Source organism: Prauserella flavalba (assembly GCF_003202235.1).
Taxonomy (GTDB): domain Bacteria; phylum Actinomycetota; class Actinomycetes; order Mycobacteriales; family Pseudonocardiaceae; genus Prauserella_A; species Prauserella_A flavalba.
This window is the reverse complement of record NZ_MASU01000008.1, coordinates 1-113,226: the sequence shown is the minus strand read 5'-3', so window position 1 is coordinate 113,226 and position 113,226 is coordinate 1. Positions and strand designations below refer to the sequence as shown.

Here is a 113,226-nt window from a genome sequence, read left to right as displayed (position 1 = left end):
GCGCGGCTACCTGCACGTCGTCGTTCACGACCCGCTCGTCGAACTCCGCGGCGGCCGCGAGCTCACGCTCCGCTTCCGTCAGGCGGGCCCGCACGGCCTCGTCGTGCTCGGTGCCGCGGCCCGTGAGCCGGTCGACGAGCACGCCCCACGACGGCGGCAGGAGCATCACGAGCTGTGCCTCCGGCATCGCCTGCCGCACCTGCCTCGCGCCCTGCAGCTCGATCTCCAGCACGGCGGGCCGTCCGGCGTTCAGCGCGGCCTCCACGGGCGCCCGTGGCGTGCCGTAGCGGTTGCCCGCGAACTCCGCGTGCTCCAGCAGCTCGCCCTTGGCGACCATGTCGTCGAAGGTCTCGCGGTCGATGAAGTGGTAGTGCTCGCCGTCGACCTCGCCGGGCCGGGGCGCGCGGGTGGTCACCGAGACACTGAAAAACACCTCGGGGTTCAGCCGCCGCAGCTCGCCGACGACGCTGGACTTGCCGACCCCGGATGGTCCCGAAACGACGGTGAGCCGGTGCCGGGCCGTCTCAGCCGGCACCGGCTCACCAGTTGTCATTCGGCCGCCGCGTACGCCGGCCTCGATCGAGCCGCGGTGTCGCCGCTCGCTCACTCGCCGCTGAACTCGGCGAGCAGCGCCTTGCGCTGCCGGTCGCCGAGGCCGCGCAGGCGACGGCTGGTAGCGATCTCGAGCCGCTCCATCGTCTGCTGCGCACGCACCTTGCCCACGCCCGGCAGGGCCTCCAGCAGCGCGGAGACCTTCATCTTGCCGAGGACCTCGTCCTCGTCGGCCTGCTTCAGCACGTCGGCGAGGGTCGTACCGCCGCGCTTGAGCCGTTCCTTGAGCTCCGCGCGGGCGCGACGGGCGGCGGCGGCCTTCTCCAGCGCCGCAGCACGCTGTTCCTCGGTGAGCTGGGGAAGTGCCACGTTTTCCTCCGGTATTACTCAAATTCTGGGTGGGTGTGGCGACCGTACCCACCCTTGACCTGGACCCACAATGCGGGGGTGGGCGCTGACCGCGCCTCCAGGACGCCGTATGACGGCCTGGCGGACGGTGCTGTCGCGCCGCGACTGGACGCCGCGGCACGGCCAGAGACGACCCTACTCACAAATGGTCGCGCGGTGTCAGCCCGCGACCCTGCGAATCCGTTTCCCGGTGCGGCGCCGACACCCCCGCCTGCGCCACGACGCCTACCCTAGTGCAAGATCAACATACGGTTCGACCAGGGCAGGAACCCGGCCGTGACCCTACGTGAGCACGCGGTTCAGCTCGTCGGCCGTGCGCAGCACCGCGGCACGCAGCGCCGCCGGGTCCGGCCCGTGTTTCAACAGGCCCCTGGCCGAGGCGGGCAGCACGTCCGGAAGGCTGTCGCCGAACAGCGGCGCCAGGTCCTCCGCACCGGCCCCCTGCTCACCGAAACCCGGAGCCAAGATTGGCCCGTTCAGCCCAGCGAGATCCAGCTCGCCCGGCCGGTTGGTGGCCCCGACGACCACGCCCACCGCGCCCAGCGGAACGGCGCCCGCGTTACGCGCGGCCGCATCGTCCACAACGGACTGGGCAACCGTGCGGCCACCCGAGTCGGCCCGCTGCAGGCCCTCGCCCTCCGGGTTCGACGTCCGCGCGAGCACGAACACGCCCCGCCCCGTCTCCCCGGCCAGGGCGAACGCCGGTTCGAGCGCGCCGAAGCCGAGGTAGGGCGACACGGTGATCGCGTCGGCCGCGAGCGGCGAGCCCTCGCCGAGGTACGCCCGCGCGTAGGCCGCCATCGTGGAGCCGATGTCGCCGCGCTTGACGTCGAGCAGGACGAGTGCGCCCGCCTGGCGCGCGCACTCGATCACCCGCTCCAGCACGGCGATCCCCTTGGCGCCGTGCGCCTCGAAGAGAGCCGACTGCGGCTTCACCACCGCCACGTGCCCGGCGAGCACCTCGGTGGCCGTCAGCGCGAACGTCTCCAGCCCGCCCGCGTCGGCGGGCAGGTCCCACGCCCGCAGCAGCTGCGGATGCGGGTCCACGCCCGCGCACAGCGGGCCGCGCGCGGCGACGGCGCGCCGCAGCCGCGCCCCGAACCCCTCAACCACGCGGGCTCCCTTCCTCGGGCACGTCCGCAGTGAAGGCCACCTTCACTGCGTTGAGCGCAGGCATGGGGGCCTTCACTGCACGTGCGCGGCCGGTCACGAGCCGGCCCGCAGGGACGCCTGGAGCTGCTGCAGCGAGCGCACCCCCAGGTCACCCCGGATGACCGCCTCGATGCCGTGTACGGCCGCCGCAGCGCCCTGCACGGTGGTCACACACGGGATGCCCCTCGACACGGCCGCGGTGCGGATCTCGTAGCCGTCCACGCGGGGCCCGCTGTTGCCGTACGGCGTGTTGATCACCATGTCGACGCCGCCGTCGAGGATCACCTCGACGATGTTCGGCTCGTCGGCGGTGCTGCCCTGGTAGTGCTTGCGCACCACCGAGCACGGCACCCCGTTGCGGCGCAGTACCTCGGCGGTGCCCGACGTGGCGAGCACCTCGAAGCCGAGGTCGGCGAGCCGCTTGACCGGGAACACCAGCGAGCGCTTGTCCCGGTTGGCGACCGAGACGAACACCTTGCCGCTCGTCGGCAGCGAGCCGTAGGCACCGGCCTGCGACTTCGCGAACGCGGTGCCGAAGGACGTGTCGACGCCCATCACCTCGCCCGTGGACTTCATCTCGGGGCCGAGCAGCGAGTCCACCCCGTGGCCCTCGGGCGTGCGGAACCGGTGGAACGGCAGCACGGCCTCCTTGACGGCCACCGGCGCGTCGACGGGCAGGTGCCCGCCGTCGCCCTCGGCGGGCAGCACGCCGCGCTCCCGCAGGTCCTTGATCGACGCGCCCGTCATGAGCAGCGACGCCGCCTTCGCGAGCGGCACCGCCGTCGCCTTGGACACGAACGGCACCGTGCGGGACGCGCGAGGGTTGGCCTCCAGCACGTAGAGCACGTCGTCCTTGAGGGCGTACTGCACGTTGAGCAGCCCGCGCACGCCCACCCCGCGTGCGATCGCCTCGGTGCAACGGCGCACCTCCTCGAGGTCGGTGCGGCCCAGCGTGATCGGCGGCAGGGCGCACGCCGAGTCGCCGGAGTGGATGCCGGCCTCCTCGATGTGCTCCATCACGCCGCCCAGGTACAGCTCCTCGCCGTCGTAGAGGGCGTCCACGTCGATCTCGATGGCGTCGTCGAGGAAGCGGTCCACGAGCACCGGGTGCTCGGGCGTGACCTCCGTGGCGCGCCGGATGTAGCCCGCGAGGGACGCCTCGTCGTAGACGATCTCCATGCCGCGCCCGCCGAGCACGTAGGAGGGCCGCACGAGCACCGGGTAGCCGATCTCGTCGGCGATCCGCTTGGCGCCCTCGAACGAGGTCGCCGTGCCGTACGCGGGGGCGGGCAGTCCGGCCGAGGTCAGCACCTCGCCGAACGCGCCCCGGTCCTCGGCGAGGTGGATCGCCTGCGGCGGGGTGCCCACGATCGGCACGCCCGCGTCGGCAAGCCGCTGCGCGAGCCCGAGCGGGGTCTGGCCGCCGAGCTGCACGATCACACCGGCGACCGTCCCCGACGCCTGCTCGGCGCGCACGACCTCCAGCACGTCCTCGAACGTCAGCGGCTCGAAGTACAGCCGGTCGGAGGTGTCGTAGTCGGTGGAGACCGTCTCCGGGTTGCAGTTGACCATCACGGCCTCGAACCCGGCCTCCCGCAGCGCGAGCGCCGCGTGCACGCACGAGTAGTCGAACTCGATGCCCTGCCCGATGCGGTTCGGCCCGGAGCCGAGGATCAGCACCTTCGGCTTCTCCGGCTGCGGGGCCACCTCCGTCTCGGCGGCCGGATCGGCCTCGTAGGCCGAGTAGTGGTACGGCGTCTTCGCCTCGAACTCGGCCGCGCACGTGTCGACGGTCTTGAACACCGGGTGCACGCCGAGGCGGTGCCGCAGCGCGCGCACGCCGTCCTCACCGGCCAGCTCGGGCCGCAGCGCGGCGATCTGCCGGTCGGACAGCCCGGTGCGCTTGGCACGGCGCAGCAGCTGCCCGTCCAGCACCGGCGCGTCCCGCACCTCGGCGCCGACCTCGCCGATCAGCGCGATCTGGTCGATGAACCACGGGTCGATACCGCTGGCCTCGTGCACCTGCTGCACGGTCGCGCCGAGCCGCAGCGCCCGCTCGACGGCGTAGAGCCTGCTGTCGTGAGGCGTGCGCAGGTCCTCCAGCGTCGACTCCAGCGTGGCCCCCTCGGGATCGGGCTGGGTCCAGAAGCCGACGCGCTTGGTCTCCATCGAGCGCATGGCCTTGCCGAGCGCCTCGGGGAAACTGCGGCCCAGCGACATGGCCTCGCCGACGCTCTTCATCGTCGTGGTGAGCATCGGGTCGGCGCCGGGGAACTTCTCGAACGCGAACCGGGGCACCTTCACGACCACGTAGTCGAGCGTCGGCTCGAAGCTGGCCGGGGTCTCGCCGGTAATGTCGTTGCTGATCTCGTCGAGCGTGTAGCCGATCGCGAGCTTCGCGGCGATCTTGGCGATCGGGAAGCCCGTGGCCTTCGAGGCGAGCGCCGAGGAACGCGACACCCGCGGGTTCATCTCGATCACGACCATGCGCCCGTCGCGCGGGTTGATCGCGAACTGGATGTTGCAGCCGCCGGTGTCCACGCCCACCTCGCGCAGCACGTCGATGCCGACGTTGCGCATGTTCTGGTACTCGCGGTCGGTGAGCGTCATCGCGGGCGCGACCGTCACCGAGTCGCCGGTGTGCACGCCCATCGCGTCAACGTTCTCGATCGAGCACACCACCACCACGTTGTCGTGGCGGTCGCGCATCAGCTCGAGCTCGTACTCCTTCCAGCCGAGCACGCTCTCCTCGATGAGCACCTCGGTCACGGGGCTCTCCTCGAGGCCGAGCGACGCGAGCCGCTCCAGCTCCTCGTCGGTGTGCGCCATGCCGGAGCCGAGCCCGCCCATCGTGAACGACGGCCGGATGACCACCGGCAGGCCCACCTCGGCGACGGTCTTGCGCACCTCGTCCATGGAGTGACAGACGGCGCTGCGCGGCACGTCACCACCCACGGAGCGCACGATGTCCTTGAACTTCTGCCGGTCCTCACCGCGCTGGATGGCGTCGATGTCGGCGCCGATCAGCTCGACGCCGTACTTCTCCAGCACGCCGCGCTCGTGCAGGGCGACCGTGGTGTTGAGCGCGGTCTGCCCGCCCAGCGTGGCCAGCAGCGCGTCGGGACGCTCCGCGGCGATGACCTTCTCGACGTAGTCCGGCGTCACCGGCTCGATGTAGGTCGAGTCCGCGAACTCGGGGTCGGTCATGATCGTCGCCGGGTTGGAGTTGACGAGGCTCACGCGCAGGCCCTCGGCGCGCAGCACCCGGCAGGCCTGGGTGCCGGAGTAGTCGAACTCGGCGGCCTGGCCGATCACGATCGGCCCGGACCCGATGACGAGGACGTGCTCGATGTCAGTGCGTTTGGGCATTACTTGCTTTTCTCCATCAAGGTCACGAACTCGTCGAACAGCGGGTTGGCGTCGTGCGGACCGGCCGCCGCCTCCGGGTGGTACTGCACGGAGAAGGCGGGCACGTCCTCGCACCGCAGGCCCTCGACCGTGCCGTCGTTCGCGCAGTAGTGGCTCACCTTGGCCGCGCCGAACGGCGACTCGAAGCGCTGGCCGGGCTCGCCCTCCAGCGCGAAGCCGTGGTTCTGCGCCGTGATCGCCACGCGGCCGGTGTCGGCGTCGAGCACCGGGACGTTGATGCCGCGGTGGCCGAAGCGCATCTTGTAGGTGCCCAGCCCCAGCGCGCGGCCGAGGATCTGATTGCCGAAGCAGATGCCGAACAGCGGCACCTGCCTGCCGAGCACCGCCCGCGTCAGCTCGATCGCGTGCGTCTGGGTCTGCGGGTCGCCGGGCCCGTTGGACAGGAACACACCGTCGGGCTCGACGGCGAGCACGTCGTCCAGGCTGCTCGCGGCGGGCAGCACGTGCACCTCGATGCCGCGCTTGGCCATCTGGCGGGGCGTGTTCGACTTGATGCCGAGGTCCAGCGCGGCGACGCGGTAGCGCCGCTCGCCCTCCGCGGCCACCACGTAGGGCTTCTCCGTGGTGACCTCACCCGCCAGATCGGCGCCCTGCATCGGCGGGCTCGCGAGCACCTGGGCCACCAGGTCGTCGGTGGATGCGAGCGCGTCACCGGAGAACACGCCGGCGCGCATGGCGCCGTGCTCCCGGATGTGCCTGGTCAGCGTGCGCGTGTCGATCTCGGCGATCCCGACGATGCCCTGCGCGCGCAGCTCGTCGTCGAGGGCGCGCTTCGAGCGCCAGTTCGACGGCGTGCGCGCCGGGTCGCGGACCACGTAGCCGGCCACCCAGATGCGCGAGGACTCGTCGTCCTCGTCGTTCCACCCGGTGTTGCCGATCTGCGGCGCGGTCTGGACCACGATCTGGCCGCGGTACGACGGGTCGGTCAGCGTCTCCTGGTAGCCGGTCATGCCGGTGCAGAAGACCGCCTCGCCCAGCGTTCGCCCCTGCGCGCCGTAGGCCGTGCCCCGAAAAACCCGGCCGTCCTCGAGGACGAGCGCGGCCGGTGTGCGTGTGCCGCTCATACCTGGGCACCTCCCTTGACCTGGTTGATCCACTGTGGATAGACCGCGAGGTCGTCCCCGCGGAACCCGGTGTCGAGCTCGATGTCGTCGGCGCGCCACGTGAACACCAGAAGACTGTCCGTTCCCATCACCTTGCCCGCCATCCCCTTGGCGGTCTTGACGTCCACAATGGACTCGCGTGGGATCCAGAAACTCACCGCCCCGGCGCGGTCCACCTCGACGCCCTCGTCGTACAGCCGCAGCACGGCGGGGCCGCGCAGGCCGACGCCCCGCGTCACCACGCGTTCCTGCCAGTGCCCCGCGTTGGTCGTCGCCACGTAGAGCCCCTTGGCGGAGAGCAGCGGCTCGCCGAGACCCTCGGGCACCTCCGGGAACGGCGGGACGCGCACACTCTGCGCGCGGGCCTGGCGTCGCCAGCCCCGCCACATGCCGTAGACCCCGAGCGCGAAGAACGCGACGACCAGCAGCGTCAGCAGAAGCCTCTCCATCACCCAATCTTCCCTTCGCGCGACGTGATCCGCCCGCGCAGGAGCGTGGCGCTCACCACGGCGGGCAACCGCATTCCCTCGTACGGTGTGTTGGCGGCCACGCTCGCGAGCTCGGCGCCGCGCACCGTCCACTCCGCGTCCGGATCCACCAGCACCAGGTTGGCCGGCTCCCCGGCCGCCAGCGGCCTGCCCTGGTCGGGCAGGCCCGCGATCTCGGCGGGCCGCTCGCTCATGACCCTCGCCACCCCGCGCCAGTCGAGCAGACCGGGGCGCACCATCGTCTCGGCCACGATCGACAGCGCGGTCTGCAGGCCGAGCATGCCCGGCCTGGCCGCGGCCCACTCGCAGTCCTTGTCCTGCACGGCGTGCGGGGCGTGGTCGGTGGCCACGCAGTCGATCACGCCGTCGGCCAGCGCCCGGCGCATGCGCTCCACATCGGCGCCGGCCCGCAGCGGTGGGTTGACCTTGTTCACCGGGTCGTAGGTCGCGAGCCGCTCGTCGGTGAGCAGCAGGTGGTGCGGCGTGACCTCGGCGGAGACGTCGATGCCGAGGCCCTTGGCCCAGCCGAGCACGTCCACCGTGCCGGTGGTCGAGACGTGGCAGATGTGCAGGCGCGCCCCGGCGTGGCGGGCGAGCACGCAGTCGCGCGCGACGATCGACTCCTCCGCCGACGAGGGCCAGCCGGTGTAGCCGAGCCGCGCCGCGCGCTCGCCCTCGTGGGCCTGCGCGCCGACCGTCAGCCTCGGCTCCTCCGCGTGCTGCGCGACCACCACGCCCAGCGCCGTCGAGTACTCCAGCGCCCTGCGCATCAACAGCGGGTCGGCCACGCAGTGCCCGTCGTCGGAGAACAGCCGCACCCCGGCCACCGACTTGGCCATCGTGCCCATCTCGGCGAGCTTCTCGCCCTTCAGCCCGACGGTGACAGCGCCGACCGGGTGCACGTCGACGAGGCCGACCTCGCGGCCGCGCCGCCACACGTGCTCCACCACCACCGCGTTGTCGGCGACCGGATCGGTGTTGGCCATCGCGAACACCGCGGTGTAGCCGCCGAGCGCCGCCGCGGCGGAGCCCGAGTCGATGGTCTCGGTGTCCTCGCGGCCCGGCTCGCGCAGGTGGGTGTGCAGGTCGACGAAGCCGGGCAGCAGCACCTGCCCCCGCGCCTCGATCACCTCGGCGTCCTCGCCCGGGGTGACCGCGCCGGCCTCGCCGATCGTGGCGATGGTGCCGTCGGCGACGTGCACGTCCACCGGGTCGCCCTCGCCGTAGAGCCTCGCGCCCCTGATGACGATCTCGTTCACTCTTCTCCCTCTCCCTGCGGGACACCCGCACCCGGTCGGCGACCGTGGCGGCGGGCAGGGCGATTGTCAGCCACGTTCGCCTCCGTCTCCCGCCAGCAGGTGGTACAGCACGGCCATGCGCACGTGGACCCCGTTGCGGACCTGCTCGGTGATCGCCGACTGCGGCGCGTCGGCCACGGCGGAGCCGATCTCCATGCCGCGCAGCATCGGGCCGGGGTGCAGCACCACGGCGCCCTCCGGCAGCAGGCCCAGCCGCGCCTCGTTGAGCCCGTAGGCGATCGAGTACTCGCGCGCGGACGGGAAGAAGCCGCCGTGCATGCGCTCGGCCTGTACCCGCAGCATCATCACGGCGTCGAGCGCGGGCAGCTCGGCGTCCAGGTCGTGCGACACGGTCACCGGCCACGACCCGACGCCGACGGGCAGCAGCGTGGGCGGCGCGACGAGCACCACCTCCGCGCCGAGGGTCGCGAGCAGGTGCACGTTGGACCGGGCGACGCGGCTGTGCAGCACGTCGCCGACGATCGCGATCCGCCGGTCCTTGAGCGCGCCGAGCCGCTCGCGCAGCGTGGCCGCGTCGAGCAGCGCCTGCGTGGGATGCTCGTGGGTGCCGTCTCCCGCGTTCACCACCGAGGTGCCCCCCTCGGAGAGCCAGCCGGCCAGGCGGTGCGCCGCGCCCGAGGCGGGGTGGCGGACGATGACGCAGTCGGCGCCCGCGGCGGCGAGCGTGAGCGCGGTGTCGCGCAGCGACTCCCCCTTGCCGACCGACGAGCCGCCCGCCGAGACGTTCACCACGTCCGCGCTCATCCACTTGCCCGCGATCTCGAACGACACCCGCGTACGCGTGGAGTTCTCGTAGAACATCGTGATCACCGTGCGGCCGCGCAGCGTCGGCAGCTTCTTGACCTCCCTGCCGAGCAGCGTGCGCTTGAGCTCGTCGGCGGTGTCGAGGATCGCGGTGGCGGCGTCCTCGGCAAGGCCGTCGGTGGTCAGCAGGTGCTTCATCGGCGTTCCCCCAGCAGCACGGCGTCGCGGTCGTCCACGTCGGACAGCAGCACCGAGACCTCCTCCGAGCGAGAGGTGGGCACGTTCTTGCCCACGTAGTCGGCGCGGATCGGCAGCTCGCGGTGCCCGCGGTCGACCAGCACGGCCAGCTGCACCACCCGGGGCCTGCCGTGGTCGCGCAGCGCGTCGAGCGCGGCCCGGATGGTGCGGCCGGAGAACAGGACGTCGTCGACGAGGACCACGACCCGGTCGTCGATGCCGGTGGGCAGCTGCGTCTGTTCGAGCGGGCGGGTGGGCTTGCGCCGCAGGTCGTCGCGGTAGAGCGTCACGTCGAGGGCGCCCGTGGGCACGTCGACGCCGGAGAACTCGCTGATGCGCGCGCCGAGGCGGGTCGCGAGCGGGATGCCGCGAGTCGGGATGCCCAGCAACACCGGCGGGGTCGCGGTCCCCGAACCGAGCGCGGTCTTCTCGATGACCTGATGGGCCATTCGGGCGATGGTGCGCGCGACGTCCCCGGCCGAGAGCAGCTCGCGCTCAGCAGCCGGTTCCGTCGCGCCACGTGGGCGTGGCGCCACGGTGGACCTCCTTCCCCGCCTCACTGGACGGGTCCTTAAAGGATGTCGATTCCCCTGGTTAGGCGGGGAACCGCACAGACAGTAGCAGGTGAGGCTCGTCAGCCGTTCGGGTGGTGCGATCGGGTGCGAGACGTCGCAGCCAGGGAGGATCTGCTTGACCTGGTGACGACTACGAGTAACCATTACTCTGAGTATTCGACTCACGAGTTCCCTGTCGGTCATCCGGGCCGATCTCGGGACGAGGAAACGGAGAACCACCAGATGGGCGATTACGCCAAGGCGCTCGGGGCCAAGCTCCGCGGTATCCGCCAGCAACAGGGCTTGTCCCTGCACGGGGTCGAGCAGAAGTCCGGCGGCCGCTGGAAGGCGGTCGTGGTGGGCTCCTACGAGCGTGGCGACCGTGCGGTCACCGTCCAGAAGCTGGCCGAGCTCGCGGACTTCTACGGCGTCCCGGTGGTCGAGTTGCTGCCCGAGGGCCGGGTTCCCTCCGGCGCCGAGCCGGCCACCAAGATCGTGATCAACCTCGAACGGCTGCAGCAGCTGCCCGCCGAGAAGGTCGGCCCGCTGGCCCGCTACGCCGCGACCATCCAGAGCCAGCGCGGCGACTACAACGGCAAGGTGCTGTCGATCCGCACCGAGGACCTGCGGTCGCTCGCGATCATCTACGACATGACGCCCGGTGAGCTCACCGAGCAGCTGATCGACTGGGGCGTGCTGCCGCCCGAGGCCCGCCCTTCCAAGGAAGACTGATCGCCGCCGCGCGGTCGTGAGCGGCGAAGTCCCGCTCACGACCAGGCGGTGACCGGCTAGAGCACCGCCCTGAGGCGGTCGGCGATGTTGCCGATGCGGCCGAGCACGCCGTTGACGAAGCGCGGCGAGTCGTCGGTGGACAGTTCCTTGGCCAGGCCCACCGCCTCGTCGATCGCGACCGGGTCCGGCACGTCGGCCGACCAGAGCATCTCGTAGACCCCGATCCGCAGGATCGCGAGGTCCACCGGCGGCATCCGGCTCAGCGTCCAGCCCTGCGCGTGCTCAGCGAGCAGCTCGTCGATGCGCTCGCGCCGCGCCGTCACACCCTCGACCAGCGAGATCGTGTAGTCGCTGATGGGGTCCACGTCCACCGAGCCGACCCGCTCGGACAGCAACGTCACCGCGTCGGCCTCGCGCTGCGCGGCCTCGTACAGGAACTCCACCGCGCGGCGGCGGGAGGCGCGGCGCCCGATGGGCGCGCGCCGGGAAGGGTTGTCCGAGGTCACCGGGCTTCTCACGCGCGGCCGAGGTAACGGCCGTCGCGGGTGTCGACCTTGACCTTCTCACCGGTGCTGACGAACAGCGGCACCTGGATCTCGGCGCCGGTCTCCAGCGTCGCCGGCTTCGTGCCGCCGGTGGAGCGGTCGCCCTGCAGGCCGGGGTCGGTGTGCTGGATGACGAGCTCGACCGAGGTGGGCAGCTCGACGTACAGCGGCTGGCCCTCGTGCATCGCCACCTGCACCTCGGTGTTCTCGAGCAGGTAGTCGGCGCCGTCGCCGACGGTCTCGCGCGGGACGTTGATCTGGTCGAACGTCTCGCCGTCCATGAAGACGAAGTCGCTGCCGTCGTTGTACAGGTAGGTCATGTTGCGGCGGTCCACCGTCGCGGTGTCGACCTTGGTGCCCGCGTTGAACGTCTTGTCCACGACCTTGCCGGAAAGCACGTGCTTGAGCGTCGTGCGCACGAAGGCACCGCCCTTGCCGGGCTTGACGTGCTGGAAGTTCACGACCGACCAGAGCTGGCCGTCGAGGTTCAGGACCAGGCCGTTCTTCAGGTCGTTGGTGGTGGCCACGGGTGTGAGTTCTCCTGTGAATCGGTGGGCCGCGTACTAGACGACCGCGAGTTCCTTGCTGGTCAGGGTGAGGAGCTCGGGAGTCCCCTCCCGCACGACGAGCGTGTCCTCGATGCGCACGCCACCCCGGCCGGCGAGATACACACCCGGCTCGACGGTGACCGCCATACCGGCGGACAGTGTACCGGCGCCGGTCGCGGCGAGGCTGGGAGCCTCGTGGATCTGCAGGCCGACGCCGTGGCCGAGACCGTGCGAGAACTCCTCGCCCCGGCCCGCCGCCGCGATCACGTCCCGTGCCGCGCCGTCCACGGCGGCCACCTCGGCGCCGGGCACCACGGCGGCGCGGCCCGCCGCCTGGGCGTGCAGCACGAGCTCGTACAGCTCCCGCTGCCAGTCCGCGGCGGTGCCGAGCACGACGGTGCGCGTCATGTCCGAGTGGTACCCGTCGACGGTCGCCCCGAAATCCAGCTTGACGAAGTCGCCAGCCGCCAGCACCGCGTCGGAGGGCCGGTGGTGCGGGATCGCCGAGTTGGCCCCCGCGGCGACGATCGACGTGAACGACGGCCCCTCGGAACCGTGGTCGAGCATGCGGTTCTCCAGGTCGCGCGCCACTTCCCGCTCGGTGCGGCCAGGGCGCAGCCCGCCGTGCTCGATCAGCTCGGCGAGCGCGCGGTCGGCGGCGGCGCACGCCCGGCGCAGCGCCTCGACCTCCGTCTCGTCCTTCACCACGCGCAGGCGCTCGACGAGGCCCGGTGCCCGGTGCAGCTCGACCTCGTCCGCCGCCTCCGCGAGCGCCGCGTGCTGCTCGACGCTGACGTACTGGCTCTCGAACCCCGTGCGGGCGTAGTCGTCCGCCTTCGCCGCCGCCTGGGCGAGCAGGGTCGCCGCGCTGGCCCGGCCGAGGACGCGCTCGAGGTCGGGCACCTCCGCGGCGGCCTGGGTCGTGTAGCGGCCGTCGGTGCAGAACAGGGTGCGGTCGTCGCCCCCGGCGTGCACGAGCAGCGCGGCGTTGGAACCGGTGAACCCGGTGAGGTAGCGGATGTTCAGCAGGTCGGTGACGAGCAGGGCGTCGAGTCCGCTTCGGCGGAGCAGGTCGCGCAGTGCCTCCCTGCGGGCGGCGCGGGTCTCGGTCGCGGTGCGGGAATTCTCGGCCACGGGCCAAGCTTAGGGCTCGACCTGACGGCACTTGCGGTTACAGTGGGCCGATGCCGTCCTGGGTTGTTCGCGGACTCGGCATGGCCGTGCTGCATGCCGCCGCCACCGTCGCGCTCGCGAAGATCGCGGTCTTCCAGCCGACCGAGTCGACCACCGTCACCGCCGTGGTGCTGGCCCTGCTGGTGGGCGCCGCCGCGTTGTGGAGCGCGCTCGACGCGTGGCTCGGCCTGGTCGACGCGGGCCGCACCTGGTTCATCGCCGCGCTCGTCGCCGGGCCGGTCGCCGGCGTGCTCAACGTCATCGGCCGCGCGGCGTTCGTGGACCAGACCGGGGTCGGCGAGCTCGGGTCCGCGCTGACCGGAGGCGCCGCCTTCACGGCGCTGCTCGTGCTCGTGCCCGCGGGCCTCGGCCTGCTCGTGGGCGGGAAGCTGCACTCACCGCCCAAGGACACCGAACCCGGCGCGGACGAGGAAGCCGACACCCGGCCGCGGCCTCAGCCGCGTAAGCCCAAGATCGGCCCCGCCGGATAGTCCTCCCACTCCTCGCGGCTCACCGGCTCGGCCGGTGAGCCGTTCAGCTCGACGACCTCCGCCGAGGTGACCGGCCACAGCGTGCCGTCCAGAAGGAAACCGGCCCCGAGACCGGGTGCCTCCACCGCCCGCGCCCCCGGGCGCAGCCGCACGTCCACCGGCAGCCTGTCGAGCACGGGCAGCCGCTCGTCCAGCACCACCCCGGCCAGCTTCTCGGCCACGGAACGCCGGTCGACCCGCACCACCTTGCCGTCGGTCACCAGGTCCATCGTGCGGACCGGCGAGGGCATCGCGAAGCCGTCGAGCACGGCCAGCGCCCGCTCCGGCTCGGCGCAGGCGTCCAGCCCGTGCAGGTCGAGACCGTAGTGGCGCAGGTCGGTCGGCGCCTTGGCCCGGCCGATCACGGTCGCGTGGATGACGTCGATGGGCACCCGTCCGCACGGGTCGTCGACAGACACCGGCGCGTGGCCATCGGGCCTGCGCAACAGCCCCGGGCCTTCCTCCCACTCGTCGGGGATCGTCACCGGCTGGTAGGGCGTCGCCGTGAACTCCCTGTTCCAGAAGGTGATCGTGGTGCCCTTGTCGGTCTGGTGCGCGATGGCGAAGGCGTCGAGCGCGTCCACCCACATCAGGTCGGCACTGAAGGCGTCGACCAGCGAGTTGGTGCGCGCCGTCTCGGTGTGCGGCACCTCGGTGAATCCCTGCGGCCCCAGTGCCTGCACACCCGCGGAGAACGTCGGGTCCTTGGCGCGCAACAGGAACTGTCCCGCGCCGTTCCAGCCCGCGGCGCGGCCCGTGGTGTCGGTGAACATCAGGTAGAACCAGCCGTCGAGGTACACCGCGGCGGGCTGGCCCGCGCCGTAGGTGTTGTCGCGGTGGGTGTCGTGGGCGGGCCGCACGATCGGATCGGTGCCGGGGCGCGTCCAGTGCCTCCCGTCGGCGCTGGTCACGAGGCCGATCGAGTTCCCGAGCTCGTGGCTGCCCGCCGCGCCCGTGTAGTACATGTAGTACGTGCCGTCGACCCGGATCACCGACGGGTCGCACGTGTGCACCCCGTCGAACGCACCCGGGTTGCCGGACAGCACGGCCTCCGGGATGCCGCGCTCTCCGGCAAGACCGGCGAACGGCCCGTCCGGTGAGTTCGCCTCGGCGTAGAGGATGTCGTCGCCCGGCGGCGCGGCGCTGCCGTACTGGCTGCACCACCACATGCGTGTCCGCCCGCCGTCCGACATCACCGTCGGCCCGTAGTTGTAGACGGCGTCGGCGCCGCCCGCGGCGACCATGCCGGGGCTGGCCCGGTACCGGTCGGCCTGCAGCGGCACCTGCTCCTCGGTGGTTGTGGGCCGCCCGGGGCCCGTGCCGATCCCCGGCTCCGCGCCCTCGGCCTGCGGCCGGGTGGTTCCCGCGGTGCAGCCCGCGACGAGGGCGGCGCTCACCGTGACGGCGAGCGCCGCACCGGCGAGACGTGCTCGGCGATGCCGGGTGCGCATGCTGGCGGCGGACCTCCATCCCTCCCCCACGGCCGGAATACCTCGGCCGGGACCGCCTCAGTCTACGGAACCCCCTCACCCGAACGGGTGCAGACCTCGTGGTGTGGCAACGAGTTCGACCTCGAATCCGTGGGGGTTCTGCGGATACGCCGCAGAGTGCCCGGGGCCGGCTCGTCCCGCAGGAACCGGCTCAGCCCTGGGTCGGCGAACAGCGAGGTCACCGCGCCGGCGTCGGCTTCCCCAGCCCGCGCACCATGAGCGGCGCGGTCCGCGGGACCGGGACGGCGGTCAGCCCTGGTTGCCGGCGAGCCAGCGCAGGGCAAGCCGGTAGCCGTCCACCCCGAACCCGGCGAGCACGCCGGTGGCGATGTCGGAGAGCACGCTGTGGTGCCGGAACTCCTCGCGCCGGTGGACGTTCGAGATGTGCAGCTCGATCAGGGGCGCGGACAGCTGGGCGGCCGCGTCGCGCACGGCGATCGAGTAGTGGGTCCAGGCGCCGGCGTTGAGCACCACTGGCACGCCGGCGTCGGCGGCCTCGTGCAGCCAGCCGACCATCTCGCCCTCGTGGTCGGTCTGCCGCACCTCGACGTCGAGCCCGAGCTCCTTACCCGTCTCGACACACAGCCGCACCAGGTCGTCGTGAGTGGTGGAACCGTAGACGGACGGCTCCCGCGTGCCGAGCCTGCCGAGGTTGGGCCCGTTCAGCACCAGCACGTTCACAGGAACACTCCCCCGTCCTTGGCCTCGCCACTCGCGACCACGGAGTAGGCGCCCGCCAGCAACGCCGGGTCGGGCCCCTCCAGCCGGCCCGGCTTGGCGAGCCCGTCGAGCACCACGAACCGCAGCGTGCCCGACCTGTTCTTCTTGTCGGCGCGCATGCCGTCGATGAGCTGCGGCAGTGCGTCGGCGTCGTAGGACGTCGGCAACCCGAGCGAGCGCAGCACGGCGGCGTGCCGGTCGGCGGTCGCGTCGTCGAGCCTGCCGGCGAGGCGGGCCAGCTCGGCGGCGAAGACGAGCCCGACGCTGACGGCCGCGCCGTGCCGCCACCGGTACCGCTCCCGCCGTTCGATGGCGTGCCCGAGCGTGTGACCGTAGTTGAGGATCTCGCGCAGGTCCGACTCACGCAGGTCCGCCGACACGACGTCGGCCTTCACCTGGATGGACCTCCGGACCAGCTCACCGAGCACCGGCCCCTGCGTGTCGAGCGCCGCGGCCGAGTCCTGCTCGATCAGCTCCAGGATGCGCGGGTCGGCGATGAAACCGGCCTTGACGACCTCGGCCATCCCGGCCACCAGCTCGTTCGGCGGCAGCGTCTCCAGCGTCGCGAGGTCCACGAGCACCGCGGAGGGCTCGTGGAAGACACCGACGAGGTTCTTGCCCGCCTCGGTGTTGATGCCGGTCTTGCCGCCGACGGCGGCGTCCACCATCCCGAGCAACGTCGTCGGCACGTTCACCAGCCGGACGCCCCGCATCCATGTGCCCGCGACGAACCCGGCGAGGTCGGTGACCGCACCGCCGCCCAGTCCGACGACGACGCCGCGCCGGTCGAGCCCGATCTGGCCGAGCACGTCCCAGCAGAAGTCCGCGACGCGCAGCGCCTTGCCATCCTCGGCGTCAGGGATCTCCACGCGGTGGGCGTCGAGCCCAGCACCGGCCAGCTCCTCGCGGACCGCCTCGGCGGTCGTCGTGAGCGTCGGCGGGTGGATCAGCGCGACCTTGGACGCGTCGCGCACCGTCTCGGTGAGCTCGGCGAGCAGGCCGCGGCCGACCACGACCTCGTACGGCTGCGCGGTTTTGACCTCGATACGGACCGGGTCGGTGGTCATCGTCCTCCTCATCGGGACCCGGTCGGCGGCGCGGTGACCCCGGCCCGCCGGACGCGGGTACGCATTGTCACTCCGCGAACGACTCCTCGGCGCCCTCGCGCCGGGACTCCTCCGCCAGGCCGGACAGCCGTTCGGCGATCGCGGCGGCGACGTCGCGCGGCGCACGTCCGGTCGTGTCGACCTCGATCGTCGCGACCGAACGGTAGACCGGCAGCCGCTTGTCGAGCAGCTCCTTGTACGTGGCGCGCGGGTTCACCCCGGCCAGCAGCGGACGCGCGGTCGACAGGCCGGTGCGCTGCACGCCCTCGGCCATGCCGACGTACAGGAACACCACGGTGTGCTCGCTCAGCCGTGTGCGCGTGATCTCCGACAGCGGCGCCCCGCCGCCGAGCGCGTAGACGCCCGAGTACCGGCCAAGGCCCGCTGCGACGACCTCCTCCTCGATGGCCCGGAAGGCGGGCTCACCGTCGGTGGCGAAGATGTCGGCGATCCGGCGGCCCGTCTCGGCCTCGAGGTCGGCGTCCGCGTCCGCGTAGGCCATCCCGAGCAGCTCGGCGAGCAGCGGCCCCACCGTGCTCTTGCCGGAGCCGGGCGGGCCGACGAGAACAACCGGGCCACGTGTGGTCATGCTGGTCACGGTAGCCTCCGCGCCCGGACGCCCTCCCGGTGCCTCCGACTCCGCGTTACCGGTCCCACCATGCCTCGAGCCCCGCCAGGTAGCCCTCGACGTTGCGCTTGGACTCGGCCAGCGAGTCGCCGCCGAACTTCTCCAGCGCCGCGTCGGCGAGGATCAGCGCCACGACCGATTCGAGGACCACGCCCGCCCTCGGCACCGCGCACACGTCGGACCGCTGGTGGATCGCCACGGCGGGTTCACCGGTCTCGACGTCGACGGTGGAGAGCGCACGCGGCACGGTCGAGATCGGCTTCATCGCGATCCGGACCCGCAGCGGCTCGCCGTTGGTGATGCCGCCCTCCAGGCCGCCCGCACGGTTCGAGCGCCGCGTGACGCCCTTCGGCCCCGTGCCGCGGTCGATCTCGTCGTGGGCCTTGCTGCCCCAGCGCCGCGCCGTCGTGAAGCCGTCGCCGACCTCCACGCCCTTCATCGCCTGCACGCCCATCAGCGCGCCGGCGAGCCTGGCGTCGAGCCTGCGGTCCCAGTGGACGTGGGAGCCCAGGCCCGGCGGCAGCCCGTACGCGATCACCTCGATCACGCCACCGACCGTGTCGCCGGCCTGCCGGACGGCGTCCACCTCGGCGACCATCGCCTGCGTGGCCTCGTCACCGAATGCGCGGACGGGGCTCTCGTCGATCGCGGCGAGGTCACCCGGCTCCGGCAGCGGCCCCTCCGGGGCCTCGGCGGCACCGATGGACACGACGTGGCTGACGATCTCGGCGCCCAGCAGCTGCCGCAGGAACAGCCGCGCCACCGTGCCCAGCGCGGTGCGCGACGCGGTCTCCCGCGCACTGGCCCGCTCGAGCACCGGACGCGCCTCGTCGAAGCCGTACTTCTGCATCCCGGGCAGGTCCGCGTGACCGGGCCGGGGCCGCGTGAGCGGCTCGTTGCGCGCCAGGCCTTCCAGCTCGGCGACATCGACGGGATCGGCCGCCATGACCTTCTCCCACTTGGGCCACTCGGCGTTCTCGATCTGGACCGCGATCGGGCCACCCTGGGTACGGCCGTGCCGGACACCGCCGACGAACTCGACCCGGTCGGTCTCGAAGCCCATGCGGGGGCTCCGGCCGAAACCGAGTCGCCGACGAGCGAGCTGCTCGCTCAGGTCGGCGGTCGTGACCTCGACGCCGGCGACCATGCCCTCGAGGATGGCGGCCAGAGCGGGTCCGTGGGACTCACCTGCGGTTATCCAGCGCAACACGTACCGAATCCTGTCACGAGGCGCCGATCTTGCTTCAGCTGCCCATACTCACCTCCGTTCCGGCCTCCAGCCCGGCGCCCGGGAAGAGCGCGATCAGGCACGTGACGGCCAGCAGGCCGGGACCGTGCGGGACTCCTCCGCGCCACCGGCGTACCCGGAGCAGTGCCGCTGCCGCGGCCAGCACCAACGTGACCACCGCCGCCGTGCAGGCGGCGACCACGAGTGCCGGCCAGCCCGTCGCGCCGAGCACGCCACCGAGGCTGCCCGACAACTTCACGTCGCCCGCTCCGAGTGCGGCCGGCGCGACGGCGTGTACCAGGGCGTGGGCTCCCGCGAACAGCACGGCGGCCGAGGCCGCCCTGAACGCGAGTGCGCCTCCGGGCCCCGTCACCGCCGCGACGCTGACCGCGGTGCCCACCAGGGGATACGCGGGCACCGTGAGCACGTCGGGAAGGCGCCGGTGACGGAGATCGGCGAGCGCGAGCGGGACGGCCAGCGCGGTGACGGCGAGCGGCACGGGCAGCCACCAACCGGGCATGCCGTCCGCCGACCACCGCCAGGCCGCCACGGCCCACGCCGACGCCGTGCCGCCCGCGCACCACCGGACCGGCACGGCGGCAGGGCGCCTCGCTCGGCTCAGCACCCTGCTCGCGGCCCAGCCGATGACGAGGCCGGCGACGGCGAAGATCAGTCCCCAGTACACGCCGTCCAGAGTCGTGGCCGGGTACACCGAAGGGCAAGGGCCAACCGGAGTGAAGACTCCGTTCGCGCGCGGCCACGGCCGATCTCACCCGTTCGTCGTAGCCACACAGGAGCCTCCCCGGACATGCTGTGCGGTCCTGAACGCACAACTCGCCGTCCCGAACGCACAACTCGCGGTCGGGAGCGCACGACTCGCGGTCGGGAGCGCACGACTCGCGGTCGGGAGCGCACGACTCGCGGGCTGGGGCGGGGGCTCGCGGAGCGTCAGCCGGAGACCGGGAGGCGGAGCAGGGCCGGGCCGTGCGGAAGACGGATCTCCAGCGCGTCGATGTCGGCGCGCCGGAGCGTGGTGCCGATCGACAGCTCGGCGGTGTCCTGCGGCACCGCGTACCAGCTCGCCAGCTGGCGCACGGTTCCGTCGGCCTGCACGGCGACGAGGATGTAGTCGCCGCCCTTGCCGCCGCGGTAGCTGCACGACATGTCCACCCGCGTGCCCCAGTCCGCCTCGGTGAGGTTCACGCTCGCCTGCACGGGGTAGGCGCCGAGCGCGGTCATCTCGTCCCGCGGCGGTTCCCCGCCGGGCAGCACGAGTGCGACCACCAGCGCCACGCACGCCGCCACCGCCGCCCCCGCGGCGGCCAGCGCCGTCAGCGCCCGGCGCCGCCGCTGCCGCCGCACCGTGGCCAGCAGGGTGGGCAGGAGGTCCGGCGGCGGGGGCTCCTGGTCCGGCCGGCCACGGACGTCGACCTGGGCGAGCAAGCCCGGCAGCCCGGCCAGTTCCCGCACGGCCCGCGCACACGACCCGCAGTGCGGGAGGTGCTGCTCGAACGCGGCGCGGTCCTCCGGCGAGAGCGCCCCGAGCACGTACGCGGCGTCGAACGTCGCGAACGGATCCGCTCGCGTGCCGAACGCGTCGTTCACCGGGTCACCCCCTTCTCCTCGAGCACCAGCCGCAGCGCCCGCAGCGCATAGTGCGTCCGCGACTTGACCGTTCCCTCCGCGACTCCCAGCTGGGTCGCCGCGTCGGCGACCGACATCCCCTGGAAGAAGCACAGCATGAGCACCTCCCGATGCCGCGGCGACAGCTCGCCGAGCGCGTCGGCGACAAGCCAGCCCTGCACCGCGCGCTCGGTGTCGTCGGGCACGGGCAGCTCGGGCAGCGCGTCCGTCGCGACCTCGGAGCGGCTCGCGGCCGAGCGCCAGTCGTCGATCGCGATCCGCCTGGCCACGGTGAACAACCAGGCCCTCGCCGAGCGCTGCGACTGGTCCAGCACCGCAGGATGGCGCCACGCCCGCAGCAGGGTCTCCTGCACGACGTCCTCGGCACGGACGCGGTCCCCGCTGGTCAGGCGCAGGGCGTACGACCAGAGCGCGGCCGCGTGCTCGTCGTGCAGCGCCCGCATCAGCCGGGGCTCGGCCTCGTCGCTCACACCCGCCCGCTCTCCTTCGCGGCCGTGACCTTCCCCGGCACGAGCAGCGCGATGCCGAACACCACGCACGCGACCTCGGTGACCACGCCCCACACCTCCTCCTGGGTGGCGAACTGCTCCTGCACCCCGAAGAAGCCGACCGTCAGTGACAGCACGTAGGCCCCGAGCGTCGCGAGCCCGAAACCGACCGCCGCCAGCGCGGGCAGCCAGTGCCGCCACACCAGCACCGCGAGCGCGATGACGGCCCCCGCGACGACGTTGACCAGGAAGAGCGGGCCGACGACGTCCATGTATCGGGCCCAGTCCAGCCAGACGACCCAGTGCACCAACGCCGAACCGAGCAAGCCGAGCGCCACCAGCACTCGCAGAATCCAGCGGACCATCGCTTCACTCCCAAGGCCACTCAGCCGGGCTGTGCCGGCTTCTGTCCATGACACGACGCAGCGCCCTTTCCGGTTCGATGTCGCTCCGGGTTGAACCGAATCGGCGGCGGTCTCGTGTCCAGAGGCATGACTGCCCAATCTCACACCCGCCGCACCGTTCTGACCACCGGTGCCGCCGTTGCCGGAGCAGCCGCCGGAACCGTCGCGCTCGCCGCGTGTGGCGGCGGTGAGACCGAAAGCCCGCCCACGCAAGGAGGACAGCCGTCGAGCGCGGCCCCCGCCGGCCAGCGGATCACCGCGCTCAGCGACGTGCCCGTCGGTGGCGCCACCGCCGTGACGACGCCGGACGGCCAGGACGCGATCGTGTCGCGGCGCGGCCAGAACGAGGTCGCCGGCTTCAGCGCCGTGTGCACCCACCAGGGCTGCAAGGTCGCGCCGGAGGGCGCGGAGCTGGTGTGCCCGTGCCACGGTTCCCGGTTCGACGCGTTCACGGGCGCGGTCAGGAACGGCCCGGCGACCGAGCCGCTGCCCGCCATCAAGGTCGCCATCGAGCAGGGCCAGATCGTGACCGCGTGAGCGCGGTCGTCCGGTGGCGGGGATGCCTGAGGGGGTGGGGCATCCCCGTCCCACTGACCGGCTTCAGCCCGCCCAGGTGAAAATCGCGTCGCCCGCGGCGACCGCCGAGCCGAGCCGCAGCCCGGAGAGCGCGTCCTCCTGGGCGTCGAGCGCGACCACGGGCACGATCGGCGAGTAGCCCGCCGCCACCACCGCGTCCGGGTCCCAGCCCACGATGGGCTGTCCCGCCCGCACCTGCTCGCCCTTCACGACATGCAGGGTGAACCCCTCGCCCTTCTGCTTGACCGTGTCGATGCCGAGGTGCACGAGCACCGCCCGGCCGTCCTCACCCGCGACGACGAACGCATGGGGATGCAGCGTCACGACCGTGCCGTCGAGCGGCGCCACCGCGTCGGCACGCCCGCCCTCCGGCCGCACCGCGAGGCCCGGCCCCACCATGGCCTGGGCGAACACCGGATCCGGCACCTCGGTCAGCGCCACCGTCGTGCCCGCGACGGGGCTCTGCACGGCCAGGCTCACATCAGGTCCTCGATGTCACTGGCGATCGTGTCGGCCTCGGGGCCGACGATCACCTGCACGACGTCACCGACCTTCACCACGCCGTGCGCGCCCGCCTGCTTCAGCGCCGGCTCGTCGACGAGCGAGCCGTCCTCCAGCTCGCAGCGCAGCCGCGTGATGCATCCTTCGATCTCGATGATGTTGCCCGCGCCGCCGAGCGCCGCGAGGATCTTCGCCGGCCTGTCGTCCGCCATGGCGGTCTCCCTGGATCTGTTCGGTTACGGAGCACGAACCCGTAACGGTGGTTGACACCCGGTCGGGTAACGGAGCATTCTGCCCCATCAATAAATGGTCTAGACCGGAACGTACCAATCTTCGCCCGTCGACGCGAGCACCGGAGGTGCCGATGAACTCGATGACCGGCGCCTCCCCCGACCGCGTCGTCGACGGCCCGACCCCCAAACACACCCAGCTGCGCGAAATACTGCGCCGGATGGTGGAACGCGAGCTCCCACCCGGCTCCGCCATCCCGTCGGAACGCGAGCTCGCCGAACGCTACGACGTGTCCCGGCTGACCGTCCGCACGGCGATCGGCAAACTCGTGGACGAGGGCCTGCTGTCCCGGGTGCGGGGCAAGGGCACGTTCACCGCGGCCGGGCGGATGGAGCTGCAGCTCTACCTGATGTCGTTCACGGCGGACATGCGGCGCCGCGGCCTGGTCCCGACGACCAGGAACCTCGGTGCCGCCGCGCTCGGCCTCGCCGAGGGCGAGGAGGCGCTGGGCATCCGGAGGCTGCGGCTCGCCGACGGGGTGCCGCTGGCCGTCGAGCGCGGCTGGTACCACCCCCGGGCCGTGCCGGGGCTACTCGACCTCGACCTCACCGGCTCGCTGTACGCACAGCTCGCCGAGCACTACGACATCCGTTTCGACCACGCCTGGCAGACCGTCTGGGCGGAGTCGGCGGACCGGGAGACCGCGCGGCTGCTCGGCATCCGCACGGCGGGCCCGCTACTGGTCTTCCGCCGGATCTCGAGCATGCATGGGAAACCGGTGGAGGACATGACGTCCTGGTACCGGGGAGATCAGTACCAGGTGACCATGAAACTGGACCGGAACTCCCCGGATTCCGGCCCCCTTCCGGAACATGGAGGACGCTCATGAGCGCCACCCCCTCTGCGGAGGCGAAGGGCAAGGGCAGGCGGCTGGCGGGACTGCAACGCTTCGGGCGCAGCCTCATGCTGCCCATCGCGACCCTTCCCGCGGCAGGCCTGCTGTCGCGGCTGGGCCAGGACGACATGCTCGGCAGATGGTCGGCCACGGAGGACATCGCGAAGGTCCTCGCCGCGGCGGGTGGCGGGCTGTTCGACTGGCTGCCGCTGCTGTTCGCGGTGGGCATCGCCGTGGGCTTCGCGCGCAAGGGAGACGGCTCGACGGGCGTGGCCGCGGTCGTCGGCTTCGTCGTCTTCAACAAGGTCGTGCAGGTGTTCGCGCCCGTCAACGAGCTCGAAGGGTTCGCCGAGGGCTGGTACCTGCAACCCGTCCGCTGGCCCTACAGCGTGCTCTCCGGGGTGATCGTGGGGCTCGTGACCGCCGTGCTGTGGCAGCGGTTCTATCGCATCAAGCTTCCGCCGTACCTGGCCTTCTTCGGCGGCAGGCGGTTCGTGCCGATCATCAACTCGGTGGTGCTGCTGGTGCTCGGCGTGCTCTTCGGCCTCATCTTCCCCGTCATCGACGCGGGCATGCAGAATCTCGGCGAGGCCGTGACCGGTGACGCCGTGGTCGGCGGCGGCATCTACGGGTTCCTCAACCGGCTGCTGATCCCCGTCGGCCTGCACCAGCTGATCAACGTGCCCGTGTGGCTGATCTTCGACGGCGGCGACATCAACAACTTCTTCGCGGGCGACCCCAACGCGGGCGCGTTCATGACCGGCTTCTTCCCGATCTTCATGTTCGCCCTGCCCGCCGCGGCGCTGGCCATCTGGCAGACCGCCCGACCGAGCCAGAAGAAGATCGTCGGCGGCATCATGCTCTCCGCCGCGCTGACGTCGTTCCTCACCGGTGTCACCGAGCCGATCGAGTTCGCGTTCATGTTCGTGGCGTGGCCGCTCTACCTGATCCACGCGGTGCTCACGGGCCTGTCGCTGGCACTGGTCAACGCGCTGGACATCCACCTCGGCTTCTCGTTCTCCGCCGGTGGCATCGACTTCCTGCTCAACGCGGGGGCACCGGCCGCGAGCGGCGCGCTGTGGCTGATCCCGATCGGCCTGGTGTACGCGGCGATCTACTACCTGCTCTTCCGGTGGGTCATCACGAAGTGGAACCTGCGCACGCCGGGCCGCGAGGAGGACGAGGAGAGCGCCGCAACCAGCGAGGGCGCGCCCGAACCCACCGAGAAGTCGGCCCGGTCCTGAGGGGAGCACGAACCATGCCGCAACGACGGGTCACGGTGGCGAGCAAGGTGGGCCTGCACGCGAGGCCCGCGGCGCTCGTCGCGAAGGCCGCCGCCGCGCAGCCGGTCACGGTGACGATCGCCAAGGACGGCGGTGAGCCGGTGGCGGCGGGCAGCGTGCTGAACCTGATGACGCTGGGCGCCGCGTTCGGCGACGAGGTGGTGATCGCCGCCGACGGCTCCGGCGCCGAGGAGGCCGTCGCCGCGATCGCCCAGCTGGTGGCGACCGACCTCGACTCCTGAAGTACTCACGAAGGGCCTCCTCCGGCTCGCCGGCGGAGGCCCTTCGCACGCATGGGACGCCGTCACGCCGGGTATCCGGCGGACATGGAACGACCGGAAAGGCAGCGGCCTCGCACCCGCGAGGAGTACGCGCGGGGCCTGCCCGGCTACCACGACCCGACCGCGGGTTTCGGCGGCGCGGCACCCGCGTACAGCGCGCTGACCCTGCGGATCGTCCTCGCCGCCATCACCGTGGTGCTGTGCGCGGGCGCGGCGGTGCTGTTCGCCGTGAACGGCATCGTGTGGGCCACCGTGCTGCTGTGCGTGCTCGCCGTGGGCATGGCCGTCGACCTCGGCTGGGTGATCCACCGCAAGCGGCGCGGGGAACCCGGCTGAACCAGCTGGTCAGCACATCGAGGAGGGCCGGACGAGCTGATGCGACAACCGGTCACCACGAGCCAGACGTACACCGACCGGCGCGACGCGGGCCGCAGGCTCGCCGGGCTGCTGAGCGAGCGCGACTGGGTGGAGCCGGTGGTGCTCGGTCTCGCCAGGGGCGGCGTGCCGGTGGCCGCGGAGGTCGCCGCCGGGCTCGGCGCGCCCCTCGACGTGGCCGTGGCCAGGAAGATCGGGGCTCCTGGCCACCCCGAGTTCGGCATCGGCGCCGTCACGGCACACGGCCCGGCGACCTTCGACGAGCGCAGCGTGCGCGCGCTCGGGCTCGGTCCCGCCGAGCTCGAGGAGGCGTGCGAGCGGGAGCGGGCCGAGGCCCAGCGCAGGGTGGACCTCTACCTGCGGGGCCGCGAGCCCGAACGCGCCGAGGGGCGTGACGTCCTGCTGGTCGACGACGGACTGGCCACCGGGGTGACCGCGACGGCGGCGCTGCGGGCGCTGCGGGCCGACGGGCCGCGCAGGCTCGTGCTGGCCACGCCCGTGTGCGCGGCCGAGGCCGTCGCGGGCCTGCGCGCCGAGGCCGACGAGGTGGTGTGCGCGCTGCGGCCGGAGGGGTTCCGGGCGGTCGGCCAGTGGTACGACGACTTCGGCCAGACCACCGACGAGGAGGTCCTCGAATTGCTGGCGAAGGGGGCGTGAGCGATGACGGTGCCCTTCGCCGTCGAGACCGAGGACGTGGCGCTGCCCGGGGACCTCACGATTCCGGCCGACGCGACCGGCGTGGTCGCGTTCGCGCACGGCTCCGGCAGCTCCCGGCACAGCCCGCGCAACGTGGCGGTGGCCAGGACGCTGCAGGACCAGCGGCTCGGCACGCTGCTGTTCGACCTGCTCAGCCCCGACGAGGAGCGCGCCGACGCCGCCACGGCCGCGCTGCGCTTCGACATCGAGCTGCTCGCCGGGCGCCTGGTCGACGCCGTCCACCGGCTGACCGAGGACGACCGCACCCACGAGCTGCCGATCGGCCTGTTCGGCGCCAGCACCGGTGCCGCCGCCGCGCTGGTCGCCGCGGCGAGGCGGCAGGAGTACGTCCGCGCCGTGGTGTCGCGGGGAGGCAGGCCGGACCTGGCGGGCGACGCGCTGGGCGAGGTGAGCTGTCCGGTGCTGCTGCTGGTCGGCGAGCGGGACGAGCACGTCCGCAGGCTCAACGAGCAGGCCGCCCGGAACCTGCGGGCGCGGTACGAGATCGAGGTCGTGCCCGCCGCGACGCACCTGTTCGAGGAGCCGGGCGCACTGGAGCACGTCGCCGGGCGGGCCGGGGTCTGGTTCGAGAGGCACCTCGCGCGTTCGTAGGCTGGGGGCATGGACAGCGTGCGGGTGGTCGGGCAGTGGCCGGTGGACAACGCGGCGACGGCGGTCGTGCGCGCCGACGGCGGCGTGCTCGGCAGCCACGGCGACACCGGGCGGGTCTTCCCGCTCGCCTCGGTCACCAAGCTGCTCACCGCCTACACGGCGCTGATCGCGATCGAGGAGGGCGTGGTCGAGCTGGACACGCCCGCGGGTCCCGAGGGCGCCACGATCAGGCACCTGCTCGCCCACACGGCGGGCCTCGGCTTCACCGAGCACAAGGTCTACGCGCCGCCCGGGCAGCGCAGGCTGTACTCCAGCGCGGGCTTCGAGCAGCTCGCCGACGCGCTCACCGAGCACTCCGGCATCCCGTTCGCGGCCTACCAGGACGAGGCGCTGTTCCAGCCGCTGCGCATGAGCAGCACGAAACTCAACGGCTCCCCCGGCGCCGACGCGGAGTCCACCGTGGACGACCTGGTGCTGTTCGCCGCCGAGCTGCAGCAACCGAAACTCCTGGCGCCCGCCACGCTCGCGCGGGCGACCGAGGTGGCGTTCCCCGGGCTGGCCGGCGTCCTGCCCGGGTTCGGCCACCAGAAACCCAACGACTGGGGCCTCGGCTTCGAGATCCGCGACCACAAGAGTCCACACTGGACAGGCAGCCTCAGCTCCCCGCGTACGTTCGGCCACTTCGGGCAGTCCGGCACGTTCCTGTGGGTCGACCCGGACGCCGGCGTGGCGTGCGTCGCGCTGACCGACCGCGACTTCGGGCCGTGGGCGGCCGAGGCCTGGCCCGCCTACACCGACGCGGTGCTCAGGGAACTGGCATGACGCGGATGGGCTCACCGGCCTGGTAGGCGGCGATGTCCTCCACGGCGTCGCGGTAGAACACCTCGTACACCTCGCGCGTCACATAGCCGATGTGCGGGGTGAGGACCGTGTTGGGCAGCGACCGCAGCGGGTGCTCGGCGGGCAGCGGCTCCTGGTCGAACACGTCGAGCGCGGCGCCCCCGATCCGCCGCTCCCGCAGCGCCTCCACGAGCGCGTCCTGGTCGACGATCGGCCCGCGCGAGGTGTTCACGAGCCACGCGTCCGGCTTCATCAGTGCCAGCTCGGCGGCGCCGACGAGCCCCCGCGTGCGCCTGCTCAGCACGAGGTGGACGGTCACGATGTCGGACTCGCGCAGCAGTTCCTCCTTCGGCACCGCCGTCACGTCGTGCTCGGCGGCCTTCTCCGGCGTGAGGTTCTGGCTCCACGCGATCGTGCGCATGCCGAACGCCTGCCCCACGCGCGCGACCTTGGCGCCGAGCCTGCCGAGCCCGAGCAGGCCCAGCGTGCGGCCGTGCAGCCCGGTGCCGACGCCGACCTGCCAGCCTCCCTCGCGCACCGACCGTTCCTCGGCGGGCAGCCCGCGCACGGCCGCGAGGATCAGCGCCCACGTCAGCTCCGCGGCCGGGTGCGGCAGGTACCCGGTGTGGCTGACCACGATCCCCCGCTCGGCCGCCGTCCTGAGGTCGATCGAGGGGTTGCGCGGGCCGCCGGTGCTGACGATCAGGCGCAGGTCCGGCAGCCGTTCCAGCAGCTCGGCGGGGAACGGGGTGCGCTCCCGCATGGCGACCACCACTTCGAATCCCGCGAGCCTGCTCGCCAGCTCGTCCCGGTCGCGGATGTGCTCGGTGAACACCTCGATCTCGGCATCGAGCGAAGCCCAGTCCGCGAGGCCGAGCGCGACGTTCTGGTAGTCGTCGAGGATCGCGATCTTCATGCCCCCAAGCTAAGGGACGGCCACCTCGACGTGCACCAGGTGGTGGTCGGAGGCGTCGTTGAGCCGCGCCAGGTCCGTCCCCGGCACGGGCCAGAACCCGCCGTCCCGCAGCGGGAGCAGGCCCCGCGAGGGCAGCACGTAGTCCACGCGGAGGTTGCCCGGCGTCTCGTCGTTGAAGTCGGCCGTGTCGAGCCACGGCCCGCCCTTGTGTTCCGCGTTGGCGCCGCCCTGCTGTTCGGCCGCCACGACCGCGCCGAGGCTGGCCGGCTTGGTGTCCTGGACGCGGGGCGCGTCCAGCAGCTGCCGGGCGGCGCTCGCGACGCTGTCGCCGTCGAACGGGTCGGCGTTGTAGTCGCCCGCGATCACGAACCGTTCGCCCGCGCGCAGCCCGCCCCGCCTGCCGGTGTCGTCGTAGATGTACGCGCCCTTGCCGGGCGTGACGTAGTCGGCCCAGAACCGGATCTCGTCGTGGTTGCGGGTGCCGTTGCGGTCCTCGGGGCCGTCGAAGGTGGGCGGCGTCGGGTGGGCGACGAGGAAGTGCACGGTGCGCGTGCCCACGCGTACCGGCACGTCCCAGTGCGACTTCGACGACAGGCGCAGAACCTCCAGCGCCTCCGGCGAGTACCAGTCGGCGGACTCCGGCGTGGCCGGGTCGTCGGGCAGCAGCGCTCCGGGCATGTCCTGCCAGCGGAAGTGTTGGAACGTCCGCACCTTCGCGGTGTCGATGGGGTACTTCGAGAGCACGAGCATCCCGTACTGGCCCTCGAACACGCCGAAGCCGTGCGCGTCGTTGCCGCCGCCGACGCTGCCGGACCGGTCGAGGTCGAAGCCGGTGGGCACCCCGGTGTTGACGGGCGCGGTGTAGGCGTACGGGTAGTCGATCGGGCGCGCGCCGTTCTGCCCCACCTCGAGGTAGTTGTCGCGGAACGCGTCGGCCGCGGCGTTGCCGGGCACGTAGTCGAACTCGTTGACCAGCAACACGTCGGGCCTGCTCCGCTGGATCACCTCGGCGACCTCGCGCGCCTGCGCGTTGTCCGGTGTGGACAGATCCGCGAGCAGGGCGCCCTCGGCGCCGCGGTTGAGCGAGGCGTTGAACGTCGCGAACTCGACGCTCGCGCCGGGCTTCGGCGTGGCCGAGGCGGGCGCCGCGGAGACGGCGAGCACCGCGACGGCGAGAACGGGCAACCACCCGCGAGATGTGCGCACTTGTGTCTACCTCCCAGTCGCGCTCACCCTACGGGCACAAGGTGAACGGCGGGGAGCGACTTTCGGACGATCAGTCCAGCGGCAGCGGCAGAATGTTCCCGGTCGCCTCGCGCAGGGCGTCGCGCATCGCCGCCCGGGGAGCGGGCTGCCCCGTGAACTGCTCCACCTGGCCGAAAGCCTGGTGCAGCAACATGTCCAGCCCCGTCGCGACCCGGCCGCCGCGTGCGGCGACGGCCTCGGCGAGCAGCGTCGGCCACGGGTGGTAGATCACGTCGAGCACACAGCCGACGGTGGCCAGCTCCGCCAGGTGCGGGGCGACCGCGTCGGGCGGCACCGTGTTGACGAGCACGTCGGTGTCCCCGGTGACGGCGCCGAAGTCCACGTCGGACCAGCGCAGCACCTCGACGGCCAGCCCGGCGCGTTTCGCGGCCGCCGCCGACTCCTCGGCCCGCGCGGGCTCCCGCACGACGAGCCGCACCAGCTCCAGGCCGAGCGCGGCGAAGCCCGCGACGGCCGCCGCGGCGGTGCCCCCGGCGCCGAGCACGATCGCCGTCCGGCCCCCGGTGTACCCGCCCGCGGCGCGCAGGGCTCCCACGACGCCGTCCACGTCGGTACAGTCGGCGCGCCAGCCGCCCGAGGGCAGGTGTACGAGCGTGTTGGCGGCACCGACGGCGGTGGCCCTCGGCGTGGCCTCCGTGGCCAGGTCCAGTGCCGCGCGCTTGCCCGGCATCGTCACCGACAGCCCCGCCCACTCGGGACCGAGACCGGACACGAGGCCGGGCAGGCTCTCGGCGTCGGCCTCGATCCGCTCGTAGGTCCAGTCCGGCAGGCCCAGCGCGGCGTACGCGGCACCGTGCAGTACCGGCGAGAGCGAGTGCTCCACCGGCTTGCCGAGAACCGCCGCGCGGCGCGCGCTAGAAGACGCCACGGGCGATCGCGTCGTCACGGTTGCGCAGGTGCTCCTCGTAGTCGACCGAGAAGCACGACAGCCCGTTGGTCTCGCACTTCACGAAATACAGCCACGGTCCCTCGGGGGGCTCCTCCGCCGCGGTGATGGCCTCCAGGCTCGGCGCCGAGATCGGCGTCGGCGGCAGCCCCCGGTTGCGGTAGGTGTTGTACGCACCGGCCCGCGCCCGGTCGGCGTCGTTGGTGCGCACCTCGGGCTGGTGGAGCACGTAGTTGACGGTCGAGTCGAGCTCGAGCCGCATGTTCTCCGCGAGCCGGTTGTGCAGGACCCGGGAGACCTTGCCGAAGTCGTTCTCCACGGCCTCACGCTCGATCAGCGACGCGATGATCAGGATCTGGTACGGGCTGTAACCGGTTTGCCCGGCGGCGTCGGGCAGCCCGGCGGCCTGCATGCGCAGCGTCGAGGTCTTCAGCACCTCGCCGAGCAGCGTGGTCGCGTCCCAGCCCGGCTTCACGTCGTACACGCCCGGCGCGATCATGCCCTCGAGCTTGCGACCCGGCTCGGCCCTCGCCGCGTCGGCGGCGGCCCACTCGGGCACGCCCAGCTGCGCGGGGTCGGTGGTGTCGGCCACCCGGCGCAGCTCCTCCGCCGGGATGCACGTGCTCGTGCCGTTGAGGTCCGCGCAGGACGCCTGCGACAGCAGCGAGAACACACCCGGGGTGACGGAGCCGTCCGGCTGCTGGATATCGTCGAGCTGGGTGCCCGCCCGCAGTTGCAGCTGGCCGACCCTGGCGTCCGGTGCCACGAGACCGCTCACCGCGCTCGCCCCGGACATCTTCGTCTTGAGCACGTAGTAGCCGGGCTGCACGCTCAGCACGCGCTGGTCGTCCTCGCTCGCGTCGACGAACGCCTCGGCGCTGGCGACCACGTCGAGTTCGTCGAGCTTCGTGGCGATGGCGCGCGTCGAGTCGCCCTCCTCCACGTGCAGCAGCACGTCGTTCTCGCCGGTGCCCTCGTAGTCCTCGAAGCCGAAGCCGAGCAGCTCACGCGCCCCGTAGTAGGCCCCGCCGGCGAGCAGGACGATCACCGTGAGCGCGGCGAGCCAGCCCAGGAACCGCTTGCGGCGCTTGCGCGGCGCGCTCGGCTCCGGCCGGTCCTCGCGCTCGTCCTCGAAGTACTCGGGGACGGCCCGGTCGTCGTCCTCGTCGCGGATGTCCTCGTCGAGCAGGTCGTCGTAGTCACCGTGGTCGCCGTAGTCGTCGTAGTAGTCACGGTCGCCGAAGTCGAGGCCGAGCACCTCGGTGGGGTTCTCGTCGGCCGGCACGCCCTCGTTGGGCGAGCGCCTCCGGCGGGCCGGCGGCCGGGGCCTGCGCTCGGGCACCGCGCCCCTGGGCTCCCCCGGACGCGCGGCGGGACCGGGCTCGGGGGCGGCGTGCCGCGCCCGGCGGGCGGGCGGGCGCCTCGGCACCGGCGGGTCGGAGGGCAGCGGGCGCTGGGGCCGCTGGGGCGGCTCGGCGGCGGCCTGCCGAGGAGGCCGGGGCGGGCGCTCCGCCTGCGGGGGCCGGAGACGGCGCCTGCCGCCGGGACCGTCGTGGGGGGTGCTCATGCCGGACCGGCCTCCCTCGCGATCGCCGCGCCGCGCGCGTCGAGCCAGCCCTGCAGGATCTCGACGGCGGCGGCCTGGTCCACCACGGCACGCTGCTTGCGGCCCTTGACGCCGCGCTGCGACAGCATGCGGCTGGCGCTCACCGTGGTGAGCCGCTCGTCCGCGAGCCGCACCGCCACGGGGGCCACCCGCCCGGCCAGCCTGCGGGCGTAGTCGGCGGCGGTCTCGGCCGCCGCCCCGTGGCGGTCGGCCAGCGTCCTCGGCAGTCCCACGATCACCTCGACCACCTCGTGTTCGGCGACAAGCCGCGCCAGCTCGTCGAGATCGGTGTCGTCGTCCGCATCACGCGACAGGGTAGCGAGCGGGGTAGCCAGGATGGGCGCGGGATCGCTGAGGGCCACGCCCACCCGCACGGATCCCACGTCGACGGCAAGCCTGCGGCCGGCCCCGGGATCCTGCTCCCCTGGCCGGTCAGGACGGATGTCGCTCACCCCGACGCGAGGGCACCGCGCAGCGCCGCGATGGCCTGGTCGATGCCCGCGGGGTTGCTGCCGCCACCCTGCGCCATGTCGGGCTTGCCGCCGCCGCGGCCACCGACCGCCTCGGCGAACGCGGGCACCAGCTTGCCCGCGGCGAGCCCCTTGTCGCGGGCCGCGGCGGTGGTGGCGACGACGAAGCTCACCTTGCCGTCGGCGGGGGCGAACAGGGCCACCACACCGGGCCGCGAGCCCAGCCGGTTGCGGACCTCGCCCGCGAGCGCGCGCACGCCGCCCGCGTCGACGCCCTCGGCGAGCTGCTCGGCCACCAGGGCAACGCCGTTCACGTCCTGTGCCTTCTCGGCGAGCGACCCCGCCGAGCCGAGCACCTGCCGCGTGCGCAGCTGCTCGATCTCCTTCTCGGCGTTGCGCAGCCGCGAGAGCACGTCCTCGATGCGGGAGGGCAGCTGGTCGGTCGGCACCTTCAGCGTGCCGGCGAGCTGCGAGACGAGCAGCTGCTCCTTGCGCACGTGCCGCAGCGCGTCGGTGCCGACGAGCGCCTCGACCCGGTGCACGCCGGAGCCGATCGACGAGTCGCTCACCAACTTGACGAGGCCGAGCTGGCCGATCCGGTCGACATGCGTGCCACCGCACAGCTCGCGCGAGTAGTCGCCCATGTCGACCACGCGGACGTCGTTGCCGTACTTCTCGCCGAACAGGGCGACCGCGCCGAGCTCGAGTGCCTTGTCCTTGGTGGTGACGTAGGACTGCACCTCGACGTCGGTCTGGAGATAGTCGTTGACCTCCTCCTCGACCTCGGTGAGCACGTCGGCCGACACGGAGCCGGGCGTGGTGAAGTCGAACCGCATGCGGCCCGGCGAGTTCAGCGAGCCCGCCTGCGCGGCACGCTTGCCGTAGGCGCCCCGCACGGCCGCGTGCACGAGGTGGGTGGCCGAGTGCGAACGCTCGATGGAGGCGCGGCGCGTGGCGTCGACCGACGCCGTCAGCTCGGTGTCGAGGCCGACCTCGCCCGCGAGCACCTCGACGCTGTGCACGAACAGGCCGGGCACGAGCTTCTGCACGTCGAGCACCTTCAGCTCGACGCCGTGGCCCAGGAGCGTGCCGGTGTCGGCGATCTGGCCACCGCTCTCGGCGTAGAACGGCGTGCGGTCGAGGATCAGCCCGGCCTTCTGCCCCTCGCCGACGGAGGGCACCGGCACGCCGTCCTGCAGCAGCGCGAGCACGCGCGACGTGGACTGCAGGTCGGTGTAGCCGAGGAACTCGGTCTCGCCGTGCTGCTCCAGCACCTTGCGGTACTCGGAGAGGTCGCCGTGGCCGCTCTTGCGCGCGGCCGCGTCGGCCTTGGCCCGCTGCCGCTGCTCCTCCATGAGCGTGCGGAAGCCGTCCTCGTCGACCGACAGGCCCTGCTCCGCCGCCATCTCCAGGGTCAGGTCGATCGGGAAGCCGTAGGTGTCGTGCAGCTGGAACGCCTTGTCCCCGGCCAGGATGTCGCCACCGGAGCGCTTGGTCTCCTCGGCGGCGAGGTCGAAGATCTTCGAACCGCTCGTGAGCGTGGAGAGGAACGTCTCCTCCTCGACGCGCATCACGTCGCTGATGCGGTCGAAGTCGCGCGCGATCTCCGGGTACGACGGCGACATCGCGTCGCGGACCACCTTGGCGAACTCCGGCAGCACCGGCTCGTGCACGCCGAGCAGGCGCACCGAGCGCACGATGCGCCGCAGCAGGCGCCGCAGCACGTAGCCGCGCGCCTCGTTGCCGGGTGTGACGCCGTCCGTGATGAGCAGGACGCCCGAGCGCGCGTGGTCGGCGATGACGCGGAACCGCACGTCGTCGGTGTGGTTCGCGCCGTAGCGGCGGCCGGAGAACTCCTCGGCCCTGGTGATCACCGGCCGGACGAGGTCGGTCTCGTAGACGTTCTCGACGCCCTGCAGCAGGTAGGCGACGCGCTCGACGCCCATGCCGGTGTCGATGTTCTTCTTCGGCAGCTCGCCGATCGGCGGGTGGCCGTACTTGGGGCTCGCCTCACCGCGCACGTCCTGCATGAAGACGAGGTTCCAGATCTCCAGGTACCGGTCCTCGTCGACGACGGGACCACCCTCGCGGCCGTACTCGGGGCCGCGGTCGTAGTAGATCTCCGAGCACGGGCCGCCGGGGCCGGGCACGCCCATGTCCCAGTAGTTGTCCCTGCCGTCGCGGGCCTGGATCCGCTCGGACGGGATGCCGGCGATCTCCCGCCACAGGCCCGCCGCCTCGGAGTCGTTCTCGTAGACGGTGACCCAGATCCGGCTGGGGTCGAACCCGAAACCGCCGTCGGCCTGCGAGGTGGTGATCAGTTCCCAGGCGCGCGTGATCGCGCCTTCCTTGAAGTAGTCACCGAAGGAGAAGTTCCCCGCCATCTGGAAGAACGTGTTGTGCCGCGTGGTCTTGCCGACCTCGTCGATGTCGCCGGTGCGCACGCACTTCTGCACGCTCGTCGCACGCGGGTAGGGCGGCGGCACCTCGCCGAGGAAGTACGGCTTGAACTGGACCATGCCCGCGTTGACGAACAGCAGGGTCGGGTCGTCGAGGATCAGCGAGGCGCTGGGCACCCTGGTGTGCCCGTGCCCCTCGAAGTAGTTCAGGAACCGCAGGTTGATCTCGTGTGTTTCCACTGGTTTTCCTCTGGGTGAGGCTCGGCGGCACCGGATCGGGCGCGAGCCTGGTTTCGGGGACGGCGGTGACGGCGGGGAGCGCGGCGAACGACGCCGCTCAGCTCTCCGCCCGGGGCGCTCGCCGGGCGCGCGACTCGGCGGCGTGCCTGCCGGCCGCCGCCTCGTACCTGGTGGCCTCGGTCCTCGCCGGAAGGCCCGTGCGCCGCTCCACGATGTCGTTCAGCTCCTGCTCCCGCTCGCTCATCCCGGCGCGGACGTCCGCACCGAACGCGCCGATGGCGCCCGCCAGCTCCCGCACGGCGTCGCCCAGGTTCGAGGCTAACCCCGCAGGAGTGGCTTGACGAGCCGTTTCGGTCGCCTTACGGGAGAGGGCGACGCCGGCGGCGACGCCCATACCGAGCCAGAACAGCCGCCTCATCGCTTGCTCTTCCTGCCCCGGCGCAGCGTGTGCTTGCCGTCCTCGGCCTTGCCCTTGCGGCGCGCGCGCACGGCCTTGGACAGGCCGTAGGACAGCGCGGCGGTCTTCACGAGCGGACCGCCGAGGGTCGCGGTGAACACCGACGACAACGCCGACACGTTGCCCGAGACGGCCTGCGCGTTGGCCGTGATGCCGTCCACGCGCTCGAGCTGCGTGTTGACGTGCGTGATCGTGTCGTTCGCGCCGTGCAGCAGCGGGTCGGTGTTCTCGTGTGCCTTGCGGATCGCGATCGTGGCCTCGTCCAGCGTGCGGCCGAGCTTGATCAACGCGATCGCGAGGAACAACACCAGCAGCACGAAGGCGCCAGCGGCGATCAGTGCGGCGATCTGCCCTGCCGACACGTGCCCTCCTCCAGGATCGGTGGCGACGTCGATGTGCGGGTCAGGCTACCGTGCGTCGTCGGCCCCGGCCGTGCGACCCTGCCGCGCGCCGGCCCCGTCCACGCTCACGACTCCGCGGTAGAGCGCCGCCATGTCGTCGTCGGCGTGACCCGCGTCCGCGGCGGCCGCCAGGTGCCGCCGGGCGGCGCGCACCCCGGCGAGATCGGCGCCGCCCTCCTCGGCGAGGACAAGGTCGGCGTCCTTGAGCGCGTGCCGCACCGCGAAGCTCAGCGGGAACTCCCCGGAGATCATCGCCTCGCCCTTCACGTGCGCGTAGCCGACGTCGAGCGGGCCGCCGCCGATCGCGTCGAGGAACAGGGCGGGGTCGAGGCCCAGCTCGCGCGCGAGACCCACGCTCTCGGCCGTGGCGTTGGTCAGCGCGAGCACCCACGCGTTGGCGACGAGCTTGAGCCTGCTGCCCGCGCCCGTCCCGCCGGCCCAGAGGGTGCGCCCGCCGACCGCGCCGAACACCGGCTCACAGCGCTGCCGCACATGTTCCGGCCCGGAGCCGAGCACCACGAGCGCGCCCTCCTCGGCGGGTTTCCTGGTGCCCAGCACGGGCGCGTCGGCGAAGTCCACCCCGGCCATGGCGGCCAGGCCGGCGAGGGTCTCCGTCCACCCGGACCCGATCGTGCCCATCTGCACCCACACGGCATCGGGACCGAACGAATCCAGCACTGGTTCGACGGTCTCCCGGGTGGCGGGGCCGTCGGCGAGCATCGTCACCACCAGGTCGGCGCCCTCGACGGCCGCCCTCGGTTCGGTGACCACCTCCGCGCCCCGCTCGGCGAGCGGCCGCGCGCGGTCGGCGGTGCGGTTCCACGCCCGCACGGGCAGTCCCGCGCCGAGCAGGTTCAGCGCCATCGGCAGCCCCATGGTGCCCGTGCCGAGCACGGCGACGACCGGCTTGCCCGTCATGGTCCCCTCCTTCGCCGCGTCAGCCTCCCCTGATGGTGCGGCGCAGGCGCGGCACCCGCTCGGCGAGGGCACGCTCGGCGCCGCGCTGGGTCGGCTCGTAGTAGTCGCGGCCCACCAGCTCGTCCGGCGGGTACTGCTGGGCGAGCACGCCCTCGGCCACGCTGTGCGGGTAGCGGTAGCCCTGCGCGTTGCCGAGCTTCTCCGCGCCCGCGTAGTGGCCGTCCCGCAGGTGCGGGGGCACCGTCCCGACCCCGCCGGAGCGCACGTCGGCGAGCGCGCTGTCGATCGCGGTGATCACCGCGTTGGACTTCGGCGCCGTGGCGAGGTGCAGCGTCGCCTGTGCCAGTGCGAGCCTGCCCTCCGGCATGCCGATGAACTGCACGGCGTGCGCCGCCGCCACGGCCGCCTGCAACGCGGTGGGATCGGCGAGCCCGATGTCCTCGCTCGCGTGCACGACGAGCCTGCGCGCGATGAAGCGCGGATCCTCGCCCGCCTCGATCATGCGAGCGAGGTAGTGCAGCGCGGCGTCGGCGTCGGAACCGCGGATCGACTTGATGAACGCGCTGATGACGTCGTAGTGCTGGTCGCCGTCGCGGTCGTAGCGCACCGCCGCCTTGTCGACAGTGGACTCGACGGTGGCGAGCTCGATCGTCGGGCTGCGCGTGGCCGAAGCCGCGTCGGCCGCCGCCTCCAGCGCGGTGAGCGCGCGCCGCGCGTCACCCGCCGCGAGGCGCACCAGATGCGCCATCGCCTCGTCGGTGAGCGTGAACTCGCCGCCGAGACCGCGTTCGTCGGTGAGCGCGCGGCCGAGGAGGTCGCGGATGTCGTCGTCGGTGAGCGGGCGCAGCTGCAGCACGAGCGAACGCGACAGCAGCGGGGACACCACGGAGAACGACGGGTTCTCCGTGGTGGCGGCGACGAGCAGCACCGTGCGGTCCTCGACCGCGCCCAGCAGGGCGTCCTGTTGCGTCTTGGAGAAGCGGTGGACCTCGTCGATGAACAGCACGGTGTTCTCGCCGTTGTAGCGGCGGCGGCGCTTGGCCTCCTCGATCACGCCCCTGACCTCTTTCACCCCGGCCGAGAGCGCCGACAGCGCGACGAAGCGCCGCCCGGTGGCCGTCGACACGAGGTTGGCGAGCGTGGTCTTCCCGGTACCGGGCGGGCCGTACAGCAGAACCGACGCCGGGGCGGCGCCCTCCACGAGCCTGCGCAGCGGCGCGCCCTCCCCCAGCAGGTGCTGCTGGCCGACGACCTCGCCGAGCGTGCGCGGGCGCATCCGCACGGCCAGCGGCGAGCCCGGCGGCGGGGGCGGCGGTTCCGTCGCCGCGACGGGCTCCGGCGGCGGCGCCACGTCCGGGTTCACCGTGAAGAGTTCGTCTTGGTGCACACCCCGACGGTAGCCGCGGGGGCCGACATCCGTCGCGCCGCCTCGGCGCGTGCCTCAGTGCGCTGCCGCGGGCGCGGGCAGCTCGGCCGGGTTCTCGTCGTCGCCGGTGCGGCGCCACCGCTCGGTGACGGCCCGCAGCATGATCCCCGCCGCGTAGGGCACCAGGTCGCGACCCCGCCGCCACAGCCACGGGATGCCCTTCACCACGAGCCAGCCGACGTGGTCGAGCGCACCGATCTCCTTGCCGCCCGAGCACACCAGGCTCACGGGCGCGGGCACCGTGTACCCCGCGTCGGCGAGCAGCTCCCCGAACCCGCGGGCGAGCAGCCGGTGCCCCAGCTCGGACGGGTGCAGCCGGTCCACGCTCCAGGAGGCGAGCTCGTAGGTCCCGGGCACGGCGTCGAGGTCGAGGCACGGCACACCGTGCCGGGCGACCACCTCGTCGATGGCGGCGTTGAGCGCGTCGATGCGGGCCCGGAGCGCCCGGTGCAGCGAGCGCGGCAGGCGGAACACCCGGCCGTGGTCGTGGTACCGGACGGGCAGCACCAGCGCACCGGCCGCGGCGAGCTCGGTGAGCACGTGGTCGAGGTCCGCGGCGATCCGCCGCGGCGAGAAGTCGGACCGGAGGGTGTCGTTCATACCGACGACCAGCAGCGCGACGTCGGGCCGGTGCGCGAGCGCCGCCGGCAGCTGGCCGGTGCGGACGCACGCCATGCGCGCGCCCGTGAACGAGCAGTTCAGGTACCCCGCGGGTTCGATGCCGAGCGAGCCGGCGACCAGCGGGCCCATCCCGCGCCAGGCACCGCCGGGCAGCGGGTCGCCGAGTCCGACGGCGGTCGAGTCGCCGAGCACGACGAGGCGCCGTGCCCGTACCGGGAGGGAGGTCTGTGGGGTTTCGGGAATCGCTGTCCTGGCCACGTCGTCGCACACCACGGGGACACCATCAGCCACCGAGACTCACCAGCGGTGAGCCTCGGGTAACGACGCGTGGACGTGTCGAGGAATGCTTGGTGCTAGCGGAACGCCGGGTACAGCGCGAGCTCCAGGCCGGGCCCGAAGCGCGTGTCGAGCGCGGCGGCCACCGTGGCGGCGTGCTCGGCGACGGCGGCGTCGCCCTCGCGCTCGCTGTGCTCCGCGTGCTCGGCGAGCCCGCGCCACCAGGTCGCCAGCGCGGCCGCGCGGCCGGTGCGGGAGGCGTTGCGCACGCCCGCGAGCCCGGGCAGGTGCCGGCACGTCGCGTGCCACACGGCCAGCAGCTCGGTGCCGAGGAGGTACGCCGAGAGTGTGTCCTCGTCGGCCAATGCCGGCCACAGACCCACCACCTCGGCGCGCCACGCCGCGATCATCGCCTCGCTCATCCCCGCGGGCAGCGCGAGCGGCTGCGGGGCGGAGACGAACGGCACCCGCAGGTGCGCCGCGTCGATCAGCGCGCTGCGCACCCGGCCGTGCTCGAAGTCGAGGAACCGCACGCCCGCGCCGGTCACCAGGTTGTTGTCGGGCCAGAGGTCCACCGGGCTGAACGCCCGGTAGCCGCCGGAGCTGATCTGCTCCGCCGCACGCGCGGCGGCCTGCAGGACGGCGTCGGGCGTCCGCACGCCGAGGGCCTGCTCCAGCAGCGGCGGGAACCGCTCGGTGATCTCGCCCGGCGCGGCTCCGGCGTCGTCAGGTGCCTCGCCGGACCGGTTCCGCGGGCTGAGCCTGCGCAGCAGCGCGTTGAAGTCGGCCTCGCGGTTGGCCGTGCTGAAGTGCAGGCGCCCGAGCGAGCGGGCCCACGACAGCAGGGCCGTCTCGGCGGCGCGGCTGTCGCCGCCGCACAGCTTGTCCTCGAGCGTCGGCATCCGCCCGAGGTCGTCGATCACCAGCACTCGCTGGCCGGCACCGTGGGCGAGCAGTTCGGGACACATCCGGTCCTCCGGCGAGAGCGCCGTGAACAGCTGGTAGCTCGCCGCCTCCCTCGCGAACGAGTCGTCGTGCCCCGGGCGCACCGCGCCCGGGTAATGCTTGATCACCAGCGTGCGCGGCAGGGCGAAGGACGACGAGTCGACCCGGGCCCTGACCACGGTGGCCGGGCCGCTCCCGGCCAGATCCTCGGCATCGATCAACGTGATCGTGCTGCCGAAACGCTGGGCGAGCACCGCCTCGGCGGCGGCGACGGCGGCATCGACAGAGAGAAGTTCCGCTCCTGCTCCGACTGGCGAATCGTCGGTAGAGGAGGTGTCCACAGTCATTGGCTCCGACCCTACTAGTGAACGAGCAGCGGTGACCACAACGTCGGTGAGAACATGAAGATTTCGCGGGATCGTTCGTCAACCGTTCGGCAGTGGCCGTGGGGACGCCGCGAAACGTTTGCTTCGTACCCGCACCGCGAGAACCAAAACCGCGGCGAGCACGATGCCCAGGAGGTTCACGGCCAGCTGCCCCACCGAGGCGAGACAACGGGACCACTGTCCGAGCACGGCCGCGACCGCGGCGTAGCCGGCGGCGGGCACGGTGGTGACGGAGATGAACACCCCGACCAGCGCCGCCGATTTCGCCGAGGTCATCGCCAGCATGCCCGCCGCCCCGGCCAGCAGGGCGACGATCAGCGAGTAGGGACCCACCTCGAAGATGAAGTCCACCTCGTGTTCGCCGCGGAGGTTGCCGGCGCTGAACAGGCCGGTGGCCTCGCCCAGCATCGTCGCGCCCGTGGTGACGGCCATCGCGAGGGGAAAGCCGACGGCCAGCGCGACGGCCGCCCGGCGCACCAGGTCCCAGCGCCGCAGCACGACGCCCACGGCGACGGCGGCGAGCGGCCCGAACTCGGGACCCACCACCATGGCGCCGACGATCGTGACCGGCGAGTCGGTGACCACCCCGACCGCGGCCAGCAGGCACGCGATCGTCAGGAACGCCTGAAAGGTGACGTTGAGCCGCGACTGCTCGCCGGTGAGGCTGACGAGCTCCTGCCACACGACGGCGTCGCCGCTCTCCCCCGGCGCCTCCTTCTCGGCCCGGTCGGCCGCGTCCGACAGCGCGGTGTCCAGCACCTCCAGCGTGATACCGCCGGTGCGGTCGAGCTGCTGCTCGTAGAGCCGCGTGATGACCTCGTCGGCGGCCTCGCGCGCGATGTCGGCCTCCACCACGTCGCCCTGGGGTGACACGGCGGCGCCCCGCAGCAGCACCACGTGGGCCACCCCGGGGCAATCCCGGAGCGCCTCCAGTACCGCATCGGTGCGCTCGGCCGGGCAGAGGGCCCTGAGGTGCAGCACCGGCCGTCAGCCGCGCGGCTGCGGTTTCGCGTCCACCCCGGCTTCCTTGCGCTGCTCGGCGGTGATCGGCGCCGGGGCGCCGGTCAGCGGGTCGAAACCGCCGCCGGTCTTCGGGAAGGCGATCACGTCCCGCAGCGAGTCCGCACCGGCGAGCAGCATCACGATGCGATCCCAGCCGAACGCGATGCCGCCGTGCGGCGGCGGGCCGAACTGGAACGCGTCGAGCAGGAAGCCGAACTTCTCCTGGGCCTCCTCCTCGGAAAGGCCCATCACCTCGAAGACGCGCCGCTGCACGTCCCCGCGGTGGATACGGATGGAGCCACCACCGATCTCGTTGCCGTTGCAGACGATGTCGTAGGCGTAGGCCAGCGCGTTGCCGGGGTCCGACTCGAACTTCTCGATCCACTCCGGCGTCGGCGACGTGAACGCATGGTGCAGCGCCGTCCACTTACCGCCGCCCACGGCGACGTCGTCGGTCTCGTCCGCGGCCTCGAACAGCGGGAAGTCCACGACCCACACGAACGACCACGCGTTCTCGTCGATCATGCCGAGCCGGTGCGCGATCTCCACGCGCGCCGCACCGAGCAGCTGCCGCGCGTCGTTGGGCTTGCCCGCCGAGAAGAACACGCAGTCGCCCGGCTTCGCGCCCGCCGCCTCGGCCAGGTGCTCCCGCTCGTGGTCGGACAGGTTCTTCGCCACGGGGCCGCCGAGCGTGCCGTCCTCGCCGACGAGCACGTACGCGAGGCCCTTGTGCCCGCGCTGCTTGGCCCACTCCTGCCAGGCGTCGAGCTGCCGCCGCGGCTGGTCCGCACCGCCGGGCATGACGACCGCGCCGACGTAGGGCGCCTGGAACACGCGGAACGGCGTGTCGGCGAAGAACTCCGTCAGCTCGGTGAGCTCAAGGCCGAACCGCAGGTCCGGCTTGTCGGTGCCGTACTTCGCCATCGCCTCGGCGTAGCTGATCCGGCGGAACGGCTGTGGCACCTCGACGCCGACGAGCTTCCACAGCGCCGCCACGACCCGCTCGCCGAGCGCGATCACGTCGTCCTGCTCCACGAAGCTCATCTCGATGTCGAGCTGCGTGAACTCGGGCTGCCGGTCGGCGCGGAAGTCCTCGTCGCGGTAGCACCGGGCGATCTGGTAGTACCGCTCGAGCCCGCCCACCATCAGCAGCTGCTTGAACAGCTGCGGCGACTGGGGCAGCGCGTACCAGGAGCCCGGGCGCAGGCGCGCGGGCACGAGGAAGTCGCGGGCGCCCTCGGGCGTCGAACGCGTCATCGTGGGCGTCTCGACCTCGATGAAGCCCTCGTCGTGCAGGACGTTCCTCGCCACCCGGTTGACCTCACTGCGCAGCCGCATCGCGCTCGCGGGACCGTTGCGGCGCAGGTCGAGGTACCGGTGCTTGAGCCGCACCTCCTCGCCGACCTCGAGCCGCTCGTCGATCGGGAACGGCAGCACGGCCGACTCCGACAGCACCTCCAGCTCCGTTACCAGGACCTCGATCTGCCCGGTCGGGATCTCCGGGTTCTCGTTGCCCTCGGGGCGCTGCGCGATCTCTCCGACCACCTTGATGCAGTACTCCGCGCGGAGCTGGTGCGCTCGCTCGGCCATCTCGCCCTCACGGAAGACGACCTGCGCGACCCCGCTGGCGTCCCGGAGATCGACGAAGATGACCCCGCCGTGATCCCGCCGCCGGGCCACCCAGCCGGTGAGCGTGACGGTCTGGCCAGCCTGCTCGACACGCAACGTGCCGGCGTTGTGGGTGCGAAGCACTTCGCAGGATCCTCTCGGAAAGCAGTGGTAGCGGTCTTGCCATCGGTGTACGGCGGCGTTGCGCCGACGGCTCAGGTTAACGAACCGACCGTGGTCGGCCGCCACCAGGTTCCCGAGTGCGCGGGCACCTAAAGCAGCGTCATCTGGTCTCCCTTCGTCCGGGCCGGCTCACTCGCCCCGCGCGGCATGCTGCCCTCCGGCCAGCCGCCTTCCTCATCCCCTGGCACGCCACGCTCCTCACCGCCGGACCGGGAATCGAGCCCGTACCGGCGCAGCAACGGCGTGACACGCGCCGACAGCCATCTCCGGTATGCCGCGTTGACATAGCTGCCCCGCGCGTACAGCTGCCGGTAGCGCGGCACGAGGTCCGGATACTGCTCTGACAGCCACCGCGCGAACCACTCCCGGGCTCCCGGCCGCAGGTGCAGCGGGATCACCGTGACGCCCGTGGCTCCTACTTCGGCCACCTCCGCCAAGAGGCTCTCGAGCGCCTCGGTGGAGTCGGTGAGCCCCGGCAGTACCGGCGCGAGGAAGACCCCGCAGGGCAGTCCCGCCTCCCGCGCCTTCCGTACGAGCGCCAGCCGCGCCCTCGGGCTCGGTGTGCCTGGTTCGAGCCTGCTCTGCAGGTCGCGGTCCAGCAGCGCGATCGAGACCCCGAGGCCCACGGAGACGTCCCCGCTCACCGCGCGCAGCAGGGGCAGGTCCCTGGCGAGCACCGTGCCCTTGGTGAGGATCGAGAAGGGTGTGCCCGAGCCGGCCAGTTCCGTGATGATGCGCGGCATCAGCTCGTACTTGCCTTCGGCGCGCTGGTACGGGTCGGTGTTCGTGCCCATCGCGACGTGCTCACGCTTCCAGCTCGGGCGCTGGACCTGGGCCGCGAGGACCTCGGGCGCGTTGACCTTCACGACCACCTGGGTGTCGAAGTCCCGGCCCGCGTCGAGGTCGAGGTAGGTGTGGGTGTTGCGCGCGAAGCAGTTGTGGCTCACCACCCCGTCGGCGATGAAGTCGCCCGTGCCCGTGGTGATGTCGAACAGCGGCCGCTCCACTCCCAGCGGCTCGACGGACATCACCCCGAGTCGCGCCGCCGACTTGATCGCGAGCCCGTCGATGGTGCGTTTGCGGGTGACCGCGGGGTCGGTGGTGTGGAAGAACCGCAGCCGCTCGGCGAGCCCGCCCGAGAGCCGCAGCACGCGCAGACCGCTGGCCCGGCCAGGGTCCTCGACGACGTGCACGAAGTCGAAGCGCTTCAGCGCGAGACGGGCCGTGTCGAGTACGTGCGGCGCCAGGTTCGCGATCCGGACGATGCCTCGCGAGTGGCTGCCCTCGGCGTCGTAGAGGCCGGCGAGGAAGCCCTTCTGCCAGTCCTCCTCCGGCGCCACCGGCACGGCGGAATCCCTGGGCCCGCCGTGCCCCCGCGAGAACGACCGGATCCGGTCCCGCGCCTCACCGTCGGCCGGTTCCCGTCCGGCCCCGATCCCCTGCAGATAACCCTCGCGATACGCGCGCGATCGTTCCGGCGGGACGGCGAAGCCACCCACTCCCATGAGCTTGTTGCCGGTCGTGAGGTAAGGCCTGCGCGCCGCTCCGTGCTGCGCTCCGGTGACGTGCTTCCAGCCGCGGTTGGTGAGGAACCGGTGGTCACCGCTGGCGACGAGGCTCGTGCCGTCCTCCAGCGTGATCCGGTAGGCGGGCTTGACCGTGGACCAGTGCGCGAGCACCCGCGTCGGCACGTAGCGCCGGTAACCGCCCTCCAGGCGGGTGCCGTAGATCTGCTCGCCGAGCTCGAGTTCGGCCAGCGGTTTCGTCCGGCCGTTCGCCAGCAGGACCGGCGTCTCCCCCGCGAGGCAGTAGGTACACGCGTGAGAGCAGCCCCGGTACGGGTTGACGGTCCACCGGAACGGCACGCGCGAGGCGTCCGGCACCTTGTTCAGCACCGAGCGGGCGTGGACCTCGTGAAAGGTCACGCCGGAGAAGTCCGGTGACCGCACGGAGCGGATCAGCCCGGACAGCCCGAGCAGCGCCTGCTCGGCGTTCCCGTCGGCTCGCTGGCCATCCCATCTCACAGGCTTGATTCGAACACATGTTCGATGTAGTGTCAAGGCAGCGCACGGTCACCGGCGTCGAGCCGGCACCCGCAGCGCCGCCTGGACGAGGGGATCTCGCGCGGCGAGCGCCCAGGCGCGACGGGGAACCACGGCACGAGAGGAGGTACGGGATGACAGCAGGCCACGCGGCGTGACCACACGAGCCGGCCACGGGAACGCCCTGGCATCGAGACGGGACCAGCGGCTTCCCGCCGCGCGGCCCACCGGGCCGGGCTCCCCGGAACGGCCAGGCGGCACGGGCGCCCGGCACCACGGCTCCGCATCCGCGTTCCGGTCGATCGAAAGGCGCACCGCGACCGGAACCCGGGCTACCCGTTCTGAGCGGCGGACAGCGCGGGCAGGGTCGCCGACATCGCGTTCGCCGCGGCACGCACGAGGCCGCCGACCCGGTCGAGATCGAGGCGGTGGGAACGGCCGGTCACCGACAGGGCCGCCACGACCTCACCTCTCGCGCCGAGCACGGGGGCGGCCACGGCGGACACGCCGGGCTCGGCCTCCTCACGGTTGATGCCGAGGCCGCGGGCCATCGTGCGTTCGAGATCCTGGTGCAGCAGGCCCGGCAACACGATGGTCCTGGGCGTCAGCCGGGGCAGGCCGGCGTCGACGACGCGGCGGAGCCGGTCGCGGCCGCCCCAGGCGAGGAACACCTTGCCGGTGGCCGTGCAGTGCGACGGCATCCGGCCGCCGACCCGGGAGCGGATGCTCATCGACTCGCGGCCGGTGAGCTTCTCCAGGAAGAGGGTGTAGACGTTGTCGGGCACGGCGAGGTGCACGTTCTCATGGCTGGCCTCGTAGAGCTGCTCCAGGTGCGGCAGCGCCGCCTCCCTGAGCACCCGGTGCCGCGGCACGAGCTGGCCGAGCCGGAAGAGTTTCGTCGCGAGCCGGTAGTGCCCGGGGCTCGAACGCTCCAGCGCGCCCCACTCCACCAGTTCCCCCAGGAGTCTGTGGGCGGTGGGTTTCGGCAGCCCGCTGCGGGCGGCGATCCGGGCCAGGCTCAGTTCGGGCTCGCCCGCTCCGAACGCGTCCAGCAACGACAGTCCCCGCGCCAGCACCGACTTCGGCGCCGGGCGGTCCGCATGGCGACTCTGCCCGCTCACGTGCGTGATGGTGGCGATCACGACAGTCCGGAGCAAGCAGTGTTTCCACTGGCTGAAAGCTTCAGGTGGGTGGCACGTGCACGCTCACCACCGCCGAGCGCCCGGCCCGCACCACGTCGAGAGCCTCCGCGAGCACACCCTTCAGCTCGTCCGCGACGCGCACCGTCCGGCCCCACGCCCCGCCCGCGGCCTCGGCGATGCCCGGCAGGTCCGCCTCGGGTTCGAACCCCACCGGGAAGTCCGACCGCTGGGCCGCCACCCCGTCCGGGTGGACGCCGAGGGTCGACATCTTCGGCGCCTTCCAGCCCCGGTTGTCGAAGATGACAGTCAGGCTCGGGGTTCCGTAGCGCCGCGCCACCCACTGCGCCGACGACGGCACACCGAACAGGTACGACCCGTCGCCGATCAACGAGACGACCGTCCGCTCGGGCGCGGCCAGCTTCACCCCGATCGCCGCACCGGCCGACCAGCCGAGTGACCCGCCACCGGAGCCGATCAGCGAGCCGGGCCGGGAGCGGCGCAGGTGCTCGCTGACCACCGGGTAGCTGGTGATCGCCTCGGTGAGCACGATCGTGTTCTCGTCGATCGCCTCCCGCACGCACGCCACCAGGTACTCGGGCGTGATCACGTCCCCGTCCGGCCGCTCCCGCTCCACCTGAGCGCGAACCTGCCGGTGGTGCTCGGCGGCGGCGCGGGCCATCCGGTCGGCCACCACGTCGGCGTCCACCCGGTCGCGCACGTACGCCGTGAGCTGGCCGACGGCCGTGCGCAGGTCCGCCCTCGCGAAGCACTCGGCAGCGACGTGCCAGAGCGGCATCTGTTCCTTGAGCGGGTCGACGTCGACGACGAACAGCCGCGCGTCCCGCGAGGGCCGGTTCTTCACCGGGATCCACGGCACGTCGCTGCCGAGCACCAGCACCACGTCCGCCGCCGCCAGCAGCGGGTTGTCGCGCTGCTCGTTCCACTGGTAGCCCCAGTGCAGCGGATGGTCGCCGGGGAAGTTCACGTGCATGGGCACCGACTCGAGCACGGGCAGCGCGAGCGTCTCGCACAGCTCCACCATCGCGGGCACCGCCTCCGGGTCCCGGCCAAGGTACGACGTGACGGCCACGGGGTTGCGCGCTCCGGCGAGGGCGTCGCCGATCCGCTCGACCACCTCCGGCGCGAGCGCCGACGGAGCGATCGCACCGTAGAACGCGGGGTCCGCGTGCTGTTCGGGCGCGGGCGACTCCATCGCCTCCCGCGGGCCGACGAGGTACACGGGCCCGGCCGGTTCGCTGCGGGCGAGCTGCAGCGCCCTGTGCACGAGCTGCTTGACGTTGTGCCCAGTGCGGATCTCGTTGTCGTACTTGGTGTATCCGCGCACGATGCCTCGCTGGTCGTGCACGTCCTGGATCCACTGGATGAACTCGTTGCGGCTGCCCGGCAGCTCGCCCTCCTGCGTGAACGGCGACGCGCCCGCGTAGAGCAGCACCCCGACGCGGCCCTTCGCCGCGTTGTGCAGCATCCCGCCGATGTTCTGCGTGCCGCACTCCACGTGCACCACCACGGCCTGCGGCACACCGGTCACCTGCGCATAGCCGTGCGCCGCCGACATGGCGACGCTCTCGTGCGGGCAGATCACCAGCTCGGGCAGCTCGCCCAGCGTGCCGTCCGCCCGCGCCCGCGCGTACGCCTCGACGAGGCCCGGATGGTCGCTGCCGAGGTTGGCGAAGACGTACCGCACGCCGCCCTCGTGGAGGGCCTCCAGGAACGCCCTGCTCGTCGAATACCCGTTCACGCCATCACTTCCTCGCTGTCGCCGGTGCTCCGCCGCCTGGGGAACGCCCTGGCGACGAGGTCGTCGTACGGGATACCCCTCGCCGCGGGCCGGTTCCTGCCCACCAGACTGCCGAGCCACGCGCACAGGAACCCGGCGGGCACCGACACGAGCGCGGGCACCGACAGCGGGAACAGGTGGTCCTCGCCGAGCACGTCGGGGCCGATCAGCACGAGCCCCAGCGACACGACGAGCCCGCCGACGAGTCCCCACGTCGCGCCGACGCGGTTGAAGCCGCGCCAGTAGATCGTCAGCAGCAGCACGGGCATCGTCGTGCTCGCCGCGATGGCGAACGCGACGTTGGCGAGGAAGGCGACGTTGAGCGATCTGGCGCCGAGCGCCAGCAGGATCGCCACCACCGAGATCGCCACGCCGGCCACGCGGCCGACCACGAACTGCCTGCGGCGGCTGACTTTTCCCTCACGCATGGCGACGTTGTAGAGGTCGTGGGCGACGGCGCCCGACGACGCGATGGACAGCCCCGCCAGCACGGCGAGGATCGTGGCCATCACGACGCCGACGACGATCGCGAACAGCAGGTTGCCGCCGATGATCTCCGCGAGCCGCGCCGCGGCGAGGTTGCCGCCCGGGTTGTCGGCGAGGATCCGCTCCCTGCCGACCTCGTTGAGCGCCGCGTAGCCGAAGACCGGCAGGGTCAGGAAGAACAGCGCGAAGAGCCACATCGCGAACTGCGCCGAGTGGCGGGCGGCCCTGGCGTCACGCACGGTCAGAAACCGGATCATCACGTGCGGCAGGCCCATGATGCCGAGCGCCACGCCGAGGTTGAGGGACAGATTGTTGAGCCCCGCGGTGGTGTCGTCGTGCCGGGGCACGACCACCTCGCCACCGAACCGGCGCTCGGCCTCGATCATCGGGCCGACGGGGTTCCAGCCGGTCCGCGACATCACGATGCCGAGCATCACGAGCACGGTCGCGAGCAGCAGAACCGCTTTGAACACCTGAATGTAGGTGGTCCCGACCATTCCGCCGAGGAAGGTGTAGACGGTCATGAGCGCGCCGATCAGCAGCACGGCGACCGTGAAATCGAGGCCCAGCAACAGTTGCGCGAGCAGGCCGGCGCCGACGAACTGGATGAGCATGTAGACCACGGACAGGATCAGCGACGCCACCGCGAGCACCCCACGCAGCAGCCTGCCGTCGAACCGCGCGCCGACGGCGTCGGCGAGGGTGAACCGGCCGAGGTTGCGCAGCGGTTCGGCGATCACCAGCAGCACCAGCAGGTAGGCCACCGGGATGCCCAGCGCGAGGTACATCCCCTCGAACCCGGACAGCGCGACCGCCCCGGTGATGCCGAGGAACGACGCGGCGGACAGCTGGTCGCCCGCGAGTGCGAGACCGTTCTGCCAGCCGCTGACGCGCCTGCCCGCGATGTAGTGGTCGTCGGTGCTGCGGTTGCGGCGCGCGGCGAAGCTGGTGAGACCGAGAGTGATCGCGACGATCCCGATCACCACCACCACGGCGAGGACGTTCACGGCGCCCCCTCCCTGCGGTTGGCCCACCGGCCGTAGGCGTAGGCGCCGCCGAGCGGGAACAGGATCGCGAACGCGGCCGCCACGTAGCCGAGCCCGACGGGGCCGAGGTGCCCGTCGAACAGGGTCGTGAACGCCGTGAGGGCGGGAACCGCGAGGTACACGACCAGAGTGAGCGCACCGCCGGCCAGCGCGATCCTTCTGCGCACCCGGAACTCGTTGTGCCCCGGCGGCTGCGGCGTCCGCTCGTCCACGTCCGGCCTCCTCGCGTTCGGTGTACGCGGGAGGGTCCCGGGCGGGCGGCACCGGCGACAACGGGGCCGTTTCGCTCGCCGGAATCCGGCCGGGCCGGGGCCGGGTGAGAACGGGACGGCGTGGCGGCGGCCCGCCCGGTCACGTCCGACCCCCAGCCGGACGTGAGCGACGGGACAGGGCCCGCGCCACGCCGCCGTCCGGACTCCGTTCTCGATCTGCTCTGACGCGGGGGCCCGCGGGGCGGTTCCGGCGAGTTGGCGCAAGATAGGCCGGTGCCACGCGACATCTCCGACGACGACACCGGCCCCATCCGCCGGGTCCCCGCCGGGTCACGGTCCAGCCGTGACCCGGAGCCACGCGGGCACGCCTCCGGAAGAGCCACCCGGCGCCCGGCACCGGAGCGCGACCGCACGCCGCGGGCCGAGCGGCCGCGGCGCGCGCCCCGGCGCCCCACGGAGCCCGAGGAACCCGGGAAAGGCGGGAAACCCGCGCTCCCGGTCGGCCACGGCCACGGCCACGGGCCCGCCGAACCCGCCTCCCGCAGGGTGAAGCTGCTGCTGCTCGCGCTGCTCGCCCCGTTCGCGCTGGCGACCGTGGCCGGGGTCGCGCTGCTGTACCCGTGGGGCGAGCCGGCGGCGCACGGCGCCAACGCCGTCGGGATTCCCGTGCACGGCGACGTGACCGCCACCGAGGCGGGGCCGTGCCTCGCGCCGGGGCAGGTGCAGGTGGGGGAACCGCCGGAGGGCGGCAGCCAGTGCCTCGCCGTGGACATCCTGCTCACCGACGGCGACGCGGCCGGCACCACGATCCGCAAGACGATGCCGCTGGAGCCGAGCACGCCGCGGTTCGCCACCGGCGACGCCGTAGTGCTGGCCTACAGCGGCGCGCAGCCGGAGGACTCGGAGTCCTACCAGCTCCAGGACTTCCAGCGGGGCACGCCGCTGCTGATCCTCGCCGGGCTGTTCGCGCTCGCGGTGATCGTGCTCGGCCGCTGGCGCGGGCTCGCGGCCCTCGTCGCGCTGGGACTGAGCTTCGTCGTGCTCGCCGTGTTCGTGCTGCCCGCGATCCTGCATGGCGAGAACCCGCTGCTGGTGGCGATCGCGGGCTCCGGGCTGATCATGTTCGTCGCCCTGTACCTCACCCATGGCCTGTCGGCGCGGACGTCGGTCGCCGTGCTCGGCACGATGGTGTCGCTGACGCTCATCGGAATCCTGTCGGCGATCTTCTCCGCAATGTCGGACCTGACCGGGCTCAGCGACGACACGTCCACGCTCATCGCGTCGCTGGGCCACGGCATCGACGCGCGCGGCCTGCTGCTGGCCGGGGTCGTGATCGGCGCGCTCGGCGTGCTCGACGACGTGACCGTGACGCAGACCAGTGCCGTGTGGGAGCTGCGCAGGGCGAACCCGTCGCTGGGCTGGCGCGAGCTCTACGGCTCGGGCCTGCGCATCGGCCGCGACCACGTGGGCTCGGCGGTCAACACGCTCGTGATGGCCTACGCGGGCGCCGCGCTGCCGGTGCTGCTGCTGGCGTCGCTATCGGGTGTGGGGCTCGGCTCGATCCTGGGCTCGCAGGACATCGCCTCGGAGATCGTGCGCACGCTCGCCGGCAGTATCGGCATCGTCGCCGCGGTGCCGGTGACCACGGTCCTGGCCGCGCTGATCGTGGTCCGCGAGGACCTGCCGGACCACATCAGTCCCGCGAGTAGTCCCTAGTCACACCAGCCTCAGCGCCGCGCCCCGGCTCCCTGGAGCCGCCGCCGGTGCGGTACGAAGTGGCGTGTCCAGGCAACCTTCCCGGCTGGAGGCGCCATGTTCGGCTCAGCGCTCGCCCGCCCTCTCCGGGCGCTGGACACGGCCCTCGGAACGGGGCGCGCGGCGATCGAGGCGCTGCCGAGGATCGCGTCGCTGCTCGGCGACCTGCGGGAGACGGGCAAGCAGCTGGAACGGCTGTCGGTGTTCGCCGCGCAGGAGCTGCCGGAGATCGTCTACCAGCTGGAGGCCGTGCGCGCGCAGCTGACGGCGATCGAACGCAGGCTGACGGCCGCCGACGAGCGGACCGTCACTCCAGAGTCGCCACGAACCGGCTCACGGCGTCCATCGTGAAGCGCTGGACCAGCTTGCCGGACGGCGCCGCCGAGGCGAGCCGGTAGAGCGGGCGGTCGGCCGCGGCGTCGCCGCGCGCCTCCGACCGCAGCTGCGCCACGAGCAGCTCCGAGAACACCATGCCGTTGGCGTCGATGTTGTTCAGCAGCGCGTCGGCGAGCCTGCGCAGCGCGAGGATGCCCAGCTCCCGGCCGCCGGTGCCGGCGTAGACGGCGAGGTCGATCTTGATGGCCTTGCCCCGCGCGGCGGAGTTGACCAGCAGGCTCACCGTGCGGGTGCCCCGCACGTCGGAGACCAGCAGGTCGATCCGTCCCGCCGCGACGAGGTCGATGCGCCTGCTGCCCCAGTTGCGCACCACCACGGTCTTACCCTCGAGCCACACCTGGCGCCGCGCGTTGTACGTCACGAGGTACAGCAGGGGCAGCGCGATGATCCCGGCCACGACGAGGCCAGCCACCTGACCGCCGATGAGGCCGGCGATGCCGCCGAACGCCGCCGCGAACAGCACGACGCCGACGAGCCCGGACACCAGGCGCTTGCGGCGCAGCGCCGCGTTCTCCCCGTAGAGCGGGATCCGGTCCGGCTCGGGACCCGGCTCGCGCTGGGCAGGTTCCGGTTCGGTCATGACATCCCCCCGCCGTCTCCCAGAAACGGATTGGTGGCCCGCTCGCGGCCGATGGTCGTGGTGGGGCCGTGCCCCGGCAGGACGACGGTGTCGTCGGGGTAGGTCAGCAGGGTGCGCAGCGACCTGGCGATCTCCCTGACGTCACCGCCGGGCAGGTCGGTGCGGCCGATGGAGCCCGCGAACAGCGTGTCGCCGGTGAGCGCGAGCTGCCCGCCCTCGTCGCTGTCGAGCCGGAACACGGCGGAGCCGGGGGTGTGCCCCGGCGTGTGGTCGGTCGTGATCCGCAGCCCGGCCAGCTCGAGTGGGCCGTCGCCCAGCTCGCGGACGTCCCGCGGCTCGGTGAGGCTGACGGAGGCGAACGCGGCCGCGAGCTCGGGGCCGAGCCCCTTCAGCGGGTCGGAGAGCAGGACGCGGTCCTCGGACCGGATCCACACCGGGATGCCGTGGGCGTCGGCGATCTCGGCCGCCGAGTGGACGTGGTCGAAGTGCCCGTGCGTGGCGAGCACGGCCGCCGGGGTGAGCCGGTGCTCGGTGAGCGCGGCGTCGACGTGCTCGCGGGCGCCCTCGCCGGGGTCCACGATCACGCAGTCGTGGCCGGTGTCGGCGGCCAGCAAGTAGCAGTTCGCCTGGAACGCGCCGGCCGGGAACCCGACGACGAGCACGAAATCCACCTCCACGATTGGGATCTGCCCCACCCTAGCCGCCCCTGTACAGGGTCCTCACAGACAGTGCCCATAGACTGCCGCCTACTGCCAGGCGGGTGACATCGAGAAGATCTGGGAGGGCAGGTGGCGACCAACCAGCAGCGCCGCGAGGCCGCGAAGCGCAAGCTCGAGCGGCAGCTCGTCCGCAGGGCCGAGCGGGCGAAGCGACGCAAGATCATCGGCGTCGGCGTGACGGTCGGCGTGGTGGTGGTCGTGGCGGGCCTCGTCGTGGTCCTCTCCACCCAGGGTGGCGACGACGCCGCCGGGCAGCAGCCGAACGAGTCGTCGTCGGCCGCGCCGTCGTCCGAGCAGATCGACATCCCGACCCAGCGCGTGCAGCCCGCCGCCAGGCCCGGGCCGCTGCCCAACCCGGCCACGTGTGACTACCCCACCTCCGGGGAGCCCGCGAAGCCGGTGAACCCGCCGAACGGCCAGAACGTCTCCGCGCAGGGCACGGTGAACGTGACGCTGCAGAGCACGGTCGGCGACATCCCGCTGACGCTCGACCGCGCGCTCGCGCCGTGCACGGTGAACAGCTTCGTGAGCTTGGCCGAGCAGGGCTTCTACACCGACACCTCGTGCCACCGCATCGGCACCACCGGCCTGCAGATGCTCCAGTGCGGCGACCCGACCGGCAGCGGCAGCGGCGGGCCCGGCTACACCTTTGCCGACGAGACGTTCCAGCAGCTGAAGTACGGCCGCGGCATCCTGGCGATGGCCAACTCGGGCCCTGACACCAACGGCAGCCAGTTCTTCATGGTCTTCGGTGAGGCGCCGCTCTCCCCCGACTACACCGTGTTCGGGACGATTTCCGACGAGGGCCTCAAGGTCATCGACGACGTCGCCCGCGGCGGCCACGACGGCGCGTTCGAGCCGAGCCCCGGCGGCGGCAAGCCCAACACCGAGGTGAAGTTCACCGGCGTCACCGTCGGTTGATGCTGCTCACGCACGTCAACGGAGCACCGGCGACGGCGGAGCAGCTCGCGGTGCCCGCGGTGGTCAACTACGGCCACTTCACCTCGCTGCAGGTGCGGGACGGGCACACCCGCGGCCTGGACGCGCACCTGCGCAGGCTCGCCGAGGGCACCCGGGTGCTGTTCGGCAGCGAACTCGACACCGAGCGGGTGCGGGAGTACCTGCGTCGCGCTGTCGACGGCGCGGGCGACGTCACCGCCAGGGTCACGCTCTTCTCCCTCGCCGCGCCCGGCGGGCGGCCCGAGCCGGTGGACCCGGACGTGCTGGTGACGCTGCGGGCGCCGAGCGCCGCGCCCACCACGCCGGTGCGGTTGCGCTCGGTGCGCTACCAGCGGCCGCTGCCGGAGGTGAAGCACGTCGGCACGTTCGGGCTGCTGCACCACACCCGGCAGGCGCGGCTCGCCGGCTACGACGACGCGCTGTTCGTGACCGCCGAGGGCAACGTCTCCGAGGCCTCGATCTGGAACGCCGGGTTCTTCGACGGCGGCACCGTGGTGTGGCCGCAGGCGCCCCAGCTGAGCGGCACGATGCGGCTCCTGCTCGAACGGGGCCTCGAGGGACTGGGCGTCCCCAGTGTCACCCGGCCGGTGCCGCTGGAGCGGGCACGGATCCAGCGCAGCGCGTTCCTGTGCAACTCCGGTAACCCGGGCCTGCCGGTGTCCGCGATCGACGACGCGGAGCTGACGGTGGATCCCGCGCTCACCGCGTTGCTGCGGCGCGCCTACGAGACCAACCCTCCGGAGCGGATCTAGCCCCGCAGGAATCCGGTCAGGGCAACGGTCAGCGCGACGGGGCTGTCCTCGTGGACGAGGTGTCCCGCCCCGGGCAGGACCTCCAGCCGGGCGCCGGGGATCAGAGCGGCGAGCTCGGGGCCCCGCTCGGCGGGGACCCACGCGTCGTCGGCGCCCCAGCACACCAGCACCGGCAGGTCGATCGTGGCGTAGCGATCCCGCATCGCGGCGGTGTATTCCGCGTCGGCCGTGCGCTGGGCGAGCTGCCGGTAGAACGCCCGCTGCCCGTCCTCCCCGAGCCACGGTGCGACGAGGGTGTCCAGCACCTCCGGCCGCAGCTCGCGCGCGGCCGCCGAGCGGACGTACTCCCGCACGAGCGCCCGGTGCAACGCGGGCGGCAGGCGTTCGAACACGTCCGCGTGCTCACCCGCGAGCCGGGAGAACGGGCTTCCCCACGGCCCCAGCGCAACCGCGTCGACCAGGGCGAGGCTGCGGTAGGGCACGCCGTGCAGCAGGTGGGCGCCCAGGGCCACGGCGCCGCCCGAGTCGTGGGCGACGACGTCGGGCCCGGTGAGGGCCCAGTGCTCCAACAGGTCCCGGAACACCTCGCTGAGCGCGGCGAGCGAGAGGTCCTGGCCCGCGAACTTCTCGGAAGCGCCGTAGCCCGGCATGTCCCACACGTACACCCGGCGCCCGGTGAGCGCGCGGGCGAGGCCACGCCAGACGTAGGACGAGAACGGCGTGCCGTGCAGGAGTACCACGGGTTCGCCGTCCGGTTCGCCGAACCGGTCCCAGCACACCGTGCCGAGCCTGCTGGGCCAGGACTCCCGCAGCCGCCACGCGTTCATGCCCGGTCCCGTTCCGCCTGTCCCACCGGGCACGCCGCGTCGGTGGTGCAGCACGTCCGGTCGCACAGCCTGCACAGGTACTGGGCGTTGCCCACCTCCTCGTAGAGCCGGGTGAGCAGTGTGGTGAGCAGCCGGTCGAGGGTACGCTGGTCGTCCTCGTCGAGTACGCCGACGAGGTCGGTCAGCTGGCTCGCCCGCGCGGCGAGCACCTTCCGCGCGGCCCGGCCGCCCGCCCGGGTCGGGTACACCATCGTCATCCTGCTGTGCCACGGGCTCGCGCGCCGCTCCACCAGGCCGTCCGCCACCAGCGAGTCGACCATCCGCGCCGCGGCCGACTGGGTCAGCCCGACGCGCCGCCCCAGCTCGGTCACGCTCACGCCGGGGTGTGCCGCCAGCGAGACCAGCGCGGCGGCGGCGCTCGCGCTGACCTTCGCGGCCTCGGTCGCGCCGCCGAGCGCCAGGTCGGTCAGCGCGAGCGCGGTCGCGCCGAGCAGGTTCGCGGTCCGCCCCGTATCATGCATCACTCATTACTACATGCACTACTCATGATGGTCAAGCGCACCCCGTCCGCAGTGAAGGCCACCTTGCCTGCGTTCAGCGCAGTGAAGGTGGCCTTCACTGCGGATGGCTGCGGCTGGGGCAGGTGGGTCAGCGGAAGGTGAAGTTCGGCGGGCGGCGTTCGAGGAACGCGGCGACGCCCTCGGCGTAGTCCTCGCCGTGCACCGCGGCGGCGCGGAGCTCGTCCACTTCGGAGTCCGGCTCCGCCTGCCCCGCCACGATCTTCTCGATGATGCGGTTCATTCCCCGGATCGAGGCCTGCGAGCGCGAGCCGAGCGTCCGCACGAAGTCCAGTGTGGACTCCTCGAGCGCGCCGGCGGGGAACACCTCGTTGACCAGACCCATCTCGCGCGCCCGCACGGCGTCCACGAGCAGCCCCGACAACAGGAAGTACCGCGCGTTCGCCGGCCCGACGAGCGACACGAGCTGACGGGTGGAGTCGAAGTGGTAGACGATGCCGAGCTTCGACGGCGTGATGCCGAAGCGGGAACCCTCGGCGGCGAACCGGAAGTCGCTGGCCACCGCGAGCTGGCAGCCGCCGCCGATGCAGTTGCCCCTGATCATCGCGACGCTCGGCTTACGCATCGACGCCAGCGCCGCGACCGCGGCCTCCACGGCCTTGTCGTAGGTGGCGGCGCCGTCGGCCGACGAGCGCAGGTCGCGGAACTCGCCGATGTCGGCGCCCGCCGAGAAGTCCGTGCCCGCACCGGTCAGCACGAGCACCGTCACCGCCGGGTCGCGTTCGACGTCGGCGACGATGCCGGGGATCGCCGACCACATGCCGAAGCTGATGGCGTTCATCTTCTCCGGCCTGCGCAGCGTCAGCCGCGCGACCTCCCCGTCACGCTCGAGCTCGATCCCGTCGGTCATGAGCCACACCCTAGGCGCGCGGCTCAGGATGCGGACGTGACCCGGTACACGTCGTACACACCCTCGACATTGCGCACGACCTTGAGCACGTGACCGAGGTGCTTCGGGTCGCCCATCTCGAAGGTGAACCGGCTGACGGCCACGCGGTCGCGCGAGGTGGTGACCGACGCCGAGAGGATGTTCACGCGCTCGTCGGCGAGCACCTTGGTGACGTCGGAGAGCAGGCGGTGCCGGTCGAGCGCCTCCACCTGGATCGCCACGAGGAACACCGACGACTCCGACGGCGCCCACTCCACCTCGACCAGGCGCTCCGGCTGCTGACGCAGGTCGTCGGCGTTGGTGCAGTCGGTGCGGTGGACGCTGACGCCGCCGCCGCGGGTGACGAAGCCGAGGATCTCGTCGCCGGGCACCGGGGTGCAGCAGCGCGCGAGCTTGGCCCAGATGTCGCTCTCGCCCTTGACGATCACGCCGACGTCGCCCGCGCCGCGCCTGCGGGTGACCGTGGACGGCGTGGCCCGCTCGGCGAGCTCCTCCTCGGCCTCCTCCACACCGCCGATCAGCGCGACGAGCCGCTGCACGACGTGCTTGGCGCTCGTGTGCCCCTCGCCGACCGCGGCGTAGAGCGAGCTGATGTCGCCGTGCCGCAACTCCTTGGCGACCGCGCCCATCGAGTCGGCCGACACCAGGCGCTGGATCGGCAACCCGACCTTGCGGACCTCCTTGGTGATGGCGTCCTTGCCCGCCTCGATCGCCTCGTCGCGCCGCTCCTTGGCGAACCACTGGCGGATCTTGGCCCGCGCCTTCGGCGACCCGGCGAACGACAGCCAGTCGCGGCTGGGACCCGCGCCCTCGGCCTTGGACGTGAAGATCTCGACGACCTCGCCGTTCTCCAGCTTGCGCTCGAGCGCGACGAGCCTGCCGTTGACGCGGGCGCCGATGCAGCGGTGGCCGACCTCGGTGTGCACGGCGTAGGCGAAGTCCACCGGCGTGGACCCGACGGGCAGCGTGATCACGTCGCCCTTGGGCGTGAACACGAAGATCTCCCGCGTCGCGAGGTCGTAACGCAGCGACTCCAGGAACTCGCCAGGGTCGGCCGCCTCCCGCTGCCAGTCGAGCAGCTGCCGCATCCACGCCATCTCGTCGATGTCGACGGCGTTGCCGCTGTGCGTGCCCCTGGTCTCCTTGTACCGCCAGTGCGCGGCGATGCCGTACTCCGCGGTGCGGTGCATCTCGTGCGTGCGGATCTGCACTTCCAGCGGCTTGCCGTCCGGCCCGATCACCGTGGTGTGCAGCGACTGGTAGACGCCGAAGCGGGGCTGGGCGATGTAGTCCTTGAACCGGCCGGGCATCGGCTGCCACAGCGCGTGCACCACGCCCATCGCGGCGTAGCAGTCGCGCACGTCCTCGACGAGGATGCGCACGCCCACCAGGTCGTGAATGTCGTCGAGGTCGCGGCCGCGCACGATCATCTTCTGGTGGATCGAGTAGTAGTGCTTCGGCCTGCCCTCGACCTTCGCGGTGATGCGCGAGGACTCCAGCTGTTTGGTGAGCTCCCCGATCACCCAGCGCAGGTACGTGTCGCGGGACGGCGCGCGGTCGGCGACCAGGCGCACGATCTCGTCGTACTTCTTGGGCTGCAGGATCGCGAACGCGAGGTCCTCCAGCTCCCACTTGACCGTGGCCATGCCGAGCCGGTGCGCGAGCGGGGCGAGTACCTCCAGGGTCTCCTTCGCCTTGCGGGCCTGCTTCTCGGGCGGCAGGAAGCGCATCGTGCGCATGTTGTGCAGCCGGTCGGCCAGCTTGATCACCAGCACGCGCGGGTCGCGCGCCATCGCGATCACCATCTTGCGGATGGTCTCGGCCTCGGCGGCGTGACCGAGCTTGACCTTGTCGAGCTTGGTCACGCCGTCGACGAGCTGGGCGACCTTCTCACCGAAGTCGGCGCCCAGCTGTTCCAGCGAGTAGCCGGTGTCCTCGACGGTGTCGTGCAGCAGGGCGGCCACCAGCGTCGTGGTGTCCATGCCCAGCTCGGCGAGGATGGTAGCCACCGCGAGCGGGTGGGTGATGTAGGGGTCGCCGGACTTGCGGCGCTGGTCGCGGTGCAGCTCCTCGGCCACGTCGTAGGCGCGCTGGAGCAGCGTGAGGTCGGCGTTGGGGTGCAGCTCGCGGTGGATCGCGGCGAGCGGTTCGAGCACCTGCTTCACGGACGCGGCGCGCTGCGCGGTGATGCGCCGCGCCAGCCGTGCCCTCACCCGCCGGGTCGCCGAGGGCGCCCTGGTGGCGCCGCCGTTCACGACCGGGCGCGCCTGCTGCGCGGACGGTGCACCCGGTGTCTGCTGCGGCTCGCGCGCGTCACCGTCCGAACGGGCTGCCACGACGGAATCGAGCTCTTGGCCCACCCGCACCTCCAGCTCATCGCGCGGTTGCTAGACACCTAGCGTAACCCGCGATGACGCCCGTCCGTGCCCTCCCCGCCGCTAGGAGCGCGCTGAACAATCGCTGCCCTACTGCGCGACGCCCAGACGGCGCCTCGCTGCGTTGTCGGAAAGCCCGAGTACGACCCGGTACGAGGGCTTCCCTCCGCCTTGCGACGCCGCCGCCTGGATCGCCGCTCGCTACGGGCGGGGTTGTTCAGCACGCTCCTAGAGGGTGCGCAGCGCGTGCACCGGCAGGCCGGCCAGCCGCGCCCTGCCGCCGAGGGCCGCCAGCTCCAGCACCACGGCCACGCCGGTCGCCTCGGCCCCCGCGCCCTTGATCAGCTCGGCCGTGGCGGCGACGGTGCCGCCGGTGGCGAGCACGTCGTCGACGATGGCGACCCGCTCGCCCGCGGCCACGGAACCGGACGGCAGTTCCAGCGTCGCGGTGCCGTATTCGAGCGCGTAGTCGACCCGGCCCGCCACGGAGGGCAGCTTGCCCGGCTTGCGCACCAGCGCCACCCCGAGCCCGCGCGCGTAGCCGACCGCCGCGGCCAGCACGAAGCCCCGTGCCTCCACCGCGGCCAGGCGGTCCACGCCGTCGCCGACGGCCTCGCCGAGCGCGTCGACGACGGCGGCGAACCCGGCCGCGCTGCCGAACAGCGGCGTCAGGTCACGGAAAAGCACGCCCGGCTCGGGGAAGTCGGGAACCTCCGCGACGAGATCCAGTGCCTCGTCGAGCTTCATCGCCTGCGCTTGCCCGTCGGCTTGCCGGTGGGCCTGCCGCCGCGCTGCTGCCGCTTCTCCGCCGCCTTCGGGTGGCGCGCGGGGACGCTCGCGGCCGCCGCGTACGCCTCCTCGCGGCGCAGCTCGGTGGCCAGCGCCTCGTCGTCGGCGGGGTCGAAGGCCTCGTCAGCCTCGCGCTCGGTCGCCTTGCGGGCCTGGTTCGCGCGGCGGGCGTGCACGCGCTCGGCCTGCTGCTGGTACTTCGGGTCGCGCATCTTGAAGAACACCAGCAGCGGCGTGGCCAGCAGCACCGACGACAGCACGCCGGCGAGCATGCCGGTGAGCTGCACGAGCGCGAGGTCCTGCAGGGTACCCGCACCGAGCAGCACGTAGCCGACGATCAGCAGGCCGAGCACCGGCAGCAGCGCGATGACCGACGTGTTGATCGAGCGCATCAGCGTCTGGTTCAACGCGAGGTTGGCGGCCTCGGGATACGTGCGCCGGGTGAGGTTCAGCAGGCCACGGGTGTTCTCCTTGACCTTGTCGAACACCACCACCGTGTCGTACAGCGAGAAGCCGAGGATCGTCAGCAGACCGATCACGGTCGCGGGCGTCACCTCGAAGCCCACCAGCGAGTAGACACCCGCGGTGACCACGATGTCGTGGATGAGCGCGATGAGCGCCGCGACGGCCATCCACTTCTCGAAGTAGAGGATCAGGAAGATCGTCACCAGCACGATGAACACGGCGAGCGCGATCAGTGCCTGCTGCGAGATCTCCCCGCCCCACGACGCGCTGACCGCGCTGTCGCTGATGACGGCCCTGCTCGGCTGCCCGCTGGAGTCCAGCGGCTGCAGCTCGGTGAACAGCGCCTGCTTGACCTGGTCGACCTGGGCCGTGTCAAGGGTGCTGGAGCGCAGCTGGATGGTGGCGGCCTCGCCGACACCGACCTGCTGGGCCTCGGAGGCGTTCTCGCCGATCGCGCTCGAGAAGACCTGTTTCGCCTCGTCGGGGTCGATGGGCCCCTGCGCGCCCTGGGCCGGCAGCTGGATCTGGGTGCCGCCCTCGAACTCGATCCCGAGGTTGAAGCCCTTGATGCCCATCGAGCCGATGCACACGAGCATCAGGATCCCGAAGGCGATGAACCACCGCTTGCGGTGCCCGACGATGTCGAACGCGCCGGTGCCCGTGTAGAGGCGGGTGAACACGGACTCCTTGTGCTCCTTCCCGGCCACGTCACGCCTCCTTCGCGGTCGCGCCGACATGGCTGGTGGACCTGCGTTTGGCCCCGAGTTTCTGCACGGCACCCAGTCCCGAGAGCTTCGGGCTCGACAGCCTCTTCGACTTCGCGATGAGCGCCACGAGCGGATGGGTCACGAGGAAGACGACGATCAGGTCGAGCACCGTCGACATGCCCAGGGTGAAGGCGAAGCCCTTCACCTCGCCGACCGCGAGCACGTAGAGCACGCCCGCGGCCAGGAACATGATCGCGTCGGAGGCGAGAATGGTCCGCCTGGCCCGCAGCCAGCCTCGCGGCACCGCGGAGCGGAACGTCCTGCCCTCACGCATCTCGTCCTTGAGCCGTTCGAAGTAGACGACGAACGAGTCGGCGGTGACACCGATGGCGATGATGAACCCGGCGACGCCCGCGAGGTCGAGGGTGAACCCGACCCAGCGGCCGAGCAGCACCAGCACCGCGTAGACGATCGCGGCCGACAGCGCGAGCGACAGCACCGTCAGCACGCCGAGCATGCGGTAGTAGATCAGGCAGTAGACGAACACCAGCGCGATCCCGATCGCGCCCGCGATCAGCCCGGCCTCCAGGGAGGCGAGTCCCAGGGTCGCCGACACGGTGGTGGCGTCCGAGGACGAGAACGACAGCGGCAGCGAGCCGTACTTCAGCACGTCGGCCAGGTTCTTGGCCTCCTGCTGCGTGAACTGGCCGTTGATCTCCGTCTGGCCGTTGGGGATGGCCTCGGTGATGTTCGGCGCCGACACGACCTTGGTGTCGAGCACGAACGCGGCGCGCTGGTTGACGTTGGCGGCGGTGAAGTCGGCCCAGGTGTCGGCGCCACCGCTCTTGAAGGTCAGGTTCACGACCCAGCCACCGCGCTGCTGGTTGTAGCCGGACGAGGCGTCCTCGATCTCGGTGCCCTCCAGGAACACCGGCCCGAGGATGTACTTCTCCGTGCCGTCCTCGTTGCAGGTCGCCAGCGGCAGCTTCGGATCGTCGTTGCCGACGAGCGGGTCGGCCGAGCCGGGCCTGCACTGCAGCTCGGCGAGCGTCTGCGCCTGGAGCTGCTGCGCGGCGGCGACGGCGGCCTGGTCGCCCGGGTTGGCGGGCACCAGCGCCTGGTTCTGCCGGGCCTCTTTCGCCGCCCTGATCTCGGCTGCGGCCTTCTGCTCCGGCGTCTGGTCGTCGTCCTGCTGCTGGGCCGCCTGCGGCGCGCTGCCACCGCCGTCGGCGGGTGGCTGGGACTCGCCCGTCGGCGGCGTCGAGGACTCCGGGGCCTGTCCGGTACCGGGCTGCTGCTGCTGCGGGGCGGCGCCCGCGGGTTCCGCGTAGAGGACCTGGCGGAAGCCCAGTTTCGCGGTCCGGCCGAGGGTCTTGGCCTGCTCGCCCTCGTCGCCGGGCACGGTGATGACGACGTTGCTGCCGTCGAGGAGCACCTCGGCGCCGCTCACGCCGATTCCGTTGACGCGGGTCTCGATGATCTGGCGGGCCTGCTGCAGCTGCTCCCGCGACGGCTCGGAGCCGTCCGGGGTGCGCGCGGTCAGGGTGACCCGGGTTCCGCCCTGCAGGTCGATGCCCAGCTTCGGCGTTGGCTGCCGGTCACCGGTGAGAAACACCAGTCCGTACAGCACGACGATGATCAGGACGAAAAAGCTGAGGTAGCGTCCCGGGCGGATCTGCCCGGCCGGTGGTGCCACGGTCGGTCGGTCTCCTCGAACTGGGTACAGCGGCTAACGGGTCGCACCGCACACGCCCGCCGCCTTGGTGAGACAGCGAACACACGCAGCACCGAGACAGTACTCGGTGCTGCGTGAACGCCGTGTTCGCCCCGCGCCGGAGCGTGGCGCACCGACGTGAACGGGTCGAGCCTCTACTTCTTGCCGTGCTCGAGCGGCGGGGCGACCTGCGGGCCCTTGGCGGCCTCGGTCTCCTTCTCGTCGGCCTCGGCGACCGTGGAGTCCTCAACGAGTGCCGTGTCGCCCTCCTCGTCGGAGGCCGGCTCGTCGTCGGCGACCGGGTTGATCTTCTCGCGCACGGCCTGCCGCAGCCAGGTGGTGACCACGCCGTCGGCGATCTCGAGGTCGATCGTGGTCTCGTCGCTGGCGTCGGCCACGGTCGCGTACAGACCGGAGGTGGTCATCACGCGGTCACCGGGGGCCAGGCTGTTCTGCAGCTCCTGCTGCTGCGCCATCATCCGCTTCTGCTTGCGCGTACCCATGACCAGGGGAATCGCGACGACGAGCATCAGCAGCAGCGGCAGGAAAAGGCCTTCCATGGTTCTCCATTCGGAGGACGCCGCCGGTAGCGAAACGTCCGAGTTTGTCTGAATGTGCTCTGTCGAGTGTGCCAGGTACCGCCGGGAATGCCAGCACCGCCCGGCACGCGCACCTCGCGCTTTCTCAGTCGAACAGGGTCGGCGCCACCGCGTCAACCCCGGTGACGTCGGCCGGTGCCTGCAGCCCAAGGTGCTCCCACGCGGCCGCGGTAGCGACGCGACCACGCGGGGTGCGCGCGAGCATACCCGCGCGCACGAGATAAGGCTCACACACCTCTTCGACCGTCGTCGGCTCCTCCCCCACGGCCACCGCGAGCGTGGACACGCCCACCGGGCCACCACCGAAGGACCGCACGAGCGCGGCCAGCACCGCGCGGTCGAGCCGGTCGAGTCCCAGCTCGTCGACGTCGTAGACCGCCAGCGCCGCCCTGACCACGTCGAGCGTGCCGGTGCCGTCGGCCCGCACCTCCGCGTAGTCCCGGACGCGGCGCAGCAGCCGGTTCGCGATCCGCGGGGTCCCGCGCGAGCGCCGGGCGATCTCGGCGCGGCCCTGCGGGTCGACGGAGATGCCGAGCAGGTCGGCCGAGCGCTGCACGACCTGCTCCAGCTCCTCCGGCGTGTAGAACTCCATCTGGCCGGTGAAACCGAACCGGTCGCGCAGCGGACCCGTCAGCGCCCCGGACCGCGTGGTAGCGCCGACCAGCGTGAACGGCGCGATCTCCAGCGGGATGCTCGTCGCGCCCGGTCCCTTGCCGACCACCACGTCGACGCGGAAGTCCTCCATCGCCAGATACAGCATCTCCTCGGCCGGCCGCGCGATGCGGTGGATCTCGTCGATGAACAGCACGTCGCCCTCGGCGAGGTTGGACAGCATCGCGGCGAGGTCGCCCGCGCGCTCCAGCGCGGGGCCGGACGTGATGCGGATCGAGGCGCCGAGCTCCGCCGCGATGATCATCGCCATGCTCGTCTTGCCGAGCCCCGGCGGGCCGGAGAGCAGCACGTGGTCGGGCGGGACGCCCCGCTTGCGAGCGCTCTCCAGCACGAGGCTGAGCTGCTCGCGCACGCGCGGCTGGCCCACGAAGTCGGCGAGCAGGCGGGGCCGCAGCGCCGTCTCGACCTCGCGCTCCCCGGTCTGCGGCAACGCCGACAGCGCCGCTTCGTCGGGCTCGAAGTCGGTCATGTGACCATCGTCCATGGTTCCGGGTCAGCGCTTTCGGCCGAGGGTGGTGAGCGCGGCCCGCAGCACGCTGGAGGTGTCGGCTCCCGCGTCGGCCGCGACGACCTTGTCCACCGCCTGCTCGGCCTGTTTGACGGGAAAGCCCAGCCCCACGAGCGCCTCGACGACCTCGGAGCGCACGGCGCTCGCGGCGGTGGCGCCGCCCGCGGCCGCACCCGAGGGCTCAGCGGCGAGCACCTTGTCCCGCAGCTCCAGCGTGAGCCGCTCGGCGCCCTTGCGCCCGATGCCCGGCACCTGCGTGAGCACGGTGATGTTGCCCTCGGCCAGCGCGGTGCGCAGCTTGTCGGGATCGAGCACGGCCAGCGCGGCGAGCGCGAGCCGGGGACCGATGCCCGAGACGGTCTGGAGCAGGCCGAACAGCTCGCGCGCCTCGGCGTCGGCGAACCCGAAGAGCGTCAGCGAGTCCTCCCGCACCACGAGCGAGGTGAACAGGCGCGTCTCCTCGCCCCGGCGCAGGGTCGCAAGCGTCGAGGGCGTGGCCTGCACGGCGAGCCCGACCCCGCCCACCTCCACCACCACGTGGTCGAGCCCGACGGAGAGCACCTCTCCGCGCACCGAGGAGATCATCGCTTCGCTCCCAGCGTTTTCCCGCCCTGCCCGGGCTTCTGCTTCGCCGCGGCGGCCAGCCGCGCGCGGTGGGTCCTGGCGAGCTGCGCCGCCCGCGCCTCCGCCTCGGCCAGTCGCGCGCGCATCGGCTCCCGCCACAGGTGGCAGATGGCGAGCGCGAGCGCGTCGGCGGCGTCGGCGGGGCTCGGCGCCTGCGCGAGCTTGAGCAGCCGGGTCACCATGCCGGTGACCTGCGCCTTGTCGGCCCGGCCCGAGCCGGTGACGGCGGCCTTGACCTCACTGGGCGTGTGGAAGACGACCGGAAGGCCCCGGCGCGCCGCGCTGAGCGCCACGACTCCGCCCGCCTGCGCGGTGCCCATCACGGTGCGCACGTTGTGCTGGCTGAACACCCGCTCGACGGCGACGGCCTCGGGTCGGTACGTGTCGAGCCACTCCTCGACGGCGTCGGCGACCTGAAGCAGCCTGCCCGCGAGGTCGGCGTCGGGCGGCGTGCGCACGACGTCGACGGCCACGCAGGTGACCGTGCGGCCGAGGCCGCCGTCCACGACACCGAGCCCGCATCGGGTCAGCCCGGGGTCGACACCGAGCACGCGCAACGGGCCTCCCTCTCGCCACGAACACCAGTTCGAGCACGAAGGCTACCCGCTGCGCGGCGAGGGGAGGACGAGGCGCGCCGGGTCAGGCGCAGCGCACGAGCGCCTGCACGGGCGTGTGGTCGGACGGGTAGCGGCCACGCAGGCGGAACGTGTTGATCGCGGCGGCGAGCACGTCGACGCGGGCGCTGGCGAGCACCCAGTCGATGCGGTTCGCGCCGAGCACCGGGTCCCGGTAGTTCGGGAACGTTCCCCATTCCGGGGTCAACTGCCTGCCCGCCAGCCACGTGTCGGTGAGCCCGCCGTCGGTGACGAGGACGCGGTAGGACTCGGAGCCGGGTGCCGGGGTGTTGAAGTCGCCGGTGAGCACCACGGGCAGCGCGGGGTCGAAGCCGGCGATCCGGTCGCGCACGAGCGCGGCGCTGCGCTGGCGCGAGGGTTCGGACTGGTGGTCGAAGTGCGTGTTGACGTGGACGAACTCGGTGCCGGTGCGGCGGTCCGCGAAGCGCACCCACGTGACCATCCTGATCACGTTGTTGCCCCACGACGTCGAGCCGATGACGTTCGGGGTGTCGGAGAGCCAGAAGTGGTCGAGATCGAGCGGTTCGAGCCTGCGGGCGTCGTAGTAGATCGCCATGAACTCGCCGCGGCCGCCGCCCTCGCGGCCGAGCCCGATCCAGTCGTAGTGCCCCGGCAGGTCGGCACTCACCTGCTTCACCTGGTGGTACAGCGCCTCCTGGACGCCGAGCACGGTCGGCCGCTCCACGTCGAGGAAGCGCGCCAGCACCGGGCGCCGGTCGGTCCAGGAGTCCGGCGTGCCGGGCGCGGCCTTGGTGTCCAGCCGGATGTTGAACGACATCACGTGCAGATTCGTGCCCTTGGCCTCGCCGATGACGGCCTTGCCCTGGCCCGCGGCGTTCGCCGTCCCCGAGGCGACAACGAGCCCCGCGGCCCCCGCGACGCCCGCCAGTCCGAGCGCCCCACGTCTCGAGATTCCGCTCTGTTCCACGACATCCTCCTCACCTGCGGGCACGGTGCCCGGGAGGACTTTCGTGGTCGCTCATGAGCGGCGCCCGGCGTGCGGGCGAGCACGAGGAGAACGGGGGCCGAATTCCACCCCCTGTCTATCCGATGTGGACGGTCAGGGCCCGTCGACGCCCGGCGTCCAGCTCTCCGGCCTGCCGGTCATCGTCAGCACCGGCTGCCACGCGGCGAACCCCTCCGGCGCACCCTCCTGCCACGGCCAGTGGCCCGAGGGGGTCGGCACGATGATCTGCACGGCGGGGAAGTCGCCGTCGGGGTAGACGAGGAACGCGCTGCCGAAGAATTCGGGGTAGTGCCCCGGCGCGACCTGCTCGAAGGTCACCGGCACACCCTCGAAGAAATCGTTGTACAGCTTGCCGAATTCGAACTTCTCGCCCGCGGCCGCGCGGTCGACGTAGGCGTCGAGGAGCACGGGCGCGAACTCGCCGGGGAGCCCGACCACCACCGCCTCCGGCACCTCGTGCATCGCCCACGCGCACACGGTGAAGGCAAAGCCGGCCCCGTTGCCGTCCGCGGCCACGGTGATCACCGCGTTGCCGCGTTTCTCCGCTTGCGCGACGATCCACTCACGCAGCTGCTGGTCTTTGTCGTCGGCAACGGTTTCGGACGTCACGGCGGCCATTGTGCCGTACGGCCGCGCGAGCCCCCAAGGGGTTCAACGGAGACCCGAGTGGGAATCCCGGACCGCCGGACGTGACGCAGTTCCTACGCTCCGGCGGCCGAGGGCGCCTACCATCGACCAACCCGCACCCGACCCCACGGGAAGACCCCATGACCGACCCCACGCTGAAGTCCCCGCCGCCGCAGGGCGGCAGCGAGGACCTGCAGGACCAGATCCTGGCCGCCGAGCTCAAGCTCATGACCGGTGAGCGGCTCAACTCCACGGAGGAGCGCCTGCTGGCCTACACCGTGTTCTCCGGCGGCTGCTCCTCCTGCCCGCGCTGACGGACGTCAGCCGACCTCGGCCATGACCTCGTCGGAAACGTCGAAGTTCGCGTAGACGTTCTGCACGTCGTCGCAGTCCTCGAGCGCGTCGATCAGCCGGAAGACCTTCTTGGCGCCCTCGGCGTCCAGCGGCACGTTGACCGACGGCAGGAAGTTCGCCTCCGCCGACTCGTAGTCGTACCCGGCCTCCTGCAGTGCCGACCGCACGCCGACGAGGTCACCGGCCTCCGAGACGATCTCGAAGCTCTCCCCGAGGTCGTTGACCTCCTCCGCGCCCGCGTCGAGCACGGCCATGAGCACGTCGTCCTCGGACAGCTCGCCCTTGGGCATGAGCACGACGCCCTTGCGGTTGAACAGGTACGCGACCGAGCCGGGGTCGGCGAGCGAGCCGCCGTTGCGGGTCAGCGCGGTGCGCACCTCGGAGGCGGCGCGGTTCTTGTTGTCGGTGAGGCATTCGATCAGCACGGCCACGCCGTTGGGGCCGTAGCCCTCGTACGTGATGTTCTGCCAGTCGGCGCCACCGGCCTCCTCACCGGCGCCGCGCTTGCGCGCGCGCTCGATGTTGTCCTGGGGGACGGAGTTCTTCTTCGCCTTCTGGATGGCGTCGTACAGCGTCGGGTTGCCGTCCGGGTCGCCCCCGCCGGTCCGCGCGGCGACCTCGATGTTCTTGATCAGTCTCGCGAACAGCTTGCCACGCTTGGCGTCGAGGGCGGCCTTCTTGTGCTTGGTGGTGGCCCACTTGGAGTGGCCGCTCATCTCTCCTCCAAAATCACTTCTCCTGCACGATGCCCACGAACAGCCGGTGCACGCGCTCGTCCCCCGTCAGCTCCGGGTGGAACGCGGTGGCGAGCACCGTCCCCTGGCGGACCGCGACGATCCTATCCGCCGCCGCTCCGGCGTCCCTGGTGTGCGGGATCCTGGCGAGCACCTCCACGCCGTCGCCGGTCTTCTCGACCCACGGGGCGCGGATGAAGACGGCGTGCAGCGAGCCGCCCTCGACACCGGTGAAGTCCAGGTCGCCCTCGAACGAGTCCACCTGGCGGCCGAACGCGTTGCGCCGCACCACCATGTCGAGCGCGTCGAGCTGGTGCTGGTCCTCGCGGCCGTCGAGCGCCTGCCTCGCCAGCAGGATCATGCCCGCGCACGAGCCGAACGCGGGCATGCCGTCGGCCAGCCGCCCGCGCAGCGGCTCCAGCAGCTCGAACGTCTCCAGCAGGCGCGACATGGTGGTGGACTCACCGCCCGGGAGCACGAGGCCGTCGACCTCGGCGAGCTCACGCGGCCTGCGCACGGGCACCGCGGTGGCTCCCGCCCGTTCCAGCATCGCGGCGTGCTCCCGCACGTCGCCCTGCAGGGCGAGCACTCCGATGACCGGTCGCTTCTTCGACACGCAACAGCACCTTCCAGGAACTCCCTGGTCAAGCCTACTGTGCGGAGGCGGGCCTCCGGTCAGGGCACCCCGAGCAGCCGCAGGAGCGCGGCCGTGGCGGCCGCAGCGAGGACCACCACGACGAAGGGCGCCTTGCGCCACGCCAGCAGCCCGCCGACCGCGACCCCGGCGGGCCTGGCGAACCCGACGAACTCGTGGCCGTCGAGCAGCGCCGCCGTCGCGACCAGTGCCGCGAGCAGCGTCACCGCGGAGATCGCCATGAGTTTCTCGACGCGCGGGGACAGCTCGACCCTGGCTCGCAGCACGGGCCCGGCGAAGCGGAACGCGAAGGTGCCCGCGCCCAGCACGACGGTGGCGACGATGAGCGTGGCCGCGGAGATCACGACGCCGCCTCCTTCTCCTTCTCAGCGGGTTCGGCCTGCCCGCCCGCGAAGCTCACGAGCACCCCGGCGAGCGCGAGCAGCACGGGCAGGCCCGCGGGCAGGAACGGCGCCGTGGCCAGCGCGATCACCACGCCGGCCAGCGCGGCCCTGCGGGTCGCCTGGTCCTTGAGGGAGGGCAGCACGAGCGCGAGCAGCACGGCGGGGAACGCGGCGTCGAGGCCGAAGGCGTCGGTGTCGCTGACCACCGTGCCGCCGAACGCGCCGAGCACGACCCCGATGTTCCAGCAGACGAACAGCCCGATGCCGCACGCCCAGTAGGCGGCCCTGCGGCGCTCGGCGTCGCGCTGCGCCAGCGCGAACGCGACGGTCTCGTCGATCATCAGGTGGGTGCCGGCGATCCGGCGGGCCCAGCGGTCGCCGAGGACGTCGCCGACCGCGAAGCCGAAGGGCAGGTGCCTGGCGTTGACCAGCAGCCCGGCGACCACGGCGGCGATCGGGTTGCCGCCGGAGGCGACCAGCCCGACGAACATGAACTGCGCGGCGCCCGCGAAGACGACGAGTGACAGCAGCATCGGCAGCCACAGCGGCAGGCCGGAGCTCACCGTGATCGCACCGAAGGAGACGCCGACGACCGCGTCGGCGAGGCAGACCAGCGCGATGTCACGCGCGAGTCCGCGGTCCAGGGTTCGCCATATCGAACGCATCGCCTTCTATACTGGACGAACGACCGACGTTCGTCAAGCCGAACGACCCGACTTCTGGAGCGAACGATATGCCGGAGAGCAGGGAGAACGGAGCACCACTCGCGGTGATCGCGGCGTCACTGCAGCGGGAGCGCCGCCGTGCCGGGCTGTCGCTGGCCGAGGTCGCGCGCAGGGCCGGCATCGCGAAGTCGACGCTCTCCCAGCTCGAGGCGGGCACCGGCAACCCGAGCGTCGAGACGCTGTGGGCGCTGAGCGTGGCGCTCGACGTGCCGTTCGCGCAGCTGGTGGAGCCGACCCGGCCGAAGGTGCAGCTGATCCGGGCCGGCGAGGGCCCGACGTTCGCGGCCGAGCGCGCCGACTACGTCGCGACGATGCTCAGCGCGTGCCCGCCCAACGCCCGGCGCGACGTGTTCCAGATCGTGGCCCAGCCGGGCAAGCCCCGGGAGTCCGATCCGCACATGCCCGGCGTGGTCGAGCACGTGGTGCTGAGCCGGGGCCGCGCGCTCGTCGGGCTGTCGGAGGAGCCCGTCGAGCTCGGCCCCGGCGACTACATCAGCTACCCCGGCGACGTGCCGCACGTGTTCGAGGCGCTCGAACGCGACACGGTCGCCGTGCTCGTCTCCGAGCACGTCTGACTCACACCCGCCGCAGGTCCCGCAGCATCGTCACCGCGAGCACGGCGAGACCGGCCGAGAGCACCGCGGCGGCCACGGCCACCGCGCCCAGGCCCGAGGTGAACGCCGCCCGCGCGACGTCGAGCACGTCGGCGGCGAGCCCGGGCGGCAGCTCCCGCGCGGAGGTGACGGCCCCGGCCAGCGTGCCCCGCGCGGCCTCGGCCGTCCCGGCGGGCAGCCCGTCCGGGAGCGCGCCCGCGACCTGGCCCCGGTAGACGATCCCGAGCAGACTGCCCAGCGTCGCGACACCCAGTGCGATGCCCAGCTCGCCGCTGGTCTCCGACACCGAGGACGCCGAGCCCGCCCGCTCCGGCGGGGCCGAGCTGACCACGAGCTCCGTGCCGAGCGCGCCGATGGGCGAGCAGCCGAGGAACCCGAGGACCAGGCCCACGACGAGCAGGGACAACCCCGTTGCCGAACCGGCCTGGGCGAGCATGAGCCACCCCGCCGCCGAGAGCGCCATCCCGGCCCCGATCACGGTCGAGGGCCGGAACCGGCGGGCCAGCACCGGGGCCAGCAGCGAGCCCGCGATGAGCGCGAGGGCGGGCGCGACCAGCCACAGCCCGGCCTCCAGCGGTGAGAGTCCCTCGACGAACTGCAGGTACTGCCCGACGACGAGATACACGCCGCCCTGCATGATCATCCCGCAGAGCAGGATCCCGAGCGCGATGCTGAACGCCCTGTTGCCGAAGAGCCTGGGGTCCAGCAGCGGGTCGGTGAGCCTGCGCTGCCTGCGGACGAACACGGCTCCGGCCAGTGCGCCGACGGCGACGGCGAGCAGCGCGCGCCACCACGGCCCGTCCCCGGCGAGCTCCTTGAGGCCGTAGACGGCGGGCAGCACGGTGGCCAGCGACAGGGCCACACTCGGCAGGTCGAGGCGGCCCGACCCGCTGCCCCGGTGGGCCGGCAGCACCAGTGGCCCGGCCACCAGCAGCAGGAGCATCACCGGCACACCGATGAGGAACACCGAGCCCCACCAGAACGTCTCCAGCAGGACGCCGCCGACCACGGGGCCCAGCGCGGCGCCGCCCATGAAACAGCTGATGAACACGCCGATGGCGAGCCCGCGCTGCCCGCCCTCGGGGAACATCTCGGTGATCAGCCCCAGCGAGGTCGGCATGAGCGTCGCCGCCGCGATACCGAGCAGCACCCTGCCCGCGATGAGCATCTCCGGGCTGACCGAGTAGGCCGCGAGCACCGACGCGGCCCCGAACGCGGCGGCGCCGATGAGCAGCAGCCTGCGCCTGCCGATCCGGTCCCCCAGCCCGCCCATCGTGACCAGGAACCCGGCGATGAGGAAGCCGTAGCTGTCCATGATCCACAGCTCCTGGGTGGGCGACGGCGCGAGGTCGGCACTCAGCTGCGGGAGGGCGAGGAAGAGCACGGTGTTGTCGATCGAGAGCAACAGCGTCGGCAGGCCCAGCACGGCCAGGCCGAGCCATTCGCGACGACCCGCTCGTCGCGGCGCCGTGGTGTCCGTGGTCATGGGTGACCCCCTTTTCATTACGATACGACTCGTAATGTATCGGGTAGGATCGAGGGCATGCAATCCCCTCGCGAACCGGCCCGCGCGGGACGGCCGCGGAACACGCAGATCGACGCCGCCGTGCTCGACGCGACGCTCGCCGTCCTCGACGCCTCCGGCTACACGCGCTTCACACTCGAGGAGGTCGCGCGCAGGGCCGGCACCACGAAGCCGGCCATCTACCGGCGCTGGCCCACCCGCCAGCACCTCGTGCTGGCCGCGCTCGCCCGGCGGCTCGGGGAGGTCGCGGTCCCCGACAGCGACTGCACCCTGTGCGACCTGGCGGAGTGCATCAGCGTGTTCGTCGCGGCGTTCGACCGCATGCCGCCCGGCGTGCTCGGCCCGCTGCTGGCCGACTGCACGGCGGAACCGGGACTGCGCGGCGACTTCATGACCATGCTGTTCGCCCCGCCCCGCGCCGCGGTGGAGCGGACGCTCACGCGCGCCATCGCCCGCGGCGACCTGCGCGCCGATCTCGACCTCGGCCTGACCCTCGACCTGCTCGGCTCACTCGTGCACTACCGCGCCCTGTTCGGACACGCCGCCACGAGCAACGCCGAGATCGAGCGGGCGGTGGAGACCCTGTTGCAGGGCATCGCGACCGACTATCCCCGCCTGGTCGAGCACAGCAGGCAACTGCAGGGCGAGCCGGACCTCCACCAGCTGCACCCCTAGTGACCCACCCCGACCGCAGTGAAGGCCACCTTGCCTGCGTTGAACGCAGGCAAGGTGGCCTTCACTGCAGCTGTCTCGAGGGGGTTACCAGCCGCGCTCGGCGAGCCGGTGCGGCTCGGGCACGTCGTCGACGTTGATGCCGACCATGGCCTCGCCGAGACCGCGCGAGACCTTCGCGAGTACGTCGGGGTCGTCGTGGAACGTCGTCGCCTTCACGATCGCCTCGGCCCGCTTCGCCGGGTCGCCGGACTTGAAGATGCCCGAGCCCACGAACACGCCCTCGGCGCCCAGCTGCATCATCATCGCGGCGTCGGCGGGGGTGGCGATGCCACCGGCGGTGAACAGCACGACCGGCAACTTGCCGGTGGCCGCGACCTCCTTGACCAGCTCGTACGGTGCCTGCAGCTCCTTGGCCGCGACGTAGAGCTCGTCCTCCGGCAGGGCGGTGAGCTTGCGCAGTTCCGCGCGGATCTTGCGCATGTGCGTGGTGGCGTTGGAGACGTCGCCGGTGCCCGCCTCACCCTTGGAGCGGATCATCGCCGCGCCCTCATTGATGCGGCGCAGCGCCTCGCCGAGGTTGGTCGCACCGCAGACGAACGGCACGGTGAACGCCCACTTGTCGATGTGGTTGGCGTAGTCGGCCGGGGTGAGCACCTCGGACTCGTCGACGTAGTCGACGCCGAGCGACTGCAGCACCTGCGCCTCGACGAAGTGGCCGATGCGGGCCTTGGCCATCACGGGAATGGAGACGGCGGAGATGATGCCGTCGATCAGGTCCGGGTCGCTCATCCTGGCGACGCCACCCTGGGCGCGGATGTCAGCGGGCACGCGCTCCAGCGCCATCACCGCGACGGCACCGGCGTCCTCGGCGATCTTCGCCTGCTCGGGCGTGACGACATCCATGATCACACCGCCCTTGAGCATCTCGGCCATGCCGCGCTTCACGCGGGCGGTGCCGGTCTCGGGCAGGGGGGAGCTGGTGGACTGGGCGTCAGACACTGAGGGAGCCTTTCACGACACAAAGGGGGTTACGGGTCCAGCGTACGTTCGACGTGGACCGCTGAAAGGTGCCAGTAGCGGGCTATCTCGGCAGGCCACTTTCGCCCGGTCGCCGCATGGCCTTGCCGGGCGTCCGCAACGGGTGTGTGATCGAGGGCACACCTCGACACCGACGTCGGCGCAAGGGAGACCCGCGATGGCCGAGAAGCAGACGAAGAACGGCGACGCCGGGGCCGCGGTCGCTGTAGACGATCCCGGCAGGGTACGCAACGTGGTACTGGTCGGGCCCTCCGGTTCCGGCAAGACCACCCTCACCGAGGCCCTGCTCGTCGCATCCGGGACGGTGAACCGCGCCGGATCCGTCGTGGAGGGCACCACGGTCTGCGACCACGACCCCGCCGCGGTGCGGCAGCAGCGCTCGGTGGGCCTCTCGGTCGCCCCGGTGGTCTACGGCGACGTCAAGATCAACCTCATCGACACCCCCGGCTACGCGGACTTCGTCGGCGAACTGCGCGCGGGCCTGCGCGCCGCCGACGCCGCCCTGTTCGTCGTGAGCGCGGGCGAGGGCATCGACCCGGCGACCGTCGCGCTCTGGGAGGAATGCGCCCAGGTCGGCATGCCGCGTGCCGTGATCGTGTCCCGGCTCGACCACGCACGGGCCGACGTCGAGGGCGAGATCGCGGCGTGCCAGGACGCGTTCGGCTCCGGCGTCCTTCCGCTGTACCTGCCCGCTGGCGGCGGCAAGCAGGGCCTGATCGGCCTGATCACCCAGCGGTTCTTCGACTACTCGAACGGCTACCCGCCCGCCATCGGCGAGCCGGATCCCGCCGACCTGGAACGGCTCACCGACGCCCGCAACGAGCTGATCGAGGGAATCATCGCCGAGAGCGAGGACGAGACCCTCATGGACCGCTACCTCGCGGGCGAGCCGATCGCCGAGGACACACTCATCGCCGACCTCGAGACCGCCGTCGCGCGCGGCACCTTCCACCCGGTGATCCCGGTGTGCGCGGAGACCGGCGTCGGACTGGCCGAGGTACTCGACGGCATCGCGCGCGCGTTCCCGTCACCGCTGGAACACGACCTGCCCGAGGTGACCTCTCCCGACGGGGTGCCGCACCCCCGCCTCTCCCCCGACCCTGGCGGCCCGCTCGCCGCCGAGGTCGTGCGGACGGCGGTGGACTCCTACGTCGGCAGGGTCTCGCTCGTGCGCGTGTTCTCCGGGACGCTGCGGCCGGAACGGCCGGTGCACGTGTCGGGCCACGGCCTCGCCGAGCGCGGGCACGCCGACCACGACACCGACGAGCGCGTCGCCCACCTCTACTCGCCGCTGGGCGCGAGCCTGCGGGAGGTGCCCTACTGCGTCGCGGGAGACCTGTGCGCCCTCACCAAGATCGGCTCGGCGGAGACCGGCGACACGGTGTCCTATCCGGACGATCCGCTGCTGATGCGGCCGTGGGCCATGCCGGAACCGCTGCTGCCGGTAGCCGTGGTGGCCAAGACCCGCAGCGACGAGGACGCGCTCGCCCGCAACCTGTCACGGCTCGTGGCCGGTGACCCGACGCTGCGCATGGAACGCAACCCGGAGACCAACCAGCTCGTGCTGTGGTGCATGGGCGAGGCGCACGCCGACGTGGTGCTGTCCCGCCTGCGCGCGGGCGGCGCCGAGGTGGACACCGAACCGGTGCGCATCAGCCTGCGCTCGACGTTCGCCGGCAAGGCGAGCGGGCACGGCAGGCACGTCAAGCAGTCCGGAGGGCACGGGCAGTACGCCGTGTGCGACATCGAGGTCGAGCCGCTGCCGCGCGGTTCGGGGTTCGAGTTCGTCGACAAGGTCGTCGGCGGGGCCGTGCCACACCAGTTCATCCCGAGCGTGGAGAAGGGCGTGCGGGCGCAGCTGCGCAAGGGCCTCGTCGACGACCACCCCGTCGTCGACGTGCGCGTGACGCTGTTCGACGGCAAGGCGCACAGCGTGGACTCCTCCGACGCGGCGTTCCAGACCGCGGGCGCGCTCGCGTTGAAGGACGCGGCGGCGAAGACGAGCGTGATCCTGCTCGAACCGCTCGACGAGGTGCTCGTCCAGCTTCCCGACGACCACCTGGGCGCCGTGCTCGGCGACCTGTCGTCGCGGCGGGGCAGGGTGCTCGGCACCGAGTCGGCGGGCGACGGCCGGAGCGTGATCCGCGCGGAGGTGCCCGCGACGGAGCTGCTGCGCTACGCCATCGACCTGCGGTCGATGACCTCGGGCACGGCGAGCTTCACGCGCCGCCACGCCCGCTACGACCCCATGCCCGAAAGCCTCGCCGCCCGCTGATCCCGGCCCCCAAGGCCACCTTTGTTGCGCTCAACGCACCAAAGGTGGCCTTGGGGGCGGTTGGTACCCCTCAGAAGTGGAAGCCGCCGGGACGGCCGTTGCGGTCGGCGAGCAGGCCGGCGAGGGTCGCGATCGCGATCTCCGGCGGCGTGCGGGAGCCGATGTTGAGGCCGACGGGCCGGTGCACGCGGGCGATGTCGGCGGTGTCCACGCCGAGCGCCTGCAACGCGGCCACGTGCGGGCCCTTGTGGCGCGGGTTGCCGAGCACGCCGATCCAGCGGGCAGGCTGCGCCAGCGCGTCGCGCAGCACCTCCCCGAGCTCCTCACGGTGGTGATCGGTGACGACGACGTCGGCGGTGCCGTCGAGCCCGGGCACCGCGGTGACCGCTCCCGCCGCCCGCGCGCGCTCCGGATCCGGGTCCACGAGCACCGGCGTGAAGCCGAGATCCCGGCCGTAGCGGAGCAGGTACTCCGCGACGGGCGAGGCGAACACCGCCACCAGCGTGCGCTCGGCCGTGCCGCCCTCGGCCTTGCCGTGCGCGACATCGCAGGCGGGATCGGACTCCGGATTCTGCGCCATGCCGGCCAGTCTGGCACACCGGCGCGCTCAGCGAACCGAGCGCAGCCTCCCGTCCCAGCCCGCGTCCAGCAGCGACGGCAGCAGCTCCCCGAGCTGCTCCGGGTACACGACCTCGCCGGTCTCCCGCAGCTCGTCGGCGCTCCACCACCGGTGCTCGTCGATGGTGGCCACCTCGACCTCGTTGAACCCGGAGGTGTCCACGGCGAGGTCACCATCCACTTCGGCGAGGAAGAACCACTCCGTGCCGTCGTAGCGGCGGCCGTCGAAGCTGAACTCGACGCGCCTGCGCCACACAGGGCCGACGAGCCGCTCGGCCGCCGTGTCGAGGCCGGTCTCCTCCTTCAGCTCGCGCACCGCCGCCGAGCGCAGGTCCTCACCGTCCTCGACGCCGCCGCCGACGGTGAACCAGAACGAGGAGCCGTCCTCGCCGGGGTCACGGCCGTTGAACAGCAGCACGCGGCCACCGGCGTCGACGAGCAGCACCCTGGCGGACGTGCGGGGCGTCGGCAGCGCCGCCGCCGTGTCCAGCTCCGGCTCCGCGATCTCGAAGTACTCCGGCTGCTTCGCCTTGCCGGCAAGCTTGAAGTAGCGCACCTTCCGCCGCCGCCGCAGCGCGAGCGTGTCGCGCACGGCGTCGTTGTAGACCCTGCGCGCGATCACGACGCGGTGCTCGGCGTCGCTCAGCTCGTCGGCCAGCGGCGCGGGCAGCACGCTCCGGTCCACGTCGGCCAGCTGCCGGGTCAGCTCGTTCTCGGCGAGCTCGCGCTCCGGGCGGGGCGCGGACTCCGCGCCCTCCGCGGTCGCGCGCAACATCCCCGCCTGCCCGGCCGGCAGCACGCTCGCCGCGACGGTTCTCGCGACCACGGCCCTGCGGGCGAGCGCGGCGTCGAGCGCCGCCCAGCCCGCGTCCATGCGCACGTGCAGCCGGTCGAGGCGGTTGGCGGTCGCCACCAGGAAGAGGCCGCCGGCCACGACGAGCGCGGCCAGCACGGCGAGCAGCACGACGAGGGTGTTCACCGCGGCACTTCCTGATCGGTGCTGACCTTGCGCGGGTCGGCGGCGATCGCGGTCTCGTACACCCGCAGCACCTGCTTCACCACGGTCTGCCAGTCGAACATCGCGACGCGCTCGGTGGCCGCCGCCGAGAGCCGCGCCCGGCGCTGGTCGTCGCCGAGCACGTCGCGCAGCGCGTCGGCGAGCGCGGCCGGGTCGCCGGTGGGTGTGAGCACCCCGGCGCGGCCGTCGTCGAGGACGCGGCGGAACGAGTCGAGATCGCTGGCCACCACGGGGGTTCCCGCCGCCATCGCCTCGGTGAGGATCATGCCGAAGCTCTCACCGCCGGTGTTGGGCGCGCAGTAGACGTCGACGCTGCGCAGCGCCCGCGCCTTGGTGGCGTCGTCGACCTGCCCGAGCACGTCGATCCGCCGGGCGAGCTCGGGACCCGCCTCGCGGCGCAGCGTGTCGGCGTCTCCCCTGCCCACCACGAGCAGGCGCAGCCCCGGCTGCCCGGGCGCGAGCAGGCGCAGCGCGCCGAGTAGCACCGCCATGCCCTTGCGCGGTTCGGTGTAGCGGCCGACGAAGCCGATGGTGCCGCCCGCGCGCGGGTAGCCCTCCAGCGGCGCGGCTCCGGCGAAGAAGCCCACGTCGACGCCGTTGGGGATCTCCACCGCGTCGCCGCCGGAGTGCTCGACCTGGACGCGCCGGGCGAGCGCGGAGACCGCGATGCGCGCGGTGACCTTCTCCAGCAGCGGGCGCAGCACCGGCTGGAAGGCCGAGAGGGTCCGCGAGCGCGGGGTCGACGTGTGGAACGTCGCCACGATCGGCCCGTCGGCGACCTTCAGCGCCAGCAGCGACAGGCTCGGCGCCGCGGGCTCGTGCAGGTGCAGCACGTCGAAGTCGTTCTCGCGGATCCACCGGCGCACCCGCGCGTACGACACCGGTCCGAACTGGAGCCTGGCCACCGAGCCGTTGTACGGGATGCCGAGCGCGCGGCCCGCCGGGTGCACGAACGGCGGCACGTCGGAGTCCTCGTCGGCGGGGGCGAGCACCGAGACCGTGTGCCCCCGCGCGAGCAGAGCCTTGGCGAGGTCCACGACGTGCCCCTGGACGCCGCCGGGAACGTCGAAGGAGTACGGACAGACGATGCCGACCTTCATGGGCTCACCCCGCGGCGCGTGCGTGCTCGGTCAGGTCGCTCACCCAGAACTTCTGCAGCATGTGCCAGTCGGTGGGGTGCGCCGCGATGTCCGCGGCGAAGACCTCCGCGAGCGCCTGGGTGGCGGGATGGATCTCGTCGCGGGCGTTCACGCGGATCCGCGGGTGGATGCGCACGCCCCAGCCGCCGTCGGTGAACCAGACGCCCACCGGCAGCAGCGCCGCGCCCGTGCTCGCCGCCAGGCGCGCGGGTCCGGCAGGGAACCGGGCCTCCTCCCCGAAGAACGTCACGGGCAGGCCCGAGTTGCTCAGGTCGCGGTCACCGACGAGGCACACCACCTTGTTGTCGCGCAGCCCGCGCAGCAGCGCCCGGAACGACACGCTGCCGTCGGAGGGCACGACCTCGAAGCCGAGCGACTCGCGGTAGCCGACGAACCGCTCGTAGAGCGACTCCGGCTCCAGCCGCTCCACGACGGTGATGAACGAGCCGGAGTGGTTCACCAGCCACACCCCGGCCACGTCCCAGTTGCCGGTGTGCGGCAGCGCGAGCACGGCGCCGTTGCCCTCCGCGAGGGCTGCGTCGAGGTACTCGGTGCCGGAGATGTCGACGTGCTCGATCACGGTCTTCGGAGGCAGCGAGGGCAGCAGGAACGCCTCGTGCCAGTACCGGGCGTAGGACCGCATGGCGCGCCGGGTGAGGTCGTCGAGCTCGGCCTGGTCCGCCTGCGGCACCACCCTGGCCAGGTTACCGCGCAGCTGCCGGACGCCCTTGCCGTCGCGGCGGGCGGCGAGGTCGGCGGCGAAGGAGAACAGCGGCGCGGAGCGCTTCGCGGGCAGCCTGGGCACGAAGCGCCAGCCCGCGGCGTAGCCGAGGTCGGCGAGCCTGCCCGCGAGGCCGCTCACGAGCGGGCCTCCCGCGCGCCCTTCGACACCGCCGCGACCCGCTGGACCAGGGTGACGAGGGACAGCGCGGCGAGCAGCCACTGGGAGACCTCGACCGAGTACGGCACGCCGAACCCCTGGATACCGGTGCCGACGAGCGCGATGATCAGCCGCTCGGCGCGCTCGACGAGCCCGCCTTCCGCGGAGAGCCCGGAGGCCTCGGCGCGGGCCTTGACGTAGGAGATCACCTGCGCGAGCACGAGGCAGATCAGCGCGGCGGCCGCGGCCCGCTGATTGCCCTCGACGACGAAGGCCCACCACGCGATGGCGGCGAACAGGGCGCCGTCGACGAGTCGGTCGCACGTGGCGTCGAGCACGGCGCCGAACGGGGTGCTGCCCTTGGCCCTGGCCATCGCGCCGTCGAGGAGGTCGAGCATCGCGAAGCCCCACACCGTGAACGTGCCGACCAGCAGCATCCCCTGCGGGAAGAAGATAAGGGCGCAGGCGAACGCGCCAGCCGTCCCGATCAGCGTCATGGCGTTCGGGGTGAGGCCGGCCCTGACCAGCGCAGCACCGATCGGATCGGTGACGCGGGAGACGGAAGCGCGAGCGAAGATGTTGAGCATCGTTCCTACGGGTGCAGGTTGCGCGTGGTCGGGTTGCTGAGGCAAACCCTATCGAGCCGTACCGAACCGACCTGCACGGATGCCCTGGTGTCGCGTGTGATCCCCGCGCCGGGCCTCTCAGGTTCCGGCGGCGTCGTGCTCGAGGCGCTCCAGTTCCTCGGCCGCCGCGGCGGCGCAGCGGGGGGTGAGCTGGTCGATGATCGTGGCGCTGATCTCCCCGAGCTGCCGGACCTGCTCGGGTGTGAGCGGGTCGAACAGGCTGGTGCGGACGGCCTCGACGTGGCCGGGCGCGGCCGCCTCGAGCGCCTCCAGCCCTGCCTGGGTGAGGTGGGCGAACGCGCCGCGCTTGTCGGTCTCGCAGGCCTCCCTGCGAACCCAGCCCGCCGCTTCCATGCGCGCGATCGCGTGGGAGAGCCTGCTGCGGGAGGACCGGGTGGCGATGGCGAGGTCGCTCATCCGCATCACCTGGCCCGGTGCTTCGGACAGCACGACCAGCAGCTCGTAGTACGTGTGCGGCATGCCGGCGTCCTGCTGCAGCTGGGTCTCCAGATGTGCTTTGAGCATGCCGACGGCGGCCGAGAAGTCGCGCCAGGTGCGCTGCTCCTCGTCGGTGAGCCATCGCGGTTGGGACATGAGACCCATACTACCCCTAGTTGAGCCCTCAACTAAACTGCGCTACATTGTTGCTTGAGGGCTCAACCAACGAGCTCCCCACGAACAAGAACCCCATTTCGAGAAGGAGCACCATGAGCGCCCCCACGACCGAGATCCCCGGCTACATCGTCGGTACCTGGACCATCGACGCCGTCCACTCCGACGTCACCTTCACCGTGCGCCACCTGGGCGTCTCGAAGGTGCGCGGCCGGTTCGGCGAGTTCGGCGGCGAGATCGTCACCGCCGAGAACATCGCCGACTCGTCGGTGACGGCCACCATCCAGGCGCACAGCGTCGACACCAACAACGAGCAGCGCGACGCCCACGTCAAGGGCGGCGACTTCCTCGACGTCGAGCAGTTCCCGACGCTGACCTTCCACACCAAGGGCATCCGCGCCGACGGCGAGGACTTCCTCATCGACGGTGAGCTGACCCTGCACGGCGTCACCAAGCCCGTCACCCTGAACGCCGAGCTCGGCGGCTTCGGCGACGGCATGACCGAGGGCAGCAAGGTGCTGGGCGTCTCCGCCACCACCGAGATCAGCCGGTCCGACTTCGGCGTCGGCGCCACCATCCCGACCGCCGTGGTCAGCGACAAGATCAAGATCGAGCTGAACATCGAGGCCGGCCTGCAGGCCTGAGCCCCGGCTACCAGGCGCTCGCCAGCAGTTCGCGGGTCTCGCCCAGGAGCTGCGGCAGCACCTTGGTGTGGCCGACCACCGGCATGAAGTTGGCGTCGCCGCCCCACCTCGGCACCACGTGCTGATGGAGGTGGGCGGCGATGCCGGCGCCGGCGATCACGCCCTGGTTCATGCCGATGTTGAAACCGTGGGCGCCGGACACCGACCGCACCACCGTCATGGCGCGCTGGGTGAACCCGGCGACCTCCGCGGTCTCCTCCGCCGTCAGCTCCGTGTAGTCGGCGACGTGCCGGTACGGTACGACCATCAGGTGCCCCGGGTTGTACGGGTACAGGTTCAGCACCGCGTACACGCTCGTGCCGCGCGCGAGGATCAGCGCCGCCTCGTCGTCCATCTCCACGAGGCGGCAGAACGGGCAGCCCTGCGGTTCGTCGCCCTCAGGCTTGTTCTCGCCCTTGATGTAGGCGAGGCGGTGCGGGGTCCACAACCGCTGCAGCTGGTCCTCGACCCCCACTCCGTCCTGGACCCCGACCTCGGGGACCTCGGGCGCGCCGTCCTCACTGCCCAACGAGAGCCTCCAGCGCTTCCGCCGTCGGCGAGGCGTTCTCCCTGCGACCGATCCAGTCCGCGATCGCGTCGACCGCCGTCGCCACCGGAACCCCGTTGATCTGACTGCCGTCGCGGAACCGGAACGACACCGCGCCCGCCTCCACGTCCTTGCCGCCGGCCAGGAGCAGGAACGGCACCTTTTGCGTGGTGTGGTTGCGGATCTTCTTCTGCATCCGGTCGTCGCCGGTGTCCACCTCGGCGCGGATTCCCTTGGCGCGCAACGCCTTCTCGACGCCGTACAGGTGCTCGGCGTGCTCGTCGGCGATCGGGATGCCCACCACCTGCACCGGCGCGAGCCACGCCGGGAACGCACCGGCGTAGTGCTCGGTGAGCACACCGAAGAACCGCTCGATCGAGCCGAACAACGCGCGGTGGATCACCACCGGCATCTGCCGGGAGCCGTCCGCGGCCGTGTACTGCAGCTCGAACCGCTTGGGGTGGTTGAAGTCGAGCTGGATCGTCGACATCTGCCACGTGCGCCCGATCGCGTCGCGCGCCTGCACGGAGATCTTCGGGCCGTAGTAGGCGGCGCCGCCCGGGTCGGGGACGAGCTCGAGCCCGGACTCCTCCGCGGCCTCGCGCAGGGTCTGGGTCGCCTCCTCCCATTCCCAGTCCTCGCCGATGAACTTGCCACCCTCGCCGCGGGTCGAGAGCTCGAGGTAGAAGTCGGAGAGGCCGTAGTCGGCGAGCAGGTCGAGCACGAAGCGCAGCAGCGAGCGCAGCTCGCCCGGCATCTGCTCCTTGGTGCAGTAGATGTGCGAGTCGTCCATTGTGAGCCCGCGCACGCGCGTGAGGCCGTGCACCACACCGGACTTCTCGTACCGGTACACCGTCCCGAACTCGAACAGCCGCAGCGGCAGCTCGCGGTAGGACCGTCCGCGCGAGCGGAAGATCAGGTGGTGCATCGGGCAGTTCATCGCCTTGAGGTAGTAGTCCTCACCCTCGAACGGGATCGGCGGAAACATCGTGTCGGCGTAGTACGGCAGGTGCCCCGAGGTGTGGAACAGCCCGCTCTTGGTGATGTGCGGGGTGTTCACGAACTCGTAGCCGGACTCCTCGTGCCGGCGCCGCGAGTAGTTCTCGAGCTCGCGCCGGATGATGCCGCCCTTCGGGTGAAAGACGGGCAGCCCGGAGCCGATCTCCTCGGGGAACGAGAACAGGTCGAGCTCCGCGCCGAGCTTGCGGTGGTCGCGCCGCTCGGCCTCGGCGAGCATCTCCAGGTAGGCGTCCTGGGCCTCGGCCGACTCCCACGCGGTGCCGTAGATCCGTTGCAGCTGCGGGTTCTTCTCGTCCCCGCGCCAGTAGGCCGCCGCGACGCGGGTGAGCTTGAACGCCGGGATGTGCTTGGTGGTCGGCACGTGCGGGCCCCGGCACAAATCGCTCCACACGCGCTCCTTGGTGCGCGGGTCGAGGTTGTCGTAGATCGTCAGCTCGCCGGCAGGATCACTGCCGACCTCCATCACCTCGGAGGTGTCCACTGTGTCCGGTTCGGATTTCAGGTCGACCAGCTCGAGCTTGAACGGCTCGCTCGCCAGCTCCTCCTTGGCCGCCTCGACCGACTCGACGACGCGGCGCGAGAACTGCTGGGAGCCCTTGATGATCTGCTTCATGCGCTTCTCGAGCGCCTGCAGGTCCTCCGGGGTGAACGGCTTGTCGACGGCGAAGTCGTAGTAGAAGCCGTCCCTGACCGGCGGGCCGATGCCGAGCTTGGCCTCGGGGAACTGCTGCTGCACGGCCTGGGCGAGCACGTGGGCCGCGGAGTGCCGGATGACGGCGCGGCCGTCCTCGGTGTTGGCCGCGACGGGCTCCACCTCGACGTCGGCGGCCGGGACCCAGGCGAGGTCGCGCAGGGCGCCGTCGGGGTCGCGCACGACCACGACGGCGTCGGCGCCCTTGCCGGGGAGCCCGGCCTCGCGCACCGCGGTACCCGCCGTAGTGCCTGCCGGTACCACCACGCGTGCGGCGGGTACGAGCTGGGCCGACGACGACTGGGACACGGTGGACTCCCTAGAACGCATGAACAGGTGTGTTTACCCGTCGATGCTATCCGCCGCCCGTCGGCCCACCTGGGTCAGGCGGCCGTGACGACCTCGTCGTAGCCGAGGCGGGGCAGCCGGTCGAACCACGGGTTCTCGCCGGGCCTGCCGACGTTCACCACGACGAGGGACTTCCACGGCTTGCCCGCGAAGAACTCGCGGTCGACGCCGTCGGCGTCGAAGCCGGTCATCGGGCCCGCGGCGAGCCCGGCGGCGCGCACGCCCAGGATGAAGTAGCCGACCTGCAGCAGCGCGTTGAACTTCGCGGTCCGCTCGCGCTGGGCGGCGTCACTGAAGAGGTCCTTCGCGTCCGGCTTGGGCGGGAACACCTTCGGCAGGTTCTCGTGGAACTCGGTGTCGGCGGCCAGCACCACGGTGGCTGGCGCGCTCTCGGTCTTGGCCCGGTTGCCCTCGGCCAGGTGCGGCAGCAGGCGCTGCTTGCCCTCCTCGGTACGCACCACCAGCGCGCGGAGCGGCTGGATGTTCATGGAGGTCGGCGCCCACTTCACCAGGTCGTAGATGGCCTGGAACTGCTCCTCGGTGACCGGCTCGGAGCTGAACGAGTTGGCGGTGCGGGCCTCGCGGAACAGCAGGTCCTGCACGTCGGCCGGCAGCTGCAGCGCGTCCTGGACAGACACAGACGTCATCGATCGATCCTCTTCCATCGCGGGGGTGTTGCTCGTCTGCGTCAACCTTGTTGAGCGCTTGACTATTTCGCGATGGGTCTGTGGACTAGATCACGAACCGCGTCCGGGGTTGGTCAGTAGGCACCCCGACCGTAGGTGACGGCGCGCAGCGTCTTCCAGAGGATCACCATGTCGAGCGCGAGCGACCAGTCCTCCACGTAGCGCAGGTCGAGCCGCACGCTCTCCTCCCACGACAGCTCACTGCGTCCGCTGACCTGCCACAGGCCGGTGAGCCCCGGCTTCACGAGCAGCCTGCGGTGCACCTCGGGCGCGTATTGCAGGGTCTCCTCCGGCAGCGGCGGCCTCGGGCCCACGAGCGACATCTGCCCGGCGAGCACGTTGAACAGCTGGGGCAGCTCGTCGAGCGAGTAGCGGCGCAGCAGGGCACCCACTCGCGTCACGCGCGGATCGTTGCGGATCTTGAACAGCGGGCCCGCACCCTCGTTGTCGCCCAGCAGCTTCTGCCGCACGCGGTCGGCGTCGGTGACCATCGTGCGGAACTTGAACATCGTGAAGGCGTCGCCGTCACGGCCGACCCGCTGCTGGCGGTAGATCACGGGCCCCCGGTCTCCCAGTTTGATCGCGGCCGCGATGCCGAGCATGAACGGTGAGGCGGCGAGGAGGAGCAGCGTGGCCCCGCAGCGGTCCACGATCTCCTTGACCACGCGGCGGCCCCCGGTGAACGTGGGCGCCGCGACCCGCAGCAACGGCATCCCGAACACCCCGGAGACGTTGAGGCGGGGGCCGGCGATCTCCATCAGCACGGGTGCGACGACGAGCTCGGCCGAGGTCCCCTCGAGGTCCCACGCGAGCTGTTGCAGCCGTTTCGGCGTCCAGTAAGGGTCGGGCGTGACGGCCACGACGCGGTAGCCGCCCCTGCGCACGTGCTCGGACAGCTCGTCGAGGGTGCCGATCACGGGCACGCCTTGCACCTCGCCCCGATCGCCGGAACCCGCCGGGGTGCAGACGGCCTCGACCTTCCAGCCGACGTGGGACATGGCCCGGGTGCGCTCGATGAGGTCGTTGACCGTGTCGGCGCCGCCCGCCGCCATCACGGGCAGCAGGTACTGGCCCTGCCTGCGGAAGCGGTGCAGCAGCCTCCGGAGCAGGTACCGCGTGGGCAGGAGCACGAGTGCGACGGTGGGCACCACGTAGAAGACCCACGGTTTGACCTCGAGCGCGCCCGCGAGCAGGCCGCCGAGTGCCACGAGCACGCCCGCGATCACCAGCCCCCTGCCGACCGCGCGGAACTCGTCGGCGCCCTCGCCGAGCACGGCCCGGTTCCACGCCCGGCACGCGGGCAGCGAGCACAGGATCGCGGCGGCGGTGCCGAGTGTGTGCGGCTCGTCGAACCGCTGGAAGTCCCCGATCACCAGGGCACCGACCACGACGACGAGCACCGTGGCGAGGATGTCGGAGAAGATGACCCACGACCGGTAACGCCGCTCCCACGCCATGACGGGACTGGGTGCCGCGCGGCCCGACTTGCCGTCGACGACACGCAGCGAGCGGGAAGCCGGTCGGGAGCCGAGGGGAGGCAGGCCACGCTCAGGCCCCGTCGACGGCCACACCGACTCTTCCATGGAGCCTCCCGCGTCCTTCGGTTGTGGGTCTCACGACACGCGCCCGGCGCCGAAAACGACTCCACAGAGTAACCAGCGTTGATACACACTCAGTAACCAAACGGGGAATACATGCGGTGGTATCGGTCACGCTCAGCGGGTTGTTACACGGATTGAGCCTGGATTCGCGTCCGTTTCAGCGACACCCAAGCGTGGGGCGCCATTACGGATTGGTGACAACCAGTGATCATGGGTGCGGCCCAACCAACTACTTAACGTAGTCAGTTGATCAATGACAGAACCCTCTTCCCGTCACCCCTTGTCCTCTGTGGACCAGGTCACAGCCGTGACGGGTGTCGCCCTTGGAATGACGACGGGCGGCACGCGGTTGAACGAGAGCGGGGCCGGGAATCCCCGACATGCCGCGGGTATGGAAAAGGCCCGGCATTGCTGCCGGGCCTGACCAGAGGGGAACTTCCGGTGGGCGATACTGGGATCGAACCAGTGACCTCTTCGGTGTGAACGAAGCGCTCTCCCGCTGAGCTAATCGCCCCCTCGCGGTGTGAAGGGAACTCTACCGGACGCCGTTCGGCCCCCGGCAAACGGGTGGTCCCCAAGCCCGCACCGTCCGCACACCGGTCGGCACTCAGCGTAGAAGTGCCAGCTAGCGGGCATACGGCCAGAGGGGTGACGGCGCGAGGGGGACGGAGGTCACCCGCAACATTCGCGACACGGTTCTATCGCCCGCGAGCCAAACCGAGCACTATGTACGCGTGAGCGATCACGGGGCCACGCACGGAGGCCGATGAGCCGAGAGTGATGACGAGACGGAGCCGATCAGGACACGGAAGTGTGATATCGGCCGGAACGGCGAGCGAGCCGGGGCCCGGTTGCGTCTCACCATCAGACTCGGCCAACCGGCCGGGAAGGGAGCAGAAGGGTACGACCATGCGAAACGATCACGTGACGCTCCGGTCCACAGCGGTCTTCGACCTGCTGGCACCGCGAACGCCTCCCGTTCCGGTGAAGGTGGAGCTGCGCTACGACACCCGCGACCCGTACGCCGTCGTCGCGGCGTTCCGCACCGGCCGCGCCGGGTGGGTCGAGTGGGTCTACGCACGCGACCTCCTCGCCGACGGCCTGCTGGCCGACGCGGGCGACGGCGATGTGCGCATCCGCCCGTCGGTCGAGGACCCGGAGTCCGTGCTCATCGAGCTGAACTCGCCGTCGGGGCACGCCATGTTCGAGGCGTCGGCTCAGGAGCTCGCCGACTTCCTCGACCGCACCTACGACGTCGTGCTGCCCGGCAACGAGCACCTGTGGGTCGACGTCGACGACGCACTGACCCACCTCATCCCGAACGATCTGAGCTGATGGCGGGCTCGCGAAACGTTATGGACACCCCCAGTGCACACGGCGTTTCGGCGGTCCGCTACAGTTCTGCACACACCACGACGACGGGGTGCGAGCCCCGGAGTCACGGAATGCGGACGTAGCGCAGCTGGTAGCGCATCACCTTGCCAAGGTGAGGGTCGCGGGTTCGAGTCCCGTCGTCCGCTCGGAAGTGCCCACTCGGGCCCGTACGGTGGAGTGGCCGAGAGGCGAGGCAACGGCCTGCAAAGCCGTGTACACGGGTTCGAATCCCGTCTCCACCTCGCGCGATTAGCTCAGCGGGAGAGCGCTACCTTGACACGGTAGAGGTCACTGGTTCGATCCCAGTATCGCGCACCACCTGTTTTCCCAGTTCAGACCCCCAACGGTGATCATCACCGGTTGGGGGTTTCGTCGTTGCTGGGAGGAAAAATGGGAGGCGTTGATCTTGCCTTACTGTGTTCATGCCATCTGTGTTCACCCTTGAAGCCACCGGCTACCGGCGCCCGTGACGGCATTGTGACCATCGGCGAGGTCGACCTGAGCACGCTGGACGAGCGTGGAGTGCAGTTTCGTCACGTGCCACCGCCGAACCACCCAGAAGACCGCGGACAGGCCCCTCTCCCGGAAGGCCCTCGCCGAGCAGTACGCGAGGTACGCGCTCGCTTTGCTCGAAAACCCGCGACTCAACGTGCGCACCTACGACCACGCCACCCGCTCACACGTGCTGGAGGCGATCGAGCGGATCACGCGGGCGGAAGGCGCGGCCTCCGGGCCCCTGGAGGCACCGGTGATCCGGCGGATGCTTCGTTCCCGTCCCACGATCGACGACGAGGAACCCACCCGCCGCGTCGCGGCCGCGTTCGCCGACCACATCGGTGAGACGCACACCATCGACCTGCAGACTGCGAGCGAGGACTTGAGCCTGATCTCGCGGCCGTTCGGTGCACGGTTCACCTACTGGAGCTTCGGCAATACGACCCCGCCAAAGACGCCGAAACCGAGAAGCGCGGCGCCCTGGCCCGTGACATCCCGGCCAACCGGAACCCCTGGTTCCCCGGCATCCAGCCACGCTGGACACCGGAGTTAGCGCGAACCGTGGCCGCGCTCGCCTGGTTGGCGGTCTGGGGCACGACCGGTCCACCGGGCGGCGACCTCGCGGTTTCGGTGTGGTTCACGTCACGGTCGCACTCTCTGCGGCATCGGAGCCAAACCGAGGAGAAGGAGAGAGCGGATGACCGCCATCGCAGACCGGCCAGAAGTCACCCGGGCCCTCGCACCACCGCGCCGCGCGAAGGAGCCGCCCACTGGGGCGCAGTACCTGGAGAGCCTGCGGGACGGCCGGGTCTTCTACCTTGACGGCAAGCGGGTCGACGACGTCACCACCCACCCCGCGTTCACCAACGCCGCGCACTCGGTCGCACGGATGTACGACTCGCTGCACGACCCCGCCAAACGGGACGTCCTGACGTTCGAGACCGAACGCGGCACCCGCTCGCACAAGTTCTACAAGATCCCCACCTCGTCGCAGGATCTATTCGAGTCACGAGACGCGATCGCGGAGTGGGCGCGCATGAGCTACGGCAGCTTGTCCCGCGGCCCGGACTACAAGGCCGCGCTGGTCGCCGGTCTGGCGGCCGACGCCGACTTCTACGGAGAGTTCGCCGGCAACGTCCGCCGGTGGTACGAGAAGGTCACCGACGACGTCATGTTCGTCAACCTCAGCCTGCTCAACCCGGCCGGCGATCGCCTCAAGCCGATCGCGCAACAGCGGGACACCTACATGCACGTGGTGAAGGAGCGGGACGACGGGATCGTGGTGCGCGGCGCCCGGATGATCTCCACCGGCGCGGCGTTCAGCCACGTGACCTACGTTAGCCAGTACATCCCCGCAGCCGGGCTGGGAGCGGACGACAAGGACTTCGCACTCGGGTTCTTCGTGCCCTTCGACGCACCGGGCGTGAAGCTGATCGGCCGGTACTCCTACGAGTACCTGGCGAAGAAGGTCGGCACCCCCTTCGACTACCCGCTGTCCAGCCGGTTCGACGAGACCGACTACTCGGTCGTCCTCGACGACGTGCTGATCCCGTGGGAGAACGTCACCGCCTACCGCAACCCGGAGGTCGTCAACGGCCTGCTCCCCCGGGACTTCGCCGCCCGGTTCTGCTTCCACGCCTGCACCCGCACGGCGGTCAAGCTCGACTTCCTGTGCGGTCTCCTGCTGAAGGTGACGGACATGAACCAGATCTCCAACTTCCGCGGCGTGCAGGCGTCCATAGGGGAGGTCCTGGGCCTGCGGCACCAGTTGTGGGCCCTGGTCGGGGCGATGGCGGCCGAACCGGACCCGGTGCCCAGCGGCGAACCCTACGTGCACCCGAACATCAGGTACGCCCTGCAATGGCGCAACTGCTACGGCGACATCTTCACCAAGGTGCGCACCGTCTTCCACAACCTGATGGCCGGCGGGTTCATCCAGATCCCGTCCTCCGCCGAGGACTTCAAGAACCCGGCCATCCGGCACTGGCTCGACCGGTACTGGAAGTCGGCCACCATGTCGGCCGAAGACCGGGTCAAGCTGGTCCGGCTGATCTGGGACGAGTTCGCCACGGAGTTCGCCGGACGCGCCGAGGTGCACGAGCGCAACTTCTCCGGCAGCTACGAGGGCAACCGCGTCGAGACCTACTTCACGGGTGAAGCACTCGGCGACAACGACCGGCTGCGCGCGATGGTCGACCAGTGCATGAGCGAGTACGACCTCAACGGCTGGACCGGCTCCACCTGGCCCCGCTGGCAGGCCATCGGGGACGCGCGGGCCCACCTGTGATCGGCATGCGTCTGTCACTACCACGACTTCGGAAGAGAGGAACAACCATGAAGATCGGCATCATCGGCACCGGCAACATGGCCCGGGCCATTTCGCGGCGGCTGATCCACGGGGGGCACCAGGTGTTCGTCACCGGTTCCACCCAGGAGAAGGGCAGGGCCCTCGTCGAGGAGCTGGGCGGCCGCGGCCCCGGGACAATCGAAGCCGCTGCGACCAAGGACGCGCTCGCCTCCGGCTGCGACATCGTCGTACTGGCCACCTGGTACTCCGATTCGACGCGCATTGCGGTCGAACTCAGCGAGGTGTTGCGCGGCAAGGTCGTCGTGGACATCGCGAATCCCTTCAACGAGACCTTCGACGGACTGATCACGGACTACGACACCAGTGCGGGCGAGGAGATCCAGCGCCGCATGCCGGGCGCACACGTGGTGAAGGCGTTCAACACCACGTTCGCACCCGTGCTCGCCGGCGACGTCTTCGACGGCACGGTCGTCGACGTCTTCCTCGCCTCCGACTCCGAGGACGCCAAGGCGAGGGCGGCCGCCCTGGTGGAGTCGAGCGGGCTGCGCCCGATCGACGCGGGCGCCCTGCGCAACTCGCGGGTGCTCGAGCAGAGCGCGCTGCTGATGGTGGAGCTGCAGGGCCGCTACGGGCTGAACTTCGAAGCCGGCCTGAAGATCCTGCCCACCCAGCCCCTGCCGTTCCCGGCACGGGTTTCGGCACACGCGTGACCGCCGCCGGATGGGCGGTCCGGAGCACCCGGACCGCCCGTCCGGCGCAACCCGTACTGCGCAAATCCGGTTCCGCCGCGTTGGATGGTGGCTATGGCGGCTCAAGACCTCCCCGTTCCCCGCTCGCCGGAACCCGCCGGTGACCCCGGGCCGATGGCTTCGAGGATCATCCGGCGCAAGATCGTGCCGCCTCCCATCCCGGGCTCCGCGGTCGCGCGCCCCCGGCTGGAGGCCCAGCTCACCCGCTTGATCCAGCGCAACCGGATCGTCTGCGTGTACGCCACCGCCGGTGCCGGGAAGACCACCGCGGTCGCTCAGACCAGCCGGCGGATCGGCCGTCCGACCTGCTGGTTGTCGGTGGATGGCACGGAGGCCGCGACCGGCCGACTGCTCAGCTACCTGGAAGCCGCGCTCGCGGTCCGGGTACCGTCCCTCGCAGGACTGACCAGACGAGCGCTCACCGCGGGCCTGGCCCACACCGAGGTCGCCGGGCTGCTCGCCGACTCACTCGGCGACCGGGAATTGCTCCTCGTCCTGGACAACGTGGAATGCCTCGCCGGCGCCCGCGAGGCGCTGGCGGTCATCGGGGCCTTCCTGGAATACACGCCCCCGAGCATCCGGACCGTGCTCGTCAGCCGCCAGGAACTGGATTTCCTGACAAGCAGGGTCAGCCGGGTGGCGTGGCTTCCGGTGCTGGGCGAGCAGGACCTCGCCTTCACGGCCGAGGAAGCCGCGATCGCCCTGGCGCGTTCGGACTTTCCCGGTGTGGACCCGGAACGCGCCGTCGCGGTGACCGGTGGCTGGGTCACCGGGGTGCTGTTCGAGGCGTGGCGGTCCGCCGACCACGCCTCGGGCCTGGGGGGCGAGGCCGATCCGTTGCACGGCTACCTGGCGACCCACATCCTCGCCCAGCTGTCCGAAGAGGAACGGCGCTTCCTGGTCTTCACCGCCCTGCTCGACGAGGTCACGCCGGCCCGGGCCGAAGCGCTCGGTGTGGTGGACGCGGCCTCCCGGATGCATGGCCTACGGCAGAAGCGCCTGCCTGCCGCGTGGGACGGTCTCGCCCTGCGTTGCCACCCGCGGTTCCGCGAATACCTCCTGGCCTGTGCCACCCGACTGGACGCCACCACGCAACGCGCCCTACGCGTCGCGCACGCCCGCCTGCTCGCGCGGGAGAAGCACTTCGAGGAAGCGGTCGAGGAGTTCCTGCGGGCCGGCGAACTCGGCGAAGCGCTCCCCGTGGCCGAGCAGGTCGTCGACACGGTGATGGAACGCGCGGACTTCGCAGTGGCGAAACGCTGGCTCGAACAGTTGGCGCCGGTCCGGCGCGAGAAGCACATCCGGCTCACCGGCGCGGAGCTGATGCTGGCCATATCCGAGGAGAACTACCGGCTCGGCGTGCAGATCGCCGACCGGCTGGCCGCTGCCGGCCGCCGGGACGAGGTGGCCGCGTCGTCGAGCAAGCTCGCCGCGATGATGGCCTGGTGCTACCTGCACGCCGGACGACTCGACGACATCAGAGCGGTCCTCGCCGTGGGACGGTCCGGAGCGGACCTCGACGCCATGCGGTACTGCATGACCCTGCTCGACGACGCGCCCGAGCGGCGCACCGCGGGCGCGCTCAGCGGCGGGCCCCTCGACGCGCTGGTCATGCGAGTTCACTACTACCGCGGCGACCTCACTCGTCTGCTCGACCCCCCGGTCTTGCCCTGGGCGATCAGGGCGACCGAGTCGTGGCGACTCGGCGCACTCCTCGCGATGGGGCACGTCGACGAGGCAGCCGAGCTGTACCGGACGATCTGCGCCGAGCGCGACCCCGGAGTGTGGCTGTACTCGCTGTTCAGCGTCGAGCTGCAGCGTCAGCTCGGCGAGCCGGACCACGCCTGGCGCGCCCTGCTCAAGGGACGGGAACGCCTGCGCGCGAGTGGAGCGGTCATGCTCGAACTCCTGAGCTATGTCGAGGAGGCCGCGCTCGAGCTGCGGTTCAACCGGGACACGGCCAGCGCACGGGTCGCGCTCGAACGGGTGCAGAGCCATCCCGTGGGCCGCCAGTACGCGTTCATCGCGGAGCAGGCCGCGACCTGGCTCGGCCTCGCCCTGCTCCTGGACGGCGACGACCAGGCAGCGGCGCGGTGCCTGCGCCAGGCCACGGCCAGCATGCAGCGCGGGCAGCGCATTCTCTCGCTGCCGGCCGCCGCGATCTACCTGGCCGAGGCCGAATGGCGCACCGGAAACGAGGACGACTCCGACCGTGCCACCGACCTGGCCCTCGCTGCGGCGGAACAACAGGGGTCGAACCACCTCCTGCTCGACGCCCTGACCAGCTTCCCGCTCGTGCTGTCACGCCGGCTCGACGCCGAGCCGGACGCCGACTCACCCTGGCACGAACTGGGCCGGGCCCTGATGGCACGGGGTGTGCAGCCGGCCGCTCCGCTGGCGACCACGATCCAGCTGACCGAGTTCGGCCGCGTGGCGATCCAGGTCAACGGACGGGAGGTGCGGCCCAGGATCAAGAAGAGTTACGAGCTGATCGCCTACCTCGCCACCCGCCGTCAGCGCGAAGCCACCAAGGACGAGCTCGTGGAGGCCCTCTTCGACGGGCGGCACGACGACTCGACGGCCGCCTACCTCCGGCAGGCCCTGCGCAAACTGCGTGAGGTGCTGCCCGAGGATTCCGTCCGGGCCGAGGGAAACCGCATCCGGCTGGCCGAGCACGTCGTTGTCGGAAGCGATTCGGGTCGTCTCCAGTGCCTGGTCTCACAGGCGGCCGGCCTGCGCGGCGAGGACCGTTTGACGGCCCTGTCGTCGGCGCTGTCGATCGCATCCGGCGAGTACCTGCCGGAATTCCAGTCACCGTGGGTCGAACAACGCCGGGAGGAACTGGCGGTGCTGTGCACCGACAGCCGGTGCGAAGCCGCTGAAACGGCGTTCGCGACCGGGGATTTCCGTCGCGCCCACGCGCTCGCCGAGGAGGTGCTGGCGACCGATCCCTTCCGGGAATCGATGTGGCGGCTGAAAATGCGGGTGGCCGACGCCGTGGGAGACGCGGACCGGGTGATGGCGACGTACCGCGCGTGCGAGGATGCACTCCGCCAGCTGGGCGCGGAACCCGCGCCCAGCACCCGCCGGCTACGCGATGACCTGCGCCGCTGAGCGCAGATCAGGACAGGTAGAACGAACCGAGACGGAAGGCCGCCGGAACGACACCCGCCGCGACGAGATCGTCCTCGTGCTCCGGGGGGAGGTAGGCCTTCGGCGCCGCCACCTCCGGCTCCGCGGCGAGCCGGCCGAAGCCGCCCCGGTAGTAGACCAGCGGCTCCAGTCCCGCTGTCGCGTTCGCCGACACCACGTCGCTCAGGAACACGGTGTGGGTGCCGGCGGGAACCGTATGCGCGACGCGGCACACGAAGTGGGCGAGGGTCCGTGCGATGACGAGCGGGCCCGCATCGCTGCGCGTGCAGTCGACGCCCGCGAACTTGTCCGCCGACGGGCGGGAGAACTGGCCCGCGAGCCGCTTCTGGTGCCGGCCCAGCACGTGTGCGACGAACACCCCGCTGTTCTTGATCGCGTCGTGTGAGGGAACCGACCGGTTCACGCAGATGAGCGCCATCGGCGGGTCGAGGCTCAACGAGGACATGGCGCTGAGCGTGATCCCGTAGTCGGCACCCTCGTGGCGGGCGGTCACGACCGTCACACCGCTGGCGAAATGCCCGGCAACCCGCCGGAACTCGTTCCTGTCCATGGCACCCGCACTCCTTCGTCCAGTCCTGCCCCTCCGCACAGAAGGTTCCGCCAAGCCCGTGAACCGGGGCGAAAGCGCGGACGCCGCGCCGTTTCCCATCGGTTCACACCGCCCTGACACCCTCCTCACACCCGATCCACCAGCGAGGAGCACACGATGACCACCACAGAACACTCCCCCACCGCCGCGGGGGCCGGTGCCTCCGCCACCCAAGCGTTCCGGGCCGGCCGCAGTGCGGACACCGGCGCACCGGAGGTGTCGGCCGAGCGCATCAGTGACGTGGCGTCGGCGGTACTGGACGGCGTGCACGCGGCGATCCGCGCGAAGAAGGTGACCTACGGGGAGTTCCAGGCGGCCAAACAGTGGCTGATCGACGTCGGCGAGGGCAGAGAATGGCCGCTGCTGCTGGACGTGTTCGTCGAGCACGTGGTGGAGGAGGTCGCAGCCGAGGACCAGCACGGCACCAAGGGCAGCATCCTCGGGCCGTACCACCTGCCCGGCCAGCCGAAGCTGCCGTCTGAGACGACGCTGCCGATGCGGCCGGACGAGAAGGGCGTGCCGTTGATGTTTACCGGCCAAGTGCGCGACGTCGACGGCAACCCGGTCGTCGGCGCGGAGCTCGACATCTGGCACGCCGACGACGAGGGGTATTACAGCGGATTCGCGGCCCACGTACCGGACGGGAACCTGCGCGGAGTGGTCGTCTGCGACGGACAGGGGCGGTTCGAGATCAGCACGATCAAGCCCGCGCCGTACCAGATCCCGACGGACGGCCCCACCGGCAAGCTCCTGGAAGCGGCGGGCTGGCACCCGTGGCGACCGGCGCACCTCCACCTGATCGTGAGCGCCCCTGGCCACCGCCCGATCACGACCCAGCTGTTCTTCGAAGGCGGGGACTGGCTCAAGGACGACGTGGCCCACGCCACCAAGCCGGACCTCGTGCTCGACCCACAACCTCACGGCGACAACGGCCTGCGGGCCGAGTACAACTTCGTTCTCGAACGCATCTGATTCCTCCTCGGCCTGGTGCTGCCCCTGGGCCAGGGGCGGCACCAGGCCGTCGTCCGTCGTCCGCGAAACGGCTGGTCCGCCCGCTGGGCGAACCGGCCGACCTGGTTCCATCCACGTCGACCCCAGCCCCGGGCCCTGGAGCATCACGAGGTGCCGTTGTCGTATCGCACGGGTTCGGTCGTGATGTCCTGACAGCGCAGGGCGGTCCGATGAGCTCGCAGCCCCAGGTCCAACTCGGGGTCGCGAAGACGGGCGCCGCGGCGGCGGCGCCGATGAACGTTTTTGATCGCGGTTCCGCCGTAGCACCTCGCCGACGATCACGGCAACCTGCACCTCAGCGTGCAGGCCCCCGGCCTTGCCCAGCCTGACCGACACCGCATCCCCTGAGCGCGTCAAGGCGGCGGTTAGGCATCGTGGGGGCGGCACCCGGTTTTGTCCACCATGACGCTCAGCGTGGTGGCCCGCTCGACCACGGACGCCATCCCCGTCACGTCGCGACGGTTCAGGGGTTACTCCAAGATCCGAACGCCCGTCGTTTCGAGTCGTTCGTTGGCCTGGCGCACGACGGCAGGCAGGATCGCCGCGCCCATGCAGCAGAACCGCACCAGCGACCGTCGACACTTGTCATAGACCGGTCCGGGCAGCGACAGGTCCGAGTACGTGCATGAAACCAACTGGCCCAGTATTGACCAATGCGCTGAGCGGCGACGATGGTGACTGACCGATGTGGGATTCAGCCGCCTGGCTGTTGCCGGTCTATGTCCGCGTGGGCACTACGCCAAGCTGGGCCGTCGCCGACAGCCGCTTGGTGCGAGTCACAACGTGAAACTAGCGTCGGCGTCGAAGGCTGCAGTCGGCCTGCGGAATTCAGCCGCCAGCCAGCTGCGGCTGCCTCTTCCACACTTCCTAGTGGGTGTCACTGACGGGACGGTGCGGGGGCACCCATGTCGACGTCCCGCGTCTCCGGTCCGAGAACAGCTCCCATTGTGATCAGCAGCCCGCCGAGCGCCATCAGGATCGCCGATGCGTAAGTGGGGCCGAAGAGGTCCCCGAGCCCGACGAGGTAGTAGGCATAGAAGGCCGGGATGACCAAGGCGAGGCTGTAGCCGATGCCGTACCCGGTCGATCGCAGGGCGGCCGGGAAGCGCTCGGTCATGTACGCGGCGATGGGCCCGAAGGCGAGAATCCCGATGGCGAAGGCGATGGTCAGCAGTAGGACGGCAAGCCCGAAGCCGGGCTCGTCGGCTCCCGCGAGCAGGGCGGTGGCACCGCCTCCCACGATGGCGACGAGCAGTCCGACGCCGATGTAGAACGGCCGCCGCCCGATGCGCTGGCTCACCAGCCCGGCCACTGGGTAAGTGAGGGTGCTGGCGGCGGAGGCGATGATGATCGCGATGGTCAGCTGGGTCGGGGTGAGTCCGGCGACCCTGGAGGTCAGGCTGGGGAGGACGGAGGCGGAGATGTTCAGGGCGATCCACACGCCGGTCATGAGGACGAACACCTGCGCGAGGCTGCGGCGGTTGCTTCCGGTGAACAGCTGGCGCAGTGGGGACATCCGCTTGGCGGCGGGTTCGGAGTTCTCCCACGCTTCCGACTCGGGTACGTGACGGACGAAGTAGACGAGGAAGCCGGCAGCGAGTGCCGCTCCGATGATGAAGGGAATTCGCCAGCCCCACACCGCGTAGGGCGAGTCCGGCGTCCCGGCCGGGAAGATCTGCAGCAGCAGGAGGGTGAGCGCGGAGATCAGGCAGAGTGCCCCGGGCGAGGTCATCGTGATCAATCCGCTCGCCAGGCCGCGACGCCGCTTCGGCGTCCATTCCATAGCCAGTGGGATCGCAGCGGTGTACTCGCCGCCGAGGAAGATCCCGTCGACAAGGCGGAGCAGGATCACGAGGGCGATGCCCCAGAGCCCGACGCTCGCGTGTCCCGGGAGGAGCCCGATGAGCAGCGTCGTGACCGCGATCCCGGCTATCGCGATGATCGTCGCCTTGCGGCGGCCGGTGCGGTCGGCGATCACTCCGAAGATCGCCGCACCGACCGGCCGGCCGATGAGCGTTGCCGTGAAGACGAACGCAGCGATGATCGTGGCGGTGCCGGCGTCCAGGTCGCTCGGCACGAAGTAGCTCATGGCCGGTGCGAGGACGATAACGGGCAGGTAGATGTCGAACTGGTCGACGAAGTACCCGACGATCCCTCCGACCAGCGCCCGGCGACGCTTGGTCTTCTCGTCGGCGCCCGAGTCGGGTGGGTTTAGATGCAGGCTGTGAGCGGTGTCGGTCATGGTGTTCTCCGAAGTGAACCGAGCGTTCCCGAGTAGCGGCAACACGCGCGTGGAAAGGGGACGGCCGCGACGGCGGCCCGAAGCCGCAGACGGGGAGTTCAGGGGTGTCGTCGCGCCGTCCGGGCCCATCGTCCGAGACCGGAATGCGGCGTCGGTTCAGAGCAGGGCGGTGAAATCCTGCGGGTAGTGGTGCTCACCACCGAGCTCCTTGCTGAGCTCGTAGGCGGCAACGGCGAGGTCGCGCCACGCCGGGCCGGATGTGTGCACGGGCAGGGTGCGCGCGGTGCCGATGACAGCCACGGTCGCAGCGATGCCGGACTCGTCGAACACGGGCGCTCCGACCGCGGTGATGTCGGTGTCGACGATATGGGTGGAGGCCAGCCCCGTCTCGCGGGCTCGTGCCACGTCCTCGGCGAGCCTGCGCCGCTCGGTTCCGGCGGCGGAGGCCATGAGCCGGTCGGCGTGCAGTTGGTCGGCCATGAAGGCCATGAAAACCTTGCACTGCGCGGAGTCGACCGGAAGTTGATGACCGATCCGCACGGACACGACGACGGGATTGCTGTTGTCCTCCTCGACCCGCGCGACAACCGGGCCGCTCGCTCCCCAGAGACTCAGCGCCGCGGACAACCGGGTGGTCCGGGCCAGGGCGACGAGGTGTGGCGGCGCCATGTCGACCACCGCCCGCCGGCCCAGCGAGAAAGTACCGAGCTGGACCAGGAGACCACCGGGGACGAACGCCGAGCCGTCCCGGCTACGTTCCAAAAGCCCTGCCGAGATCAGCGTGGTGAAGTAGCGGTGGGTCGTGGTGCGGTTCAGGCCCAGCTCGGCCGCGGCGTCGGCGACCGTCAGCACAGGGCGGCTGGGCCGGAACAGCCCGAGAATCTGACTCGCGCGCATCACCGCCTGGATGTCTCCCTGCGACGCATCAGGGCGGCTGGCTGACGACTCTGTCATCACAATCCGTTCGTCATATGACCATCATGTTCGTCATACGGTAGGTCCATCGGCTCGCGACGACAAGAGTAGCCGGGAAATCCGATGAGCCGGTTCCGTCGCCTTCTGCGGACGAAGCGACGAGGATCGCGCCTGCGGGACGCTCTTGCGCGCCCGCAGGCGCTGTGACAGGCTGCGCTTGTTCAAAACCCGAACACGATGTTCACGATGTCCACGGAGTCAGAGGTGACGCCCATGTCTCGGCGGCGCGCTTCCCTCCTCCGACGCAGCGATCGTGGCGCCCCCCTCGAGGACTGAGGAGCCCGACATGGCCTACGGACCCGATGACCCGCGCAGCCAGCTCACCGCCTCCCCCGCCCGGGCGGCCGAGCCGAACGCGGCCGCGCAGTACCTCGACTTCACCTCGCTGGAGCCGGACGAAATCAGCGACCAGGGCAGCCGCTCGTGGTGGGTGCGCGGACAGAACTTCGCCCTCGCCTACACCCAGGCTCGCGCCGGTGAGATCCTCGAGCGCACCGGCCAGCCCGACGAGTACGTCGTCCTCTTCCCCCAGGACACGGCGGTCGCCAAGCTCACCGCCGACAGCGACGAGTCCACTGTGCAGGGCGCCGCGATGGTTGTCGTCCCCGCTGGGGAGAGCCGAGTGGACGTCACCGCCGACACCGCCATCGTCCGGTTGTTCTCCGCCGCCTCACCCGACCTGCTCGCCCGCTGCCGCAACCACGCCGACTACGCCGAACCGCACGCCAACGTCGCCCCGTTCGCACCATGGCCGGACCCCGTCGACGGCCCCGCACTACGCGTCTATCCCGTCGCCGAGCACCCCTACGAACAGAACCGCTTCGGCCGCCTGTTCCGCTGCAGCACCTTCATGGTGAACCTTTTCGACCCGGACTTCGGCCCCCGCGACCCCGCCAAGCTGTCCCCGCACCACCACGACGACTTCGAGCAGTGCTCGCTCGCCGTCGACGGCCAGTACATCCACCACATCCGCAGTCCCTGGACCCCGGACATGGCCGACTGGCGCGAAGACGAGCACGTGCACGTCGCCAGCCCGTCGGTCGCGATCATCCCGCCGCCAACCGTGCACACCAGCCAGTCCGTCAGCCAGGTCCGCAACCAGCTCATCGACATTTTCTGCCCGCCGCGCCACGACTTCTCCGCCAAGCCGGGCTGGGTCATCAACGCCGCCGAATACCCCGCGCCGGAGCAGCCGTGATCACCACGTTCCGCGAACTCCTGGTCTCCCTCGGACGGACGGCGTTCGGCACCTGGATCAAGCTGCCCACCATCGACAGCGTCGAGCTGCTGGCCCAGGCCGGGTTCGACTTCCTCGTCGTGGACATGGAGCATTCGCCGCTCGACGTCCTCACCGTGCACCAGTTGCTCGGCGCCGCACGCGGCTGCGGGGTCCCGGCTCTCGTCCGCGTCTCGGACCGGACGCCGTCGACGATCTCGCGGGTCCTCGACTCCGGCGCGAGCGGAGTGCTGGTCCCGCATGTCGACACCGCAGCCGACGCCCGCACGGTCGTCTCCGCCGGCCGGTTCCCCCCGCAGGGCACCCGTGGATACGGCCCGACCGTGCGCGCTGGCGCGTGGGGCGCCGACGTCGCCGGCTACCGGGCCTCCGGCGAGGAGATCGCGGTGATCCCGCAGCTGGAGAGTCGCGAGGCGATCGACGCCGTCCGAGAGATCGGCGCGGTGGATGGCGTCGCCGCCCTCTTCGTCGGCCCGGCCGACCTCGCCGTCGCCACCGGGCTGACCACCGGTTCCGCGGCGTTCGCCGCACTGCTCGACGACGTGGCCAGCGCCGCCAAGGCACTCGAGCTCCCACTCGGCACCGCCGTGGGAACGGCCGCGGCCGCCCGCGAGCTCGCCGACCACCACGACTTCGTCCTGATCGCCAACGACGCGTCGCTGCTCGGCCAGGCCGCACGCGAACTCGTCACCGACGCCCACCGCGACACCACTCAGAACGGAGCAGACCGATGACCACAGACGCCATCGCCGCGGTTCTCGACGGCCTCGTCGACATGCACTGCCACTCCGGCCCCTCCCCCATGCCCCGCGAGTTCGACCACGCCGGCGGCGCGCGCGACGGCTGGGAGCGCCTCCGGATGCGCGCGATGGTGGCCAAATGCCACCACCACAACACCCAGATGGACGTACTTGCCCAGCGCCCGCTTCTTGCCGACATCCCCACGGAGGTCATCGGCGCGGTCGCGCTGAACACGACGGTCGGCGGGCTGAACCTCGCCCAGGTGCAACTCTGCCTCGGGCTGGGTGGCAAGGTCGTCTACCTGCCGACGGTGTCCTCCGGACGGCACATCGACTGCCACGCCGAGAACCTGGGTTTCCCCACTCCGACGGTCAAACTGACCGCCGAGCGGATCGAGGTCGTCCGCGACGGGGAGGTCGTTCCTGAGCTGGCACCGATTTTCGACCTGATCGCCGAGCACGACGCCGTCCTCAACGGCGGACACCTACACCCGGACGACATCAGCGCCTGCTTCGCGGCCGCCCGCGAGCGGGGCGTCCGCCGATTCGTCGTCTCCCACCCTGACTTCGTCATCGGCGCCGATCCCGGCCAGTGCTCCCAGTACATCGAGGCCGGGGCTCGCATCGAGCACGAGCTGCACATGTACGACCCGGGCGCGAAGATGCGATGGCCGGTCGAGCAGCTGATGGAGTGGATCTCCGCCCTCGGACCCGAAAACACCCTCATCGGCTCCGACCTCGGCCAGGCCGGCTTCCCACGGCCGGTAGACGCGTTCCGCCGGGTGGCCGAAGCCCTGCTCGACCTCGGCCTGCCCGAGAAGGACCTGCGCCAGATCGTGCACGACAACCCACGGGAGCTGTTGTCACTGTCGGACTGACCTGAGTCCACACGCACAATTCGACTCCGGGCGCGGGCGAGCTGATAAGTGTCGATTCGCTAGTCCGAGGCGACAGCGTCACCAGTGACGTCGCCGCGGTCAGGGCCGTCGACGCGATGGCCCCGGACGGGACAGGCACGGCTGCCTTGACCACGGCATCCCGCAGGGTTTTGTCGGCGATCTGCACGTGGCCAGATTGTCGTCGTCGAAAGAGAAGACCCCGGGTGCGGCGAAAACGCACTGACCGTGGCTCCGGCAGCCGATCCATGTCCACATGGATTCTCATGGTCGATCCTCACGGGTTCGGGGCTCGAGCACCGACTACGTGGCTAGGGGGTTGAAGGGTGAATAGACCGGTGCGCTCCAGCGCAACGGGCTGGATCCAAGAATCTCGACGACCTCAGTGATCGTGAATTCGACCAGTCGCTGCGCTCCTGGGACAGCCGCTGCCCGGTCGGAGTCCCGGTCGACCTGCGCGTCCCGGTGAGCTGGAGTGTGCTGCCGGTCTCCCCGTCAGGGAAGAGCAGCCCCGCCGCGGGATTGACCTCAACGTTGCCGAGGGTTCCGAACATGGCGTTGCCGGGTCCGGTCCGCAGGCCGAGCTGTGCGGCTGTCGTATGGGGATGACACGCAGTCGTACAGCCCCGAACCCCTAGATGACTGATTCCTAATGGATCTTGGGCAGTGGGGCGGCGCGAGATGCGAGAGGAGGGTGTCGAAGATCAGGTTTGTGCAGACCGACCTTGACACCCTCCTGACCGCACTTTACGTGTTCTGTGATGACTGGCCCTGTCACGGTTTCCGTGTAAGCCACGGAAACCGTGACAGGGCCACGCCGACGGCCAGGTAGCCGACCTTGGTGGTGACCACGCCCTTGTCCTTGACCCGCAGTCGCAGCCCGTCCACGTAAAGGATGGGATACACCTCGCCCAAAGGACGGGATTGCCACAGCGCGATTTCGTCGGTCACCACCTCGGTCACATTGGAAATCAATTCTCGTGACGCGTTTACTCCATATATTTCATGCAGGTGGGATTCAATATCGCGGGTGGTCATGCCACGTGAATACAGTGACAGGATCGCCTCGTCGATATTGCCGAGCCGGCGGGCCCGTTTCGGCACGATCGCGGGTTCGAACGAGCCGTTCCGGTCACGCGGCACCGACACCTCGACCGGCCCATTCGTCGTGGATACGGTTTTCGTTGACCGCCCATTGCGCGAATTACCGCTCCCGTTGCCGGCGGGGTCGCCTTTCTCATAACCGAGATGATGTGTCATCTCGGTTTCCAGCGAGCGCTCCAGCACCGCCTTGGTCATGCGATTCAGCAATTCCTGGGCACCCAAAGCGCCACCATTGGCGTAGGCGTCTTTCACCAAAGCATCAAGGGTCTCCGGCGATAACGCACCGGCGAGCGCCTTACCCACCTCGGAATCACCAGCCTGAGGAGATGTGTTGTCGGTCACAGATGGAGCCCTTCTGGATCGCGTCGCGCGATCCGATCTTGGTCCATCCGTGGCTTACACGGTTGTCATGACACGGCCTGATGACTGCGTGGTTCCGCCCGAGCACCGACGGCCCGGACGGCGCAAGCAGCTCTCCGACGCCGAACTGATCTGCCTGGCCGTGGCCCAGGTCCTGCTGGGATACCCGTCCCAGCACCACTGGCTGCGGTTCTGCTACGGCAGGCTCGGGCACCTGTTTCCCTACCTGCCCAAACAACCCGGCTACCACAAGCGTCTGATCGCGGCAGCCCCGCTGATCATGCGCGCCACCCAACTGCTGGCCAGCCAAGTCCCGTCCGCTGCCGACCAATTCCGCCTGATCGACGCCACGCCGGTGCCCTGCGGATCGTCCCGGGAAACCGTGAAACGCTCCGCACTGGCGGGGTGGGCAGGCTACGGCTACTGCGCCTCGCACTCGCGCTTCTACTGGGCCTGAAGCTGTACCTGGTCACCACCCTGGACGGCATGCCGCTGGCGTGGTGCCTGGCCGACCCCAAGATCGGCGAACGCGAAGTCGCCGCCGAACTGCTGGGCCACGCCCGCGACCTCGCCGCCCTTCCTGCCGGGGTTGTCGTGATCGGAGACAAAGGCTTCGCTGGCAAGGACTTTCAACGTGACATGCTTGCGCTCGGCATCACCTTCGTGCGGCCCGACCGCCGTGACGAGAACCGGCGCCACGGCAACCTCGCCCTCATCCGGCAACGCATCGAGTCGATCATCAACACCACCAAGGCCCAGCTATCGCTAGAACGCCACGGCGCACGCACACCCGCTGGCGTCCTGGCCCGCACCGCCCAGCGCGTCCTCGCACTCGCCGCCGCCATCTGGCACAACTGGGCCACCGACACTCCAGCCAAACGCTCCCTCACCGCCTACGACCACTGAGAACCCAGGAATCAATCATCTAGGACTGCGGGAGAAGGTTTGGCACTCGGGGTTGTCGATCACACGGAGTCCGGGTGAGCGAAGCGCGTGTTGGACCGCGACTTGGGCGTCCGGCGGGCTCGACGAGGTGCACAAGGCCGGGATCATGGTCGTCCTGCCGATTTGCCGCCGAAAGCCCGACGTCGACCGTGAGCACGCCCATCCGGCATTTTGATTTCTTTAGCCGAAATACCGGGCAAATTCTTGACGCCGGACCATTACGGAGTTGTCCCGAAAGGATGTGATAGCTGTCTCTTCGCACGGCCGGGTTGGTGGTTGACGTCCTCGGTACCTGTGGTCCTCTTCTGTCAGCTTGCGAGCGCAACCTGCCGGTGACCGGGGTTAACGTTTCCGAGTGAGGGCGCGAGTCGGCGCAGGCATTGCTCTGCGAACTACTCTCGGGTTTGCATCGATGTGTAACCAGGCGACCACTGTCAGTGCACACGATCGGCGGCTACCGGCGAGCTGCTGCCGCGTGCCAAGGTGATGAAGCTCAGCCGGTGTCCGGCAATGTCCCTCGCTTCACAGGAGACAGCAAACCATGTCTAACGTTTCCCGCTATCTTTCCGCTGTTCTCTGCAACAACTTCGATGTCCTCGCCGACGACATCGCTCCAGAGACCACTTTGGACGATCTCGGCGTGGATTCTGTCGCGACGATCGAGCTTGTCGACATCCTGCAACAGGCGTTCGGCATCAAGATCGCCGATGAAGAGCTGACCAATAAGAACACCGTGAATCAGGTGGTCGAGACCATCACGGCGAAGGTGGGTGGATAGCGCCGTGGCTGGTAGCGCTCCCGCCTCGATCACGGGGATCGGACTCGTCACTCCGGCCGGTGTCGGGCGCACCGCGAACTGGGCCACCGTTTGCGCCGCACGCCCGACCACCAGGTTCGTCGATGCGCTTGGCGATGCACCGGTAGGGTTCGCCAGCATTGTGCCGGACACGTTCGACGTCGACCGGCTCGCCGGGCGCCGGGTGTCCCGCCTCTACGACCGCAGCACCCAGTTCGCGCTCGTCGCCGCGCGAGCCGCGTTGAACGACGCGCGGATCACAGCGTCCGTGCTCGACGGAGCCCGCGTTGCGGTCATCATCGGTACCGCGTTCGGTGGGGCGCAAACGTTCGAAGCCAATCACGCCATGCTCTTGACCGAGGGGCCGGGCGCGGTGAACGCCCGCTTTTTGCCTAAGGGCTTGGTGAACATGGTCTCCGGAATTCTGTCGATCGAGTTGGGCGCAACGGGGCCCAACATGGTCGTCTCCACGGCCTGCGCGTCCGGGGCTACCGCGATCGGCATCGGACTCGGTTTGCTGCGTTCCGACGTTGCCGATCTCGTGGTCTGTGGGGGCACGGACGCCAGTGTCACGCCGCTACACGTGGCCGGGTTCAACAAACTCCGTGCGCTGACAAGGGCCCGCAAACACACACCCGCTCGCGCATCTCGCCCGTTCGACCGCGACCACGATGGCTTTGTCATGGCCGAAGGTGCGGGGATCCTCGTGCTCGAGCGCGATGCCGACGCTGTCGCCCGCGGTGTCAAACCCTACGCCCGGCTCGCCGGGTACGGGGCAAGTGCCGACGCCCACCACGTCACCGCGCCCCACCCTGAAGGGCACGGAGCCAAGGCAGCGGTGCGTGCCGCGTGCCGCGACGCGGGGCTCGATCCTCGCGAGATCGACCATGTCAACGCACATGCCACCTCCACCCCTACCGGGGACGCGGTCGAGGCCGCCGTGATCGCCGACCTCATGCCCCGCGCAGCCGTGACCTCCACCAAGGGCGTCACCGGCCACACGCTCGGCGCGGCCGGCGCCATCGAGGCCGCGTACACCGCGCTCGCGCTGCGCGCGCAGAAGGTGCCTCCGACCGCGAATCTTCAGGTTCCGTGCGACAAGGCAGGCGAACTCGACCTTGTCACCTCCAGTGTCCGCACCGGCCGCTTCGAGACCGCCATCTCCAGCAGCTTCGGCTTCGGTGGACACAACGCCGTCCTGGCCTTCACCGCAGCCTGACCAACGGAAAGGAACCCCGAATGGGGCAGATCGCTGTCATCACCGGTGGCACCGCGGGCATTGGCTTGGCCTGCGCCAGAAAGCTCCTCGACGACGGGGGCACCGTCGTGATCTCCGGACGTTCCGCCGAGCGGGGTCGCAAGGCCATCGCCGAGCTCGGGGCGGGAGACCGGGCCCGCTACATCCCGTGCGATGTCACCGATCCCCAACAGATTACCAGCCTGATCGAAGAGACCGTCGACGAGTACCGGCGGATCGACGTGCTGATCAACAACGCCGGAGGTGTCACCGACGAAGGCAAACCAGTGTCCGACGTGGATGATGATGCGCTCAATCGCGCGTTCACCCTGAATGTAAACTCGGCGTTCTGGGCTTGTCGCGCCGTGCTCGGACACATGCTGCCGCGCGGCTACGGCCGGATCGTCAACATGTCCTCAATCGCGGGCAAAACAGGTGCCGCGGGGCTAGCCGGTTACACCACCGCCAAGCATGCTCTGATCGGTTTCACCAAAACCCTCGCGAAAGAAGTCACCACGCGGGGCGTCACCGCCAACGCGGTCTGCCCTGGCATCACCGACACCGACATGATTCCCCGTGAACTCCAGGGCGCCATCGAAACTTCCGGTGCCGACTTCGGTCAGGCCGCGGCCTACTACACCGGGGATCTCGGCCGCATGGTCGAACCCTCCGAAGTCGCGGCCTTCGTCTCGGTACTCGCGTCCCCTCAGGGAGGGTCGATCTCCGGAGCGGCGATCAGCATCGATGGCGGCTTCACCCAGTACTAGCCTGTTCATTGGAGAGGACCCGACCGTGTCGTCCATTTCCTGGCTGCGCCATGACCCTAACCCCAATGCCGGGGCGCACCTGGTCTGCTTTCCCTATTCCGGAGCGCCCGTGTCGCTGTTCGACGCGTGGCGTATCCCCGGAGTCGACGTGCTCCCGGTGGTCTTACCAGGCCGGGGACCACGTGGCCACGAACTACTCTCCCAATCCCTGTGGAAGCTCGCCGAAGATATCGCCGACCAGGTCATCCCGCGGCTCACCGGTCGATACTACTTTCTCGGCCACTCCATGGGCGCGTGGCTGGCGCATGCCGTCACCACCGCCCTCATTGAACGCGCGAATCCCGGACCGGACCGGCTGTTCATTCTGTCGGCCCCGTCACCTCAGCTGCCGCCGCGCCGGTTCTCGTCCCTGCACGAGTTGCCCGATGCCGACATCGTCGCCGAAGTCATCAGGCTTGGCGGGGCGCCAGCATCCGCCCGTGACGCGATCCACGCCAATGTCAACGTGATCCGCGCCGATGCCACCGCGGTCGGTCACTACCGTCCCACGGGGCGCACGATGTCCTGCCCAATCACCGTCATCAGCGGTACCAGCGATCCCCTGTTCGGGCTCGACGACCTTGTCGCGTGGCATGAAACGACGTACGCCAACGTCTCGCTCCACCTCCTCGACGCCGGACATTTCACCGTCAACGAACAACGCGACGAGATCATCCGCATCACCGCGCGCGATACGCACACCGCCACACGCCACCTCGGCCCGATCGCAGTGATCGGCATGGCATGCCGCTTTCCTGGAGCCGAAAACCCTGGCGAGTTCTGGGACCTGCTTCACGACGGCCGCACCGCCGTCGGACCGGTACCTGCCGACCGCGTCGCCAACCGCGACCAACCGATCATGCGGGCCGGCGGGTTCGTCACTGGCGTAGACCAGTTCGATGCCGAGCACTTCGCCTTCAGCACCAGGGAGGCGCACCGCTCCGATCCCAGGTTGCGGCTGCTGCTCATGGCCGTACAGGAAGCCATCGACGACGCCGGGCTCGAGCAGCCCGACCTTGCGGGACCTCGCACCGGAGTTTGGGTCGGTGAGAGTCATTCCGACTACTGGGATCTGTCCGCGCCCGTCGTACCGCCGAACATGTACTCGCTGTCCGGCGGAGGGCTGAAGAGCTTCCTGTCCGGCAGGGTGTCGTATTTTTTCGACCTCCAAGGCCCGTCCATCACGCTCGATACCTCGTGTTCGGCGTCGCTCACCGCGATCCACACCGCATGCCAGGCCCTGCGCAGCGGCGAAGTCGACGCCGCGTTCGCCGCCGGGGCCCACCTCATTCTCAATCCCGACGCCGGGCCCTCTCACGGCCTTGCGAAGGCTCTGTCCCCGCGGGGGCGTTCCGCGTTCGCCAGCGCCGACGCCGACGGCTACGCCCGAGCCGAAGGCGTCGCGGTCGTCCTGCTCAAACGACTCGCCGACGCCGTGCGCGACCGCGACCCGATCCACGCCGTCGTCGAAGGCTCAGCCATCAACGCCAACGGCCGATCCGGCCGCAACATCGTCACCACCAGCGTACCGGGACAGGTTCGCATGATGCGAGAAGCCCTCACCGACGCCGGATGCCGCCCCAGCGAAATCGGCTACATCGAAGCCCACGGTCCCGGCACCACAGTCGGAGACACCGTCGAGCTCACCGCCCTGCACGAGGTATACGGAGCAAACCCCCATCCGTGCCTCGTCGGGTCGGTGAAGACCAACATCGGCCACCTCGAACCGGCCGCCGGGATCGCGGGGCTCTTCAAAACCGTCCTCGCGCTACGACACGGGCAGGTTCCCGCTTCGCTGCACCACAAGGAACCCGCGCCCGTCATCGATTGGGACCACTCCGCGCTGCGCGTGCCGACGGGGCTGGAGCCGTGGCCGTTCGACGGCCGCCGCCGCGCCGCCGTCTCCTCGTTCGGGCTCTCCGGCGCGAACGCCCACGCCATCATCGCCGCCCCGCCCACCCAGACCGCGGCGCGACCACGTCACCCGCAGCGCTCCTGGAACCTTCGCCGCTACTGGTACACCGAGGTGCTCGCCCGATGACGCATAACCTGATCTTCGGCGACCGCATGCCCGTGTGGGCCGAACTCGACCAACTCCTCGGCAAACCGGAGTTCGACCCGAACCTCACCGGCATCAACGCCACCTACGAGCGGCTCCAAGCCTTCGGACGGGTACTCGGGCCGGCCCGAGAAGTGCATCGTTGCCCCGAACGGCTACTCGCGGGAATGGAATGGGCCGGAATGGTGGACCCCGCGATGATGCACGCCGCGATGGTGCACTACGGAGTCGCCACCACCGCCCTCGTCGAATGCGGCCATCCCAACGACGACCTGGATCCACTCATCGCCGACCTCGACACCATGGACGCCCCCGGCGCGATCGTAGCCACCGAACTCGGGCGCGGCGGCTCACAGGTCAACATCCGCACCCAAGCCCGCTACCACCGCGACCGCGCCGTTTTCACCCTGCACACCCCCGACGACGCTGCGCTGAAGATCATGCCCAACGTCGGCTGGACCGGCCTGGCGCGGACGGCCGTCGTCAACGCGCGACTCATCGTCGACGACTCCGACCACGGAGTGCACGCCTTCGCGTTCCGGTTCCCGCACCCCCACACCCACGTCGCCACGCTGCCCGGCGGCGCTCCGGTGCCGCTGGACTACTCAGTGATCCGGTTTCAGAACGCCGAAATCCCTTTCGGCTACTGGCTTTCCGATAGCGCAACCCTGACCGGGAACGAGGTCAACGACCCCCTCTCGGCCGGGCAGCGCTTGGCCCGCTCCCTCGGCGGCGTCAACGCCGCCGTCACCTCAGCATCAGTCGCCCTGGCCTCCGCCGCCCGCGCCACGGTCGCCATCGCCGCCCGCTACAACACGCAACGCCTCGTCGGCCATCCCGGAACACCCGCACTCGACTTCACCACCCACCGCATCGCACTGGCATCAGCGGTCGCTCACGTCTACGCCACCGGCTTCTACGTCGACAAGGTGCGCCGGGACTTCATCAACGAACGCCGCAGCACCGCAACCACCGGCACAACCGACACAACCGACAATGCCAGCTACGCCCCATGGCTCGCCGCCAACCGCGACCGCACCCTCGCCAAGGCAGCCGCGACCACCACGCTCGAAACCGTTGCTGCCACCTGCCGGCGCCTCTGCGGTTTCCAAGGCGTCCTGCACGCCAACCGACTCACCGTCTACGAAGACATGGCCCGCAGCTTCCACGCCGCAGGCGGAGACACACGACTCCTCCTGCTGGAAGCGGGCAAACAGCTTATCGAAGGAACCGACGCCGAGGCCCGACGCCACGCCCCCAGCGCAAGCCTCGGGGACCCGCGCTCGGTGTATCGCCTCGCCTCTCTCCACGAACACGCCCTCGCCAACCAACTACGGCACCGCATCAACCGCGAGAACCCAAACGCCCACCTACCCGACATCGAGAACCTCGCCCGCGTACACATCACACGCCGAACCCTCCAGGAGTTCGACAAGGCGGTCACAGATTCCGAAGGTCAGTGGCACACCACACTCGGCGCCGCACACCGACTCTACGGAATCAACGCCCTCCTGGAATCAGCCAACTGGCATCTCAACCACGGCTCACTACACCCCGGCGACCTCGACCTCTTACACCACGCCCACGCGGCCGCCACCAAACACGTCACCCAACACCTCAACACACTCATCGACGGCCTCGCAGTTCCCCCAGGACGCCTTGGCGGCTTCATCGGACGAACCGACTACATCGACCGCATCGCCCGCCTCATCGGCAACCCTTAACGGGACTGTAAGGATCTTCGTGGCCGGGCTGGTGATCGCCTGCCTGGTTACTGAGCGTTGATACTGTCACCGTAGTAGATGGACAGTGTGTTCAATGCCTGCATCCAGCCTACCGTCTTTCCGGTGATGTTGGTGCGGTTTTTGAGGGGTTTTCTGATAACGAGATAGAGCACTTTCAGTGCGGCTTGGTCGGTGGGGAAATGGCCGCGCCGACGGGTCGCCTGACGGAATCTCGCATTGAGGCTCTCGATCTGGTTCGTGGTGTACACGAGTTTGCGGATATCGGGTGGGAACTCGAGGAAGGGAACGAAGTTTTCCCAACTTGTGCGCCACATTCGGATCATCGCCGGGCACCGGTCCTCCCATTCGTCGGCGAATTCCTCGAATAGGACTTGGGCTGCCTCACTGTTGGAAGCGGTGTAAATGGACCTCAGCGATTTCGTGATCTGGCCCCAGTAGCGCTTCGACGCGTATCGAAGCGAGGCCCGGACCAAATGTACGACGCACCATTGGATGTCCGCGCGCGGCCACAACGAGTTCAACGCTTCGGGCAGGCCCTTGAGTCCGTCACAGGCGATGAGGCAAATATCCTCGACA

The 113,226-nt window shown here is 71.0% G+C and carries 110 protein-coding genes, 4 tRNA genes and 2 pseudogenes (1 of these 116 only partly in view); 37 read left to right on the top strand and 79 right to left on the bottom strand.

The window, feature by feature from the left end:
- The 9 genes from gmk to pyrR all read right to left on the bottom strand — a co-directional run.
- Positions 1–553 carry the 5' portion of a guanylate kinase gene (gene gmk, locus BA062_RS20920; protein WP_110339664.1) on the bottom strand. The gene continues 65 nt to the left of window position 1, outside the view, so 553 of the gene's 618 nt are visible here — the first part of the coding sequence; it begins with the start codon at positions 551–553; the stop codon falls past the left edge of the window.
- A 50-nt stretch (positions 554–603) separates the two neighbouring features.
- Positions 604–921 carry an integration host factor, actinobacterial type gene (gene mihF / locus BA062_RS20915; protein ID WP_005437476.1) on the bottom strand — a complete coding sequence of 106 codons (318 nt, stop codon included), beginning with the start codon at positions 919–921 and terminating at the stop codon, positions 604–606.
- A 321-nt stretch (positions 922–1,242) separates the two neighbouring features.
- The gene (pyrF, locus tag BA062_RS20910; protein WP_110339304.1) at positions 1,243–2,073 is read right to left on the bottom strand and encodes an orotidine-5'-phosphate decarboxylase; all 831 of its coding nucleotides are present in this window, start codon (positions 2,071–2,073) and stop codon (positions 1,243–1,245) included.
- A gap of 93 nt (positions 2,074–2,166) precedes the next feature.
- Positions 2,167–5,481: a carbamoyl-phosphate synthase large subunit gene (gene carB / locus BA062_RS20905; protein ID WP_110339302.1), complete on the bottom strand. Its 3,315-nt coding sequence runs from the start codon at positions 5,479–5,481 to the stop codon at positions 2,167–2,169.
- Positions 5,481–6,605: a glutamine-hydrolyzing carbamoyl-phosphate synthase small subunit gene (gene carA / locus BA062_RS20900; RefSeq protein ID WP_110339300.1), complete on the bottom strand. Its 1,125-nt coding sequence runs from the start codon at positions 6,603–6,605 to the stop codon at positions 5,481–5,483. Before carA ends, carB begins: the two co-directional genes overlap by 1 nt.
- Positions 6,602–7,093, bottom strand: a complete 492-nt coding sequence (locus BA062_RS20895; protein ID WP_110339298.1) for a PH-like domain-containing protein — start codon at positions 7,091–7,093, stop codon at positions 6,602–6,604. The genes carA and BA062_RS20895 overlap by 4 nt, the downstream gene beginning before the upstream one ends.
- Positions 7,093–8,391, bottom strand: coding sequence for a dihydroorotase (locus BA062_RS20890; protein ID WP_110339296.1), 1,299 nt, complete (start codon positions 8,389–8,391; stop codon positions 7,093–7,095). The genes BA062_RS20895 and BA062_RS20890 overlap by 1 nt, the downstream gene beginning before the upstream one ends.
- A 66-nt stretch (positions 8,392–8,457) precedes the next feature.
- The gene (locus tag BA062_RS20885) at positions 8,458–9,393 is read right to left on the bottom strand and encodes an aspartate carbamoyltransferase catalytic subunit (RefSeq protein WP_110339294.1); all 936 of its coding nucleotides are present in this window, start codon (positions 9,391–9,393) and stop codon (positions 8,458–8,460) included.
- Positions 9,390–9,968, bottom strand: a complete 579-nt coding sequence (gene pyrR, locus BA062_RS20880) for a bifunctional pyr operon transcriptional regulator/uracil phosphoribosyltransferase PyrR (RefSeq protein WP_110339292.1) — start codon at positions 9,966–9,968, stop codon at positions 9,390–9,392. Before pyrR ends, BA062_RS20885 begins: the two co-directional genes overlap by 4 nt.
- 261 nt (positions 9,969–10,229) lie before the next feature.
- Here pyrR and bldD point away from each other — a divergent pair, with 261 nt between their 5' ends.
- The gene (bldD, locus tag BA062_RS20875; RefSeq protein ID WP_003096372.1) at positions 10,230–10,718 is read left to right on the top strand and encodes a transcriptional regulator BldD; all 489 of its coding nucleotides are present in this window, start codon (positions 10,230–10,232) and stop codon (positions 10,716–10,718) included.
- Between the two features lie 56 nt (positions 10,719–10,774).
- Here the strand turns inward: bldD and nusB are convergent, their stop codons facing one another.
- The 3 genes from nusB to BA062_RS20860 are packed head-to-tail and all read right to left on the bottom strand — an operon-like array spanning position 10,775 to position 12,945.
- Positions 10,775–11,224 carry a transcription antitermination factor NusB gene (gene nusB, locus BA062_RS20870; protein WP_110339290.1) on the bottom strand — a complete coding sequence of 150 codons (450 nt, stop codon included), beginning with the start codon at positions 11,222–11,224 and terminating at the stop codon, positions 10,775–10,777.
- Between the two features lie 8 nt (positions 11,225–11,232).
- The gene (gene efp, locus BA062_RS20865) at positions 11,233–11,790 is read right to left on the bottom strand and encodes an elongation factor P (protein ID WP_110339288.1); all 558 of its coding nucleotides are present in this window, start codon (positions 11,788–11,790) and stop codon (positions 11,233–11,235) included.
- Positions 11,791–11,826: 36 nt separating this feature from the next.
- Complete coding sequence (locus tag BA062_RS20860) at positions 11,827–12,945, bottom strand: M24 family metallopeptidase (RefSeq protein WP_110339286.1); 1,119 nt, start codon at positions 12,943–12,945, stop codon at positions 11,827–11,829.
- 80 nt (positions 12,946–13,025) lie between these two features.
- Here BA062_RS20860 and BA062_RS20855 point away from each other — a divergent pair, with 80 nt between their 5' ends.
- Positions 13,026–13,475, top strand: a complete 450-nt coding sequence (locus tag BA062_RS20855; RefSeq protein ID WP_110339284.1) for a hypothetical protein — start codon at positions 13,026–13,028, stop codon at positions 13,473–13,475.
- On the opposite strand, the gene BA062_RS20850 is transcribed toward BA062_RS20855, so the two are convergent.
- The 9 genes from BA062_RS20850 to BA062_RS20810 all read right to left on the bottom strand — a co-directional run bounded on the left by BA062_RS20850 (position 13,439) and on the right by BA062_RS20810 (position 21,183).
- The gene (locus tag BA062_RS20850; protein ID WP_110339282.1) at positions 13,439–14,965 is read right to left on the bottom strand and encodes a glycoside hydrolase family protein; all 1,527 of its coding nucleotides are present in this window, start codon (positions 14,963–14,965) and stop codon (positions 13,439–13,441) included. The two genes, BA062_RS20855 and BA062_RS20850, sit on opposite strands and share 37 nt — an antisense overlap.
- Before the next feature lie 288 nt (positions 14,966–15,253).
- Positions 15,254–15,685 carry a type II 3-dehydroquinate dehydratase gene (gene aroQ / locus BA062_RS20845; RefSeq protein WP_110339280.1) on the bottom strand — a complete coding sequence of 144 codons (432 nt, stop codon included), beginning with the start codon at positions 15,683–15,685 and terminating at the stop codon, positions 15,254–15,256.
- Positions 15,682–16,791 (bottom strand): 3-dehydroquinate synthase, encoded by a 1,110-nt coding sequence (aroB, locus tag BA062_RS20840; protein WP_110339278.1) that lies wholly within the window; start codon positions 16,789–16,791, stop codon positions 15,682–15,684. The genes aroQ and aroB overlap by 4 nt, the downstream gene beginning before the upstream one ends.
- A 67-nt stretch (positions 16,792–16,858) precedes the next feature.
- Positions 16,859–17,419 carry a shikimate kinase gene (locus BA062_RS20835; RefSeq protein ID WP_210406942.1) on the bottom strand — a complete coding sequence of 187 codons (561 nt, stop codon included), beginning with the start codon at positions 17,417–17,419 and terminating at the stop codon, positions 16,859–16,861.
- 55 nt (positions 17,420–17,474) lie between these two features.
- Complete coding sequence (gene aroC, locus BA062_RS20830) at positions 17,475–18,668, bottom strand: chorismate synthase (protein WP_110339274.1); 1,194 nt, start codon at positions 18,666–18,668, stop codon at positions 17,475–17,477.
- A gap of 34 nt (positions 18,669–18,702) precedes the next feature.
- Positions 18,703–19,371, bottom strand: coding sequence for a prepilin peptidase (locus BA062_RS20825; RefSeq protein ID WP_110339662.1), 669 nt, complete (start codon positions 19,369–19,371; stop codon positions 18,703–18,705).
- Between the two features lie 263 nt (positions 19,372–19,634).
- Positions 19,635–20,291, bottom strand: a complete 657-nt coding sequence (locus BA062_RS20820) for a zf-HC2 domain-containing protein (protein WP_110339272.1) — start codon at positions 20,289–20,291, stop codon at positions 19,635–19,637.
- Positions 20,288–20,773, bottom strand: a complete 486-nt coding sequence (locus BA062_RS20815; protein WP_245959943.1) for a sigma-70 family RNA polymerase sigma factor — start codon at positions 20,771–20,773, stop codon at positions 20,288–20,290. Before BA062_RS20815 ends, BA062_RS20820 begins: the two co-directional genes overlap by 4 nt.
- A gap of 23 nt (positions 20,774–20,796) precedes the next feature.
- Positions 20,797–21,183 (bottom strand): hypothetical protein, encoded by a 387-nt coding sequence (locus tag BA062_RS20810; protein WP_110339268.1) that lies wholly within the window; start codon positions 21,181–21,183, stop codon positions 20,797–20,799.
- A 126-nt stretch (positions 21,184–21,309) separates the two neighbouring features.
- On the opposite strand from BA062_RS20810, the gene BA062_RS20805 reads away from it, so the two are divergent.
- Complete coding sequence (locus BA062_RS20805) at positions 21,310–21,759, top strand: QcrA and Rieske domain-containing protein (RefSeq protein ID WP_110339267.1); 450 nt, start codon at positions 21,310–21,312, stop codon at positions 21,757–21,759.
- A 63-nt stretch (positions 21,760–21,822) separates the two neighbouring features.
- On the opposite strand, the gene BA062_RS20800 is transcribed toward BA062_RS20805, so the two are convergent.
- Complete coding sequence (locus tag BA062_RS20800; protein WP_110339265.1) at positions 21,823–22,278, bottom strand: PTS sugar transporter subunit IIA; 456 nt, start codon at positions 22,276–22,278, stop codon at positions 21,823–21,825.
- A complete protein-coding gene (locus BA062_RS20795) occupies positions 22,275–22,511 on the bottom strand; it encodes a PTS sugar transporter subunit IIB (protein WP_110339263.1) in 237 nt (78 codons plus the stop codon). Before BA062_RS20795 ends, BA062_RS20800 begins: the two co-directional genes overlap by 4 nt.
- A gap of 152 nt (positions 22,512–22,663) precedes the next feature.
- On the opposite strand from BA062_RS20795, the gene BA062_RS20790 reads away from it, so the two are divergent.
- The 7 genes from BA062_RS20790 to BA062_RS20760 all read left to right on the top strand — a co-directional run bounded on the left by BA062_RS20790 (position 22,664) and on the right by BA062_RS20760 (position 27,494).
- Complete coding sequence (locus BA062_RS20790) at positions 22,664–23,419, top strand: GntR family transcriptional regulator (RefSeq protein ID WP_425452937.1); 756 nt, start codon at positions 22,664–22,666, stop codon at positions 23,417–23,419.
- The gene (locus BA062_RS20785; protein ID WP_110339261.1) at positions 23,416–24,669 is read left to right on the top strand and encodes a PTS transporter subunit EIIC; all 1,254 of its coding nucleotides are present in this window, start codon (positions 23,416–23,418) and stop codon (positions 24,667–24,669) included. The genes BA062_RS20790 and BA062_RS20785 overlap by 4 nt, the downstream gene beginning before the upstream one ends.
- Before the next feature lie 14 nt (positions 24,670–24,683).
- Positions 24,684–24,950, top strand: coding sequence for an HPr family phosphocarrier protein (locus BA062_RS20780; protein WP_110339259.1), 267 nt, complete (start codon positions 24,684–24,686; stop codon positions 24,948–24,950).
- Between the two features lie 84 nt (positions 24,951–25,034).
- On the top strand, positions 25,035–25,325 hold the full coding sequence (locus tag BA062_RS20775) for a hypothetical protein (protein ID WP_110339257.1): 291 nt from the start codon (positions 25,035–25,037) through the stop codon (positions 25,323–25,325).
- Positions 25,326–25,364: 39 nt separating this feature from the next.
- Positions 25,365–26,021, top strand: a complete 657-nt coding sequence (locus BA062_RS20770; RefSeq protein WP_110339255.1) for a phosphoribosyltransferase — start codon at positions 25,365–25,367, stop codon at positions 26,019–26,021.
- A gap of 3 nt (positions 26,022–26,024) precedes the next feature.
- Positions 26,025–26,672 (top strand): dienelactone hydrolase family protein, encoded by a 648-nt coding sequence (locus tag BA062_RS20765; RefSeq protein ID WP_110339253.1) that lies wholly within the window; start codon positions 26,025–26,027, stop codon positions 26,670–26,672.
- A gap of 9 nt (positions 26,673–26,681) precedes the next feature.
- Positions 26,682–27,494, top strand: coding sequence for a serine hydrolase domain-containing protein (locus BA062_RS20760; protein WP_110339251.1), 813 nt, complete (start codon positions 26,682–26,684; stop codon positions 27,492–27,494).
- On the opposite strand, the gene BA062_RS20755 is transcribed toward BA062_RS20760, so the two are convergent.
- The 19 genes from BA062_RS20755 to BA062_RS20665 all read right to left on the bottom strand — a co-directional run bounded on the left by BA062_RS20755 (position 27,478) and on the right by BA062_RS20665 (position 50,244).
- Positions 27,478–28,428: a D-2-hydroxyacid dehydrogenase family protein gene (locus tag BA062_RS20755; RefSeq protein ID WP_110339249.1), complete on the bottom strand. Its 951-nt coding sequence runs from the start codon at positions 28,426–28,428 to the stop codon at positions 27,478–27,480. The genes BA062_RS20760 and BA062_RS20755 overlap by 17 nt on opposite strands.
- A gap of 9 nt (positions 28,429–28,437) precedes the next feature.
- Positions 28,438–29,634, bottom strand: a complete 1,197-nt coding sequence (locus BA062_RS20750) for an endonuclease/exonuclease/phosphatase family protein (protein WP_110339247.1) — start codon at positions 29,632–29,634, stop codon at positions 28,438–28,440.
- Between the two features lie 70 nt (positions 29,635–29,704).
- The gene (locus BA062_RS20745; RefSeq protein WP_110339245.1) at positions 29,705–30,562 is read right to left on the bottom strand and encodes a shikimate dehydrogenase; all 858 of its coding nucleotides are present in this window, start codon (positions 30,560–30,562) and stop codon (positions 29,705–29,707) included.
- Positions 30,549–32,147, bottom strand: a complete 1,599-nt coding sequence (locus tag BA062_RS20740; RefSeq protein ID WP_110339243.1) for an endolytic transglycosylase MltG — start codon at positions 32,145–32,147, stop codon at positions 30,549–30,551. The genes BA062_RS20745 and BA062_RS20740 overlap by 14 nt, the downstream gene beginning before the upstream one ends.
- Positions 32,144–32,638, bottom strand: coding sequence for a Holliday junction resolvase RuvX (ruvX, locus tag BA062_RS20735; protein WP_110339241.1), 495 nt, complete (start codon positions 32,636–32,638; stop codon positions 32,144–32,146). Before ruvX ends, BA062_RS20740 begins: the two co-directional genes overlap by 4 nt.
- Entirely contained in the window at positions 32,635–35,295 is a 2,661-nt protein-coding gene (gene alaS / locus BA062_RS20730; protein ID WP_110339239.1) for an alanine--tRNA ligase, read from the bottom strand. Before alaS ends, ruvX begins: the two co-directional genes overlap by 4 nt.
- A 97-nt stretch (positions 35,296–35,392) precedes the next feature.
- Complete coding sequence (locus BA062_RS20725; protein WP_110339237.1) at positions 35,393–35,713, bottom strand: hypothetical protein; 321 nt, start codon at positions 35,711–35,713, stop codon at positions 35,393–35,395.
- A complete protein-coding gene (locus tag BA062_RS20720; RefSeq protein ID WP_110339235.1) occupies positions 35,710–36,114 on the bottom strand; it encodes a DUF948 domain-containing protein in 405 nt (134 codons plus the stop codon). Before BA062_RS20720 ends, BA062_RS20725 begins: the two co-directional genes overlap by 4 nt.
- A 45-nt stretch (positions 36,115–36,159) precedes the next feature.
- Entirely contained in the window at positions 36,160–37,071 is a 912-nt protein-coding gene (locus BA062_RS20715) for an NAD(P)-dependent oxidoreductase (protein ID WP_110339233.1), read from the bottom strand.
- Positions 37,072–37,090: 19 nt separating this feature from the next.
- Entirely contained in the window at positions 37,091–38,458 is a 1,368-nt protein-coding gene (locus BA062_RS20710; RefSeq protein ID WP_110339231.1) for a replication-associated recombination protein A, read from the bottom strand.
- Between the two features lie 54 nt (positions 38,459–38,512).
- The gene (locus BA062_RS20705; RefSeq protein WP_110339229.1) at positions 38,513–39,409 is read right to left on the bottom strand and encodes an SGNH/GDSL hydrolase family protein; all 897 of its coding nucleotides are present in this window, start codon (positions 39,407–39,409) and stop codon (positions 38,513–38,515) included.
- A gap of 62 nt (positions 39,410–39,471) precedes the next feature.
- Positions 39,472–40,686 (bottom strand): phosphotransferase, encoded by a 1,215-nt coding sequence (locus BA062_RS20700; protein ID WP_110339227.1) that lies wholly within the window; start codon positions 40,684–40,686, stop codon positions 39,472–39,474.
- Positions 40,687–40,764: 78 nt separating this feature from the next.
- Positions 40,765–41,706 carry a DUF389 domain-containing protein gene (locus BA062_RS20695; RefSeq protein ID WP_110339225.1) on the bottom strand — a complete coding sequence of 314 codons (942 nt, stop codon included), beginning with the start codon at positions 41,704–41,706 and terminating at the stop codon, positions 40,765–40,767.
- Between the two features lie 6 nt (positions 41,707–41,712).
- Positions 41,713–43,479: an aspartate--tRNA ligase gene (gene aspS, locus BA062_RS20690; protein WP_110339223.1), complete on the bottom strand. Its 1,767-nt coding sequence runs from the start codon at positions 43,477–43,479 to the stop codon at positions 41,713–41,715.
- A gap of 128 nt (positions 43,480–43,607) precedes the next feature.
- On the bottom strand, positions 43,608–45,542 hold the full coding sequence (locus BA062_RS20685; RefSeq protein WP_210406941.1) for an intein-containing Rv2578c family radical SAM protein: 1,935 nt from the start codon (positions 45,540–45,542) through the stop codon (positions 43,608–43,610).
- Positions 45,543–45,892: 350 nt separating this feature from the next.
- Positions 45,893–46,681 (bottom strand): IclR family transcriptional regulator, encoded by a 789-nt coding sequence (locus BA062_RS20680; protein WP_110339656.1) that lies wholly within the window; start codon positions 46,679–46,681, stop codon positions 45,893–45,895.
- 61 nt (positions 46,682–46,742) lie between these two features.
- Entirely contained in the window at positions 46,743–48,461 is a 1,719-nt protein-coding gene (locus tag BA062_RS20675) for a thiamine pyrophosphate-requiring protein (RefSeq protein WP_110339221.1), read from the bottom strand.
- A complete protein-coding gene (locus BA062_RS20670) occupies positions 48,458–49,993 on the bottom strand; it encodes a solute symporter family protein (protein ID WP_110339219.1) in 1,536 nt (511 codons plus the stop codon). The genes BA062_RS20675 and BA062_RS20670 overlap by 4 nt, the downstream gene beginning before the upstream one ends.
- Complete coding sequence (locus BA062_RS20665) at positions 49,990–50,244, bottom strand: DUF485 domain-containing protein (protein ID WP_110339217.1); 255 nt, start codon at positions 50,242–50,244, stop codon at positions 49,990–49,992. Before BA062_RS20665 ends, BA062_RS20670 begins: the two co-directional genes overlap by 4 nt.
- A gap of 273 nt (positions 50,245–50,517) precedes the next feature.
- Here BA062_RS20665 and BA062_RS20660 point away from each other — a divergent pair, with 273 nt between their 5' ends.
- Both BA062_RS20660 and BA062_RS20655 read left to right on the top strand, forming a co-directional pair.
- Positions 50,518–51,960 carry a YibE/F family protein gene (locus BA062_RS20660; RefSeq protein ID WP_110339215.1) on the top strand — a complete coding sequence of 481 codons (1,443 nt, stop codon included), beginning with the start codon at positions 50,518–50,520 and terminating at the stop codon, positions 51,958–51,960.
- A gap of 96 nt (positions 51,961–52,056) precedes the next feature.
- Positions 52,057–52,350, top strand: coding sequence for a hypothetical protein (locus BA062_RS20655; RefSeq protein ID WP_110339213.1), 294 nt, complete (start codon positions 52,057–52,059; stop codon positions 52,348–52,350).
- Here the strand turns inward: BA062_RS20655 and BA062_RS20650 are convergent.
- Positions 52,307–52,975, bottom strand: a complete 669-nt coding sequence (locus tag BA062_RS20650) for a hypothetical protein (protein WP_110339211.1) — start codon at positions 52,973–52,975, stop codon at positions 52,307–52,309. The two genes, BA062_RS20655 and BA062_RS20650, sit on opposite strands and share 44 nt — an antisense overlap.
- Entirely contained in the window at positions 52,972–53,637 is a 666-nt protein-coding gene (locus BA062_RS20645; protein WP_110339654.1) for an MBL fold metallo-hydrolase, read from the bottom strand. The genes BA062_RS20650 and BA062_RS20645 overlap by 4 nt, the downstream gene beginning before the upstream one ends.
- A gap of 126 nt (positions 53,638–53,763) precedes the next feature.
- Between BA062_RS20645 and BA062_RS20640 the strand changes: the two genes are divergently transcribed.
- Both BA062_RS20640 and BA062_RS20635 read left to right on the top strand, forming a co-directional pair.
- Positions 53,764–54,615 carry a peptidylprolyl isomerase gene (locus BA062_RS20640; protein WP_110339209.1) on the top strand — a complete coding sequence of 284 codons (852 nt, stop codon included), beginning with the start codon at positions 53,764–53,766 and terminating at the stop codon, positions 54,613–54,615.
- On the top strand, positions 54,615–55,406 hold the full coding sequence (locus BA062_RS20635) for an aminotransferase class IV family protein (RefSeq protein WP_245959923.1): 792 nt from the start codon (positions 54,615–54,617) through the stop codon (positions 55,404–55,406). Before BA062_RS20640 ends, BA062_RS20635 begins: the two co-directional genes overlap by 1 nt.
- Here BA062_RS20635 and BA062_RS20630 read toward each other — a convergent pair.
- From BA062_RS20630 to BA062_RS20570, 13 genes are all read right to left on the bottom strand, one after another.
- Positions 55,403–56,233, bottom strand: coding sequence for an alpha/beta fold hydrolase (locus tag BA062_RS20630; RefSeq protein ID WP_110339207.1), 831 nt, complete (start codon positions 56,231–56,233; stop codon positions 55,403–55,405). The genes BA062_RS20635 and BA062_RS20630 overlap by 4 nt on opposite strands.
- The gene (locus BA062_RS20625) at positions 56,230–56,754 is read right to left on the bottom strand and encodes a MarR family winged helix-turn-helix transcriptional regulator (protein WP_110339205.1); all 525 of its coding nucleotides are present in this window, start codon (positions 56,752–56,754) and stop codon (positions 56,230–56,232) included. Before BA062_RS20625 ends, BA062_RS20630 begins: the two co-directional genes overlap by 4 nt.
- A 127-nt stretch (positions 56,755–56,881) precedes the next feature.
- Positions 56,882–57,661 carry an enoyl-CoA hydratase-related protein gene (locus BA062_RS20620; RefSeq protein WP_168214039.1) on the bottom strand — a complete coding sequence of 260 codons (780 nt, stop codon included), beginning with the start codon at positions 57,659–57,661 and terminating at the stop codon, positions 56,882–56,884.
- Between the two features lie 23 nt (positions 57,662–57,684).
- Entirely contained in the window at positions 57,685–60,060 is a 2,376-nt protein-coding gene (locus tag BA062_RS20615) for a RelA/SpoT family protein (RefSeq protein WP_110339651.1), read from the bottom strand.
- A gap of 243 nt (positions 60,061–60,303) precedes the next feature.
- Positions 60,304–60,822, bottom strand: coding sequence for an adenine phosphoribosyltransferase (locus tag BA062_RS20610; RefSeq protein ID WP_110339201.1), 519 nt, complete (start codon positions 60,820–60,822; stop codon positions 60,304–60,306).
- Positions 60,819–62,066 (bottom strand): protein translocase subunit SecF, encoded by a 1,248-nt coding sequence (gene secF, locus BA062_RS20605; RefSeq protein ID WP_110339199.1) that lies wholly within the window; start codon positions 62,064–62,066, stop codon positions 60,819–60,821. The genes BA062_RS20610 and secF overlap by 4 nt, the downstream gene beginning before the upstream one ends.
- Positions 62,038–63,732, bottom strand: a complete 1,695-nt coding sequence (gene secD, locus BA062_RS20600; protein ID WP_110339197.1) for a protein translocase subunit SecD — start codon at positions 63,730–63,732, stop codon at positions 62,038–62,040. The genes secF and secD overlap by 29 nt, the downstream gene beginning before the upstream one ends.
- Before the next feature lie 173 nt (positions 63,733–63,905).
- On the bottom strand, positions 63,906–64,310 hold the full coding sequence (gene yajC, locus BA062_RS20595; protein ID WP_110339195.1) for a preprotein translocase subunit YajC: 405 nt from the start codon (positions 64,308–64,310) through the stop codon (positions 63,906–63,908).
- 124 nt (positions 64,311–64,434) lie between these two features.
- Positions 64,435–65,490, bottom strand: coding sequence for a Holliday junction branch migration DNA helicase RuvB (ruvB, locus tag BA062_RS20590; protein ID WP_245959922.1), 1,056 nt, complete (start codon positions 65,488–65,490; stop codon positions 64,435–64,437).
- 24 nt (positions 65,491–65,514) lie between these two features.
- Positions 65,515–66,114 carry a Holliday junction branch migration protein RuvA gene (ruvA, locus tag BA062_RS20585; RefSeq protein WP_110339191.1) on the bottom strand — a complete coding sequence of 200 codons (600 nt, stop codon included), beginning with the start codon at positions 66,112–66,114 and terminating at the stop codon, positions 65,515–65,517.
- A complete protein-coding gene (gene ruvC, locus BA062_RS20580; RefSeq protein ID WP_110339189.1) occupies positions 66,111–66,710 on the bottom strand; it encodes a crossover junction endodeoxyribonuclease RuvC in 600 nt (199 codons plus the stop codon). Before ruvC ends, ruvA begins: the two co-directional genes overlap by 4 nt.
- Before the next feature lie 82 nt (positions 66,711–66,792).
- The gene (locus BA062_RS20575; RefSeq protein WP_110339187.1) at positions 66,793–67,716 is read right to left on the bottom strand and encodes an endonuclease/exonuclease/phosphatase family protein; all 924 of its coding nucleotides are present in this window, start codon (positions 67,714–67,716) and stop codon (positions 66,793–66,795) included.
- Between the two features lie 132 nt (positions 67,717–67,848).
- Positions 67,849–68,373 (bottom strand): DUF4262 domain-containing protein, encoded by a 525-nt coding sequence (locus BA062_RS20570; RefSeq protein ID WP_110339185.1) that lies wholly within the window; start codon positions 68,371–68,373, stop codon positions 67,849–67,851.
- A gap of 149 nt (positions 68,374–68,522) precedes the next feature.
- On the opposite strand from BA062_RS20570, the gene BA062_RS39900 reads away from it, so the two are divergent.
- The gene (locus BA062_RS39900) at positions 68,523–68,696 is read left to right on the top strand and encodes a hypothetical protein (protein WP_168214038.1); all 174 of its coding nucleotides are present in this window, start codon (positions 68,523–68,525) and stop codon (positions 68,694–68,696) included.
- Positions 68,697–68,702: 6 nt separating this feature from the next.
- On the opposite strand, the gene BA062_RS20565 is transcribed toward BA062_RS39900, so the two are convergent.
- From BA062_RS20565 to BA062_RS20550, 4 genes are read right to left on the bottom strand one after another with little or no spacing between them, the layout of a single operon-like run.
- On the bottom strand, positions 68,703–69,452 hold the full coding sequence (locus tag BA062_RS20565) for a YebC/PmpR family DNA-binding transcriptional regulator (RefSeq protein WP_110339183.1): 750 nt from the start codon (positions 69,450–69,452) through the stop codon (positions 68,703–68,705).
- Between the two features lie 13 nt (positions 69,453–69,465).
- Positions 69,466–70,086, bottom strand: a complete 621-nt coding sequence (gene pdxT, locus BA062_RS20560; protein WP_110339181.1) for a pyridoxal 5'-phosphate synthase glutaminase subunit PdxT — start codon at positions 70,084–70,086, stop codon at positions 69,466–69,468.
- Positions 70,087–70,145: 59 nt separating this feature from the next.
- On the bottom strand, positions 70,146–70,466 hold the full coding sequence (locus tag BA062_RS20555) for an AzlD domain-containing protein (RefSeq protein WP_110339649.1): 321 nt from the start codon (positions 70,464–70,466) through the stop codon (positions 70,146–70,148).
- Positions 70,466–71,173 carry an AzlC family ABC transporter permease gene (locus tag BA062_RS20550; RefSeq protein ID WP_110339179.1) on the bottom strand — a complete coding sequence of 236 codons (708 nt, stop codon included), beginning with the start codon at positions 71,171–71,173 and terminating at the stop codon, positions 70,466–70,468. The genes BA062_RS20555 and BA062_RS20550 overlap by 1 nt, the downstream gene beginning before the upstream one ends.
- Before the next feature lie 68 nt (positions 71,174–71,241).
- Here BA062_RS20550 and BA062_RS20545 point away from each other — a divergent pair, with 68 nt between their 5' ends.
- The gene (locus BA062_RS20545) at positions 71,242–71,808 is read left to right on the top strand and encodes a helix-turn-helix domain-containing protein (protein WP_110339177.1); all 567 of its coding nucleotides are present in this window, start codon (positions 71,242–71,244) and stop codon (positions 71,806–71,808) included.
- Between the two features lies 1 nt (position 71,809).
- Here BA062_RS20545 and BA062_RS20540 read toward each other — a convergent pair whose 3' ends face one another.
- A complete protein-coding gene (locus BA062_RS20540) occupies positions 71,810–73,333 on the bottom strand; it encodes an MFS transporter (protein ID WP_110339175.1) in 1,524 nt (507 codons plus the stop codon).
- A 57-nt stretch (positions 73,334–73,390) separates the two neighbouring features.
- Here BA062_RS20540 and BA062_RS20535 point away from each other — a divergent pair, with 57 nt between their 5' ends.
- Complete coding sequence (locus BA062_RS20535; protein ID WP_110339173.1) at positions 73,391–74,047, top strand: TetR/AcrR family transcriptional regulator; 657 nt, start codon at positions 73,391–73,393, stop codon at positions 74,045–74,047.
- An 84-nt stretch (positions 74,048–74,131) separates the two neighbouring features.
- On the opposite strand, the gene pdxS is transcribed toward BA062_RS20535, so the two are convergent.
- A complete protein-coding gene (gene pdxS, locus BA062_RS20530; RefSeq protein ID WP_110339171.1) occupies positions 74,132–75,046 on the bottom strand; it encodes a pyridoxal 5'-phosphate synthase lyase subunit PdxS in 915 nt (304 codons plus the stop codon).
- Between the two features lie 196 nt (positions 75,047–75,242).
- On the opposite strand from pdxS, the gene BA062_RS20525 reads away from it, so the two are divergent.
- Positions 75,243–77,360, top strand: coding sequence for an elongation factor G-like protein EF-G2 (locus BA062_RS20525; protein ID WP_110339169.1), 2,118 nt, complete (start codon positions 75,243–75,245; stop codon positions 77,358–77,360).
- A 70-nt stretch (positions 77,361–77,430) separates the two neighbouring features.
- Here the strand turns inward: BA062_RS20525 and BA062_RS20520 are convergent, their stop codons facing one another.
- The 6 genes from BA062_RS20520 to BA062_RS20495 all read right to left on the bottom strand — a co-directional run bounded on the left by BA062_RS20520 (position 77,431) and on the right by BA062_RS20495 (position 82,235).
- Positions 77,431–77,940 (bottom strand): XdhC family protein, encoded by a 510-nt coding sequence (locus BA062_RS20520; RefSeq protein ID WP_110339167.1) that lies wholly within the window; start codon positions 77,938–77,940, stop codon positions 77,431–77,433.
- A 27-nt stretch (positions 77,941–77,967) separates the two neighbouring features.
- Positions 77,968–78,957 carry an NUDIX hydrolase gene (locus BA062_RS20515; protein ID WP_110339165.1) on the bottom strand — a complete coding sequence of 330 codons (990 nt, stop codon included), beginning with the start codon at positions 78,955–78,957 and terminating at the stop codon, positions 77,968–77,970.
- Positions 78,954–80,096 (bottom strand): glycosyltransferase family 4 protein, encoded by a 1,143-nt coding sequence (locus BA062_RS20510; RefSeq protein ID WP_110339163.1) that lies wholly within the window; start codon positions 80,094–80,096, stop codon positions 78,954–78,956. Before BA062_RS20510 ends, BA062_RS20515 begins: the two co-directional genes overlap by 4 nt.
- A 4-nt stretch (positions 80,097–80,100) precedes the next feature.
- Entirely contained in the window at positions 80,101–80,997 is an 897-nt protein-coding gene (locus tag BA062_RS20505; RefSeq protein ID WP_110339161.1) for a phosphatidylinositol mannoside acyltransferase, read from the bottom strand.
- Complete coding sequence (gene pgsA, locus BA062_RS20500; RefSeq protein WP_110339159.1) at positions 80,994–81,602, bottom strand: phosphatidylinositol phosphate synthase; 609 nt, start codon at positions 81,600–81,602, stop codon at positions 80,994–80,996. The genes BA062_RS20505 and pgsA overlap by 4 nt, the downstream gene beginning before the upstream one ends.
- A gap of 117 nt (positions 81,603–81,719) precedes the next feature.
- The gene (locus tag BA062_RS20495) at positions 81,720–82,235 is read right to left on the bottom strand and encodes a MarR family winged helix-turn-helix transcriptional regulator (RefSeq protein ID WP_110339157.1); all 516 of its coding nucleotides are present in this window, start codon (positions 82,233–82,235) and stop codon (positions 81,720–81,722) included.
- 113 nt (positions 82,236–82,348) lie between these two features.
- Between BA062_RS20495 and BA062_RS20490 the strand changes: the two genes are divergently transcribed.
- Positions 82,349–82,897: a YceI family protein gene (locus BA062_RS20490; RefSeq protein WP_110339155.1), complete on the top strand. Its 549-nt coding sequence runs from the start codon at positions 82,349–82,351 to the stop codon at positions 82,895–82,897.
- 7 nt (positions 82,898–82,904) lie between these two features.
- Here BA062_RS20490 and BA062_RS20485 read toward each other — a convergent pair whose 3' ends face one another.
- From BA062_RS20485 to BA062_RS20465, 5 genes are all read right to left on the bottom strand, one after another.
- Complete coding sequence (locus BA062_RS20485; protein ID WP_110339153.1) at positions 82,905–83,465, bottom strand: HIT family protein; 561 nt, start codon at positions 83,463–83,465, stop codon at positions 82,905–82,907.
- Positions 83,455–85,524, bottom strand: a complete 2,070-nt coding sequence (thrS, locus tag BA062_RS20480; protein WP_110339151.1) for a threonine--tRNA ligase — start codon at positions 85,522–85,524, stop codon at positions 83,455–83,457. The genes BA062_RS20485 and thrS overlap by 11 nt, the downstream gene beginning before the upstream one ends.
- 53 nt (positions 85,525–85,577) lie before the next feature.
- On the bottom strand, positions 85,578–86,189 hold the full coding sequence (locus BA062_RS20475; RefSeq protein ID WP_110339149.1) for a malonic semialdehyde reductase: 612 nt from the start codon (positions 86,187–86,189) through the stop codon (positions 85,578–85,580).
- A 113-nt stretch (positions 86,190–86,302) separates the two neighbouring features.
- Complete coding sequence (locus tag BA062_RS20470; RefSeq protein ID WP_110339147.1) at positions 86,303–87,811, bottom strand: sugar transferase; 1,509 nt, start codon at positions 87,809–87,811, stop codon at positions 86,303–86,305.
- Positions 87,812–88,271: 460 nt separating this feature from the next.
- Positions 88,272–88,343: transfer RNA gene (locus BA062_RS20465), tRNA-Val, on the bottom strand.
- Positions 88,344–88,738: 395 nt separating this feature from the next.
- On the opposite strand from BA062_RS20465, the gene BA062_RS20460 reads away from it, so the two are divergent.
- From BA062_RS20460 to BA062_RS40250, 8 genes are all read left to right on the top strand, one after another.
- Positions 88,739–89,164 carry an SsgA family sporulation/cell division regulator gene (locus BA062_RS20460; protein WP_110339145.1) on the top strand — a complete coding sequence of 142 codons (426 nt, stop codon included), beginning with the start codon at positions 88,739–88,741 and terminating at the stop codon, positions 89,162–89,164.
- Positions 89,165–89,276: 112 nt separating this feature from the next.
- Positions 89,277–89,349 (top strand) — tRNA-Gly (locus BA062_RS20455).
- A 25-nt stretch (positions 89,350–89,374) separates the two neighbouring features.
- Positions 89,375–89,445 (top strand) — tRNA-Cys (locus BA062_RS20450).
- Between the two features lies 1 nt (position 89,446).
- Positions 89,447–89,521: transfer RNA gene (locus BA062_RS20445), tRNA-Val, on the top strand.
- 331 nt (positions 89,522–89,852) lie between these two features.
- Positions 89,853–90,251: a zinc-binding metallopeptidase family protein gene (locus BA062_RS20440; RefSeq protein ID WP_146240054.1), complete on the top strand. Its 399-nt coding sequence runs from the start codon at positions 89,853–89,855 to the stop codon at positions 90,249–90,251.
- 144 nt (positions 90,252–90,395) lie between these two features.
- Positions 90,396–91,985, top strand: coding sequence for a 4-hydroxyphenylacetate 3-hydroxylase family protein (locus BA062_RS20435; RefSeq protein WP_110339141.1), 1,590 nt, complete (start codon positions 90,396–90,398; stop codon positions 91,983–91,985).
- Positions 91,986–92,032: 47 nt separating this feature from the next.
- Positions 92,033–92,716, top strand: a complete 684-nt coding sequence (locus BA062_RS20430; protein WP_168214036.1) for an NADPH-dependent F420 reductase — start codon at positions 92,033–92,035, stop codon at positions 92,714–92,716.
- 153 nt (positions 92,717–92,869) lie between these two features.
- On the top strand, positions 92,870–95,869 hold the full coding sequence (locus BA062_RS40250) for an AfsR/SARP family transcriptional regulator (RefSeq protein ID WP_110339137.1): 3,000 nt from the start codon (positions 92,870–92,872) through the stop codon (positions 95,867–95,869).
- Positions 95,870–95,876: 7 nt separating this feature from the next.
- Here BA062_RS40250 and BA062_RS40245 read toward each other — a convergent pair whose 3' ends face one another.
- Positions 95,877–96,458: a flavin reductase family protein gene (locus BA062_RS40245; RefSeq protein ID WP_210406939.1), complete on the bottom strand. Its 582-nt coding sequence runs from the start codon at positions 96,456–96,458 to the stop codon at positions 95,877–95,879.
- A 156-nt stretch (positions 96,459–96,614) separates the two neighbouring features.
- Between BA062_RS40245 and catA the strand changes: the two genes are divergently transcribed.
- The gene (catA, locus tag BA062_RS20415) at positions 96,615–97,469 is read left to right on the top strand and encodes a catechol 1,2-dioxygenase (RefSeq protein ID WP_110339133.1); all 855 of its coding nucleotides are present in this window, start codon (positions 96,615–96,617) and stop codon (positions 97,467–97,469) included.
- 916 nt (positions 97,470–98,385) lie between these two features.
- Here the strand turns inward: catA and BA062_RS20410 are convergent.
- Both BA062_RS20410 and BA062_RS20405 read right to left on the bottom strand, forming a co-directional pair.
- Entirely contained in the window at positions 98,386–99,750 is a 1,365-nt protein-coding gene (locus BA062_RS20410; protein WP_110339131.1) for an MFS transporter, read from the bottom strand.
- 156 nt (positions 99,751–99,906) lie between these two features.
- Entirely contained in the window at positions 99,907–100,647 is a 741-nt protein-coding gene (locus tag BA062_RS20405) for an IclR family transcriptional regulator (RefSeq protein ID WP_245959921.1), read from the bottom strand.
- A gap of 364 nt (positions 100,648–101,011) precedes the next feature.
- Between BA062_RS20405 and BA062_RS20400 the strand changes: the two genes are divergently transcribed.
- Genes BA062_RS20400 through BA062_RS20390 form a run of 3 tightly spaced genes read left to right on the top strand, consistent with a single transcriptional unit; the run spans position 101,012 to position 103,580 of the window.
- Positions 101,012–101,923: a cupin domain-containing protein gene (locus tag BA062_RS20400; RefSeq protein ID WP_110339127.1), complete on the top strand. Its 912-nt coding sequence runs from the start codon at positions 101,012–101,014 to the stop codon at positions 101,921–101,923.
- Positions 101,920–102,696, top strand: a complete 777-nt coding sequence (locus BA062_RS20395; protein ID WP_110339125.1) for an HpcH/HpaI aldolase family protein — start codon at positions 101,920–101,922, stop codon at positions 102,694–102,696. The genes BA062_RS20400 and BA062_RS20395 overlap by 4 nt, the downstream gene beginning before the upstream one ends.
- The gene (locus BA062_RS20390) at positions 102,693–103,580 is read left to right on the top strand and encodes a DUF6282 family protein (RefSeq protein WP_110339123.1); all 888 of its coding nucleotides are present in this window, start codon (positions 102,693–102,695) and stop codon (positions 103,578–103,580) included. The genes BA062_RS20395 and BA062_RS20390 overlap by 4 nt, the downstream gene beginning before the upstream one ends.
- Before the next feature lie 831 nt (positions 103,581–104,411).
- Here BA062_RS20390 and BA062_RS20375 read toward each other — a convergent pair.
- Positions 104,412–105,005, bottom strand: a pseudogene (locus BA062_RS20375) (IS256 family transposase); the annotation flags it as partial.
- Between the two features lie 106 nt (positions 105,006–105,111).
- On the opposite strand from BA062_RS20375, the pseudogene BA062_RS20370 reads away from it, so the two are divergent.
- The 6 genes and pseudogenes from BA062_RS20370 (at position 105,112) to BA062_RS20345 (ending at position 112,629) form a co-directional block, all read left to right on the top strand.
- Positions 105,112–105,968 (top strand): annotated as a pseudogene (locus BA062_RS20370) (IS982 family transposase).
- A gap of 580 nt (positions 105,969–106,548) precedes the next feature.
- Positions 106,549–106,785, top strand: coding sequence for an acyl carrier protein (locus BA062_RS20365; protein ID WP_110339121.1), 237 nt, complete (start codon positions 106,549–106,551; stop codon positions 106,783–106,785).
- Positions 106,786–106,789: 4 nt separating this feature from the next.
- Positions 106,790–108,022, top strand: a complete 1,233-nt coding sequence (locus BA062_RS20360) for a beta-ketoacyl-[acyl-carrier-protein] synthase family protein (protein ID WP_110339119.1) — start codon at positions 106,790–106,792, stop codon at positions 108,020–108,022.
- Positions 108,023–108,042: 20 nt separating this feature from the next.
- Positions 108,043–108,807: an SDR family NAD(P)-dependent oxidoreductase gene (locus BA062_RS20355; protein WP_110339117.1), complete on the top strand. Its 765-nt coding sequence runs from the start codon at positions 108,043–108,045 to the stop codon at positions 108,805–108,807.
- Positions 108,808–108,832: 25 nt separating this feature from the next.
- A complete protein-coding gene (locus tag BA062_RS20350) occupies positions 108,833–110,887 on the top strand; it encodes a beta-ketoacyl synthase N-terminal-like domain-containing protein (RefSeq protein ID WP_168214035.1) in 2,055 nt (684 codons plus the stop codon).
- A complete protein-coding gene (locus tag BA062_RS20345; protein WP_110339113.1) occupies positions 110,884–112,629 on the top strand; it encodes an acyl-CoA dehydrogenase family protein in 1,746 nt (581 codons plus the stop codon). The genes BA062_RS20350 and BA062_RS20345 overlap by 4 nt, the downstream gene beginning before the upstream one ends.
- Positions 112,630–112,676: 47 nt before the next feature.
- Here the strand turns inward: BA062_RS20345 and BA062_RS20340 are convergent.
- A partial coding sequence (locus BA062_RS20340; RefSeq protein ID WP_210406938.1) for an IS256 family transposase occupies positions 112,677–113,226 on the bottom strand: 550 nt, incomplete at its 5' end.

Excerpts from the sequence above, each read along its gene's own strand:
- BA062_RS40250 (WP_110339137.1), top strand. The coding sequence starts at position 92,870 with ATGGCTTCGAGGATCATCCGGCGCAAGATCGTGCCGCCTCCCATCCCG.
- aroB (WP_110339278.1), bottom strand. The coding sequence starts at position 16,791 with ATGACCACCGACCCGGTCCGTATCGAGGTCAAAACCGCGCAGCCGTAC.
- BA062_RS20490 (WP_110339155.1), top strand. The coding sequence starts at position 82,349 with ATGAGCGCCCCCACGACCGAGATCCCCGGCTACATCGTCGGTACCTGG.
- carA (WP_110339300.1), bottom strand. The coding sequence starts at position 6,605 with ATGAGCGGCACACGCACACCGGCCGCGCTCGTCCTCGAGGACGGCCGG.
- ruvB (WP_245959922.1), bottom strand. The coding sequence starts at position 65,490 with ATGACCGACTTCGAGCCCGACGAAGCGGCGCTGTCGGCGTTGCCGCAG.
- BA062_RS20805 (WP_110339267.1), top strand. The coding sequence starts at position 21,310 with ATGACTGCCCAATCTCACACCCGCCGCACCGTTCTGACCACCGGTGCC.
- BA062_RS20355 (WP_110339117.1), top strand. The coding sequence starts at position 108,043 with ATGGGGCAGATCGCTGTCATCACCGGTGGCACCGCGGGCATTGGCTTG.
- BA062_RS20740 (WP_110339243.1), bottom strand. The coding sequence starts at position 32,147 with ATGAGCACCCCCCACGACGGTCCCGGCGGCAGGCGCCGTCTCCGGCCC.
- BA062_RS20570 (WP_110339185.1), bottom strand. The coding sequence starts at position 68,373 with ATGGCCGCCGTGACGTCCGAAACCGTTGCCGACGACAAAGACCAGCAG.
- carB (WP_110339302.1), bottom strand. The coding sequence starts at position 5,481 with ATGCCCAAACGCACTGACATCGAGCACGTCCTCGTCATCGGGTCCGGG.
- BA062_RS20620 (WP_168214039.1), bottom strand. The coding sequence starts at position 57,661 with ATGACCGACGGGATCGAGCTCGAGCGTGACGGGGAGGTCGCGCGGCTG.
- BA062_RS20815 (WP_245959943.1), bottom strand. The coding sequence starts at position 20,773 with ATGCGGGCGCTGCACGACGAGCACGCGGCCGCGCTCTGGTCGTACGCC.
- BA062_RS20635 (WP_245959923.1), top strand. The coding sequence starts at position 54,615 with ATGCTGCTCACGCACGTCAACGGAGCACCGGCGACGGCGGAGCAGCTC.
- BA062_RS20725 (WP_110339237.1), bottom strand. The coding sequence starts at position 35,713 with ATGAGGCGGCTGTTCTGGCTCGGTATGGGCGTCGCCGCCGGCGTCGCC.
- BA062_RS20410 (WP_110339131.1), bottom strand. The coding sequence starts at position 99,750 with ATGACCGACACCGCTCACAGCCTGCATCTAAACCCACCCGACTCGGGC.
- BA062_RS20790 (WP_425452937.1), top strand. The coding sequence starts at position 22,664 with ATGAACTCGATGACCGGCGCCTCCCCCGACCGCGTCGTCGACGGCCCG.
- BA062_RS20520 (WP_110339167.1), bottom strand. The coding sequence starts at position 77,940 with ATGGCGCAGAATCCGGAGTCCGATCCCGCCTGCGATGTCGCGCACGGC.
- secF (WP_110339199.1), bottom strand. The coding sequence starts at position 62,066 with ATGTCGGCGCGACCGCGAAGGAGGCGTGACGTGGCCGGGAAGGAGCAC.
- BA062_RS20365 (WP_110339121.1), top strand. The coding sequence starts at position 106,549 with ATGTCTAACGTTTCCCGCTATCTTTCCGCTGTTCTCTGCAACAACTTC.
- BA062_RS20625 (WP_110339205.1), bottom strand. The coding sequence starts at position 56,754 with ATGCATGATACGGGGCGGACCGCGAACCTGCTCGGCGCGACCGCGCTC.
- bldD (WP_003096372.1), top strand. The coding sequence starts at position 10,230 with ATGGGCGATTACGCCAAGGCGCTCGGGGCCAAGCTCCGCGGTATCCGC.
- BA062_RS20885 (WP_110339294.1), bottom strand. The coding sequence starts at position 9,393 with ATGAAGCACCTGCTGACCACCGACGGCCTTGCCGAGGACGCCGCCACC.
- BA062_RS20835 (WP_210406942.1), bottom strand. The coding sequence starts at position 17,419 with ATGACCACACGTGGCCCGGTTGTTCTCGTCGGCCCGCCCGGCTCCGGC.
- BA062_RS20495 (WP_110339157.1), bottom strand. The coding sequence starts at position 82,235 with ATGTCCCAACCGCGATGGCTCACCGACGAGGAGCAGCGCACCTGGCGC.
- BA062_RS20470 (WP_110339147.1), bottom strand. The coding sequence starts at position 87,811 with ATGGAAGAGTCGGTGTGGCCGTCGACGGGGCCTGAGCGTGGCCTGCCT.
- BA062_RS20345 (WP_110339113.1), top strand. The coding sequence starts at position 110,884 with ATGACGCATAACCTGATCTTCGGCGACCGCATGCCCGTGTGGGCCGAA.
- BA062_RS20435 (WP_110339141.1), top strand. The coding sequence starts at position 90,396 with ATGACCGCCATCGCAGACCGGCCAGAAGTCACCCGGGCCCTCGCACCA.
- yajC (WP_110339195.1), bottom strand. The coding sequence starts at position 64,310 with ATGGAAGGCCTTTTCCTGCCGCTGCTGCTGATGCTCGTCGTCGCGATT.
- BA062_RS20610 (WP_110339201.1), bottom strand. The coding sequence starts at position 60,822 with ATGAAGCTCGACGAGGCACTGGATCTCGTCGCGGAGGTTCCCGACTTC.
- BA062_RS20565 (WP_110339183.1), bottom strand. The coding sequence starts at position 69,452 with ATGAGCGGCCACTCCAAGTGGGCCACCACCAAGCACAAGAAGGCCGCC.
- BA062_RS20510 (WP_110339163.1), bottom strand. The coding sequence starts at position 80,096 with ATGAAGGTCGGCATCGTCTGTCCGTACTCCTTCGACGTTCCCGGCGGC.
- BA062_RS20650 (WP_110339211.1), bottom strand. The coding sequence starts at position 52,975 with ATGACCGAACCGGAACCTGCCCAGCGCGAGCCGGGTCCCGAGCCGGAC.
- BA062_RS20775 (WP_110339257.1), top strand. The coding sequence starts at position 25,035 with ATGGAACGACCGGAAAGGCAGCGGCCTCGCACCCGCGAGGAGTACGCG.
- BA062_RS20785 (WP_110339261.1), top strand. The coding sequence starts at position 23,416 with ATGAGCGCCACCCCCTCTGCGGAGGCGAAGGGCAAGGGCAGGCGGCTG.
- BA062_RS39900 (WP_168214038.1), top strand. The coding sequence starts at position 68,523 with ATGACCGACCCCACGCTGAAGTCCCCGCCGCCGCAGGGCGGCAGCGAG.
- BA062_RS20405 (WP_245959921.1), bottom strand. The coding sequence starts at position 100,647 with ATGCGCGCGAGTCAGATTCTCGGGCTGTTCCGGCCCAGCCGCCCTGTG.
- BA062_RS20850 (WP_110339282.1), bottom strand. The coding sequence starts at position 14,965 with ATGCGCACCCGGCATCGCCGAGCACGTCTCGCCGGTGCGGCGCTCGCC.
- BA062_RS20700 (WP_110339227.1), bottom strand. The coding sequence starts at position 40,686 with ATGACTGTGGACACCTCCTCTACCGACGATTCGCCAGTCGGAGCAGGA.
- BA062_RS20755 (WP_110339249.1), bottom strand. The coding sequence starts at position 28,428 with ATGAAGATCGCGATCCTCGACGACTACCAGAACGTCGCGCTCGGCCTC.
- BA062_RS20760 (WP_110339251.1), top strand. The coding sequence starts at position 26,682 with ATGGACAGCGTGCGGGTGGTCGGGCAGTGGCCGGTGGACAACGCGGCG.
- BA062_RS20715 (WP_110339233.1), bottom strand. The coding sequence starts at position 37,071 with ATGACGGGCAAGCCGGTCGTCGCCGTGCTCGGCACGGGCACCATGGGG.
- BA062_RS20540 (WP_110339175.1), bottom strand. The coding sequence starts at position 73,333 with ATGACCACGGACACCACGGCGCCGCGACGAGCGGGTCGTCGCGAATGG.
- BA062_RS20810 (WP_110339268.1), bottom strand. The coding sequence starts at position 21,183 with ATGGTCCGCTGGATTCTGCGAGTGCTGGTGGCGCTCGGCTTGCTCGGT.
- BA062_RS20765 (WP_110339253.1), top strand. The coding sequence starts at position 26,025 with ATGACGGTGCCCTTCGCCGTCGAGACCGAGGACGTGGCGCTGCCCGGG.
- BA062_RS20550 (WP_110339179.1), bottom strand. The coding sequence starts at position 71,173 with ATGCGTTCGATATGGCGAACCCTGGACCGCGGACTCGCGCGTGACATC.
- BA062_RS20390 (WP_110339123.1), top strand. The coding sequence starts at position 102,693 with ATGACCACAGACGCCATCGCCGCGGTTCTCGACGGCCTCGTCGACATG.
- BA062_RS20460 (WP_110339145.1), top strand. The coding sequence starts at position 88,739 with ATGCGAAACGATCACGTGACGCTCCGGTCCACAGCGGTCTTCGACCTG.
- thrS (WP_110339151.1), bottom strand. The coding sequence starts at position 85,524 with ATGCGTTCTAGGGAGTCCACCGTGTCCCAGTCGTCGTCGGCCCAGCTC.
- catA (WP_110339133.1), top strand. The coding sequence starts at position 96,615 with ATGACCACCACAGAACACTCCCCCACCGCCGCGGGGGCCGGTGCCTCC.
- BA062_RS20400 (WP_110339127.1), top strand. The coding sequence starts at position 101,012 with ATGGCCTACGGACCCGATGACCCGCGCAGCCAGCTCACCGCCTCCCCC.
- pgsA (WP_110339159.1), bottom strand. The coding sequence starts at position 81,602 with ATGCTCAACATCTTCGCTCGCGCTTCCGTCTCCCGCGTCACCGATCCG.
- BA062_RS20525 (WP_110339169.1), top strand. The coding sequence starts at position 75,243 with ATGGCCGAGAAGCAGACGAAGAACGGCGACGCCGGGGCCGCGGTCGCT.
- BA062_RS20895 (WP_110339298.1), bottom strand. The coding sequence starts at position 7,093 with ATGGAGAGGCTTCTGCTGACGCTGCTGGTCGTCGCGTTCTTCGCGCTC.
- BA062_RS20430 (WP_168214036.1), top strand. The coding sequence starts at position 92,033 with ATGAAGATCGGCATCATCGGCACCGGCAACATGGCCCGGGCCATTTCG.
- BA062_RS20630 (WP_110339207.1), bottom strand. The coding sequence starts at position 56,233 with ATGAACGCGTGGCGGCTGCGGGAGTCCTGGCCCAGCAGGCTCGGCACG.
- BA062_RS40245 (WP_210406939.1), bottom strand. The coding sequence starts at position 96,458 with ATGGACAGGAACGAGTTCCGGCGGGTTGCCGGGCATTTCGCCAGCGGT.
- BA062_RS20655 (WP_110339213.1), top strand. The coding sequence starts at position 52,057 with ATGTTCGGCTCAGCGCTCGCCCGCCCTCTCCGGGCGCTGGACACGGCC.
- BA062_RS20545 (WP_110339177.1), top strand. The coding sequence starts at position 71,242 with ATGCCGGAGAGCAGGGAGAACGGAGCACCACTCGCGGTGATCGCGGCG.
- BA062_RS20535 (WP_110339173.1), top strand. The coding sequence starts at position 73,391 with ATGCAATCCCCTCGCGAACCGGCCCGCGCGGGACGGCCGCGGAACACG.
- BA062_RS20770 (WP_110339255.1), top strand. The coding sequence starts at position 25,365 with ATGCGACAACCGGTCACCACGAGCCAGACGTACACCGACCGGCGCGAC.
- BA062_RS20795 (WP_110339263.1), bottom strand. The coding sequence starts at position 22,511 with ATGGCGGACGACAGGCCGGCGAAGATCCTCGCGGCGCTCGGCGGCGCG.
- BA062_RS20855 (WP_110339284.1), top strand. The coding sequence starts at position 13,026 with ATGGCCGTGCTGCATGCCGCCGCCACCGTCGCGCTCGCGAAGATCGCG.
- BA062_RS20475 (WP_110339149.1), bottom strand. The coding sequence starts at position 86,189 with ATGACGTCTGTGTCTGTCCAGGACGCGCTGCAGCTGCCGGCCGACGTG.
- BA062_RS20780 (WP_110339259.1), top strand. The coding sequence starts at position 24,684 with ATGCCGCAACGACGGGTCACGGTGGCGAGCAAGGTGGGCCTGCACGCG.
- ruvA (WP_110339191.1), bottom strand. The coding sequence starts at position 66,114 with ATGATCTCCTCGGTGCGCGGAGAGGTGCTCTCCGTCGGGCTCGACCAC.